The following is a 115,343-nucleotide window of genomic DNA, read 5'->3' on the forward strand; positions in this document are numbered from 1 at the left end:
GTAAAATCTTTAGCAATAAGCTTCCAATACTCTTTTTCCTGTATATTTTCTTTAGTTATAACTACATAATGAGCTGGATGAACTTCTTTTATATTTTTATAAAGTCCACTTCCTGGAGATACAGCCGGTCCTAAAGCAAATAATTCTGTTAACCCATCTTTATCAATTTCTGCATCTACTTGTGGGTGCTCTAATAAACTTTTAATTTCTGATCCAAATATGAAGTTGCCATTCTTAATTGTATAAAATAAAGGTTTAACGCCCATTGCATCTCTAGCTAAGAAAACTCTATTATCTTTTTTATCATATATTGCAAAAGCAAATATACCATTAAGTTTAGATACACAATCATAACCCCATTTAATATATGATGTTAACAAAACTTCTGTATCTGAATATGATTCAAACCTAAATCCATCTTCTAATAACTCCCGGCGCAAATCTTCTGTGTTATATAGCTCTCCATTATATACAATAATATATTCTTTATTATTTACAGTTTTTTTCATTGGTTGTTTTCCACCTTCAGGGTCAACAACTACAAGTCTCCTATGTCCAAGCATAACATTGTTAGACACAAAGTACCCTTCTGCATTTGGTCCTCTATAAGCTAATGTATTAGTCATATTTTTCAATATATTTTCTTCTTTTCCTATATTGTTATTAAAATTAACAAAACCAGTTATTCCACACATATGAATACCTTCTTTCTATATATATATATTAATATGTTATTTTTTATTTATTGGTTCGTTAAATTAATATAAAAATCAACTTATACGATTATATATAATTCTTTGTATATATTAAAAATTTTTATTATTGTAGATACACATATATTAATTAATAAAAAAGTGATAAAATTGCGGTTTTAATTCCACAGTTTCATCACTCTTAACATTACTAAGCCGTTGTAAAATAAATATTAAATCCCTCTATATTTGTCCATAAGTTCACCCATAATCTCACCTGCTGCTGGTGGAGTGTAGGTTATTGCATTTGCACCGGCTTCTATAGTTTCCATTACAGATTCTTCAGTTGGTCCACCTGTTGCAATAATAGGAAATTCAGGATACTCTTTTCTTATTTTCCTAACTATTTCTGGTGTGTTTTTTCCACCTGATACATTAAATATAGTTGCTCCAGCTCCTATTCTTTCATTTATATCTTCACATTGTGAAACTATTGTAACTATTAAAGGTATATCTATTGTTTCTCTAATTCTTCTTATTATTTCATTTGAGGTTGGTGCATTAACAACTACGCCCATAGCCCCTTTAAATTCTGCATCTAATGCGAGGTTAACTACTCTTTTCCCCTGAGTAATTCCTCCTCCTACGCCACAAAACACCGGTACATCAGCTGCCATAACTAAAGCTTGAGTTATTAATGGTTGCGGTGTAAATGGATATACAGCTATAATTGCATCCGCATTTGTATTTCTTATAATTGCAACATCCGTTGTAAATAATAAGGATTTTATTCTTTTACCAAATATTTTTATTCCACTACATTCCCTAATACACGTGGGCACTTCAACTACATGATTTCTTAATGCGCCTTTAATTTCCGGAACATGTTTTATCTTCTTAACTTGCATTATATGTCCATCCTCCACCTAAGGCACACTAAAATAGATACTACCCATATTATAGTATCTTTTAACCTGCCTATTTTTATTTATGTTAGTGATCTTGAAAAAAATAACTAACCCTATCTCTTAAGTCATTTTCTATTTAAATATAATTATACTCCATTATTTTTATATTTATATACCCCTAATAAATTTTATTTTGTAATTCTTTTCAAGAAAAACATTTTTTACTATTTAAATCCATGTTAAAATAGTAAATATTAGAAATATTTCGAACTTATTATTTTTTTGATAGCATCTTATTTAAATTTAGTTTATAAAGGAGATAAATTTTATGACAATAAAAAGGCAAATCTATCCACCTTATACTGTTCTTTTAATAATGTATATTATGTTCATAGTTTTTGCATTAATAGTTGATTCTCCAATGAATATACTTTTAGGATTAAAGAAAATAATTCTAACCCCCGATATTTTAATTACTGATTATATGGAAATAGGAGGAATTGGAGCAGCTTTTGTAAACGCCGCCTTAACAAGTATTATTTCCATTGCTATCTTAGTTTTCATAGGGATAAAGCCAAACGGTTCTACTATAATGGCACTTTGGCTGATGACTGGATTTTCTTTCTTTGGAAAAAACATTTTAAATATATGGCCAATTATGCTTGGTGTATATTTATTTTCAAGATATCAAAAAGAACCTTTTTTAAACTATACACTTGTTGCACTACTTTCCACCACTCTTGCACCAACTGTTAGTCAGCTTAGTTTTACTGGGCTATTTACTCCAGGCGGTGGATTTATAATTGGAAATATCATAGGAATATTTACAGGATTCATTTTAGCTCCTATAGCTGCCCATTGTATTAAAGCTCATAATGGTTATAATTTATATAATATAGGATTTGCTAGTGGGTTACTTGCAACTTTATTAATGTCTATTTTAAGAGGCGTTGGAATTGATTTCGATACTAGACTCATTTGGTACACAGGTTCTAATGGTATTTTTACAATATTTTTATTTATTATATGCATTTACTTAATTGCTATTGGATTAATTTACGGAGAAAATAATAAGCTTAACCTTAAAGGAATTAGTAAACAATCTGGTAGATTAGTTAGTGATTTTTATCTTTTATTTGGACCATCTACCTATATAAACATGGGGATTCTTGGTCTTGCATCCACTACCTTTGTACTATTTATCAAAGGTGATTTAAACGGACCTACTATATGTGCTATTTTTACTATTATGGGATTTGGATGTTTTGGAAAACATTTAAAGAATATAAGTCCTGTTATTATAGGAGCTTGCCTTGCAGCTTTTATACGTACTGATCCACTTAACTCTCCAAATATAATTTTATCAATCCTGTTTTCAACAGCACTTGCTCCTATTTCAGGTAAATTTGGATGGAAAATTGGACTACTCGCAGGATTCCTACATTTAAATATGGTGACTAATATTGGATACCTTCACGGTGGTCTTAATTTATATAACAATGGTTTAGCTGCTGGTTTTGTAGCTATGATTCTTATTCCGTTAATAACTACATTTAAGAAGGAGCTTTAAACATGAAATTTAAATTAGAAAAAAATATAAGAATAATAAGTGAACTTATAGCCTATTTTCACAAACTTGGTACTGATGATGTACATATAGATATGGGAACTGACGAAAATAATTCATATTTCTATATATCAGGTATAGTTGAAACTTTACCAAAAGGTGAACTTGAAAATTTAAATATGATATTAAATACTAAAAGACAACATGAAGTTGAACAATATTATTGGCACCTTAGTGGAGAAAGTGAATATGATTGCGAACTAACCCTAGTTGGAATGATGATTGATAAAGTTGACATTTCATATATAGGTGATATTTTAACACTAAAAATGTTTAGAAAAGAAAATTAGGCACTTGAAAATAAATAATAGACCAATATGCTAGCATATTGGTCTATTATTTATTTGATTGTGCCTTAAATCATTTCATAATAATTTGAAATCTACATATACTAAAATAAATGTAGAAAGGAATGTGATTTTAGATGAAGAATGGTTTTAAAATATTAATTGGCTTAATTTTAGTACTTGTTATTTTAGTTATGCCTGCAATTGGAGGCTACAACAAGTTAGTTTCACTAGAACAAACTGTAAATACTAGCGAAGCAAACATTGATACTCAACTTCAAAGAAGATCGGATTTAATTCCAAGCTTAGTTAATACTGTAAAAGGATATGCAACTCAAGAAAAAGATATATTCACAGACATAGCTAATGCAAGAAGTAAGCTAGCTGGTGCTTCTAATGTATCTGAGCGAGCTGCTGCTGATGGAGAGCTTTCTAATTCTCTTTCACGACTACTTGTAGTTGTTGAAAATTATCCAGATTTAAAATCAAATCAAAACTTTAGTGATTTATCAATTCAATTAGAAGGAACTGAAAATAGAATTGCTGTATCAAGACAAGATTACAATACTGCAGTAACTCAATATAATACAAAGAGAAGAAGATTTCCTACTAATATAACAGCCTCATTATTTGGTTTTCAAGAAAGACCACTTTACAAAGCAAGTGAGGGCGCAAATGAAGTTCCGATTGTTGATTTTAGTAGTTAAAAATGATTACTAAAAATAAATTTTCAAAAATATTTCTATCTTCTCTCTTTTTAGTGTTTTTAATTTTTTCTTTTCCTGTAACTGCTGCAAGTGAATTCCCTAGCCCGACAAACTATAAATATTCAAATGATTATGTTGGTGTAATAAATGATTCAGATGCCAAAAATATTATATCTATAGGAAAAGAACTAGAAGATAAAACTGGTGCACAAGCTACTATAGTTATAATAGATTCCACTAACGGAATTCCAATTGAAGACTATGCGCTTAACCTATTTAGGAACTGGGGGCTTGGTCAAAAGAACAAAGATAACGGTTTATTAATTCTTTTAGCCATAAATGACAAGGCCTGGAGAGTAGAAGTTGGTCGTGGTCTTGAAGGTGCTATTCCCGATGCATTAAGCAACAGAGTTATGGATTCTATTGCAAAACCAAGCTTTATAAACGGTAACTATGCTGAAGGATTACTTAAATCATATAGCGTATTTTCTGATTACATAGCTACAGAATACGGAGTTACTTTAGATAAATCCTTAAATATAACACTACCTAATGAGCCTATTGCTAATTCAACCTCCAACATAGGTCTTGGCATTGGAGCCGGAATACTGGCAATATTATTTTTACTAGATATGATATTAAATAGAGGAAGAGTTTCTTCTACATTAATTCAACTTATGTTTTTAAGTAGTTTAGGCAGAAGAAATGGTCCTGGTGGTGGTTCTTCTGGTGGTGGCGGAGGCTTCGGTGGTTTTGGCGGGGGTTCTTCTGGTGGTGGCGGTTCCTCTGGTGGCTGGTAATTTTTTTATAAAATAAAAAAGTGCAAGTAAATTTTTTTATAAAATCTACTTACACTTTTTTTATTATTCATAAGAAAATAGTTCGTCCTTATCTACAATTTGAATTTTTTCATTATTTCTTCTAGTTCATTAACTACTTCTTTTAATTCAGAAGCCATATCTTTTACATTAGTTACTGTTTCTGATTGCAAATGAATCGTAGCTGATACTTCTTCTATTGCAGCAGCTGATTCTTCACAGATAGCTGTTATTCCCTCGATTGATGCTAATGCATCATCTTTAGATCCATCCATTTCATCAATATTTACTTTTAACTCAGATATCTTATTTGTTACTTCTTCAAAGGAGACTTGTATATCATTAAAAATAACATTTGATTTTATTACTGAATTATTTGCATAACTTATTGTTTTGTTTGAATCTTTAATACTATTTTGAGTATTTGTTATTTCTCCACATATTTGTTGTATTATAGTTTCTATTTCCTTTGTAAATTGTGAGGTTTGTTCAGATAGCTTTCTTATTTCATCTGCCACAACTCCAAAACCTCTTCCTGCATCACCTGCTCTTGCCGCCTCTATAGCCGCATTAAGAGATAATAAATTAGTTTGTTCTGAAATAGTATTTATCTTTATTACTATCTCGCCTATAAATTTTGATTTAGCTTCTAGCTCATTAACGCTTTCATTGGTTTTATTCCCAACTACAGTGGTCTCTTCTAATCTATTAACAAGTTCCTTAATGGATTCCATACCATTTTTATTCTTTTCTTTTACTTCTATAAATTTAATATTAATATCTTCTGTTATAATAACTGTATTTTTAACATTATTTGATAATAATTCTAATTTTTCAAAACCTATCTGTGCTTCTGACGCTTGGATTTGAGCGCCATTCGCTAGTTCTAAAATAGTTTGATTTATTTCCTGCACTGAGGATTGTAAATCATCCATTATTGAATTTAAATCATTAGCTTTTGTAAAAGTTTTATTAGAAAATTCTATTATTCCTAAAATAACATCTCTTATTACTTTTCTTAAATTTAGTATTGCTCGTCCTATTAAACCAGTTTCATCTTTTAGATCATCTATTCTATTGTGTTGTTCATTTTCTGTTAAATCTAACTGTCCAATATTATCAACAATTTTGCTTACATATACTATTGGTTCACTTATCTTACTTCCTATATAAAATGCTGCTCCTGAAATTAATAAACATGTTATTATTGTTATAACAATAATAGTTATTATCATTTTATTTATATCACTAAAAATATCATTTTCTTCTGCACTTATGACCATTATATTTCCATTAACCAATTTTGAATATCCTAGCACTGTCTTTTTCCCGTCTTCCTTGCACAATTCTACTCCTGAATCTTTTTCTGATAAATTTATTCCTTCTCCTATTGTATCTTTAATATTCTCATTATTTATATACTTATTATGAACTATATAATTCATATCTTTATTAAGTAAAAAAGCATACCCATTATTATATACATTAACAGAATTTATCATGTTTTTGTATTCGTCGAAAAATAAATCCATTGCTATTACTCCGACTAATTTCTCATTAATATATAATGGTGTTGTATATGACATTCTCATACTTGAAGAAAACCCATCAGCATGAGGATCACTCCAAACCCCAACGCCAGCTTTAATTGGGTTGTAATACCACTGCATATCTTCTTTATCTTCCTTAAAATTAGCCTTAGTAAACTTAGTTACTCTTTCTAATTTTTCCCCTAAAGCTTTTCTTTCATATATTACTTGATATGCTTCATTTGTTAACTCTGGGTTTGCTATAAATGCTACCCCTAAAGCTTCTGGAAATTCATCTCCCATTTTCTTTAAAACAGGATTTATGAACTCTGTATACTCTTTAATATATTTATCGTCTGCTTTTATTTTAGATAAATCAAGTGTACCATTTAACAAATAATTTATACTATCCACATAAGCAATTGTTTTGTTTAATGTTGTATTAATTGAATTAGCATTATTTTTAGAAATTTCTATTAAATTATCCTCTGCTATATTTCTAACCGTTTTTTTAGTTTTTATACTAACTATACCCGTTATGATAACTGATGTAATTAAGCAACATGTAACTATTGCTAATACTATTTTATTCGCAATTTTTTTCATATGTTTTTTACCTCCTGTTATTCTTATATCTATTAATTATCGTTTATATTAGCTATTTCTTAAGTATATTCATAAAAAACAAGAACTTTTATTTATATTTTAGCAATAAAGTTCGTTACTCATTAAAATTTTTATTATAAATTACTCCTTTAATATAAAATTTGATAAATATTCAAAAAAGCATAGTGCTAATAATAGCTCTATGCTTCAACCTTAATTTATTTTCTTTGAAATATTTTATTTCTTTTCACTAATAACGCTCTGCTTATTGTAGTTTTTCCAACTCCCATAACCCCATTTATTATTATTAACTTTTTCCGCATAAACATCCCCCCTGTTCTTCCCATGTCATTTATACTACCCTATATTTTTTTTAAAAAATCTATTCCTAAATATAAGTACAATATATATTATAGCTTCTAATATTATTATCCCTAATACTAGTTTTTTTGAAATTAGAATATGTTTTGTTAAATTATATATTGAATCTTGAAATAGAATAACCACATAAAGTGGAGCCAAGATTAAAAATGTTTTAAATAAACGTCTATTCCAACCTTTAAGTTTATACACAATCTTATAATTACAATAAAAACATATTAATCCTGATATAAAACCAATTGTTCCAATAATAATAGTCGCAAAAGAAAGTGCTCCTGATTCTCCCACCACTAAAGAATTTACTATATAAAAAATTTCACATAATAAAGATAATAAAAATGCATTTTGAAATAAGTTATTTATATATTCTCCTCCACCTAAAGTTGAGTAATACGTATCCACAATATCAGCAATAAAATCATCTAAACTACAACCCATGGCATCTGAAAAAGACTTATTATCACTTTGGTTTCTATAAAAAACATCTATTAAATCAGAATAAACTTCTTTTCTAAAGCTATTAGGAACAACCCCACCAAGATTCATATTTACTATCTCAAGAGCTTCATAAAACTCTCCTTTAAGACAATACTTATCCTTTCTATTTTCACTACTCATATTTATCATCCTTCCATAAATCTACCATGTTTAACATTATAGTTTTATTGTATAGGAAGTTAATTTTATTGTCAATTTATCAAAACTTAGTATCTATTTTCCATTAAAACTTATATAGATATCACTTTATACATGTTCAAAAAATAGCAATCAAATATGTGAGTTTATTTGCTCCATATCTCTCCCATTAACTTATTTTTAAATTATTTATAAATTTTATGTTATTTTTTACACTTACCCCTAAAATTTCTTTATTTGGTAACGATATTTATATAAAACGTTTAAATTTAGGGGGACACATGAAAAAATCAAGTAAGACAATAAAAACAAAAATGCTAACACTTTTTTCTTCCATATTATTGTTATCGTTTGCAACATTGACAATTTCAACAATAATTTCAGTAAAAAATAAAGTTACTGAGGATTCATACAAAATGATGAATGAATTAACACACAGTAGTGCAAATGAACTAAATGAATACGTCAATAAATATATTATGTTATCCAAAACTCTAGCTTCATCAATAACAATATCACCAACTACAAAGCTGGAAGATACCATTGAGCCTCTTAATCAATACATATCTCAATATGATTTAGATAGAATAGTAATCACAGACGCTTCTGGTAACGGTGTAAATAGTAATAATGATAAGCTAAATATTTTTGATACAGACTATTTCAAAGCTGCTATGGCAGGTAAATCTACTGTTAGCAGTCCATTAGTTGATAAAGTTACTGGAAATACCATCATGGTATATGCAGCTCCTATAAAAGCCGATGGTCATATTGTAGGTGTATTAGCTTTTGCCCGCGATGGTAAGGAATTATCTGATAAAATAAAAAATATTACTTTTAGATCTAGTGGAAAAGCCTGCTTAATAGATAACTTAGGAAACACCATTGGTCACTATGACTATGAGAAAGTAAAACAAATGGAAAATATCATAGAATTGTCAAAAACTAATACTGATTTATCAGAATTATCTAAGAGTATAGAAAACATGAAATCTGGACAAAGTTCAATTGATAATTATTCATATAATGGCAATAAACAAGTAATTTCTTATGTTGCTATCCCTGAATTAAACTGGTCAATAGGTCTTATTGTTGATAGTAATGATCTTTTTGTTGTAATTAATACAATTATAAAAGTACTATTAGTTACTTGCTTATTAACTTTAATACTTTCAATAATTCTAATATACTTATTCTCTACGTCTATTGGTAAACGTTTATCACTAGTATCTAATATAATTTCTAAATTCTCAAAAGGAGACTTTTCACAAATCATTCCATCTAAAGAATTAAGCAAAGAAGATGAAATTGCAATAATACTAAAATCAATAGATACTTCACAAGCATCTCTAAAAGATATGCTATTATCTATTAAAGATTCCACAACTACATTAGAGAACGAATCTTCTACTTTAACTAATTTATCAGAAGAATATTTAAGTTCTTGTGAAAATATAATTACGGCTACAAAGGAAAGTGCTGAGGGAACTACAAACCAGGCAAGTCAAATTATATATGTATCAAACTCTATGAATGTATTTGAAGATAATTTAAATTCTATAATATCTTCAATTTCTAGTATTAATAATATGTTAAATGTTATTAGTACTAAATCATCTTCATCAACTAAAGATATATCAGAGTTAGTATCTACTATAAAAAATTTAGAAAATAATTTTAATACATTTAGTCAATCAATTTTAAATATGAAAAATAGTATAACTGATATTACAACTATAACTGACGTTATAAATTCAATATCAGAACAAACTAATCTTCTTGCATTAAATGCAGCTATTGAAGCTTCAAGAGCTGGTGATGCCGGTAGAGGTTTTGCTGTAGTTGCTGACGAAATTAGAAAGCTAGCTGAAGAAAGTAAAATATCTTCTACTAAAATTAGCTCAATAGTGAAAACTGTACTTGCCGATACTAATTTAATTGTTAATGGAAGTACTAACATTAGCTCCTCCCTACAAATTCAAATAACTGAAACTACAAATGCTATTACTAGTTTTGATAATATAATTTCATTAGTATCTAATGTTGCTACTGAAATAAACGCTTTAAATACAAATTCTAATCAAATATTATCTGAAAAGAAACTTATAATAGATAGCTTAAATAATTCTTCTATTATATCTCAAGAATTAAGTGCAGCTACTGAAGAAATTTATGCTTCATCTACTGAGTTATCAAACTCAAGTATGCAAATTGCTGTTGCTGCTGAAACTTCACATAAGTTAACAGAAGTAATATTAGATAAAGTTAATAACTTTAAAGTAGACTAGTATATAATAATCTTTGGTTTATTATTTATTTTACAATGCCTAAAGCGTTGTATTTTTAAAATTCAATATAAAAAAGCACAATATCTTAATAAGATTAATTGTGCTTTTTTACATATATTCATTAATTATCTATCTTACTAAAACTAACCCTTTACTTCTGATGCAAGTACATTCTCTTACCTCTTCAGTGTGTAGACATTGATATTTAACCTTTTTATCTACTTGAACTTCCTTTAAATTTTTATTTTCAATTTCTTGTGAATTCATTCTTTACACTTCCTTTTATCTGTATTATATATCTACAGATAATTATTATCAATAGTTTTCTAACTTTAAGCTCTCTTATCTTTTTAATGATACTACTATTTTACTTTCTTCATTATATTTACTTTCTTTTTCCATAGGAATCCCTATTGTATACTTTTTACTTTTATCTATTGCTCCGAGTGTCATACTAAATTCTTTAGTTTCTATATTTTCAATTACTGCACCTTCATGCCCTTCCCATCTACATGTATCATTCATATCTTCGTCAAATATAACTAAGCTAGATAAGTTCTTATAATTATATGAACCCTCTATTTTCATACTAATCTTTGTAGCTTTATCATCTGCCTCAACATTTGTAATAGTTACATCACTATTATCACTTGTTTTTATAACCTTACCTTTTAAATCATCAATTTGCATAAATGATTTACTTCTATTAATGTTTAATGCGTATTGTACACTAGGTAATCCGTACCCTCTATCTAATTCTTCCTTTGTTGGTTCTCTTGATATAACTTCTTCTTTTCTATTTATATTATCTGTTGAAGTTTCAGTACAAATAAGTAGTGGCCGATTAATACCATTCATTTCTCTCCTAATTGATTTTTCTTCTGCTCTTTCATATTGTAATATTTCTATATATTCTACATTTGATAGATCACTTAATATTTTTATTTTCCTTTGATAATTCCCTCCAACATCAGAATGTCCACCTAATCCAGCAGTAATTAATTCATTACCCTTGTTATCTCTAATTATATACTCTAAATTATCTAATTCCAGAGTTTCATTTGTTCCACTTTCATATTTTCCATTAATAGTTAACAGGTTAGATATCGGTGTTTTAACTAAACTATCTACCCAAAGTTCACCACCATCTACTTTTAACTTTCTATCTCCTGTATAAGTTTCTGAATTTATGCCTTTTGTAGTTTTTATGTTATATTCCCAATTACCCTTCGCAATTACTTTCCCAGCTCTTTCAATATTTTTTATATTAAAATCGACTTCTAAATCATCTTGAAGATTACTATTAGAAATATCCCCTTCAAACACAACAACACCTTTAGTATCATCAATGATTCTTACTGTATGTCTCCACTCCCAAGAACCTGGGATTTCTCCATTTATTCTCAAATCAATATCCGGCCTGAAAAAATCTCCTGGATTCTTCATATCCTCAAAGCCTCTTAATGCTTCTGATTCAACTGTAAAACTGGCTATAAAAGTATTATCATCAACAAGTATTTGATCCAATGTAACCTTAGTTCCATTTTTATCTATAGTTTTATTTATAACTTCACCTAGTTCTTCATATTTATTAGCTGTAAATCCAATACCGCTATTATCAAAATATCCAAAAACCCTATTTACTATTGGAATTGCCGACACTATTTTTGGATTAACCACACCCACTACAGTTATTGATGCTATAGCTACTGCTGCTGCTATTGTACTTCTCTTTATTATATTAATTCTTTTTTTCCCTTTATTTTTCTTTTTACCATCCTCAAATCCTTTCAATATTGCATTATCTAAACCTTCTGGTATTTTTATTAACTCCTTAATATTCTCATCCACACTAAACAACCTCCTTTTTCATATAAATCCTCAGCGCTATAAGCCCTTTATTTAAATAAGTTTTTACAGTTCCAAGAGGCATGTCCAAAACTCTTGCTATTTCCTGAATAGTTAAATCATCAAAATACTTTAATATAATAATATCCTTATGCTTATCTGGAAGAGTATCTATAGCTTGAAGCAAATATAACTTTTCATTATTATCTTCATCTACACCAACTTTATTTAACAATTCACCTTGCTCCATACATATAACTTTTTGATTTTTCTTATATGCACTTATAGATATATTTATTGCTATTTTAATTATCCAAGTGTTGAAATACTTCGGTTCCTTAAGCTTACTTATAGAGATAAATGCCTTACATACAGTTTCCTGAACAATATCCAAAGCCAAATTTTCATCCTTAACATACGCATAAGCAGTTCTATATATTTGCTCCTTGCACTGGTTAACAAGAACCATAAAACTATCTTCATCACCTTTAATAGCCTTCCTAACCATTAATTCATCTAACATATATGCTTTCTCCTTCATTTTAAAATCTTTTTCTAGTAAGTACCTACACTAATTAGACAAAGCATTACTCCAAAAGGTTTTACTTTTTAACAAATAAAAATCCTTCACAATATATTTTTGTATTGTGAAGGATCAATATTCTACTATACCTTAGGAATCTCTAAATAAATAAGGTATTCTTGTCTTTTTACAATGCCTTATTCACAGAGCTTCTTTATAAATTCATACTCATCAGAATTTTCTTCACCCCATCTGCACATAGCTTCTAAAATAGGATATAATGTTTTACCTTTAGCTGTTATAGAATACTCTACTTTAGGTGGAACAGTAGGATATATTACTCTTAAAATTAATTTATCACCTTCAAGTTGTCTTAACTGTGATGTAAGAGTTTTTTGAGATACGTGGCTAATAAACGATTTAAGTTCCCCGAATCGTTTAGTTCCTTCCTCTATTAATATATATAAAATTAAAGGTTTCCACTTTCCACCTATAACATCAAGTGTGACTTCCATTTCACATGTTACAATTCGCTTACTCATAAACCCTCCATTAATATATTTTAAAATTAATTGCGTCTTTAGTTACCTTTATGTAACTAAGTTACATAATTGTGCTTACTTATATTTATATATTTTATTAAGTATAATAATAGTACAAATTATTTAATAATACAATCAGGAGGATAAACTATGAAAAAATTAGTTATAATCACAGGTGCAAGTTCAGGAATAGGAAAATGTTTAGCTACTCAATTTTCTAAAAAAGGTCATCCAACTTTATTATTATCAAGAAGCTTAGATAAAATGGAAGATTTAAATCTACCTAATTCATTATGTAAATCAGTAGATGTAACTGATTTAGAAAAAATGAGAGAAGCAATAAAAGAGGCTGAAGAAAAGTACGGTAAGGTAGATTTATTAATAAATTGTGCTGGATTAATGCTTTTAGGTCATCCAGAAGTACAAGCTTTTGAAGAATGGAGTAATATGATAGACGTAAATATAAAAGGTATTCTTACAGGTATACATATAGTCCTTGCTGATATGAAATCAAGAAATGAAGGAACAATAATAAATATTAGTTCAATAGCTGGAAGAAAAACATTTGATAACCATTCAGTATATTGCGGCACAAAATTTGCAGTACATGCAATAACAGAAAATATAAGAAAAGAAGTGGCAGATTCAAATGTTAGAGTTATTGTCATAGCTCCAGGAGTAGTAGACACTCCATTATTAAGTCATACTACAAATGAAGAAATTAAAGATAATTATGATGAGTGGAAAAAAACTATAGAAAGTGGATTAGACCCACTACAAATTTCAAATTGTATAGAATTTGCTTATAGTCAGCCACAAGATGTTTGTATAAGAGAAATAGTTATAGCTAAAACAAAGCAATTAGATTAGTTCTAGAAATAACTCAAAAAATGTTAATTCATCATTTAGATAGGTCAATGAAAGTTTCATAGTGCTGTCTATTTTAAAATAGCTAGTAAAATATAATTAATTTTACTAGCTATCCTTTTTATATAGAAATTGTTTCATCATCTAAAACATGTAATCATACTGTCTATTCAATAATAGACACCTCTTTTTTTGTAGTATCTAATTTAATTTTACATCCTATTGGAAGAGTCATCATAGGGTGAGTATGACAGCAATCAAAATCAGCAAGAAATGGAATTTTTCTATCCCCCAACACTTCTACTAATATTTCATAAGGTTTTCTCCTAGTTTTTAAATCATTAAATAATTCATGCTTTCCAAGAATTATTCCTGACACTTTATCTAGAACTCCACTTAGTTTTAATAACGAAAAACTTCTTTCAATAGTTGCAGCATCCAACAATGAATCTTCAATAAATAAGATATCACCCTCTTTTATTTCTGGCATATACTCAGTTCCCCATATGCCCTCCATAGTATTTAAATTACCACCAATTAACCTACCGGTAGTAACCCCTTCATATACTGTGATCCACTGATTTTCTCTACATTCTTTACTCTTATATTGTGCTTCCCAATTAATATACTCATCTGTCCAATATTTAGGCATCTCTAATATTTTAGATTTTCCAATTGAATTCATAGTAATATCTTCAAAATATTCATATGTCTCTTCTACAAAAGGTTCCCATTCACCAAAAGATGCAACTAATGCTGGACCATAATAGGTGGTTATTCCTGTTTTTGCATATATAGCAAGTAAAATTGCTGTTACATCTGAATATCCTATAATAATTTTAGGATTTTTCTTAAATGCATCATAATCTATGTAAGGAACTATTGAATTAGAATTCATACCTCCTATAGTTGACATTATACACTTAACATCAGGATTTCTTATTAACTCATTTAATTCATCTGCTCTTTCTTTTATACTACCTGACCTATAGAAATCACTCTTTCCAGTTAAAGTACCCTCTAACAGATTAAATCCTTTATTTCTCAAAAATTCTTTTGCCCTACTAAATCTATTAGGGCAAATACACGTTATTGGTGCTGACGGTGAAAAAATACCAATAACATCTCCTTTTTTTAACTTATTCATTCTGATTTCATCTCCTAATGTTATTATTATCATATTCACTACTATTTTCAAAAAAATATTTTATCATACAAAAAAATAAGTCATACACTTATACCTACCGGTATAACTTGAATTGCCGGTGAATATATATCTGTTATTATATCTAATGGAATTAAATATCCTGAATCATTTAATAAAATAAGATATGGATTAATAGAAGTTAATAAAGTCTCATAGTATGAATCTAAACCTGTTTTCCTTAGTAAACTTATATGTTCAGTCTTTTTTGTGGCAACCTTACATACTTTTCCAAAAACCTTGCAGTTACACTGTGCTATATCATATAAAGCGCCTTTTTTATCTACATAATTAAAATTTAAATTTAAAACTGCATTTGAATTGCCCATATTTACTAAACAATCAAAGGTATTGTTTCTAGCTAACTCTTTATTTATATATGTTAATATATCAACTATCATAGTATAGGTTAAAGGGCCTATATCCTTAGTATATACTCTTTCATCTAAAGTTTTAATATTATATGACTTCAATATATTTATTGTATTTTCAATAGTATTTGATAGTATGTTAATACTCATATTTCCATGAAATTCAACAAATTCACCATCATATACATTATTATCTATTATATCTTTAGCTGTAATAGATCTTATTAAATTCAACCTTTTCATTGTTGGTATTAAAATATTATAAAAATAAAATAATGAATATACCTTTTTATAAGTAACCTCATTTCTTCCATAAGTTCTACCTTCTAAAGCTTTTGTATTATCCACATATTCCAAGCAGTTTTCATCTGTAACTTTATTAATGTCCTTATCATTTTTTGTCTTTTTTAAATCATTTGTAAGTTGATTTTTAGTCAATGATTGTATTTTTTTAGATATAGTTTCATCGTGAGCCTCTCTTATTGATTTACTATCTAAATATCCATCAATTAATAATGAAGATAAATCCTGAACTAAATCTATGTTCATATATACTAAACTAGATAATGTATTCATATTATCATCTCCACAAATCACTTATTATAATATATAATAAGTGTTAACAAACTATGCTTTAACTATATCTAAATTCAAACTAAATCTGTCTTAATTATATAATTAGTCGCTGTTTATTATACTAATTACTATATTATAACAAATAATCCTCTATATATTTATTATTTTTCTAGATATGGATAAAAATTTGATATACAATATAAAGAACTAATAAATAATTAAGGAAATTAATGGAGGATATAAAAATGAAAGAAAATCTCAAAAAAATAGTTAAAACTAACTGGTTATTTTTATTTATGGTATTAATAATTCAAATAAAATCAATGTTTCTATTATCTATGCTAAGAACACCAGGGTCTGCTAGCATAAATATAACCAAAATGTATTTTGGTGTTCCAGCTATTGGCATACATTTAGCTATAATAACATTAATACTAAGTGTAATTTATATATTTAAAGAAAAGGGGAAGCTAAGAGCCTCTATAATAATTGATCTTATTGTAACAATTATTTTCATTGCTGATATATGGTATTACAGAAGTAATGGAACATTTTTATCAATAAGACATTTGATACATCCGGATATATTCAATCCAATAAGCGGAGATTTATTCAACTTTAAAATAGTTGATTTATTATTTTTTATAGATTTTATAGTTTTATTTATTGTTTATAAATTTACTAATTTAAAAGAATATGAATATACTCCAAAACTATATTTAAGGGTAATAAAATCTATTTCAATATTTTTAATAAGTGCATTTATTATAGGTATAGCACATAACTTTATTGATATTAAAAGTAAAATACCTGGACAATCTTTATTTAGACTATCATGGGCACCATTTCAAACATTTAGTGATATGAGTCCACTAGGGTTTCACGGGTATGATTTAGCCTTTTTCGGTGATAAGACTAGAGAATTAAGTAGCGAAAATATTAAAGATATAGAAACTTGGATGAACAACAATAAAGAAAATATTCCCGATAATAAATATAAGGGAATGGTTAAGGGGAAAAATTTAATAGCCATTCAAGTAGAATCTCTAGAAAATTTTGTTATAAATCAAAAAGTATACGGACAAGAAATAACCCCTACTTTAAATAAACTATTATCACAAAGTTTATATTTTGATAATATATATGAACAAAATAATTCAGGAACTAGTTCAGATGCAGATTTGCTAGTTAATACATCAATATTTCCAGTAAGACAAGGGACCGCTTTCCTTTCTTATCCATGGGTTTCATATAACTCATTACAAAACATAGTAAATAATGAAGGTTATACTTCTATATCTACTCATGCAGAGTTACCTGGAAGTTGGAACTGGGCAGAACCACATAAATCATTCGGTGCTGATAAAATATGGGATTTAAATACCTTTAACCAGGATGAACTTATAGGACCTGGCTTATCAGATGAGTCATATTTAAGACAGATATCACAAAAACTAAAATCCGAAAGTGAACCTTTTTACACTGTCATCTCAACGCTAACAAGTCATGGACCTTTTGATATGCCAGAGGATAAAAAATATTTAGATTTACCAAAGGAATTAGATGAAAACATGCTTGGGGGCTACTTCCAAAGTGTTAGATATACAGATGAGGCTATAAGACTGTTTATAGCAGAATTAGATAAAAATGGACAGTTAGATAATACTGTACTTATGATTTATGGAGATCACTGTGGTGTTCATAAGTTCTATGAAGATAAAATACAAGATGCTCCACTTGAAGGTGATTGGTGGAAAGATAACAATAAAAAAATACCATTTATTGTATATGGAAAAGGACTTAAAGAAGAAGTAATATCTAAGGCTGGTGGACAATCAGATTTTCTACCAACAATATCATATTTATTAGGTGTAGATAGAAGCAAGTTTGAAAATACCTCTATGGGAAGAGTTCTAGTAAACACAGAACGAGATGCAACTCTTCTAAATAATGGTGATATTATGGGTACTCCAAAAAATGAAAAAGAAATACAACATTTAAATGATATATTTAAAGTTGCAGATTCTATAATAGAAGGAAATTATTTTGATTCATTAAAAGATAAATAAGAATATAAGTAATATATATACAAGAAGACCACACCTTATTAAAGGGTGTGGTCTATCCTTTTATACTGATTTTTTACAATCTAGTAATGGATATTAAAATAGTAATTTATTATTTTAATATATCTATTGTATTTGCATTAGCAGCTTTCTTTGCTGGTAATATGCTTGATAATAATCCAATAAGTACTGATAGTCCTATTGCAATTGATGCTGTAAATAGATCTGGCGATACTTTCATTTTTATAAATATAGAAATTATCATTGCAACAATAATACCAACTATATAACCAATTAATCCACCTGTTAAAGTGATTAAAATACCTTCTAATAGGAATTCTCTTCTTATATCCTTTTTCTTAGCTCCTATAGCCCTTTTTATTCCTATTTCTAAGGTTCTTTCTGAAATTGAAGTGTATACCATATTCATTACACCAACACCTGCAATAAACAAGGATATCCCTGCAACTGCTGATATAAATAATGTTAAAGTATTAAGTATACTCCCAAGCATCTTTATCCCTCCACTTGAATCCACAACAGAATACTTTCCATACTGTCTTTTACTTCCGACCTCATTTAATTTATCTTCAATAGCTTTTATAGATTCCTTTACATCCATTTCTTTTTTCAATGTTATATCTAGTCCTACTGGCATTTTTTCTTTAGCCAAATACTTCTTATGCGTATTCTCTGGAATACATATATCAGAAGGGAGGCTAAAACTTACCTTTTCCTCTATTGGTTTTGGTATAATACCAATAATTTCAAAATTAATACCATTAATTGTAGCTAGCGATCCTAAAATCTTATTATTATCAAACTTACTCGCTTCTAATATCCTTTCAGATATCACCACAACTTTTCTATTATTTGCATTGTCACTTTCTGTAATATCTCTTCCTATAATATCAGGTTTGCTACTACTATTTACTTTTTCAACAAATCCTTGAAAGTCAGTATCTCTTATATTTACTGTAGTTACTGATCCAAAAAAATCCTCTCCATATGCTAACTCTACCTTATCAACCTGATCTAATTTCTCTATTGATTTCTTCTCTAAATTAGAAAATATAGCCTGATTAGACATATCAATTTTCATATCTTTATTTGCAAAATTTGCTTGTAGCTTTATTTCTCCACTATTTTCTCCAGTCATATCTTTTATAAGCTTATCTTTGTATGCATTTCCTAAAGCAACTATTGTAATAACTGATGCAATTCCTATTATTATACCAAGCATAGTTAAAAATGATCTATTCTTATTTCTCTTTAAATTTCTTAAGGCGGACAAAATCAAAACCTTAAACTTCATTTTACATCTCACCTTCCTTAAGTTCCCCATCAAATATGCTCATAATCCGATTTGACTTTCTTGCAACATTAATATCATGAGTAATTAAAATTATAGTTATTCCCTCTTTGTTTAAGTCTTTAAATATTTCCATTATTTCTTTGGAAGTAGTACTATCTAGCGCCCCTGTAGGTTCATCTGCTATTATAATTTTAGGTTTATTAACTAATGACCTCGCAATAGAAACCCTTTGTTGTTGCCCTCCAGATAACTGTGTTGGATATTTGTTTATTTTATGTTCTAACTTAACCTTCTTTAGAGCTTCTATTACAACTGCCTTAGTTTCTCGCATTGAGCAGCCTCTATAAAGCATTGGTAACTCAATATTCTCCTTAACAGACAATCTTTTTATAAGATTAAAATCTTGAAATATAAATCCTATTTTTTCATTTCTAAAAGAACTTAAATCATCATCTGATAAGCTTCTAATATCTTTATTTAGCATCAAATATTCGCCCTCAAAATTATTGTCTAGTAGCCCTAATATCTTTATCATTGTAGATTTACCAGATCCAGAAGGTCCCATAATAGCTAGAAACTCACCTTCTTCAATTTTTAAGTTTATATTTTTTAGAGCATGTAAAGTTTCGTCACCTGTAGAATAAAATTTATTTACATTCTTTAACTCTATCATTATTTTACCTCAACTTTTAGAGATTCAATTGGTGTCTTTGATATCTTATCTCCAATTTTTATAGTATCATTTTCTAGAGTATAATTTTCACCATCTAATACCCCTTTAATTTCTACTTTTTCAAAGCTTGTCTCCTTACTCTTTGCAACATATAACTTAGAATCTTCTTCTATTACACATTCTTTTGGTATTGTTAATCCATCATAATTTAATTTTATTTCTACATTAAATCCTATTCTAATTGGTTTCTCTTGTTTGATATTAAATGTATAGCTTAGTGATTTGCCATCTATAGAAGAAGCTGGCAACTCATCTATAGAAGTAACTATACCCTTAATCATCTCATCTGTACTAACAACTTTAACCATAGCTTTATCTCCAATTTTAATGCTTTCTATCTCAAATTCTGAAGCTTCGCCCTTTATTAAAGGTTCTTTAGACACAATTCTTATATATGGAGATGTAATATCTGATAAACCTTTCTCATAAATATATGCAATCCCATCAATTTCAGCGGTTATATTTTTCTTTTCCTGTTTTGATAATAAATCTCTTTGAGCTGTTAGCTCATTTATAACATCATTATAAGCATTAATAGAAGTCTGCTCTCCCTCTATTTTCGCCTTTATTTCTTCATTCTTTTGAGTTAGCCCCATAACTGCTTGGCTTGGCTCCCCTGCAGGGCTATTACTTTTTTCGGTTTCTATTTTTTTTGTCAAACTGTTTAATTCATTATTTAACGCGTCTTTATTTTTTTTACTTCTTTGACTTTTTTCTGAATTAGAATTAATTTGACTATTTAATTTTTCCTTTTCATTAGTTGCTTGAGTTGAATGATATGTAAAAAGAACATCTCCTGCCTTAACATCCTGCTTATCTTCTACCTTTAAATCCTTTACCTCTCCTTGAGTTTTATCTACAACAATATTCTGTTCTTTGCTTATTATACTATTCCCTTTAAATTTTAATGGTTCTTCCCCAGTAACTTCATAAACAACTTCACTATTTAAATCTGCTGTTTTTGAACTACTATTATTAGCACTATTTTTCACTGCAAGCCCTGCTGCTACAACAATAGCAATTGATACTACCGCCCCCGCAACAATTAGACCAACTTTTGCCTTCTTTGAAAGTTTCTTCTTCATTTTTACTTCCCCGCTTTCTATTTTTTTAACTGTTTTTCCATCTCTTATAATTTTACCTATATTTTCTTAATTAAAAGCAATGAACTTTCTTAATATTTCCTTATCATTTACTATTATTCAAACATAAGTGTTATAAAAAATATACATAATAAGTTTATTATAACATAACAATTAGTTAAATTTAACATTATATCGTTATAAATTTAACATTTCGTCCACATAATACATATTAAAATAAATATTTCGTATTTAAAAATTCTATAATTACTTTTCTATTTAAATGCCTCAATAATAATCTTCCTTTTACCTAAAGATTACTATACACAACTTTTTGTTGATTATAATCAACATTTACATTATAATACATTTATAAAGAGGTGTGCTATGTCAAAAAGAGAAAAATTGTTTAATACAAAAATTAAGGTTCTTAGAGCAGAAAAAAATTTAACCCAAGAAGACTTAGCTATTGATTTAGGAATAAATAGAAGTACCATCCTAGAAATTGAACGAGGAACTTTTAATCCGTCTTTAAAGCTTGCTTTTTCTATAGCTAAATATTTTAACAGGAGTATTGATGAAATTTTTGAAAAGGTGGAGGAAGAATAATGAATACTATAGAAACTATATTAATATCTACCCATGCGCTTTTTGTTGCTATGATTACTTTAATATTCTTCATGGTATTATTAGGCAGCGAGGATGAATTAGAGCAATATCATTTGTATAAATCTCTGAAACTTTCTATTGTCATAACTATTTTATTTTTAATTGGGTATGGCTATTATATGCTATTAACGGGTAATGAAAATGTTAGTGTCCACATAATTTTCTTTTCTATAGAAGCTTTGGGCCTATTAACATTATTGTTAAATTATCTTGGCTTAAAAGGAATTGTTATTTCATTACAAATAAAGAGTAAAAAAATTGTAAATATGCTATTTACTATTTCAACATTTATAAGTGTGCTATCAACTTTAAGCCTAATTTTTAAACCTAAGTTTTTTGAAAATAATATAGGATTTATTAGATACGATGAATTGCTTTTATATATAAATCTAATTTTCTTAGGAGTTATTACTTCTCAACTTCCTATTATAAAAGAAAAATTTACTAGGCAAGAATATAAGAAACGAGAAAAAACGATAAATAAATTATCTAAAATTATATATTTAATATTAGGAATATTTAATTTTTCATTAATTATATATGTTATTTATAAATGTAGCTTACGCTAATATTATCAATTAAGGGTCCCTGAAATAAATAATAAGTCAGTATTATTGTCTTATTATCTATTTCAGGATATCTAACATCAATAAACTATACTTTTATTCCTTGATTATTCACATATCCTAATTATAACCATCAATAATCACTTCAAGTTTACCAGTTCTAGGATCTATTGTAAGCCCATGAATAGATATTCCTTTTGGCATTAATGGATGTTTTTTTATTAAATTAACACTATCTTTTATAGATTCTTCTACAGAATCAAATCCATGAAGCCATTTTTTAACATCAATTCCACCGTTTAAAAGTGTATCTATAGACTCCTGTGGTATTCCTCTATAAATTGCTTTTTTCAATAAATTATCAGTATCTAAATTGCACATTCCACAACCGTGATGGCCAACAACTAAAATCTCATCTGCATCAAACTCATAAATCGCAACAATAATACTTCTAATTATACTCCCAAAAGGATGCATAACCGTGGCCCCTGCATTTTTTACAATTTTAGCATCACCATTTTTAAGATTCAAGGCTTTTGGCAGAAGATCTGTAAGTCTAGTATCCATACAAGATAAAATAACTATCTTTTTCTTTGGATCCTTTGATGTAGCATACTGTTCATATTCTTTATTTTCTACAAACCTATTATTAAACTCTAATATTTCATTTAATTTACTCATAAAGACGCCTCCACTTTTATGACTTTATCCTTATTTTACAATAAATCAGTTTGCTTTCCTATACTTTTAATATAAATATAATATTTGCTTTGATGTATAATACTTTACTTACATATCTTCTGCCCTTTTTTATTCTAGAATCCGTTATTTTCGCTTACTTTAGCAATCCAATGACCACTCTTTTTAATTGATCTCTTTAACCCATTTTCTCTATCCACATATAAGAATCCATATTTATTTTTAAATGCATTTGACATTGACCAGTTATCCATTAATGACCACATATGATATCCACAAATATTTGAACCGGATTCTTGTGCCTCCCATAACCAATTTAAATGTCCTTTTACAAATTCAATTCTTGCATCATCATTTATATATCCATTTTCATCTGTATCTTCTTGATCTCCATTATGTCTTCCTATACCATTTTCTGATATATAAACTGGTATGTTACTGTACTCATCCTTTAATAGCATTAATAAATCATAAACTCCCTTAGGATATATTTCCCAGCCCCTATCTTTATTAAATAATCTTTCCGGTAATTCATAGTGATCAAAGAAATATTCTGGATTATTTACTTCTCCCTCACTTCGAATATCCTTTGATTTAACTCTTCTAGGGAAATAATAATTAAATCCTAAAAAGTCTATAGTATTTTCTTTTATTATTGTTAATTCTTCTTCTGTATAAAAATCCAATAATAAATTATGAGTTTTAAGTAACTTTAGTAATTCTTTATTAAATGCTCCCTTTACCATTGGATCTAAAAAACTATTTGTAAAGAATAGCTCACATATTTTAGCTGCCTTAACATCTTCTACATCATTTTCATCCCTAGGATAAACTGGTGACATGCTTAAAATAGCTCCTATAGTACTATCTTTGCTTAAAACACCTCTTTCTCTAAGTTCTCTGAACTTCTTAACCGCTTTAGCATTAGATAAAATTGTATAATATGTAGCTTTTATGCCTCTTCTAAAATCATTTATTTTTGGATAATGGAACCCATATAAATAGCAACCTTCTATCGGTACTATTGGTTCATTATGAGTAAACCATTTTTTAACTCTATCTCCAAATAATTTAAATGCTATTCCAGCATACTCAGCAAAATAATTAACTACTTCAAGCGATTCCCAACCACCCTTTTCTTGCATTATCCAAGGCATATCAAAATGGAATAAACATATAAAAGGTTCTATTCCATTTGCTAATAATTCATCTATTACGCCATTGTAAAACTCTACAGCTTTTTCATTTAATACTCCATCACCATTGGGTATTAACCTAGACCATGCAATAGAAAATCTAAATGAATTGTGATTTAATTCTTTCATTAATTTTATATCATCTTTATACATATGATAAAAATCTACCGCTATGCCATTACCTTCGCCTCCAAAAAATCTTTCTGGCTCATCTTTAAACCATACATCAAATGTGCTATCTGCTTTTCCATCATCACTATGAGTTCCTTCTGTTTGTAGTGCTGATATTGCTGTTCCCCAATAAAATCCTTCTTTAAACTTATGTTTCATATTCACTATCTCCTTTATATCTCTTCTGTATCATAGGCTACATATCCTACTCTATTATTTTATTTAAAGTGTTTAAAAATAGGTAACTTAAAATAAATTATATATTTTAAGTTACCTATTAAAATTATGACTTCTTTAAGTCCTTATACATTTCTATCATTTCTTCAGCTAGACTTTTAATAATTTCTGCACTCATCATTTGATCTTCTGCATGCATTAATATTAATGAAAACTCTGTTTTTTCGCCTGCCGCTTCTTTTTGTATTAATGAAGCATGTGCATGATGTCCCCTAGTAATATATTCTAATGACTCGGCTAGTTTCCCTTCTGCTTCCTCATACTTACCACTTCTAACATCTCTTAATGCTTCAATAGTTAATGATTTAGCCATTCCTACGTTGCTTATAATTTCAAATGCTATTAATTCCATTCCTTCCATTTTCACCACTCCTACTAGCTAATTTGTTCTTTCTCTCTTTTCAATTCCATTTCTTTTTGCGTAGCTTTACTTGACGCTATTACAAATGGTGCATATATACATACACTAACTACAAGACATACTATACCTACTAATAATGCCATAAAGTTTCCACCACTTCCTAAGAAAGGTATTAGCGGACCTGGTGTCGTCCAAGGCACACCATATGCTATTGGTGGAATTATCTCGAGAATTACAATTGCTGTATATCCAATTAAAATATTTACTATAGGTGTTATTATAAATGGAATTATATAAATTGGATTTAATACTATAGGTAATCCAAATATAATTGATTCATTAATATTAAATAAACCTGGAGCAAATGAAAGTTTTGCTATACTTCTCTGATCTTTAGCTTTACTAAATATAAATATTGCAATTATTAAACCTAGTGTACATCCTGACCCTCCATAATTGGCGAAAGCATCATTTAAACCACCCCAAGTTACTGGGAATGGAGCTCCCCATGCACTACCATTTGACGCAACGTATGCAAGATTTGCATTACCAGCTTCTGCAAACATAGTATCACGAACTGCTGCTATAGTATTTGGTCCATGTATTCCCATAATCCAAAGTAATTGAGATACAAGCGCGAATCCAATTACGGATCCTACATTTTTACCTAATGAAGTTAATGGTTTTTGAATTACGTTATAAACTAATTCATGCAACCCACCTGGCGCAACTTTTTGAACTATAAAATTAAGTATTGAAAATGAAACAGTTATTATAATTATTGGTAATAATACTTTAAATGTTCTTGCTACCGCTGGTGGTACTTGCTCTGGCATTTTAATTTCTAATTTATCAGATTTTGATAATATAGACATTAACTCACCGACAACTAATCCAACTATAATAGCTACAAATAACCCTTGAGCTCCCATATACTTTGTAACTAAATGGTTTGTACCTTCTACTGATACATAATTTGGGTAAATTATAAAGTAAACTGAAACTGCTGTTAACCCTGATAATAAATCATCAGCTTTTAATTGTTTTGCAAGGTTTCTAGCTATTAAGAATACTACTAAAATTGCTAATATATCTGTAGACCCTTTTAATACTGGACTGAAAATAGCTTGATAATCTGATAAATTAGGGAATATTTCACCTAATTTAAATATTTTTGCAACGAACCCATCCGGTGATAATAAAACGAAGTTTAGTAATATCATTAATGATCCTGCCATAGTTAATGGGAATGTTAATATAAACGCATCCCGTATTGCACAAATGTGTCTTTGTGCATTTAACTTTGATGCAATAGGTACTAGTATTTTTTCAATTCCAGCTTGGAACTTATCCATAATATTCATTGTAGAATCCCCTCCATCTAATAATTTATTAAATCTTACTTAGTGTACTTTCTAAAATAGCCTTACCATTCATAGTTCCATATAATCTCATATCCATTACCTCTACAGGTATTCTTCCATCAACTAATTTATCTACTTGTGGTTTTTGGAAACGAACTTGAGGTCCTAAAAGAACTATATCAACCTCATCAATTACAGATGAACATTCTGATACAGGTAACGCCTCAATATCTACTTCTATACCCATTTCTTTTGCTGCTTGTTTCATTTTATTAACTAATAAACTTGTTGACATCCCCGCTGCACATACTAATAATATTTTTTTCATAATACCAACCCCTTAAAATTATTTTCTAATATTTAATATCTAAATTTAGACTATTTAAAATTAATATTTATAACTTTTCTCCATTACTCTTTATAACCTCTTTATACCAGTAAAAACTTTTCTTCTTTATTCTCTTTAACTCTTTAATATCCTCTTCTTCTCTATCTACATATACAAATCCATAACGCTTTTGGTATCCATTTAACCAACTTAATAAATCTGTAAATGACCAGGTACAATATCCAAGAAGTTCTACTCCATCTGTTACCGCTTCTTTACAAGCTTGTATATGATCTCTTAAGTAGTCTATCCTATACTCATCATTTACCACTTCACCATCTTCTAAAGTATCAAATTCACCTAGCCCATTCTCTGTAATTAATATAGGTAATCCATATCTACTTGTTATCCTTCTTAACCCAGTTCTTAATCCTATAGGATCTATTTCCCAATCCCAATTAGTTGCTTCTAAGTTAGGATTCTTAACACTTTTATAAACGCCTGGAATACCACTATCTTTTGATGTACCCTTTTTTCCAATAGTGTTCATACTATCCGATACGCCTACACCATTTAATTCATTCATTTGTACAGTTGCTGTTCTGTAGTAATTTATCCCTATAAAATCAGGCTTTCCCTTTTCTAATAATTCAAGATCACCATCTTCAATTACTGGAGCTACCCCTAATCTCTCATAGTATTTTAATGCAAATGATGGGTATGTACCCTTACAGTAAACATCCAGCCACCAGTTGCAATTTATATCTTCTGCATTTTCTGCCGCTAAGATATCTTCTGGTTTGCAGCTATATGAATATGTTGGTCCATAAGCAAAACTAGGTCCTACCATTCCATTTGGCACATAAGTTCTAAATGATTGAATTGCCTTTGCATTTGCAAGGCTCGCTATATGATTTGCTTGTAACATTCTTTTATTATCCTTAACGCCTGGAGGATGTAATGCTGTCATATAACCTAATCCTATAAATACATTTTGCTCGTTTAATGTAACCCAATGTTTAACCTTATGTCCAAATCGCTTATAAAGTGTTACACAATAATCATTAAAATCTTCTATTATCTCCCTTGATTCCCAACCACCATATAAATCTTGTAGGTGTTGCGGTAAATCCCAATGATATATTGTTATTATTGGTTCTATATTATTTTCTATTAACTCATCTATTAAGTTATTATAAAATTTTAAACCTTCTTCATTTACTTCACCTCTACCTCTTGGATAAATACGACTCCATGAAATTGAAAATCTATAAGCCTTTAATCCCATCTCTGCCATTAATGCTACATCTTCTTTATATTTATTATAATTATCTACTGCTATATCTCCATTTGTCTCTTTATAAGTTGTTCCAGGTTTCTTAGTATATATATCCCATACACTTGGACCTTTTCCATCCTTATCCCATGCACCCTCAACTTGATAAGCTGCTGATGCTGATCCCCATAAGAAATCACATCTAAATTTATCTAAGCTTTCATATATCATTTCTTCATCTCCTCTTTGTGTCATGATATTATTATACATATAACATTCACTTTGTAATCAATTTCATGGCCTTAAAAAACAGGTTACTCACTTAATAATTTGATACATAAATGTACCATCGTGTTTTTTTATATAACAAATAAATGCCTATACCTTAAAGTCAACAATAGACTCAAAGCATAGGCATTTAACTATTCAATTCTATATTCGTTATATAATTTTTTTCCGATTCTCTCTATCATATACAATACAGGTAACTGAGTTGTTATATCGCTATACCCAATTTTAACCTGTTGTACATAATATGATAAATTTAAATCTGACATTTTAGATATACTACAGTTCTCACTATTAGTGATACTTACAATTGAGTTTCCTTCTCTTTTTAGCCTAACTATATTATCAATTGTAGTTGGTGTTTCTCCTGATACAGATAAAGCTATTATTAGACAATTATCATAGTGTTTAAAATTTGTTGGGTAAAACGGATCATCAATATGAACTGTAAACTTACCAATTGAAGAAAAATATCTAGCAGCATATTTACATAATATTCCCGAAGAACCTATTCCAATAAATATAATATTACTTGCCACTTTAACTAAATCACACAATTTATCTAACCTTTTATCTAAATCACTATTTTCTATTGTCTTCAAAAAATTAATTATTTCTGAAGTATCATCACTTACCTTTTCAATATTCTCTTCTTCTATATACATTTTAAATTTAACTTTAAATTCAGAAAACCCTTCACACTTTAATTTTTTACAAAACCTTAAAATAGTAGTAGTAGATACATGTGCCTCATCTGCAAGTTCTCTAATTCTCATATACATTACTTTTTTACTATTCTTCATTATATAGTCATATATAGATAACTCTAAATGATTTAAACTTTGTATAATCTCATAATTAAACATCTATTCACCTCAATATAATATTCATAATAAAACTCCTCTATGTTTTCAAGTACTATTTATAATCTATCTTCATTGTAATATAACTAAATATTTAGTTATTGTCTATAAGTATTTATTATAGCTCCTAATATATTTGAATCATTATTATACTTGCACCTATCTATTTTAGTAGTTATAATATCTACGTTAAAAAAATTTATACATGCCTTATTATATTTTTCTCTTACCATATCTATAAACCAATCCTCCTCTGATATTCCTCCACCTATACATATAATTTCCGGATTATAAAAAACAGTTATAGTTATTAACTGAATTATTATATTATTTATCCATTCCTCAACTGAAATTTCTGCTATTTCATTTCCCTCTAAATATCTTTTACATACATCATTCCCATATTTAGCCTCTTCTCCTTTATTTACTTTACCATTATATATTTCTATTAATGCTGTTATTGATGCATAATCCCCTAGCCTATCTATTTGTCCACTTTTAAAATTTATAAATGGTAGATTATGAAATTCACCAGCAAAGGCATCTTGTCCAAATATAACTCCAGTCTCATTACATACACACCCGCCAGTTCCAGTTCCTAAAATTAAGAACGCTGACGATTTACTACCTTTTGCATTTCCTATTTTCAATTCACATAACCCCGCTGATTTAGCATCATTTATAGCAGAAACCGTTTTCTTTGTTCTGCTTGTTATTTCTTCACTTATATTTGTACCATACATAATACAAACACTAGGTGCCGCATAAGATTTAACATTAGACTTTTCATCAATAAGTCCTGGTGCACTTATTCCTATTAGTTCTATCTCATCTATCATTTTTATATTTAAGCATATATAATCATATAGCTCATCCTTACAATCAAACTTTACTGTTTCTACTTTCCATTTATCCTTAATATTATATTCTTTATCTACTAATGCATATTTAATAAAAGTTCCACCGATATCAATTCCTAAATTATATTTTCCCATAATAATTCTCCTTAATACTACTTATAGTTTCTTAATAAATTCAAGCCGTTATTTTATACTATCTTAGTAAGATTCATTTATATATTTTCACAATATCACATTCAGTAAATATTTACAGGGTTTATATTCTTTTAGTAACAAATTATGATAATTCGTAATTTGTTTTTTTTAGATAGCAAGTTGTTTTTTATTCCTAACCTTATATATAATAATATTATTTTGATAACTATTTCAAATCATTATAAAAAGGAGCTGTTTAAAACAACTCCTTTTTTACTAATTTATTACTTTATTTAAAAATTCAATACATCTTTCATTTTTAGCATTTGTAAAAATCTCTTTTGGAGTTGAATCTTCTAATATATATCCACCATCCATAAATATTACTCTATCTGAAACTTCTCTTGCAAATCCCATTTCATGAGTTACAACTATCATAGTCATACCTTCTTTTGCTAAATCCTTCATTACATTAAGAACTTCTCCAACCATTTCTGGATCTAATGCAGATGTAGGTTCATCAAAAAGCATAACCTTAGGGTTCATAGCTAATGCTCTAGCTATAGCAACTCTTTGCTTTTGTCCACCAGATAAGTTATTCGGATATTCATTTTTTTTCTCTTCTAATCCTACTCTTTTTAATAGCTCTATTGCCTGTTTTTCTGCTTCATCTTTGCCTATTTTTTTTATTAATTTAGGCGCCATAGCAATATTTTCTATAACAGATAAATGAGGGAATAAATTAAAGCTTTGGAACACCATCCCAATATCTTCTCTAAGCTTATTAATATTAGCTTTTTTTTCAAGAATATTATGTTCTAAAACTACAACTTCTCCTGAAGTAACTTCTTCTAATGCGTTTAAACATCTTAGTAGTGTACTTTTCCCTGATCCTGATGGTCCTATAATACAAACTACTTCACCTTCTGCTACTTCTAAACTGATATCCTTAAGCACTTCCAGTTGCCCATAATGCTTTCTTAAATTATCTACCTTTATTATCATGATACCAATCTCCTTTCAACTCTCTTTGAAATTAGTGTCAATATTGTAATAATAATAAAATACATTATTGCTACAAGTCCATAAAACTCAAAAGCTTTATAGGTTGTCCCAACTATTATTTGTCCACTTTGCATTAATTCCTTTATACCAATAACTGATAATATAGATGTATCTTTAATTGCAATTATGAATTGGTTCATAATTGATGGAATCATAATTTTAACTGCTTGTGGAAGTACTACCTTTATCATAGCTCTTGAGTTACTTAACCCTAAACTTCTTGCAGCTTCCATCTGCCCCTTATCTACAGCATCAATACCTGATCTAAATATTTCCGAAAGATATGCTGCAGCATTAAATGCAAGTACTAATATACCTGCTAAAACAGGGTCAAATCTTGCTCCTAAAGCCTGCGCAACTCCAAAATATATGAAGACAGCTTGTATCATAAGTGGTGTACCTCTAACTATATATATATATACAGTAGATATTCCTCTTAATATTTTTGATTTTGATATACTCATTAATCCTAAAATAAGACCCACTATTGTTGCAATAATTAGTGCAACAATAGCGATTTTTATAGTTACTCCAAGTCCCGATATCAAGCTTGGTAAATTTCTTTTAAGTAGTTCCATAAACTCCATCATTATCCCCCTCATCAATACTAACTTTAAAATTTTAATTTTAGTATTTTCATTTGTGTCTTAATATGTTTTATCTATTTTATATACTTAGATAATATTTCGTCATACTTTCCATTTTCTTTTATAGTTTTTAATCCAGCTTGGAATTTGCTCATTAACTCAGTATTTTTTCCTTTATTAACTGCAAAACCATAATTTGAAGTAGTTACTTTATCTCCAACAATTTTTAATTCATTATTAGCATCAACCTTAACTTTATATGCTATTACTGGATAATCATCTAGTAAGAAATCTGAGTTTCTGCCTTGTACCTCTAAGAATATTGATGGTGAATCTTCAAAATGTTTTACTTTTAAATTATAATTTTTTTCATTATCTAAAGCCCACTTCTCTCCTGCAGTTCCCTTTTTAACAGCAACTGTTTTACCATTTAAATCTTCTACTCCATTTATTTCAGTGTTATCACCTTTAATAACCATTGATAAACCAGATTCAAAATATGGTTCTGAGAAATCTAATGATTCTTTTCTTTCATCAGTTATACCCATACCAGCTATTGCTGCATCTATTTGATTTGATTTGATTGCTGGAATTATTGCACCAAAATCCATAGGTTTTAATTCATATTCAAAACCAGCTGCTTTTGCTACCTCTGCTAAAATCTCTACATCAATCCCTTTATAATTCCCATTTTCTTCAAACGAAAATGGTGCATATTTAGAATCTGTCGCTATCAAATACTTAGTACCTTCACTTGAATCTTTTGCCCCACATCCAACTAGTAATGTTCCTAGAGTAACTATAGCCATAGCCATTTTTAATAATTTTGTTTTTTTCATAATAAAGTCCCCCTTTTTATCTACTTTCAAATGAAAGGCCTTCCCTTTAAGTCTGATTATTAGTCGCTTATAACTATCTAATCACTTATAGAATCTGCAATTTCACTAAAAAAAAAGCAAAGACGTCCTAAGTATTTTATACTTAAGAAACGCCTTTGCTTCTGTTATATATTACTTTCATTATACACTACTTATATATATATATCAAACTTTTTGTCGAAATTTATTTTATTCTTCTTCATTCATTATTCCTAGTTTATCAAAAATCATAAATGATATACCTAATACCATTGCTACTACTGTCGCAAGTCCCATTCCCTTTAACTCTACGAATCCTATATTTATCCTTATTCCACTTAAGCCTACTATAAATATTACAGATGTAAGAATTAAATTTCTTGATTTTGCAAAGTCAACTTTTTCTTCAATAAAAGTTCTTAACCCTGAAGTTGCTATAGTACCAAATAATAAGAAACTTACTCCACCTATTACCGGTGTTGGTATTGTAGTTATTATAGCTGATAATTTCCCTGAGAAACCTAATATTATTGATAGTAGTCCTGCTCCACAAATTACATATACACTATATACTTTTGTTAAAGCCATAACTCCTATGTTTTCACCATAAGTAGTTGTTGGTACTGAACCAAACATACCTGAAATCATAGTTGAAAGTCCATCTGCTAATAAAGATTTATGAAGACCTGGATCTTTAGACAAATCTCTTCCTATTATGCTACTTGTTACCTTTAAATGACCTACATGTTCTACTATAACTACAAATGTAGCTGGTAATATAGTTAATATTACTGTAGCATCAAATTTTGCCATTTTTATATTAGGAACTGTGAAGAAGCTAGCATTACTTATAGCTGAGAAATCCACTAACCCCATAAAATATGCTGTTATGTATCCAACAATAATACCTATAAGTATTGGTATTACTTTTAAAAATCCTTTAAGTAATATATTACTTAATATTACGCTAACTAGAGTTACCATAGAAACAATTACCCAAGTTGTATTTAATGTAGGTGAATTACTACCCCCTACCGGAAACCCTGCCATATCTGCGGCTGTTCCTGCAAGTTCTAAACCTATTATACATACTATTGTACCCATTGCTGCCGGCGGAAATAATTTATTTATCCAACCCATACCGGTGTATCCAACTATAATTGCAACTGTTGCAAACACAGCTCCCGATGCTACAAATCCACCTTGTATAGTTTGAAAGCTATACCCTTGACTTGTAAGCAAGAATACTGGTGCAAGAAATGCAAAGCTTGATCCTAAATATGCTGGTATTTTCCTTTTTGTAATAAAGGCATACAACAATGTACCTATTCCATTAAAAAACAGAACGGTAGTTGGATCTATTTTAAATAGAATTGGAACTAATACCGATGCTCCAAACATAGCAAATAAATGCTGAATACTTAAAGGAATCGCCCTACTAAGAGCCACCTTATCATTTACATCCACCATTTGAATTTCTTTTTTTGTATTTTTTATGTTTTTCATATTACGTCCCCCTTCTTAGTCTCTCGGACTAAATTAAAAGTATATTTTTTAAAATATACCATCAATTTATATATAGTTCAATCTTTTTCTTTATAATAACTTACTTTATTTTATCCAATTTCGTATTTTATATTTAACTTAATTCCTTAACAGCTTATTTAACACGATTTTTAAAAGCTTAAATTCCTCTTTAGTCGCTCCAATTTTACAATATATTTGTTTTAATTATAATTTTCCCCATTTCCTAATAGTTATTCCTGACAAAGCACTAACATCACTATACTTTCTTAAGGCTAAATAATAATTTTATATTGTTTAAGTTTTTTTATTTATTTACAAACGATAAACTTTCTTGTATTATTATTGTATTGATGAAAAATAAATGAATTGAGGTTGAGAAAATGAAAAATAATTTTAGTCAAAAATCTTTAAATGCCATTGTAAATTTAGGAATATGTATTACATTTATCCTACTTTTAGCAACTCCACTTATTACTACAGCATTTTTTAAAAGTCAGTTTTCGCTGTTAGAGAGTAACTTGGTAATAAATGTTGTAGTTTGTATTTATTTATTTTCTATTCCCTATGTTATAGCTTTATTTAAACTAAAAAAACTTTGTATCTTAATCAAGAAAAACCAGCCTTTTTCTATTGATAGTATTAAATCCTTAAAGGTTATTTCCATTTGTTCTTTTAGTGAAATTATTATTTTTACTGGATGTATAACATACTTAAAACATTCAGTAGATTTTTTCAAGTATGCTATTATTGGAGGTCCTATTATTATAGTTACTTTTATTTCACTAATTATAGGATTTTTATTTCTAGTACTATGTCAATTATTTGAAATAGTTATAAAAATTAAAGACGAAAATGATAAAACTATCTAGAAAGGAATACTAATATGAGAATTATAGTAAATATAGATGTAATGATGGCCAGAAGGAAGATTAACTCTACCCAACTATCAGAAAAAATGGGTATAACTATGGCTAATCTTTCTATTCTTAAAAATAACAAAGCAAAAGCAATTCGTTTTTCCACACTGGAATTATTATGTGAAATTTTAGATTGTCAGCCTGGTGATATTTTAGAATACGCAGCTGAAGATGATGAACGATTAAAATAATAAACATAATATTTTCTTTTTAATTCACATTAAATTTACAAAATCTAAAAAAACCGTATCACTTATTTGTGATGCGGTTTATCGTTATCTTTAAACTCCTAGATTTTAAAATAATTTTTCAATATCAGCTTTTATTTTTAATGGTGATATTGTTGGTGCATATCTCTTAATTACATTTCCCTCTGAATCTATTAGAAATTTAGTAAAATTCCATTTTATTTTCTTACTTAAAAATGCTTTTGCTTCACCTTTTAAATATTTATATAAATCATGTGTATTTTCTCCATTCACATCTATTTTTTCAAACATAGTAAAAGATACTCCATAATTTAACAGACAAAAATTTTGTATTTCTTCATTACTTCCTGAATCTTGATTTGCAAATTGATTACAAGGAAATCCTAAAATTTCAAACCCACTATCTTTATATTCTTTATAAACTTCTTCAAGCTCTTTAAACTGTGGTGTTAATCCACATTTGCTTGCTGTGTTTACTACTAGTATAACTTTACCCTTATATTCCTCCATCTTTGTTACTTTTCCATCCATTGTCTTTGCTGAAAAATCATAAAAATTCATATTATTTACTTCCTTTCTCATTTTTTAATTTTGCAAAATTTAATTTTGTTCAACTGTTTTATTTAAAAAAATATTAAATAAAATTTATATTTATAAAAACTTTATTTAATATACATCCTATTCTATTTTATTCTATTTAACAGTTCATCTACAGCTATTTTTATTTTTTTTATTTCGCCTTCAGTTGCACCAACTTTACAGTATATTTGATGTGGAACTTCCACTATTTCATCTTTTAACAATCTTGCTTTTTGTGTTAATTCAACAATTACAGATCTATCATCTTTCACATCTCTATATCTTTTTATTAATTCCATACCTTCTAACTTTTTTAATACTGGGGTAAGTGTTCCTGAATCCAAATGAAGCTTTTGCCCAATTTGTTTAAAAGTTATTTTTTCTTCTTCCCACAATACTAGCATTGCTACATATTGCGTATATGTAAGATTATATTTATCAAGTAGTGGTTTATACAATTTTATTATCTCTCTTGATGCAGCATATAATGAAAAACATAGCTGATTATCCAATTTAATATTTTCATATCTATCCATAATTACCTCGCTAAATTTAATTTTACAAAATTTAATTTTATACAACCATTATCGACTTGATTATATATTTTATTATTTTCATTGTCAACCTTAAATATTACTCACCTTCAAAGAATATATCTTACCTTAACTTTTTCAACTCATTTTGTTCTCCTTCTATATTATTCGTTTATAACCCTAATACCTTTAAAAGGTCCATGGGATCATTTAAATTATAGTCTGCTTCTATACCTGATAAATCTGATGCTCCCCATAATGCTAATGCAAAATCCATACCAGCGGCTTTTGACGACTTATAATCTACAACTGTATCTCCCACATACATTGAATCTTCTGGTTTTATACCTAGTAACTTAACCGCCTTTAGTAAGGGCTCTGGATGAGGCTTGTGATTTTCTGTATCCTCTGCTAAAACCACACTTTTCATATATTTTTGTAATCCTGTTGGGAAAAAATCTATTTCATATTGATTTTTCATTTTTGAGCTAGCTATTCCACATATAATTCCCTTTGCATCTATATCTTCCATAACCTTATTAAAACCTTCATATAGCGTTGCACCTTCTTCAAATTCACCTACATACTTCACCCATTTTGTATAAGATTTTTCTATATCCTTAAACCCTATCAATTCTAATGTTTTCTTACCTGCATATGCTCTATATTTTAAAAGACTTTCATATGTTACATCTTGTCCTAATTCCTCTTTAACTAATCTTTGTAAAGGTATCATATTCATTTTTTCTGTATCTAACATTGTTCCATCTAAATCAAATATTATACATTTATACTTCTTCATCGTACATTCCCCCTAAACCTTTATAACAAACTTTCAAAAGCATATTGTAGATGTTACCACTACATCCTAAATAATTCAATAATAAAAGAACTGCATCAATTATTTCTGATACGGTTCATTTTTCCATATGCCATTCACTTAACTATTTAAAACCCATTTCTCCTTAAGACTATTGAGTTATCTAAGTTAAACGTAAGTTTCCCACCTAAAATAAATGCAAAAAGATGACTCTGTAAATACAGAAACCATCTTTTAAATTCATTAATTTCAAATGCATTTATTAAGTAAAGTTAAAAAATTTTTACTCTACTTCTGAAAATAAATCCTTTCCGACTCCGCAAAGTGGACATAACCAATCTTCAGGCACATTATCCCAACTAGTTCCTGATGGAACCCCATTTTCTTCATCTCCTATTGATGGATCATATATATATCCACATACATCACATACATAACTTTTCATAATTTGTTCTCCTTTCATAATTTTATTATATAATTATACTATTCCATTAATAATTTAACTATCTTTTTAATAAATTACCTTCTAATTCAAGTAAATATTTTAATAAACTAATACTAAATCTATAATAATATTTGTATGATAAATAAAACCTTTATTATCAAAAGGCTTACACGACCTTATTAACCCTTGAATATTTACACATAAATCATTTATGAACTGACTTAAATATACCTTACTATTAGTGTAACCTACAATACTATTATCATCCTTAAAATTCTCCTTAATAGGCATAATTATATTATATATATCACTAAGACGCTTAATTGTAATCTCAATAATTTCCTCTTTTATAGGTAAATTCAAAATGATAAGTTCTCTTAACTCTTCTGTTATTTCTCTTAAATTATAGAGCTGATCTCCCAAATCTACAGAATCTTTTTTTCCTAAAAGCTTCAAAACCAAAGTTCTATCCATATTTACCCTCCATATCTATTAAATATCTCTGAAATTAATTAAATATTTTCAACTTATATATATCTTTATTTTTTATAACTTATAACTAAATCTAAGGCATGTCTAATGTTTTTATTATATTCCCCAAAAGTAACTTTTCCAATTTATTTCTTTAATTTTATATTTTGTTATTATATGTATTATTCCAATTATAAATAATATAATCACCCCTGAATATAATCCATTTACATTAACAACAGGGACAAATTGTATAATTATTATAAAGTTTATTATAGCTGTTGGTATAATTAATAATAGAGTGAAAATAACTATCGACACAATTTTTCTAATATTCCCCTTATATTTAAACACCAATTTTCTCAGCGGTACCTTTACAATATATGGTACAATAAAGAAATTAAATATAAATAGTACTATCGTGTTTAAACTCAGTTCTTCATTAAATATATAAAATAATATTGATAAAATAGCTCCCATAAATAATGACCAGTTTAAATTTTTTATAATATTAAATAGTCTTACCTTCTTGCTCTTATTTGAGTTTATTATATCCTTACAAAAAATCTCTATATTCTTTCCAACTATTTCTTTAATACCTCTACCTTCTTCTTGTGCTGTAATAAATAAATCCTTTAAATCTTCGCTTACTTCAGTAACAAATGAATCATTAAGATTGCTACCGCTTAAATAAATTACTATATCTAAATAAGTATCTTTATATTCTCCTTTTAACTCAAACTCACTTTTATTTAAATTTTTCTTCACTTTTTTCCCCTCCTAAAATATTATTTACATCAATATAAAGCTTATTCCAATAACTTATAAAACCATTAAGTTCGCTTTTCCCATCTTCTGATAAATGATAATATTTTCTAGTCATTCCTATAGGTGATTTTCTCTTTTCTGCAATTATAAATTTATTTTTTTCAAGTCTAAGCAATAATGGGTACAATGTTCCCTCAACAATATTCTCAAAGCCACTGCTTTTTAACTTTATTAACAGTTCATATCCATAGGTCTCCTGTTCTGAAATAATTTTTAAAATACAGCCCTCAAGTATCCCCTTAAGAACTTGCGAATTTTTTTCCATAATCCCACCTCCACTTACTTTGTATTGCAAGGTATATTAAAAGTATATCTTATGATACTATGCAATACAATATATTTCTAAATTTATTAAAAAAATAACTATGATCACTCTATAATAAAGCGATCATAGTTATTTTAAATTTAACAAAACCCATGTATTATTTTATACCACACGGTTTTCCTTCATTATGTTTATTTTTTTTAATTTTGATTATCTCATATTTTTTTCTGTATAATAGGCAACAGCAATTGTACCAGGCCCAACATGCGTTCCAATAACTGGTCCTATTGAACATATTCCAATCTTAATTTTCAATTTTTCTTCTAATGTCTTTATAAGTTCGAGAGCCTCATAATAGGCATTAATATGATGTACAGTAATTTCTCCTACTCCATATTGTTCAATATCATTAAACATTTTATCAGTCATGGTAGCTACTGCTTTTTTCTTTGTTCTAACCTTTGTTAAAATTGTTGTTACTCCATCTTCTACTGTTAAGATAGGAATAATCTTCAAAAGATTACCAATTAGAGCACTTGCACTACCGATTCTTCCACCTTTTTTAAGATATTTAAGCGTATCTGGAACAAATAGAAATCTACTTCTTTTTATATTATCTTCTGCTATTTCTTTAACTTGATCTAAATTTTTACCTTCTAATGCTGCCCTTGCCGCTACAATTACTGAAAAACCAAGTTGCATACAATTTGAAGTGGAATCTACTATTTCTATTTTAGCATTTTTATATGATTCTAAAATTAGTTCTTTTACCATATGAGCTGTAGAATATGTACCACTCATATGTGATGATATAAATATACAAAGAATAGAATCTCCATTTTGCACTACCTTCTCCATTTCATCGTATAGTTCCTGTACCGAAGGTTGAGAAGAAGTTGGAATACCCTTTTCCTCCATCATTTTATAAAAAACTTCATTATCTATATCTCTTTCTTTAAAACTCTCATTTCCAAATATTACATTTAAAGAAATTACTTTTATATCTAATTGACTCTCAATATTCTTTTCTATATAACTAGTACTATCTGTTAAAATTCTTACTGCCATTATATAATCTCCTCTCTTTTCATAAGCCGTATATCCCGTAATTCTGCTCTGTTTTCATTATAACACAAGCCAATGATACTTTTAATCATTGACTTATTTACGATACAGTCCTCTGTATGATTATACAATATGCCAGCACCATTATATTCTGCAATATATCTATAACATATTTATTTAATGGGTAATCTAACTTCAAATATAGTTTTATCATTATCACTATAAGCTGATATCATTCCTTGATGTAACTCTATAATATTTTTCGTTATAGCTAGCCCCAAGCCCGATCCACCTATATTGCTATTTCTTGATTTTTCTACTCTATATAATCTATCAAATATATACGGTAAATCTATTGATGATATTGATTGACCATAATTTATAATTTGAACTACTGCCATATTCTCTTCAATTTTTGTTACTACATCAACATAATAACCATCCTGTCCATACTTAATTGCATTAGATAGTAAATTTTCAAATGCTCTAACCAATTTCCCTGTATCTGCATTTACTATTAGCTTATCCTCAGAAAATTTAACTCTTGATTGCATCTTTGCACTATTAAATTGATATTCAAAATAGGCAACTACTTGACCTAATAATTCTACTAAATTAATATCGACTTTATCTAATTTAATAGTGTTATTTTGCATTTTAGTAAGCTCAAATAAATCATTTATAAGTAAATTTAAACTTTTGGATTTTTCATATGCTATATTAACATAATATCTAAGTGCCACTTCATCCTTATATTGATCCGTATCAATAATTTCTAAATATCCTATTATTGAAGTTAATGGAGTTCTTAAATCATGAGAAACATTAGTTATTAAATCACTTTTAGTTTGTTGTGCCCTTCTTTCTTCTACTGTTATGTCTTTAAGTTGCTTTGATATATTATTTATATTTTTAGCTAAATTTTTAATATCACCTTTTGACTTAACTTCTATTAATCTATCTAAGTCACCATTAGCCATTATTTCAGTTTCATCTATAATAGCTACCAAGCTCTTAGTTTTTCTATATGTTATAAGTAAATAAAACACTGAAAATAACAATGCTCCAATAATTATGTAAGTAAAGCCTCCAAATATTCTATACTTCATAAAATTGTAAATTCTCAAAATATAATTAATAAGTCTAATATTAGTATATTCCTGTAAATAAACTAATGTGGCATCACTTATAACTAATGTCATACATGTTAATATCACAGCCTTTGCTATATCTGCTAATGATGCTAACCAATATTTATATAATCTTTTATTTTTCAATTTTATAACCAACTCCCCACACAGTGTGAATTACCTTATTCCCTTCCATATGTTGTTCTATCTTCTCCCTAATTCTACTCATATGTACCATAACGGTATTATTAGATTGATAATATTTCTCTTTCCACACCTTTTTAAAAATTTCTTCTGCACTAAAAACTCTCCCTCTATTTGTAGCTAATGTATATAAAATTTCAAATTCTCTTGCTGTTAAAGCTACTTCATTACCATCTACTGTTACCTTGTGCTTTCTCTTATCTATAACCATTGACTCAATTCTTATTATGTCATCTGAAACTTGCATTTTAGTATTTAAAAAATATGTTCTTCTAAATAATGCTCTTATTCTAACTGTAAGTTCTAAATTGTTAAAAGGCTTACATACATAATCGTCCGCCCCAGTCATAATTCCTTGTATCTTATCCATATCCTCAGCTTTTGCACTTAGCATAAGAATTGGTATGTTATACTTTTCTCTTATTCTTGTGCAAGCTTCTAACCCATCCATACCTGGCATCATTATATCTAAAACTATTAAATTAATTTCTTCCCTATCTAATATTTCTAGTGCCTCTTCTCCACAACTTGCCTTAAAGACATTATACCCTTCATTTCTAAGATTTATTTCTAGCAAATCTCTTATTTCTTTTTCATCATCTACTACAAGAATATTATTGTTCATTTGCTCCTCCAATTATATAATTATTTTCCTAAATACTCCTCTAATGTAATTCCATTATCATAAATATACTTAGCAGCTTTTTCTCCAACATATCTAATATGCCATGGTTCATATTCTATATCTGTTATACTTTTCTTTCCCTCAGGATATCTTATAATAAACCCAAATCTATAAGCATTTTCTCCAAGCCAATCTGCTTCTTTTGTTCCTTTCATAAAATATCTATCTTCATTAGTCATATCAATACATAACCCAGTTTGATGTTCACTAAACCCAGGTTTAGCTACATATGCATTTGCAAGTTTCCGGCCATCTGATTTGACCCTATCACTATAAGTATCCTTTTGTGATTTATATGATCTATAAGCTGAGTTTCCAAGTAATATTACCCCTTCCTGTTTAGCTGTATTTACCAATTCTTCTATGGGTTTTATAATAATCCCTGCTACGTGATTTTCTTCATTCTCCGTTCCATCTGCAAATGGTATATTTGGTATAGTTAAAGCTTCTGGTTTATAATTTTTACTCAAACTATACTTTTTATTTACTAATACTAGTTCTGTACTTACATCCGTATTTTTTCCCTGTACTAACTTATCTTTATCATTTAAATCAGCTTTACTTTCTTTAATGTTTGTACCTCCAAATTTTACATCTATGTAGTCTATAATATACCAAAATAAACAAATTATCATAATAACTCCTAAAATCTTTTTAAATCCACTTTTCATATTCTCTAATCCCCTTCCAATATCATAATTTCATTATAGAAGATAGACTTTACAACACTTATAAAAATTTCTTAAGAAACCTTAAGTTTTGTAATAGTTAATATCCTAATATAAATTAATACTTTTGAAAGGTTTTTAAAATATGGATATTAAAGAACTTGAAAATGAATTGAACACACCTTAAGGCATCTCCAAATAAATAACAAGTCAATATTTTTGTTATTTATTTGGAGATGCCTTATTTATTATTTTTATTATTATATGTTCTACTAAATAATATTTTCAATATCACTCTTTTGCACTTTTTTCTTTTTCATTTTTTGCATTGGTAACTCCTCATAGGTTTTTTCAATAAACTTGCCTAATAAATCTTTATCTTCTAAAAAATCAACAACAAAATGAGGTTTTGCACTTTTATAAGGTGCAGCTTCTTCTACTTCATTTAATAAAGTTTCACCTGTTTTTGTTTTCTTTACAAAAAATTGATTATTACATATAAGACCTATAATTTTACCATTGCAATAAATACCATATTCACCAAACATCTTTTTATATGTAATTATCCCTGCGCCATTGCTCTGCTCACATACATATTCTACAAATTCTAATGTTGAAGCCATAATTTCCTCCTTATTTTGAACACCATTTTTTACATTGTTCAATACGTTTCCCATTATCACCTTGTTTTTCATCATATGAAAATTGATTTAACAACCCACAAGGAAAATCATTGCAAACTCCGCAATGTTCATGTTTTTTATTTTCACAACATTCTTTTACCGGACAACATTCTCCCCAAAAAGGTTTTTTAATATTTATACACCCCTTGCAATTAACTTGTTCTTTATGCTCACACTCACTACATAAAATACCACATCTAGATTCAACCATTTTACTTCCCCCTATACTCTTTTTTATAAGTATATCAAATCTAACATGACAACTATATGTCATGTTTCTTAAGGCAGATCCAAATAAATATCAAGTCCGTATTCTTGCCTTTTTTGCACTATATCTAATACTTATTAAGAATATTCTCCGCTTGTCTCTTCAACTCTAAACAAACTTCTTTTGGCTTAATAACTTCTATAGAATCACCAAAACTTAAAACCCAACTTAGTAAATTCTCACTACTTTCAAATCCAATCTCAAACATTAGTTTACCATTTTCCAAATTAGTAAAGCTATCTATGCCATATTCTTCAATTAATCTATACTTAACTTTAACATCAAATAATGCAGTTAACTTTATTTCATTTGAAAAATATCTATCAAATTCTATTTTTTCTTCTGGTACTCTTCTTTTATCAAAATACTCTTTATTACATATTAAACTCCATAAACGATTTAACTTAAATAATCTAAAATCTTCTCTTTCTAAACAATATCCAAGGACATACCACGATGACCATCTAAACACAAGTAAATATGGTTCAATAATTTTATCGACTTCACCTTTATTATAGAAATATTGAAATGAAATTAAGCTTTGTTCATTTATAGCTGTCTTTATACATTCTATTTTTTGCGTTAAGCTCTCCTTATAATGTGAGGATAAATCTATTAAAATATTCCCTGAGTTAGATATAACAGCATTTTTCTCCTTAGAAAATTTATCCCAAAGATTATCTCACTACTTAAATTTGATGATATACTATCAATAGCATTTAGACCTGCAAATATAGATTGCAATTCATCTGAAGTAAATATAGTTTTATCAATTTTATAACCTTCTGCAATTGCTATTCCACCATCATATCCTTGTGTAGAAATAATAGGTATCCCAGCTTTGCATATATCTTCAATATCACGATTTATGGTTCTCCTTGACACTTCAAATTTTTCTGCAAGAAATGGTGATGTAACCTTATCTTTTTTCAGTAACACTATGATAATTCCTATTAGTCTATCAATCTTTATTACAAACACCCCCCTTTATAGAAACATCAACACCATAGGGATGCCTTATAGGTAACACAGACATAAATTCTTTTACTTTTACGATTTTATTATTATCATCAAAATCTATTAATGATACTCCATTAAATTCATTTATCTCTTCCTTATGCTTATATTTAAAATACCATTCACAAATGATGCGCTTATCTAATACTATATATTCTTCAATTTTCCATATTAGCACTTTACTATTTATATTCCAATCTTCAAACCATAACTTCAATTCTTTTATACCTTTATATGCGGGTCCCCAAGATTCTATATATAATGCATTTTCACAAAAATATCTTTCTATTATAGACTTGTCATTATCTATCCACCCCTTAAAATAATCTCTTACTATTTTTTCTTTTTTATCCATAGTTCTTATCCCCTAACTACGTATTTATTATTTAAGCATCCTCTTGGCTTAGTTTTTCACTATTTCCAATATATAATTTATATATTAAGTATACTTATACTGGTAAAAAACTTGTTTTATATTTCATTTATAAAGCTAAAAATTTTGGAATGAAAGTTCTATATGTTGGTACTGGTAACTCAAGTCTAAATCAATTAGCCTTATACCATAAAATTCTTCTGTTTTTATTTTTTTCCTGCCCATCTTTTTGTTTGTACTGCTGTTAATTTAAATTCATCCATATTTTGATTAATAAGTTCTTCTGATTGTTCTGGTGTCATCTTTTCTGAATTAATAACATTTGATACAACACCCTTTGCTTTAATAAATCCATTTCCGTTATTTTCAATTAAAATGATTATTCTATTTTTCACGTATACTACAATAAACTTCACAACTAACAACAGCCTTAAATCCCACACTCATATAAAGTTTTATAGCTTTATTATTCCACTGAACTACTCCTAAGCTTATATTTTCAACATCATTATTTTGATAATAGTTAATAGCAAAATTAAGAAGTTTCTTTCCATACCCATTTCCTTGATACTTTTCATTAACTATTAAATCATCAATTTCATTATTAATAAGACTTACAGCTCCAATTAAATCTTTTCCATCTAATAATAAGAATATATTGTCCTTATTATTAATTAGTTCATCAGCACTATAACAAGCTCTAGTAGGTTTAAACCCTAATGCACTTCTAAGTTCAAAGAAACAGTCCTCATAAACATTTTTATAGCACTCATAATACTTATTATCATAATTTATTAACTGCAAATCGCTTTCTACCTTTTCACCACAATACATCATCTTGTGATAACCAAACCATTTTCTAAACCCCATGTTAATAAAAAAATCACCACTATAAATTTTCTCTGTTCTAATCTCTGTTTCAATATTATTAATATGTTTTCCCTCTAAATAATCTATAGCTTTTGAAAATAATTTCCCACCAATTCCACGTCTTCTATATGCTTCTGATACATATATTGTTACTTCTCCCTTTTCAACTTTATTATTAGCTATAGTAGCAGATACCCCTACTATTTTATTATCACATTCATAAACTAATATACTACTTGTATCACATTTCAATTTTTCTATTAATTCTTTTTCATTGAAGCCACCAATTTCTGCCTTTAAAAGTTCTATAACTTTATAAATATCATCACTATTAATATTTCTTATCACTACAATCCCCCTGTAATTATATTTAATATATTAATATATTTTCTTATTTATATTTTACTATATATTTCCACACAGCTCAATCTCTTAGATTTTTATTAAATAAAAACGAGCCACAAACTATATAAATAGTCTCTGGCTCATTAAATATTTATTTTTATCCCCATGGTCTCCATATTTTGCTATTCAAATGAAAATTGTTGATAATAGCAAACCTATTTATAACATTTCTTTTTTTATTTTCTTCAATGCTTTTTTAGAGCCCCTCTCAATATCTTTTTCTAGCTTTCTTTCCTTATAACTTATAAATAACTGATTTAAATCATAACCTTCTGGATAAAGTTCACTTGCCTTTAATTCTAGTTCTATTCTTTTATAATTAACTTCAACAAATTGCTTATTGTATAGTATAGTCACATTATTTAATCTATCTCTTTCTTTATATACAATAGCTGATTCATTATTTTCTAAAAGAATAATTTTATCTCCTACAGAGTATTCATAAAAATTTTCCTTTACTTGTAACTCTTTATTTTTTAAAACCTTACTATCTTTTATTAAATTATAATTATAATTTTTAGTATTAATATATTCTCTTGCTTTATCAATAATTGAATCATATAATCCCATCTTTTTAGAAATATATAAAGCATTACTATTACCTACTTTTCCTATACTAAGTTTATATAATGGTTCCAAAGTTTCTTTTTCAAACTCCATAGCTGCATTTTCAAAATCAGGATGTTCTTTTGAAAAGTTTTTTATTTCTCCATAATGAGTAGTTGATATAGTTATACAACCCTTATGGTATAATTCTTCTAATATTGCAATAGCTAAAGCAGATCCTTCATTTGGTTCTGTTCCACTGCCAATTTCATCAAACAATAGTAGTGTTGACTTTGTACTTTCTTTAATTATTTCAGCTATATTTTTTATATGAGCTGAAAATGTACTTAACGCATTTTCAACACTTTGATTATCACCAATATCAACAAATAACTTTTTAAATACAGAAAGTTCTGTCCCTTGTTCAGCTTCTATATGAAATCCAGATTGTACTCCCAATGTTAACAATCCAATTGTCTTTAATACTACAGTTTTGCCACCTGCATTTGGTCCCGTTATTATTAAACCTCTGTAATTTTCACCAATTTCAAAATCTAACGGTGTACTATTTTTAATAAGAGGATATTTTCCTTTAATCACTTTTATATATCCATGCTCATTGAGTTTAGGTTTAATTCCCTTTATTGATTTACTATATTTAGCTTTTGCCAAGATCATATCATATTCAGATATAACATCAACATTCACCTTCAAATCTTTTATTCTTTCAAAAAGCATATCTGTTAAAGTAGCTAATATTTTATATTCTTCCATACTTTCTTCTGATTTTAATACTGCTAAGTCACTTGTATACTTTGAAATAACATTTGGCTCTATAAAGACTGTTGTTCCCTTTGAAGATGTTTCAATAATGGTACCTTGAACTTTATTTTTATGCGCTACCTTAATTGGAATTGTATATTTTCCACCACGCTGACTAATGAAGAATTCTTGAATATACTCTTTATTCCCATCATTTTTAAGGAACTTATCTAACTTCTCCGTTATCTTACTTTCACATATATCAATATGTCTTCTTATTCTTTTAAGATCCTTACTAGCATTTGAATCAACAATACTACCTCTAATTGATAGGTTTATTTCATCTTCAATGTAGCTCAAATCACAAATATTTTCTCCATAAGAACTTAAAGTAGGTGCATATCCCTCTTTATCCTTTATGAATAACTTTACTTTTCTACATCCTCTTAAAAAATTTGACATCATAGTCAAATCGGATGCGTCTAAAGATTCCCCTTTTTCAATCTTCTCAATAAGAGGTAATATATTAAATATGCCATCTAGTGGTATATTATAAGATGCATCTAACAATCTTCTTCCTTCTGATGTTTCATTTAGTCTTTGATTTACAATTTTCATATTACTACTAGGTTCTAATTTATCAATTAATCTTTTTCCTAATCCGCTAACGCAATATCCTTTTACTATTTCTTTTAACTCATAGTAATGTAATTTTTCTAATGTTACTTTATTCATATTAATAATCCTTCCTTGCATTTTTTATTACACTACAAGTCTACGAAATCTCGATAGATTTCTATTTTTTATATAATAAAAAAGCCATGGATACCTCCACAGCTTGAAATTCAACAATTAATAAAGGTAATTATATTACCTCTTTAAAGTAAATTCGTGGACTTGTATCTTTAATAGTACAATTTAATTCCACAACAAATAAAAGGTATACACCCCTATTTTTTTGGAATTAATATTAACTTAACTATTTTAGATACTAAACACTCACAAAAATACCTCTCTTTTTTTTGAAATCTATCTTATACAGTATATGTTAAATTCAATCTAATTGTCAACGTTATTATACATTTCTATATTAATCTTCATCGAAGATTCCATGACCTCCATTACTAACCCTACAACAACTTCAATGCATCCTCTTCTTCTAATGGTTTAGAAAATAAATATCCTTGAATATAATCCACATTCATATGCTTTAATTTTTCTAATTGTTCTTCAGTTTCAACACCTTCAGCCACTATTGGTAAATTTAACGAATGTGCTGATTCAATAATTAGTCTTAAAATCTTTGTATATTCATCTTGTAAATCCATACCATTAATAAAACTTCTATCTATTTTGATTATAGATAAAGGAAGTCTTACAATATAATTAAATGATGAATAACCTGTTCCAAAATCATCTAAGCTAATTATTATTCCCATATCTTTCAGTTCTTTAATTTTCTCTATATTTTCCTCTATATTTTTAAGTAATACTGTTTCTGTTATTTCTACTCCAATACAATCTATACATACACCCGTTTCCTTAAATATTGATTTTATCGTTGACATAAAATCCTTGTCCATTATTTGAACTGGCGATATATTAACAGAAACTATAATTTTCTCTTTTGCATTTTCATTTATTTTTTCAGCAAACTTACATGCTTCACGCATTATATAATATCCCATATCTATTATTAAATTACTATTCTCCATTATCTCTATTATTTTAATAACTGGAACATTTTTATATTTATCATTTTGCCATCTAAATAAAGCTTCAAAGCCTTTTAGTTTCTTATCTACTGTATATTGTGGTTGGTAAAATAATTTTACTTCATTTTTTTCTATAGCATTTCCTAAGTCTTTTTCTATACTTAATTTTAAATTTCTTTCGTCTTCCAACTCTTTGGTATATATCATAAATTTGTTTTTACCTAATTCTTTAGCTTTATACATTGCTATATCTACTTTCATAAGTAACCTATCAACATCAACTATGCAATCTCCCATTGCAATTCCTATACTAAGAGAAAAGTCATAATTTTTATTATTTTTTTGTAAATATGCTTTTCCTAATATTTCTTTTGCTTTATCACATATGATATTTACGTTTTCTATGTTTTTGAAAACAACTAAAAATTCATCTCCACCTAAACGACATAAAAAAGTATCCTTGCAAATTTCTCTAAGCCTATTTGATACAGATATAATAACTTCATCTCCAAAATGATGTCCATAACAATCATTAATATCTTTAAAATTATCAATATCTACAAACATCATGCCTATCTTACTATAATTAGTTTCTTTCTCCATATAATTATATAAGGCTCTTCTATTTGATATTTGAGTAAGTGCATCTGTAAGAGCTTGCTTTTTTATTTCTTTTTCTGCTTCTCTAATCTCTGTAACATCTACAAGCGCACTTGTAATACCTATAACTTCATTGCCTATATCAAATACAGGCGTCTTATAAATTTCTACATTTCTTATACCCTTATGAGTTTTTACAGTGTCCTCAAACTTCATGGGTTCTCTTCTCTTAATTACTTCCTCATTTTTTTTATAAATTTCTTTTACATAACTTTCTAAAAAAATCCTTTTAGGGGTTTGGCCTATTAGTTCATCAATATTTATATCAAAATATTGTGTAAACTGTTTATTTCCATTAAGATATACTCCATTTGTATCGCTTAGCCATACTGGAAAAGGTAAATTATCCATAAGCATTTGTAATTTTGCATCTTTATTTTTTAATTCAGTAATATCTCTAGCAACCCCAATAGTCCCTATAACTTCATCAGCACCATCTATCACAGGTGCTTTATGTATATTAAATTGTCTGTATCCTTTTTTTCCTATAATAACTTCATCAAAAACTACTTGTTTTCTTTTACTCATAACTTCTAAATCATATTCTCTACATCTATCTCCTACATTTCCATCCCATACATAGTGGTCACCTCTGCCTTTTATCTGCTCCATTGTTTTTCCACTATGCTCCATAAAGTCATTATTCACTTTAATATAATTGCTATCCTTATCTTTAAACCAAGCCATATATGGAGTATTGTTTAATAATGCATTAAATTGTATGTCTTTCATCTTAGATTTTTTTTCAGCATTCATTAATCTGATTTGATTAATAACTCTTATATAGAGTTCTTCTGTTGTAAATGGATTTAATAAGTAATCATCTGCGCCTACTTCTATATATTCTTTTAGATTTTCAATGTTGGTTTTATCTATGCATAATATTATACCTACTTGTCCTTCTAAAAAATTATTTCTTATTTTCTTTATAGCATATATAGATTCCTCATATCCTATATTAGTATCTATCAACAGTAAATCTAAGTCTGTGTTAATAACATTGTTTATATTTTCACATATCATTAATTTATAATCTTTATTATTAAATTCATTAGCTATCTTAAAAAAACTTTTTGTGTCATTAGAAATTATAGATATTTGCTTTTTGTTCATATGTTATTTTTCTCCTCCTCATGTATACTTTGTCAATAGTATATCATATCTTTATATACTATTTAAAGAACCAATATATCCGTCTTAATACCCAAATATCCACCTCTTATCAACCAAATATATCTATTTAAAATTATAATAGTTCAAAAATGATTTAATAATTTTACAGTTGAATAAAAGCATTTATGATACTTATTTCTTTAATAGTAATAACGTCTGTAATATCAAAATTCATTATTAGCATGATTATTCTTTCAAAAAAATAATCGCAATACCTAAATTAGATATTGCGATTAATATATTATTACTCTATAATTTCTAAATCTCTATATTTACTAATTAAAAACACCTACAGCATATGGTATTCCATAAGAAATAATAGTCATTATTATTGTAGCAATTATTATCCCTGTCAATATTGAACCGGATGCTTTTTTTACTTTTATACCTAATATTGATGCTATTAAAGCTCCTGTCCATGCCCCTGTACCCGGTAGAGGAATACCTACAAATAATGCTAATCCCCAAAACTCATACTTTTGTATTTTCTCACTTTTAGACATAGATTTCTTCTCTAATTTTTCTACTATACCACTTAGTAACTTAGTTTTCTTCATCCACGTAAAGATAGGTGTTATAAACCAAAGTATAAAAGGTATTGGTATTATATTTCCTAACATACATAACCAAATTGCATTAAACATGCTTATACCTAATAATGAAGATGCAATTATTCCTCCTCTAAGCTCTAGAATAGGAACCATTGATATTATTAAAACAACTAGCTCCTTTGGCATAAAGCTTAAATTATTAGTGAACCAATTTATTAACGAATCTGACATTTAAAAAGCTCCTTATAATATATTTTTAATTCCAGTATATAAGTTTTGCACATAAACAGACTACATAATGTTACTTTAAACACATTATACCATATCATTTACATAATTATTATTTTTTTTACCATTACGTAATTTCAAACCTATATATGCTATTACTAAGAAAACCTCCAATGGTATCCACTTCTAAACTTAAATCAAATCTAAGTAGTAGACTTATTATTCTTAGTTCCCCCTATTTACTACTCTTCCTTGTAACCCTTCAATTACATCTAAAGTTTTCTCATGTAGTAAATCGTCAAAACTAGCACAAAGGCTTCCATCAACAATAATCTCTGCATTTCTATATTGTGATTGGAACATTACCATATTGCTAACTACGCATATATTAGTAACAACTCCTACTATTTCAATTTCTTCAATGTCATTACCTATTTCACTAGCAAGATTAATCATATCCTCTGGAGACAATCCAAAACCATATTTTTTATAGTGAACTGTATTTTTTCCACCTACGAACTCTTCCAATTTTCCATATAGATTATGTCCTTCTGACCCTTCTATACAATGAGGAACTGGTAAGTTTTTTCCCTCTCTTGTTTTTAAATAATCTTCCGAATGTGTATCATAGGTAAACAATACCTTATCTCCATTTTGCAAATATTTATTTACCTTATTATATATTCCATTTTCTAAAGTTGTAGCTTTTTCAAAACCTAATGTTCCATCAACAAAATCTTTTTGATAATCAATAACTACTAATAATCTTTTCATACTTGATTCCTCCTAAATTTCATATATTTAAATTTTATTCTTAGCTGGTAAAATTAAAACATCAAATTAATACTATTTATGTATCCTTAATTTGTCAACATTTGCTTTTAACTCTAAAAAACAACCCTTACAACATCCTCTCTCTTTAACAATACATTAAATTTATCATGAAAAACTTTATAACGCTTTGCGTGTAATAAAACTTATATAAAAATAAGGGCCTAACTCAAAATAAAATTATATTTTGAATTAGTCCCTAAAGTCATCTTTCATTTAAAGATATTAATCTATGATGATATTCCTTATAATCTTTACTTATAATTATATCCTTAAATTATAAAGCAGCTATTCACATCATATAGATACAAACCTATTTGTTTTCAGTTACTATTTCTTTGTATCCTTTTAGATCTGTATAAATCTCATCTTTAAGAGGATTAAGTTTATTTTTCTTAATTCTACTAAAGTGATAAATAAATACTGCTATATTTCCTGCAAGAGCTAAACAACTTACAACCCATAACGCTACTTCATTGTGAGATGCTTGCACCGCAAACTTTGAAGTATCAGCAAAGTATGGGAATGTCAAAGAGAACATTCCCCAAAGTGCTAAAGTCTGTGCACGATGTTGTAGCCAAGCTCCTCTTTTAAAGAAAAATGCTGGAATAGTGCAAGATAATAATAACACTGCACCTGAATAGAATGAGTGATCAGGAATACAGTTATAAACATAAGCAAAATTCCATAGATCATAAGCTATTATCCAGAACCACAACTGATCAGGCCATAGCATGTCTTTGTTTTTATCTTTTCCAATAAAAATCCCAACCCATCCAGCGATAGTTATGATATTCAATATCCCTGCAATACCATTTATAATATTCCAAGGTCCGCCATTAATTAATACTCCATCTACAATGCCGTTATAACCATAACACTGAAAATCACGGAATACAGCCTCTAAAATGTTTATTGAAAGAATAAGTGGTGGAAATAACAGTAGCATTTTTTTGCCATCAAGTCCCTTTATATACCTAAGAGCCATAAAACCAAGAACACCAGCAAGTGCAGAATATGTCTTTACCCACGGAAACCAGTAACCTACTGGAGTGCCAGGCCCTGCTGTTCTTACCCATACAGTAAAAGTCAGTACAATAGGTGCAACTAAATATACACCTATTGCAAGCCATTTACTCCGACGAGTAATCTCATTGACAAGCATTAATCCACATAGTACCACTAGCCCCATTAAAGCAGCGTACCATGGTATAGAGTTAAACAAAAACATATTATTATCCCCCTTGTAAAATTTTTTGATAAAATTTAATAATCCAAATTCAGATTTTCTTATATTAAAGATAATCTTGAATGGCTATTCACATTTCATATTATTAAGCACACCATTACAGTATGCCTTCCATGTTTTTGCAATGAATTCCTCAGCTTTGCTTGTTGACCCATAGCATAACAATTCACCTTCTAAAGCACCTTGAATCATCGCTAAAAATAGCAATGCATTACTCTCTATCTCATCCTCACTTGGATAATTTTTCAGCATGCTTTGTTCAAATGCTTCTTCCATTTTCTTCATATGAAACATTTCTAAATTAAATACTAATTCACTGCATTTTTTTCTTAAGTCATCATTATCAATAAGTAGAATATTTCTCCAAAATCTCAATTTATCATTATCTTTGAAATATTTAATAATATCAAAAAAGATATTTTTAAACTTTTCATCAATTGCTGTATGCTTGCTTTCATTATAAACATTATTTAAAAATTCATTGTACTTAACAACTTCCTTTTCAACTATTAAATATACAATTTCATCTTTGCTTATAAAATGGCTATATAAAGAAGGTGTTTTTATCCCAACTTCTTTTGCAATATCTGCCATAGATACATTATAGCCTCTCTTTGAAAAGTGTTTATATGCAGCTTCAAGAATCTCTTCTTTTTTTCCCATAATGAATCACCTACCCACTCGTTTTATAATATTATATTTACCTAACTATCATTAGTTAGTTTTTACTTATTCTACCATTTTATTCGTCATTTGTCAACGATACTATAGTTCTATACTACCATTAAATCATTACAACAATCTTTGTAATGCTTCCGTTTCACTTATAATTATTTGATACGATTAGTTAACTAACTAAAACTCATCTCCTACTGTTATATCAACACTTATCAGAAAAACCACACCTATTTATGGTACGCCTCTACGTATCACTATTAAGTGTGGTTTTTCCACTTTATACTACTATTAATACACATATCTTATTTTCTCTACTTTTTTTCTTAACTAATGCTAAATTCTATTAATTTGTTTTTTATATTTATTACTGGTTAGAAAATAAAATATAATTTGGATAACAGAATATACTCCAAAAACAAACAAACTATTTTTCCACATATATTCGCCATCATTAATAAGATTAAGAATATTATATAAATAATATCCTGTACAGGTTAAAGCTATAACAGGAGGTACAAGAAATACTGCACCTAATTCTTGCATAGATAATTTATTAATTTCATTCTTACTTAAACCTATTTTTATTAATTGTTTACTTCTTTCCCTATCCTCTTCAATAGATGATATTGTCTTAAAATATAAAACTGCTGCACTTCCTATTAAAAACATCATTCCCATAAAGCTAGATATAAATAGCATAAAACTATTTTCTTTTATAGCCGAATCAAACATATTTTCTTTAATGATTAATGTATCACTAACCTTTTTTCCTAAATTAGTCTCTAGCCTATTTTCTAAACCTTTATATCCTTCACTATTTTTAATATTGATCATTACATCGTAAGTAACTGCTTCATCCCCTAGCTTTTCCTTCATCATTTTATAATCTTCATTATTAACAACTAAAGCCGCATTTCTAATATAGTTATTATTGAAGAAGTAATTTACAGGAAGAGTAAATATTTCATTTCTTTTATTTTCTTTTCTTATATATACATACTCATCTATCATACGATTCTCTTTATATTCGTCTAAAGATAATTTATTGTTCTGCATTGATTTTTTAGATAAATCTAGCATAAAGCCTGAGTCTGAAAAACTCCCACTCTTTTCAACAGTAGAATAGAGAACTTCTCCTTTTTTTAGATTTAGATCATTATTTCCTAGACTTCTATAGCTATCTTCATTTATAACTAACATTTGAAAATTACGCCATAAACATTCACCTTCATAAACTCTTATATCCGGAATATTTAATCCTTCTAACTCATTATAACTTTCAACTCCACCTAAGTTTTTTGTAGCAATCTCTTTAATATCTTTATTTTCCACGTCACTTTTATCAACTATAAAACTCATATCATATGGATACTTTATATCCATTTGTCTCTCTGTTCCCTTATACATGCCATAGGCAATAGATATAAATACCATTGCTCCTGAAACCATTAATGTAACTACATATAAGACTGTTCTATAAGACATAAATCTATGTGAAAGAGAATTCATAAATAAAATATTATTATTATAAATTCTTTTAAATCTTCTTAAAACCTTTACTACTACAGTCATAGAGAACCCTATCAATAAATAAACCGAAACCATTATCCCTAATATAGATGCAGCAAATAAGTTTTTTGTATCCGCTATTTGCTCATTAACAGCTATTTTAAAAGCAATAATAGAAATTATAAAAATTATTATTCCTATTATCCCTAAAATATTGCTTGTACTTCCCAGATCTTTTTTTGATTTCGACTTTAATATATTAACTATTGAATATCTTTTCAAGAAAAACATTTGATATATTGTAGTGAATAAAAATATTATAGTTGAAATTAAAAATATCGTTCCATACGCTTTAAAACTCAAAGGAATAATTATATTATCAATTTTCAATATTTTCCCTATAGACATATGAAATAGTTTTGAAAATACACTTCCCCCAAGAGATGCAACTAGAAAGGATATCAACGCTATTATAATATTTTCATAACAAAGTATTTTTGTTATTTCTTTTGAAGTTAATCCTATTGTGAAATATACCCCAAATTCTCTCCCTCTATACTTTGTAAAGGAAACTGTTGTAAAAATTATAAACATTAATGAAAAAGCTACCATTAATATAACTACAGACATAAAATTTTCTTTTACAAACATAGTTTCATCAACCTTCATAAATTCTGGACTAAACACTAAAGTGAAAAACATAAATAGGATACATTGAATAAGACTATTCCCAAGAAGATAAGCTGTGTAATTCTTAATGTTATACTTGATATTTTTTATAATTATTGAAGAAAATTCCACTATTCTTGTCCTCCTATAACTAATTGTGCTTCTATAACCTTGTCAAAGAACTCTTTTCTATTTCCATTAGAGTTTATTTCAAGCTTAATAGTTCCATCTTTTATAAATATAATTCTCTTACAAAAGGATGCTGCAAGAGGATCATGAGTTACCATAACAATAGTAGATTTCTTTTCTTCATTTATCTTTTTAAAACTTTCCATTATATTCATTGATGATTTTGAATCTAAATTTCCTGTAGGCTCATCTCCTAATATTATTTTAGGTTCTTTAATTAATGCTCTAGCTTCTGCCGCTCTTTGTTTTTGACCACCTGAAATATTATAAGGATAACTATTTTCAACTTCTTTTAACCCAAAATACTCTATTAATTCATTAACCTTATCCTCAATAACCTTAGGTTTTACCCTGTCTAATGTTAATGGAAATCCTATGTTTTCTTTAACAGTTAAGCTATCTAAAAGATTAAACTCTTGAAATATAAAGCCAATATTGTTTCTTCTAAAAATAGCCATATCATCTTTCTTCATAGTAAGAATATTTTTTTCACCTATAAAAATTTCACCTGCTGTAGCTTTATCAATTCCAGCTAAAATATTTAATAAAGTTGTTTTACCACTTCCACTAGGCCCCATAACTCCCAAAAATTCTCCATCCTCCACCTTAAAAGATATGTCATTAAGCGCTTTTATAGCTTGCGCACCTTTAAATGCATCATAAACTTTAGTTACTTTTTTACATTCTAAAACTTCCATATAAATATACCTCATTTCTTTTCCGAATTTAGTCATATCCAAATAAATAACAAGTCAGTATTCTTGCTTGTTATTTATTTTGCTATGCCTTATCTAAAGTATATTCTCTATTTGAATATCCTTAAATTGATTTTGCTTACTTAACCTTACGCCAATGAAAGGTTACTTTTCTATTATTTATTTTATGATGCCTAAGTATGTAATACTAACCTTTGTACCTTTGTTAATCTCAGAAGTTATGTGTATTTTATCATTAAGATTATCACAAATACATTTACACATATAAAGACCTATGCCAGAAGATCTTTCTTCTTTTCTTCCATTACAGCCTGTAAAAAATGGATCAAAAACTCTAGGAATCTCCTCAGTTTTTATTCCAACTCCTGAATCCTGTATATAAAGTGTAATCTTATCCTCACTCTGTTCCGCATAAAAGCATACCTTCCCTGCTGATAATGAATACTTTATAGCATTACTTAATATTTGCACAATAACATATTCACTCCATTTTCTATCTGATAAAATATAATATTCTTCTGGAATATTAACCTCTGGAAATACATTAGCATAGATGAAATTTCTTTTTTGTGAATTAATACTCTTCTTGACTAGTTCCTTTAAATTTATACCTTCTGGAAGATAGTCTTTAGAAAACGCTCCAAGTCTAAATATATTTAATGCCCCTTCTAAATTCTTTTGTAATAAACTATTCTCATCCCTTATATCCTTAACCACCTCTTCATCAGGTAATTTTTCTATTGCCAAATTTATTACTGCAACAGAAGTTTTCATATTATGAATCCACTCTATAAGTAATTTTTCCTTCTCTTCATTATTGTTTTCTAAAGTATATATTTTTGAAATATAATCGTTATGAACTTCCCTAATTTCATCAAATACTTCTTCAAAAATACTATCTCCAACTTTATAATCAGGACTTGTTTTTACTTCTTCAAGGGATTTATAAAATAATTTGTATATAAAAAATTTATAAATTAAATATACCCCTAAACAAAATGAACACATTAAAATAGGATAAAACATAAAATCCTTATCATATAGAAAGTAATAAAAGAGTATTATAGAAAAAGAATTACATAAATAAAGGCAAATTGAAACTTTCTCCTTTTTTAAAGTAGATCTTAGTAATTTACCTAAGGACATAGCCAACCCCCCTCTTCGTTTCTATAGTTAATTTTATTCCCTTATCCTTAATCCTTTTCTTTAACCTTGTTATGTTGACTGTTAAAGTATTATCATCTACAAATTCATCCTCATCCCATAATGCTTCTAACATTTCTTCCCTTTTAACTACTTTTTCATAATTAGTAAAGAATATCTTAATGAGCTTGTATTCATTTTTAGATAAAGGAATACTTTCATTATCTACTCTTATTTCCATACTCTCACAAAAAAGCTTTATATTCTTAACCTCAATAATATTTTCATTAAAACTATTTGTTCTTCTTAACACTGCATTTATCTTTGCTAAAAGTATGCCCATGCTAAAAGGTTTTGTTATATAATCATCTGCACCTAAATCTATCCCTCTAATTTGTTCTCCCTCTTCACTTCTTGAAGAAACTATAATAATAGGAGTATTTAGCTTTTTTCTAATTACCTTTAAAAAATAGAATCCATCAAACTTGGGAAGATTTATATCCAAAAGTATTAAATCACTTTCTGATTTATATATTTCCTCCTCAACATGATTAAAATCTTTTATTTTTTGAACTGAATAATCATAAGCGCTTAAATATTCTTCCATATATTTTATTAACTTAATGTCATCTTCTATAAGTAAAATTTTTTTTCTCATCTCTAACCTCTTTTATAAAATTCTTTAACTTTCTTTTAATATCTTTTGTATATTTTACCACACCTAAAATATGTGCATTACGTCATACATGCACACAAATTTATGCCATTTACTATGAATATTGTAAGTTCACCATGTCAAAAAAATGATACCATAAAGTAATCTTCTAAGACTATTATGTACTTACATCCTAATTAGCTTTGTTCTTTACCAGATCTCCTAAATATCTTATTAATACATAGAAAACTATTATAACCGCTATTACGTCTTCTACTTTTATAAGTACCGGTAATATATCAATTTTAACACCCTGATTTATTAGAAATCCATTGCTTAGTTTTAAAGCTAAGGCTGAAATTACCAGTGGAAAGGTAAATCCTGAATAGCTTGGGTAGAATTTTAATTTTAGCAATCCCACAAGTTTGATTAATGCAAATATATAAAAACATTGTGATAAAACTAATAACAACCAGAATATAAATAAATTCTTTTGGTCAAAAGCATTTAGGTATCCAGCCAGGCATAAAGATCCTGGTGCTGAAAAAATTACAAGGGTTGGTAATGCAGGCTCAGGGATTTCCTTTACTACAAATACCCGTTTCCCGACTACAAATATCAGAATTAAATAGGAAACAACTGCAAACCAAAATGCATATTGCCCTACTGTCTGATTAAATGCTTTCCCGGTTACAGCTGCAACTGCTATACCTACATAAACAATAAACCAGCTTGGTAATACTTGTTTAATATTAAATTTCCTTATAAATTTCATTGAAAATCTAATCATTAAAGCTATATGAATAAGGATTCCTACTATCCATACTGCATATGCAACACTACCGTTATACGGCTTAACATATGTTGCCAGAAGCATTATGCCCATAGAATATGTTTGAAATACCGAGGCTCCAATAGGGTTGTCCAATTCATTCTTTAAGCCCTGAAAATCATATACAAATTTAACTGTTGCAACTATGAATAATATTGCAGAAATTGCTCCCATTATGTTTCTATAAACATCTCCATATGATTGAACTAAATTGCCTAAAGCAGCAAATGCAAGCATTAACCCTACCACAGGCATATGTATTTTCTTCAAAAAAACTTTCACTAATATCCCTCCAAAATTATTCTTCTATTTTTATTACGCCATCTTCAATCAGTTCTCTTGCAACCTACTCTGCAACCTTGTCAGTTATAACAATGCAGTGTTGCTTTCTTTCAGGTTACTGAAAATTATCTCCTGCCCATTCACGTGTGATAACACGACAGCATAAAGACTTGTATTCTTATTTATAAGAACTTGCTCCCCCCCTACCTTCTCTTTATTTAAATAAATCATAATTTTGCCTCCCTTATTTTTTTAAAAATTATGCTCCCAATTTTCATTAAACTTAAATACCTTAGCTGGTCTAAAAGGTTTCCCCTCTATTTTCTCATCTGTTTCTATAATCATTTCTCCCATTTTTCTTCTAAAATTTAATATTTCTCTACCCATTATTGCTTCATAAACATTTTGTAATTCCTTAACTGTAAATAACCTTGGCAGAAGATTAAAAGCAATTGGTGTATACTCAACTTTATTTCTTAATCTATCTATTCCATTATCTAAAATTTTGTAATGATCATATGCTAATTCTTCTGTTGAATTTTCTAATAGTTTATAAGTTATTTCCTTTCTCTGCAGAATATTTTTTTCTACCTTCTCGGATACCTCATAATTAATTTCTACTTTTTCATCTATAGATTTAAGTGATAGATTATATATTTTTCCCACATAATCTTCATAAGTTTTAGAACTCATAAGATTTTTATTTATCCAAAACCACATGCCTTCTCTTTCTTTATCTATTTCTGAACCCTTTATACATTTCTTTTCTATTAATGCAATATTTCCTACACTAATAACTCTAGTTCTTTTATCTCTATTAACATCTCCAAATGTATACAATTGTTCAGTGTACACATTGTCTATTCCTGTTTTTTCTTTAAGCTTTGCATATGCACCATCTTCTAAGCTTTCATCCATATTTACAAAACCACCTGGTAGTGCCCAATTATTTTTATAAGGGTATTGTTCTCTTTTAACTAAAATAACCTGCATTCCCTTCTTCGCTACTTTCCTATTATTATCCTCACTTTTATCCTCAGTTGTTAAAATTATAATATCATTTGTAACACTTGGCCTTTTATAATTGTTTTCATCATAGGTTTTCAAAAACTCTACTTCTTTGTTAACAAAATGTTTATCCAAAGTTTTTACACCTCAACTCATTCTCTTTTAGTTAATATCACATTGATACTATGTGTTCATCTTATTCTTATATCCTTAATTTGTCAACACTTGTTTTAAATTAAAAAAATAAAACTCCAACCTAATAAAGGTTGAAGTTTTTGTTATTCAGTTATTATCTCCACTCCAAAATGATCTGAAATAACATTATAATTTTTAGAATTAAATATAACTTTACTACTAACTACATTAATATCTTCAGTTGATAATATTAAATCTAATCTTTTTGAGTCACTGTTATTCTTCCATCCATCAATTTCCCCACCAACAGTTATCCCATTATCCTTATCTTTTGCAATGTTATAGGTATCTACTAAACCTTTGTCTAATAAATAATTATATCCTTCTCCTATAATAAATGCATTATTATTAAAATCTCCCATAATAAAGTTAGTATTAGATTTAGATATATTTTTAATTAGCTCATTTGCTTGGTATTCAAAAGGTTCTTTATCATCACCCCACCAACCTAGGTGGCAGCTATATATATCATAATTTTTATCTTTGACTTCAATAGTAGCTTTAATAATATTTCTACTTTTATAAAAGTTTTTATCTTTACTTTTTGATATATAAAATGAACTACTATTTTTTATATTTTTATTAGTTAAAATTGCTAATCCTTCTTCATATATATCATAGCCTATATGGGAAAAATCCCATATATAACTATAATTATATTCTCCTAAAAATTCTAACTCTTTAACTAAAAGATATACAAAATTATCTTCTTTTATATTGTCTTTAACTACTTTTGAATCTATTCTTTGACTTATTTCCTGAAGAGCCACAACATCATACTGCTTTTCTTTTATAACTTTAGCTAAATACTTGATCTTCTCTATTTGGTTTTCTTCTTGCCATGAATGGCAGTTTAATGTTAATAGCTTCATTCTCTACACTCCTAAAATATCTTGAATAGTAGATTTTAATATATCTGCCTTAGGTCCATATATTGCTTGAATCCCATTATCCTTTCTTATAAGCCCTATAGCACCATTTTTCTTCCATTCTGCTTGATTTGCAACTTTATTAGGATCTTTTACAGTAACACGTAAACGTGTCATACATGCATCTATCTCTTCTATATTATCTTTTTCTCCTAATAAAGAAATAATCTTAATTGCTTCTTCATCATTTGCTGTTGCTTTATTTTTTGTATTTCCTACAACTTCTTCATTTTCTGAATCAATATAATTTCCTTTACGTCCTGGAGTTCCAATATTGAACTTACGTATTAAGAAATTAAAAGTAAAGTAGTTTATTCCAAAGAATGCCCCGCAACTAATGAAGAAATTAATTAAATCTTTTACTAGCCCTGCGTTTACCATCATTGGTACACGTGTTATAAATTCTATAAATCCAAAAGAATGTACTCTTAATTGGAACACATCTGCTAATGCAAATCCTATACCTGTTATTATTGCATATACAACATATAATATTGGTGAAATAAACATAAACATAAATTCAATTGGTTCTGTAACACCTGTTAAAAATACTGCAAGTGCTGCTGATATGAATATTGTCTTATACTTCTTTTTCTTATCTTCATCAACATTTTTATACATTGCAAGTGTAACACCCATTAATGATGCTGTTGATAATATTACTTGTCCAAGTTTAAATCTTGCTGGTACTACTGACCCTAAAAGATTATTATATTCAGTAATATTTCCTGAATCCTTTAAGTTTATTAAATCTGTAATCCATGCTAACCATAATGGATCTTGACCTGATACTACAGTTCCTGCTGCTGATCCTGTTACTATTTGATAAACTCCGCCTAGCTCTGTATAATTTATTGGTACTGTTAACATATGATGTAATCCAAATGGTAATAATAAACGTTCTAATGCTCCATATAAAAATGGTGCTAATATTGGTGCTGTATCTTTTGACTCTGCAAGCCAAAATCCAAAACCATTTAATAATCCTTGTATCATTGGCCATATAAGTGCCAATATTATTGCAACTACTGTAGATGCTGCAATTACTACAAAAGGAACAAATCTTTTTCCATTAAAGAATGCTAAAGCATTTGGTAATTTATCGTAATTGTAATATTTATTATATAATACCGCTCCTAAGAACCCTGAAATTATACCTATAAATACTCCCATATTTAAAGCTGGTGCTCCTAATATACTTGTAAAATAATCTTTAACTACTAATGATTTTCCCAAAAATGAATTTACTGTTGCTGTTTTATCTGCTAACATTACTGAATTTACAGCAAATAATGCTCCGGTTACACGATTAATTAATATAAATGATAGTAACCCTGCAAATGCACCACCGGCTTTTTCTTTAGCCCATGAACCCCCTATTGCAACTGCAAATAATATGTGTAAATTCCCAATAACTGCCCAACCTATATCTTCCATAACTCTACCTATGGTATCCAAAATAGCTATATCAAATGACATACCTATTAATTTACCAACTGAGATCATTATTCCTGCTGCTGGCATAACTGCTACTACTACTAATAATGACTTCCCAAATCTTTGCCAAAAATCGAATGAAAACAAACTTGCTTTTTTCTTTGTATTACTCATATTATTATACCCCATTTCTATTATTTTTTTTATATTTTATATAATCTTGATTCATATGGCTTCATTGTAAATTCGGTTATTTCTTCATGAACATCTATATCATAATTATTAATTAATAACTTATCATAATTTAATTTTATATCCTTATTAAAGTACTTAGTCTCCTTAGTAGATAAATTAACTATTATCACATATTTTTCCCCATTTAAAGTTCTTGTATATGCATAAATATTTTCATCATCTTCTAATATTAAATCATATACTCCATAGACAAGTGCTAAATTATTTTTTCTTGTTTTAATCATTTTCTTATAAAAACTTAATATAGATTTTTCATCTTTACCTTGAGCTTCTACATTTATTTCCTTATAATTTTCATTTATCTTAATCCAAGGTTCATTTGTGGTAAACCCAGCATTTTTGCTACTATTCCATTGCATTGGAGTACGCGCATTATCTCTTGAAATAGCTCCTATACAATTCATTGCTTCCTTTATATCTAATCCTTGTCCCAACTTTTCTTCATATATATTTATTCCCTGTATATCATCATAATCATCAATAGAATCAAATTTTACATTTGTCATTCCAATTTCTTGACCTTGATATATAAATGGAGTTCCTTGTTGCATAAAGTACATTAATGCAAAAGCTGTTGCACTTTCTCTCCAAAACTCTTTATCATTTCCCCATCTAGATACTACTCTTGGTATATCATGATTTTCAATAAATAAAGCATTCCATCCATTTCCTTCTAATGCCTTTTGCCACTTAGTTAAAATCCCCTTATATTTCTTAACATTAAATTCTTCATTTTTTTCATCATCCCAAAGCTGTAAGTGCTCAAATTGAAATAACATATTAAATTTACCATTTTCATTTCCTACCCATAAATGAGCCTCATCAGCACTTACTCCATTAGCCTCTCCAACTGTCATTACTTCATATTTAGAAAATGTATTTTCATTTAATTCTTCTAAGTATTCATGTATTCCATTAACATTCATATGTTTTTCAAAAGAAGATACATACTCTAACCCCTGTGGATTTGGCATATCTACAAGACCATCTTCCTTTTTTATATGACTTATAGCATCTACTCTAAACCCATCTATTCCTTTATCTAGCCACCAATTAATCATTTTATATAATTCGGCTCTAACCTCTTCATTTTCCCAATTTAAATCAGGTTGTCTTTTAGTAAATAGATGTAAGAAATATTCTTCTGTTACCTCATCTAACTCCCATGCTGATCCCTTGAAAATGCTTTCCCAATTGTTAGGTTCTCTGCCGCATTTATCTTTATCCCAAATGTACCAATCTCTTTTCGGATTATTTTTAGATGACTTAGATTCTATAAACCATTCATGCTCATCACTAGTATGATTTATTACTAAATCAATTATTAACTTCATATCTCTTTTATGTACTTCTTTTAATAGTTCATCAAATTCATTCATAGTTCCAAAATCAGCCATTATGTCTTGATAATCACTTATATCATAACCATTATCATCATTTGGAGATTTATACATTGGACATATCCAAATAACATCTATACCTAAGTTTTTTAAATAATCAAGTTTTGATACAATTCCTTTTAAATCACCTATCCCATCATTATTTGAATCCTTAAAGCTTCGTGGATATATTTGATATGCCACAGCTTCCTTCCACCAGTTCCTTTCCATAAAACTCCCTCCTTTATGCAACCGTTTGCCTAAGTTGTAAAAAAATATATATACAGTTTTTTATGTACATATTGATACTTATTTTTTATTCCTATTGACCTTCGTTTATTAATGTCTTTATCTAATATATTCAATATATCACCTTTCGTAAACTTTTACAAAAAACCTTTACTTGATTTTCGGGCAAATTTTCAACTTTTTTTCAAATTACCTTTATATATCTTTATCATGCTCTCTTTTTTATGCAACCGTTTGCCTAAATTAAAAAACTTCTCAATCCTATATCTTACGGATGTAATTATTAATTTTTTGCACTATACTTTACCCCTAAAATTATCTAATACTAAATTATTAGCTTCCTTCGTATAGCACAAAAACCTCCAATACTCTTTGATTAGTTATTTATTGATTTTACTATGCCTAATAGATTCCCTCTCTATTAATTCAGTTTCAATAATATAATATTTCTTATCTAATTCTCTATTTTCTAATTTATCTATTAAAAGCTTTGTAGCATAATATCCTAATTTTTCTGCATTAATATCCACGGATGCTAATGGAGGAGTTTGATACTTTGCTAATGGGCTATTATTAAAACTAGCAACTGCTATGTTATTAAGACCCTTTTCCCCTAAAGCTCTTTGTATCCCAAATGCCATTAAATCATCAGTAGCCACTAAAGCTGTTGGTATCATTTTATCCAATATTTTTATAGTTGCCGTATATCCAAGTTCTTCAGTAAAATCACTTTGTTCAACAATAAGATCCTCTATTATTGGGATATTTGCAGTATTCAACCCTTGTTTATACCCACTCAATCTATCCTTTGAAAAATTCAAATCTTCTTTAGCACCTATAAATCCTATATTTTTATGACCTTTTTCTATTAGCCCTTCAACAAGATCTTCCATGGCTTTATAATTATCATTATCTACCCACAACATAGTATTAGGCTCTTTTGGCCTACCTATTACAACAAAATTTGCATTTATATCCTTTAAGTAACTTATACATTCATCATCATCTGTTACCTTCAGCAAACATAATCCATCTACAAGATTACTCTCCGTAAATTTCTTTATCCAATCATTATCATTTGAGCCTTCTTCTTTAAATGCATACATTATATAATAATTTTCTTTCTGAGCGCAAATACTTATTCCCTTCATAGCCTGAATAAAAAATGGATTCTCAAATAAATTTTCAGCTACATCTGCTAATACAACCGCTAAAATTCTTGTTTTATTATTAGCTAAACCTCTAGCTATAATATTTGGAGTGTAGTTTAGCCTTTTAATAACCTCATTTACCTGTTGCTTTTTCTCTTCACTTATCTTATTACTATTTGATAAAACCCTAGATACTGTAGATGTAGCAACATCTTTTATTGTAACTGCCATTTTTACATCTCCCTATTATATACCGTAATCTGCACGTTAATTCCTTATATTTTCTATATTATTAATTATAGACTATGTATTATTGTTCATAATTAATAACTACAATATTCACCAAACATCTTTTTATAACTTGATTTATTTTATGATGCCTTATAAACATTCTACAAAACTTTTCTTCACTAGTAAAGAAGTAATATTTTAAAGTATAACAAAAAATGAGGTGTCTAAAATAGAAATTTAATTTCTATTTTAGACACCTCTTATATTATGCAGCTAAAACTTCACATTCACATTTACCTTCCTTCTTTTTCGCAGCTCTTATCTTCATCTCTTCAGCATAAGCAACAAAGGAAAGAAGGATAACTCCCATAAACAGCGCAACATAGAATACTATAAATACGTCGTTCCATCCATGAAGATTTATACCAGCTATATTTACACCTGATGATTTAGGATCTGCTATTTTAGCTAATATAACCTTAGCTGTAGAATCTCCAAATAAGTATCCAAATGTACCACTTAATCCATTAGCAACTGCAATTGACCTCTTAGGGGCAAATCCTACAAGTGATATACCTATTAATAATTGAGGTCCAAATATTAATACTCCAAGAATAAATAATGAAACATTTACCATTGTAACACTTGTTGCATATCTATATCCTAATACAGCAAAAGAAGTTAATATTAAGCAGAATACTGCAACTATTGCTCTTCTTCCATTTAATAAGTCAGATATAAATCCCCATGTAAAGCTACCTACAAGTGCTCCCATTTCAAAGTAGAATATTGTATTTACTGCATCACCCATTGCAAAGTGTAATTGTTCTGTAACATATAAGGGCGCCCAGTTATCTATACCTATACGCACTATATAAACAAAAACGTTAGATACACATAAAACCCAAATCCAAGGATTTCTTAAAACATATTTTCTAAATATTTCAAATTTAGTCATTGTTTCTAATTCTGGATTAGTTTCAACTATAACCTCATCAAATATTTCTTCTGCTGAATTCCAGCCTAATTCTTCAGGCTCGTCTTTACCAATGAATAAAACAGCTATACCAACTATTGCTGCTACTATAGCTGGAACTATAAACATACCTGCTACTTTACCATGGAAGAATGTATTAGCTCCCCATAATGCTAGCATACCTGCTAATCCTCCACCAATATTATGTGACATATTCCAGATACCTAAGTATCTTCCTCTTTTTTTAGATGGTGTCCATCTAGTAATTGTAGAATAAGAACTTGGTCCACCTGGTGCTTGGAAAAATCCACTTAATCCCCATAATATTAGTATAGCTCCAGTAGGTTTCCTACCCGATAATAAAAGAATTCCAATTACAAATACCATTGTGGCTGACATAACTAATAATATTGACATTATACGTTTTGCATTTTTGCCATCAATAAAATAGCCTAAAAGAGTTTTTCCTATAGCATATGTTATAGAAAACCCAAAACCTATATATCCAAGTTCTGATGTAGTAAATCCAAGCTCTTGCTTTAATAAAGGTTGTCCCGCTTTAAGATTGTTTCTAATTAGGTACATGCTAGCATATACCGCAATTAGAACAAAGAAGGCTTTTAAAAACTCCTTAAACCACAGCTTCCTTTGCTCTTCAATTGATACAGATACACCCTTTTTATTAATACTAAAAAAATTAACTATTTTGTTCATTTTTATTCCTCCTGTTGTTAAAAATTTTAATAAATTTGATTGTATACTTAAACTAATTTAAGTTATTCCACATCTTCATTAACTTATCTCTGTCGTTACTTGCTTTTGAAAAGTCGTAATCCCTATATATGTCTAAATCAGAAAAGTTTATACCTTCCGTCTCTTTAATATCCTCTCTAGTAGACATTCCCTTAGATATATTTGTTAAAGTATCCCCTATTTCTTTAGAAGTACAAAAGTCTATAAAAAACTTTCCTACATTACCATTAGGTCCATCTTTAATCTTTGAAATTGCATCTATATTCCAGCCACCATTTTTTGGTACACTAGTTTCTATATTAAAACCCGAGTTTTTAACTAACAGTTGATCCCCAAGAAAATTTATGGCTATTAGATATTCTCCTGTGGCAACCTTTTGCGCCGGAGTATATCCATTTATTGTTATCCTGCCCACATTAGCTTTTATTCCCCTTAATAGTTTTTCAGCTTTTTCTTCACCCATACTCTGCACAAGAGAGGCTATCATTGTATAAGCTGTTCCAGATGTGTTTGGATCTGGAATTACTATTTCACCTTTATACAAAGGATTTAATAAATCCTCATAGGTTTCAGGAATTGCTAATCCTTTACACTTAAACTCTTGGTTCCACCTATCCTTATTAACTGCAATAGATAAGGGTTCTACTTCAAAACCAGTCCAGTATCCTTGTTTATCTTTATATTCACTTTGGATACTATCATAATTTTTGGAAGTGTATTTTTCTGAAAGCTTTTCCTCTTTTATTAAATCATGAGCGTCACAGGTTCCCCCCATAAATATATCTGCCTTAGGATATTCTTTTTCCGCTTTAACTCTAGCTACAGCTTCCTGTGTAGGCATTCTCATATATTCATAAGTACACCCAGTCTTCTCTTTAAAAAGTTCTAAAATTACTCTTCCGACTTCGTCTCGCGATGCAACATACACTACTAGGTGCTTTCCTCTTAGGTTAGGATAACCATCTTTGTAAGTTACTTTCTCAGAATTATTACTACAGGCTGTCATATTTAAAGATATAACTATCATAAAAATAGCACAAATAATTTTTATAAATTTCATATATAGTCCTCCTCAGCTAAAAGTTATCTAGAATCATCATTACCTAAATTTTCGCATATATCCTTTAGGTTTCCTCTCATATATATATGTCTTCCATTTTCATCACCCATATATTGAACAACGAAAAAGTCATTATCATACACATCAATATTTACCATATTATAACTCTTAACCTTTAGAAGATTATCATCCTCTTCATCAATATAAATTTTTATATGTGCTAAAGCTTCTTTCTTATCTGTTGTCAAAGCTATAATCTCTTCATCATTCTCAAGCTTTACCGACTTATCTATTATGTTTTTTATACTTTCCTTATCATCGTTTACTATTTTTTTGATTTGATTATTCGAGTTTACAATAGTCACTCTGTTACGATAATTCATAAATTTTCCTATATTATAAGGGGAGTACAGATAACCTAACAAATTATTTCTTAAGCTATTTATCATAGGTAATTTGTAACTATCATAGTATGTATAATTATTTAAAATTAATATATTGCTTATTTCGAAGTTATCCTTCATGCCGTTTAAATAGTATACCGTTCCCTTAATCTGAACCTCATTATTTTTATTGATATGGTTCTCTTCACCAATAGAATCATTTGTAATCTCATTTATTGAATCCCATATATTTTTTATAGAATTCTCATCCTCAAAAACATAATCACCCCATCTTTCATTAGACATTTCAATTTTTACAGGTATAGACATATTTATTTTCTTCAATACTTCTTCTTTGTCCTGTATTATTGTAACTTTATTATATAAATCACTATAATTCAGATTTGTTATTATAATACAAAGAAGTAATATAACCATATATATGCCTGCAATTTTAAATTTCGAATTAATCCTTTTCATTACTTGTTCCTCCTATTATAATAAAGGTTCAATTTATTATAAATATTTCATAAATGTTTCACAATTGTAACATTTATCGTTTTCATAGATTTAGGCACTTGAAAAAAATAACAGACTATCAAATTGGTCTATTATTTTTTTAAAAGTGCCTTATACTAATTCTTTAAAAATTATTTTCACTGATGTCCATTTTTTTTCTTCACTATAAATCTCTATACTTCCTTCTTGTTTCTTCATTATTTCCTTACATATAGGAAGGCCTAACCCATTTCCATTCTTATTTCTACAATTTATTTTATTAACCCTATAAATAGGTTGAAAAAGATTATCTAAATGTTGCTTTTCTATACCTATCCCATCATCTATAATATTTAATATTATATTGTCATCCTTAATGTCTATTTTTATAATAATACTGGTACATTCGCTATACTTTATAGCATTATCTAAGACATTTAAAATAACCTGTTTAGTTTTGTCTCTATCTATAAATAAATTTACATCAACTAACTCTTTTATTACCTCTATATCATACTTATCTAATCTTGGCTGTATTATGCTTAAGGTTTCCTCTACAACTTCCTTTAAATTATTATTGGCCATCTCTACATTAAATTCAGTTTTACCTAGCTTTGATAAATCAAGAAGCTCCTCTACTAACTTTAAAAGCCTTTCTCCCTCTTTTTTTATATAATCCAAGCTCTCCTCTATATCATCCCTGTCTTCTAGCCTTGGTATTAATTCTGAATATCCTATTATAGCTGTTAATGGTGTCTTAAATTCATGAGTTACATTGTCCAAAAAGTCCTTTTGCTTTTGCTTCTCTTCCTTTAGAGTTTCTGTATATGTCTTTATACTTTCAGACATTATATTAAAAGTCTCCGCTAAATCCTCTATTTCATCTCCACTTTTAATCTCTATTTTATTCTCATATTCTCCTGCTGCAACCTTCTCAGAAAGAGCCTTCAACTTTTTTATAGGTTCTGCTATATTTCCTGAAAAAAGCTTACTCAAAATCCAAGATATTATAATTGATATAAATCCTATAATTCCCATAATCATAAACATATTATTTATAAGTTCTTGCCCACCATCAACTGGATAAACATATCGTACACATCCTAATGTAGTATCTTCTAAAAGTACAGGGCTTGAAAACAGCACATATATATGCCCGTCTACCTTCTTTACTACGTAAGCTTTATTTCCCTTTATAGCATTAGTTATATCCTCATCATAGAGGCTAACGCTATTCATAACTGAATCAGCTAAACTTTCTCCAGTTTTATCATACATTTGTATTCTAAATCTCAATTTATTAGATAAATATGTATTAATAAGTGGAGCCTTCTTAGCAAAGTTAGCTTCAGCCTCTATTTTCTTATCTTTTTCTATATAGTTTGATATATATAGTTGAGTACTATAACTTTCCTTAGTTAAAAAATCTATAGCACTTTTTATAACATTACTGTATAGATTATTTATTGTTATTATATATATAAAAATTATAACAGGAATTAATATCCCCATATTCATCAGCATAATCTTAGTTCTTATCTTTAAATTTATCCTGTTCACTAAAGCACATCCTTAACCCATTTAAAATTCTAGTCTATAACCTACCCCATACAATGTCTTCAAGCTATCTGAATAGGGCCCTAACTTTTTTCTAAGCCTTTGAATTAAAATATCAACTGCTCTAGTATTTCCTTCATACTCATATCCCCAAATTCGCGCTAAAAGTTCTTCTCTTGTAAATACCTTATTATGATTTTCCATCATTAATAGTAAGGTATTAAACTCTTTATATGTAGTGTTTACTTCTTTTCCATCTATAAATACCTTTCTTTCATCCTTTACTACTCTTATAGCTTTTATATTTATTTCATTATTTTTAGCTTTTATTTCAGTATCTTTTTTCTTTATTCTTTTTGTTATAGCCTTTATTCTTAAAATAAGCTCTGTGCTATTAAAAGGCTTTGTTATGTAATCATCTGCACCTAATTTAAGCCCTAAAAGTCTATCATTTATTTGACTATTTGCAGTAAGCATTATAACAGGGACCTCACTATCTATTTCCTGAAATCTTTGTATGACTTCATGTCCACTTATATCAGGTAGCATAACATCTAGTATAACTAGTTCTGGCTTTTCCTTCTTAAACTTTTCCACTGCATCCATGCCTGTCATACTTATAATTACTTCATATCCTTCAAGCTTTAGATTCATTCTTATTAAGTTAACAATACTTTTTTCATCATCAATTACTAATATCTTCATAAAAATAACCACCTTTGATTAATTTAAAAATAATTTCAATTTTATATTTTAACATAAAATATATTATACTCTCTTTTTCACTTATGGATATCCATACATTTTAAAAATATTAATTTTGCCATAAGAAAAAAAGGGCTACAATAAATGATTTTATTAATCATTTATTGTAGCCCTTTTATTTGAATTACATAAGTCACTTTCAAAAAAATAATAGATCAGTATTCTTGATTTTACGATGCTTTATTCCAATTTAGGTAAAAGTGTTTTAGCAAACTCTATATTATCAAGTTTATTTTCTTTCATATAATTTAGTAAATCAACTAAATAAGTTTTATGATGTCCTATGATTTTTGAGAAAGCCTGGATAAATCTAACTATATTTTCTTTAGACTCTTGTTCATTATTTAAATATTTCCCAACCAAATAAAATCTAATAAATGAATATCTTATTAAAAGCATAATATATCCATCAAATATTGATTCCGTTTCAGAAAATGGAAACATATTATTATACATGAAATTCACCAAATAATTTTCAAAAATATAGCTATTATTATTTATATAATTCTTAGTATAATCTTCAAATGCTTTTATGTATAATTCAGGATCTGTAACTTTACTCTCGCCTTGCGCAAACTTGAATCCAGCTATAATTTCCTTAGTATCTTCTTTAAAAGCAATACTATCAACTGATTTAAATACATTTAATAAATCCAACATCTTTTTGAAAAAATCCATCTGAACAATATAACTTGATTGATTTTTTTTATAAGTATTCTTAATTGAATTTATCTCATATTCTTTAATAAATCTAGGTACATTTTTATAATTTTGTTTAAGTTCTTGTTCTAATGTATTTAAAAATTCACCTAATATATAAAGTCTTTGACTTAAATCAAATTTTCTATTTTTTATTATTTTAATACTTAAATCTCTAATTTCTTTAAAATATTTTACAGGTGAATTATTAAACTTTTTAGATTTAGTATCAATATCACTAGATACTATATGTTTATCTAATGTTTCTTCACTTTCTTGAAATTCAATTCCTTCTTCTTTCAATAAAAGAATTCTTGCAGCTTCAGGACAAGATACATCAAGAGACATTTCATAATATCCATCTACCTTATTAACTATTCTAGGGAAAGATGTACAAACATTTGAAAGATACTCTTCCCCAAGCTTAGAATAAATAACGCAATAATTTTCTTCATCTAAAAAAGGACACCTTTTTCCACTTTTTAATTTTACTTTTCCATAATCTACATCAACATTTGAATAATTTTCATTATTGTGAACATTTTTTTGAAACATTCTTTTCATTTCTTTATCTTCAACTTTATAATATTTTTTAAATGTTGTCTTATCAATATCTATATCCCATCCAACACAACAGCTATCTTCGCACTTTCCACCTATACACTCAAATTCTTTAAGATATTTCGGATATCTTTTTTTTATATTTTTTCCCATTGTATACTTCCTTTGCAAATAGATTACTTCCAATTTTCTGTTTTACATTTATTTTACTATATTCTTTAAAATTTGTCAGATGTATATGAATATCAATTACATTATATTTCTATTAACATAATTTTTTTGGATATGCATAAGTTCTTTCTTCACTTAACTTCCATCCAATATCCTAAGATAAATTATTCCTTTATCCAATAACTACTACAATCATTAGTGCGTTCAATAAATCCATACTCTATTAGAGCTCTTCTAATAATAGCGTAGTCTTCATATATTCTTTTTAACATGCTATTTATTTCTTTTTCTGAGTATTTCCTTCCCTTTGAGAAATTCTTAACTATTTCAGCTAACACTATTATCTTCTTTTTCTCCTTAGCTGGATATGTCTTCACTGCCCCACTTTCATCCATATAATTTTTAATGATACTTTCTTTTTCCTTATCAGTAATATTATATCTATCATCTAGTATAGTTGCGGTTTTATGCGCATCACATAAAGCATCCTTTTCTAATATCTTTATCTTTTTCTTTGTTCCGCTAGATATAATCTCCATCATCGCTAAGAACAATCTTGCTTGTTTCTCTTTTTCTCTTAATTTAAAACGATGATTTCTTATTGTTGAATGTGCAACGCCTATTTTCAAGGCAATTTCTTTATCAGTTAACCCCGATGCTATCAGTACTAGTAGCTCCCTTTGCACCTCAGATATTCCAGTAAAAGTACTATTCATACCTAGTAAATACTCTAATGATGAACCATGACTTTTCTCTATATGCAATTCTGTTGCCTTTTTTGCATCATAAAGCATAGAATCTATTTCATATATTCTTCCCTTTGTAAATTCCTCCTCACAAATAATACATTTATAACTTTCCCCCTCTTCAATAAATCCTCGCTTTACCTCTTCAATTGTTGCATCCCAAAATAGTTCTTTATTATTTTCATTCATATTACTCAACACCTCTTTTATATTTATCTCTATATTTATTTTATGCCCATTTTACTATTCTATCTACATATAAACAAACTTTTTAATATTAAGTTTACTAATTATTAATTTTATTGCTAACAAAAATAGTAGCCATATATAACAGCTACTATTTTATCTAATTGTTTATATTCAAATTTATTGACCACTTATAAAACTACCAATCTTTATTTCTAATTATTTCTTTACTTATGGTACGGTTCACCGTAACTATTATAAGTGAGGTTTTTACATTTAATATCTCTATATTTATTTAACTGGTAATCTTACTTCAAAGATAGTTCTCTTCTCATCACTATAGACCGCTATCGTTCCTTGATGTAATTCTATAATGTTTTTTGTTATAGCTAGCCCCAATCCAGATCCACCTATATTACTGTTTCTTGATTTTTCCACTCTATATAATCTGTCAAATATATATGGTAAGTCTATTATTGATATTGATTGACCATAATTTATAACTTGAACTACTGCCATATTTTCTTCAATTTTTGTTGTTACATCAACATAATAGCCATCTTTTCCATATTTAATTGCATTAGATATTAAATTTTCAAATGCTCTAACTAATTTTCCTGCATCTGCATTTACTATTAGCTTATCTTTTGAAAACCTAATTCTCGATTGCATATTTGCACTCTTAAATTGATATTCAAAACAAACAACTACTTGTCCTAATAATTCCACTAAATTAATATCAGTTTTATCTAGATTAATAGTGCTATTTTGCATTTTAGTCACTTCAAACAAATCATTTATAAGCAAGTTTAATCCCTTAGATTTTTCATAGGCTATATTAACATAATATCTAAGTGCTACCTCGTCTTTATATTGATCCTTATCAATAAGTTCTAAATAACCTATTATTGAAGTTAATGGAGTTCTCAAATCATGAGAAACATTAGTTATCAAATCATTTTTAGTTTTCTGTGCATTTATTTCCGCTATTGTTATTTCTTTAAGTTGTTTTGATATATTATTTATATTTTCTGCTAAATTTTTAATATCACCTTTTGCTTTAACATGTATCACTCTATCTAAGTCACTATTAGTCATTATTTCAGTTTCATCTATAATAGACACTAAGCTCTTGTTTTTTCTATATGTTATAATCAAATAAAATATCAAAAATAATACTACCCCAATGATTATATTTATAGGTTCCCCAAATATTCCGTACTTAATTTCTCTCCAAACTTCCCACAGATAATAAACAAATTCATTTTTAGTGTGAATATATAAATAGTTCAATATTTTTTTACTTATAACTAATGTTATATACGTTAATACTATAGCAATTAATATATCAATTAATGATACTAAGCAATGTTTATATAATCTTTTATTTTTCAATTTTGTAACCAACTCCCCACACAGTATGAATTACCTTACTACCTTCCATATATTGTTGTATTTTATCTCTAAGTCTACTCATATGCACCATAACCGTGTTATTGGATTGATAATATCTTTCTTTCCACACCTTTTCAAAAATTTCTTCTGCACTAAAAACCCGTCCCCTATTGTTAGCTAATAAATATAAAATTTCAAACTCTCTTGCTGTTAAATCTATTTCATTATCATCTATTATTACCTTGTGTTGCTTCTTATCTATAACCATTGACTCAATTCTTATTATATTATCTGAAATTTGCATTTTACTATTAAAAAATATGATCTTCTAAGTAATGCTCTTACCCTAACTGTAAGTTCTAAATGATTAAACGGCTTACATACATAATCATCTGCACCAGTCATAATACCTTTTATCCTATCCATATCCTCTACTTTTGCACTTAACATAAGAATTGGTATGCTATATTTTTCTCTTGCTCTTTTACAAACTTCTAAGCCATCCATATCTGGCATCATTATATCTAAAACCATTAAATTAACTTCTTCTCTTGCTAATATTTCTAAAGCTTCTTCTCCACAACTTGCCTTAAATACGTTATATCCTTCATTTGCAAGATTTATTTCCAATAAATCTCTTATTTCTTTTTCATCATCTACTACAAGAATATTATTGTTCATTTCTTCCTCCAATTATATAATTATTTACCTAAGTATTCCTCTAAGGTGATTCCATTATCATAAATATACTTAGCAGCGTCTTCCCCAACATATCTAATATGCCAAGGTTCATATTCTATACTTGTTATACTTTTCTTTTCCTTTGGATATCTTATAATAAAACCAAATCTATAACAATTTTTTGCAAGCCAATCTGCTTCTTTTGTTCCTTCTGCAAAATATCCCTCTTTATTAGTGATATCAATACATAGTCCTGTTTGATGTTCACTAAATCCTGATTTGGCTACATATACATCTGCAAGCTTTTTTCCTTGAGATTTCACTCGATTCTTATAAATATTTTTTTGTGACTTATAAGATCTATAGCCAGAGTTACCAAGTAATATTATCCCGTCTTCTTTAGCTGCACTTACCAATTCTTCTATTGATTCTACAATAATTCCTGCTACATGTTTTTCTTCATCCTCTGCTATATCTGAAAACGATATATTTGGTATACTTAAACCTTCTGGTATATAATTTTTATCTAAACCATACTTTCTATTTACTAACATTAGTTCTTCTCTTCCATTAACACCAGTTGCTTGTACTAACTTATCTTTATCATTTAAACTAATATTAATTCCTTTAATTCTTGTATCCCCTAATTCTAGGACTGTATTCCCTAGCATATACCAAAACCCGCAAATTATTATTACACTAAATACTAAAATTTTTTTAAATCCTTTTTTCATATCCTCTACTCCCCTCATAATATCATAACTTCATTGTAGGAGGTAAAGTTTACAAGAATTATAAAAAAACCTTACGAAATCTTAAGTTTATAAAAAACTAAAAAAAACCTTACAGCTTTAATTGAGCTTCCTATCACTTACAAATGAGGTTTTTACATTAGCAGCAGCTTCGTGTATTATTGTATCTTTATCAGCTAAATTAATATTAATTCCTTAGAGATTTAGAATGTTAGTTTTTCATCTAGATATATACTACACTTATCGAATGGTATTACCTTAAACTCATCATTTCTTTAATGTTAATTCCTTCAATAAAATAAGTATATTCCTCTAGTTGGAGGTTAGAAAGTTCTTTTGTTGTTATTACTACAATTGAAAAGTTATCCTAAAGTAAAAAAGGAAGAAGTGTAATTTACTTCTTCCTTGAATTCTATTAAAGAGGTTGCTAATTAGCAGTTAAGATTTTAAAATTTAATTCCTTTTTTTATAGCTTTCGCAGGACATGCTTTTATACATTCACCACATCTTATGCATTCAGGGCTATTAGAATTCTTATAAACTTCTATATTCATTTTACATTTTCTTGTGCAGGCACTACAGTTTGTACACTTATTTTTATCTACTTCATATTTATAAAAGCTAATTTTATTAAATAATGAATAGAAGGCTCCTAATGGACAGATATATCTACAAAATGGTCTGTATATAAATATTGATGCTATAATAATGGTAATTAGTAAAAATGTCTTCCAGGCAAATAAATATCCTATAGTTCCCCTTAAAGATTTGTTCAGTAAAACTAATGGTATTCCACCCTCTAGTGTTCCTGCTGGACATATATATTCACAAAAATATGGCGGACTTGTGCCAAATTCATTTACTAAAAACATAGGTAATATTATAACAAATAATGCTAATATAATATATTTTAAATATTTAAGTGAATTATTAATCTTTTTACTTACATTTATCTTTTTACAAGGTATTTTATGCAATAGCTCCTCAATAAGACCAAAAGGACATAACCACCCACATATAAATCTACCAAATACAACACCAAACAAAGACATAAGTCCAACTACATATAATGAAAAATTATATCTTACGGTTCCTATAACAGACTGTAAAGAACCTATAGGGCAAGAACCCATAGCTCCTGGACAAGAATAACAATTTAGTCCTGGAACACAGATTTTTTTTGTATTTCCTTTATATATATTACCTTTTAAAAATCCATTTATATTTGCATTTGTGATTATAGCTACAACAATTTGAGTTATTCTCCTTTTATCCAATTCCTATACACTCCAGACATACGTTTATTGCTTTTCTAAATACAATTCCTACCTCCTCTCTATATATACCAGTAGAAATAAATAAAACACTCACAATTAAGATAGTGTATTTTACTAATACTTCGCTTTTGATAAATTTATTTACATTCATAAATTCCACATCCTTAATAGTTGTAATACATGCCACACCTGTTATAAGATTGAGTATATAGGTTACTATTCTATATTTTTTAATCTATCCTGAATTTCCTTCTTATACTCTTCTTTATCTCTTGTACCTTGTATAAAATCTCCAATAATATTTCCTTGACTATCAACAAAAAATGTCATAGGAACTGCTGAAACATCTTTTAATACAGTGTTTTTAAGACCTTCATTTGGAATAATGTTAGTAAACTCTACACCTTGTTTTGATAAAATCTTCTTAGCTAGCTCTTCATTTTCTTTGTCTGGTGTATCTATAACAATACCTATAACATCAACTTTTTCTCCCTTAAATTCCTCATAAAGATTTTGAATGTCTGGCATTTCTCCTATACACGGTGAACAATATGTGCCCCATATATTTACCATTGTAAGCTTATTATCTTTAAGAATACTACTATCTATTTCTTCACCTTCTAGGGTTTTAGTCTTAAATTCAAGCTTCTTAATTTTTTCAAATTTTTCTTTATCTGATATTGGTTTAAATGTCTTAATTGTGCTTTTAAATTTTGCAATTTCTCCAAAACACTCTTCATAGTCTTTTTTAGATTTTTCTGATAAACCATTAGTATCAGGCTTATCATTATACAATAAGTACCATTCTAAATTTTCCTCTTTACCTAGTAAATCCTTATTTTCAAATTTTGAGAATAAGGATTTTTGGATTTCACCTTCTGATTTACTCTTATCTATAAGTACTATATTGCATATTTCTTTAAATTCCTTAGTTAAATCCATAATTTCCTTTGAAGCTTCTTCAAGTTTTGCTTTGTCTGTTTCTGGAATCTTGTCTGCTTCCTTATCTAATTGTTTTGCCTTATCCATAGTCTCATAAGGTATGAAACTAATGACCATATTTGATGTTATATTTTCTTTTGGTACTTCTATATATCCGTCTAAATTCTTTTGTTTACTTTTCCATTTATCAGGATGCTTAAATTCAACTCCTACCTCGTCATTTTTTTTAGTTTGGTTTGAGGATTTAGTACATGCTACCATTGATATACAAAGTACACCCGACATTAAGATTGTCAATATTCTCCCTCTCATAATTGATTCTCCTTTTATTTTTATTAATTTTATTTTAAAATTTTTAACCAAGTAATATGCATATTCCTTACCCTTTTATATTATAAAAAAGAATTTAAGAAAACCTTAATTAAATATTACAATTCCTTAAGTTTATAATTTTACCAATAATATTCTCACAAACCATATATATCAATAGAACTATTTATAACTAATAGGCATCAAAGTCTTCTTAACGTAAGAGCTTTTTTCATTATTTAACTTTATAAATTTGAAAACAAAAATAGTGAAGAAATAAAATTAACTCCTTCACTACATTTAATAATAATTGTATATTAAATTGTATTCTTTAGTGTATAATATGAACCATTTACTTAACTGGCAATCCCACTTCAAATATAGTCTTTTCGTTATTACTATAATCTAATATGTTTCCCTGATGTAGTTCTATAATATTTTTGATTATAGCTAGACCTAATCCAGATGCACCTTAACAGTATTATTGGAATAACATTTTTTTCCACACCTTCCAAAAAAATTCTTCTGTCCTAAAAACTATTCCTCTATTTTTGTACTTAGCATAAGAATCGGTATGTTATACTTTTTCTTACTTTACTACAAACTTCTAAACCACCCATATGTGGCAATATTTATCTAAAACTATTAAATCAATTTCTTCTTTATCTAATACTTCTTTTTCATTATCTACTACAAGAATATTACTGCTCATTAAATCTGATAATAACTTTTGATACATATATCTAAGTAATAAGAATAGATTATATAAACACTTAATTTTTCATAAATTATGAACCTTTAGATTCGCTTTCTGGTAATATTTAGTACTTGTATTAAATGTTACTTCCTCCCAAATACACTTTTAGAAAAACCTCATTTATTTATGGTACGGTTCACCCCCCTCTAATTCTAAATCTCTTCACCAAGTTTTTTAATATTCCCAATCTCTTTCTACCTATTTTCCAACATAGTATTTAACTTAATATCATCATTAATTAAATTCTCTTCATATTTGTTTCGTAATTTTAAAAGATATATATCATTATGAATATGTTCAGAAACAACTGAAGCTAAAAGGATATTATCTGTAAAAGCGCCTAAAAATTCTTCTCTATTCGGTCCTTTATCTGCAACTAATGTTTTTTTACAATCTATAACTAACATTATTCTTGTTTGTTTTCCAAAACAACTTGCATCACCATGGGTATATATTTCTACTGGTAGGTTCTCACTATTAACTTTTGAAAATGAAAATATAATTATTCTAACTTCTCTTTTTTTAAGTTCATTAAATTCTCTTGAAAATATTTGCAAATCAAAATCAGTATTTATATACACTTCTTTTTCTGCTGTTAATAGCAATTCCTTTGCTTTTGAAATAACATTATTATACCCTGCTATATTTAAATACCTTTCCTCTGAATCAGAATTTTTTAATTCTTTTAGCTTTATTTCCAATAAATCTGCGGTTTCAACAAATTCATTTTTCATTTTATTTGTTAGTGTCGAAGGGTCTTCTGCCTTATATATTTGAGAATTTCCTGGTAGTGAAAACACAATTCCTTTTTTATATAAATTATCTAAAGCTGAATAAACCGAAGAACGAGACATATTTAGATTTTTAGCAATTTGATATCCATTTGAACTTGAATTTTTCAATAAATTAATATAAACTGCTGCCTCTGTTTTTGAGAAATTCAGCTTTTCTAGTAAACTTACTATTTCATCCATACTTGTATCTCCTCTGTATTTAGTAATAATCTAACATAGGTAAAGGCTTAGCATTATTAAATAGATATAACTTTTCATTTTTTAGTAGTATATCTAAGTTCCCAATCAATGAATCTATTTCTAATAATATGGCTACATCATTTGATACTGCATACTTTAAAATATTATTAACGTTTATCTCCATATCTGTTGGCGCTTTGAAATTATTATCTTTTATAATTTTAAGATTTTTTTTCTCACCGGGGTGTGCCACTTCATTTATAGCAAATATAATATCAAAATAACTTGCAAAAAGGGCTGCTACTCTATGATTTACACTTATAAAATCATCTCTTTTTAAAGCTTTCTCTATTTGATAATAGTATGAAGGCATTTGGAGCTTTAGTAAAGGATAATTCTTTTTCACTATATTTTTCTTTAATTCATGAGGATATCTAATCTTATATTTATCTTGTAGTTTATTTAGATCACCATTTTTATCATAAAGTATAATTGAATTTACGAAGTTAGCCCAAAAGCAAGTAGTATATCCTGCATCAGCTTCACATTTCACTAAGGTTCTATTTAATAAACCATCAATCCAAGCTAATTCTCTATATATAATTTCCACTGGAATATTATCTTCTTTTAAAAACCCATCATCTTCAGTCTCCCAAAAGGTATTATTTAGTTCCATGTAGCTACAATATTTATCCGTAATTATTTTTCTCTTCTCTACGGGTATTTCCTTAGATGTATAAATGTATATATCATAATCTGAATTTTTATCATTAGTTTTTGTTGCGTGTGATCCAGCTAATAAGATGCCCTCCACTTCTTCTAATTTTGAAAAATCATTAACCATTTCTATTACTTTTGCATTAATACTCATAAACAATCACTCCTAATATATTATTTAATTTTCCCTTATAAGTTTTTAAAGTACTTTTTCTATAACTAGTACCGGTTTAACTTCTGTTAAATTATCCATCCATTTTCTTGAATGCATGATTTTAAGACCAATAATAAATCTTACAAATTCTTCTCCTGAAATTATTAAATAAACCCAATGAATTGGTAGTTTTAAAACAAAGGCCGAAACGAATCCCAGCGGAACCCCAATCCCCCATGTTCCAATAATATCTAAATAAAGCGTATATTTAGTTTTACCTCCACTTCTTAAGATTCCACCTCCTATAATCATATTTGATACTTTAATCCATAAAACTATACTAAACATAACCAATAACCTAAATGTGCATTCCTTTAAATCACTAGATATATTAAATATTGAAATATATAAATTTGAACAAGCTACTAATAAAATTCCGAAAATAGTTGAACCTACAATTCCCATTTTGATGAATTTCTTTGAATATTTAAAAGCAAGTTCATTTTCTCCTAGTCCTAATTTATTTCCTATCATAATCCCTGCTGCACTACTCATCCCTGCAAATAAACCTATACTTAGGCTTTGAATGGGATAAGTTAATGTCATTGAGGCAACTTCTGAGGTCCCCATTCTTCCATATACAATTGAATACATAGTCTCACCTAACGCCCACATAAATTCATTTATTAACAAAGGAGTAGATATGACAAGAATTTTTTTTATAAATACAGATGAAATATCACAAATCTCCCTTATTTTATATGCACCAGGATACTTATTAGCATAAGTAAATGCTATAAGTAATCCAGCTTCTAAAAATCTAGTAATAGTTGTAGCATACGCTGCTCCTAAAACGCCCATTTTAGGGAATCCAAAATTACCGAATATAAGCAGATAATTTAATAATGTATTTAAGACTACTGCAAATGCTCCTGCATACATTGGGGATTTAACATGTTCCGTACTTCTTAGAACTGATGCATAAATTGTAATTAAAAGCATTGGTATATATCCAATAGCATTAATTACAAGATACTTACTTCCTAGTTCAACTATTTTCATATCATTTGTATAGATACCTAATACTTGGTTAGAAAACATTAGCGAAATCAAAGAAAATATTACGGTTATAATCATTCCAAATATTAAATTTCCGCCAAATACGTTTACTATATTTTTAGTATCTTTTTTACCCCAATATTGAGATACCATAATAGATGTTGTAGTACCCACAGCTGATAAAGTTACTAGAAATATAAAGGAAAATCTTGATCCAAGCCCAACCGTTGCAATTGCTTCTTGCCCCAATTGACCTACCATAAATTGATCAATAACACTTAAAGAAGCTTGAAATAAACTTTGAACAGAAACGGGTATTGCTATTGCTAACATAGTCTTGTAATAAGATTTTTCATTAGAACATTGTTTGTTCATACTACACCTCTCATTCCAAATCAATTATCTAAATATGTTTTTAAATAATTTGTACTTAATATATAGTTACTTTATTTAAATTCATATTAGTAGTACATTTAGTACTACTAATATATTAAGTCAATATTTACCTATTGTCAATATTATTATTTTTCAAAAAAGCCATAAATCTATAAAATAGACTCATGGCTTTTTGTATTATTATATTAAAAATACTAATTATAATACGCTTATAAATAACATAATATTTAAAGCAGTCACTATTGTTGCAATTACCCACAGCATAACTTTTTCTACTTTTGTATTTTTATATTCTCCCATAACTTTATCAGATGATGTCAAATAAATTTGAGTAAATATAGTTATAGGCAATTGTATACTAAGTAACATCTGCGAATAGATTAGACCTTTAAAGGGATCAGTAATAAAAAATATTATAACTAATGCGCTTACTATAGTAATTATAACTCCTCTTTTTGTATTTTTATTTTTTATATTATATGATTCTCCAAATGCTCCGGCAAAAATTGACCCACCTGCCATACCGGCTGTAATACTTGATGCAATACCTGCAAATAGTAACGCTATTCCAAATACCACTGCTGCTCCATTTCCTAGTAGAGGTCTTAACATTTCTTGTGCTTGCTGAAGCTCTGTTACTACAATATTGTTTTCATAGAAAGCTATTGCTACTAAAACCATTGCACTATTTATAACAAACCCTATTACCATAGAGAATATTGTATCTAAATATTCATATTTCAACTGTTTTTTTATTATAGATTTATCTTCTAAATTCCACTCTCTGCTTTGAATTACTTCTGAATGTAAAAAAAGATTATGTGGCATAACCACTGCTCCTAAAACGCTCATTATTATAACTAATGAACCTTGAGGAATAGATGGAATTACAAAGCCTCTTGCCGCCTGACCCCAATCAATATTTACGAGTGCCACCTCAAATATAAATGCTATCCCTACTATAGATACAAGCCCTATAATTACCTTTTCTATCTTTTTATAGGAATTTGAAAATAACATAACTACTATAACTGCGGCTGAAATTAATGCTCCAATTTTCAAAGGAATATGAAATAGCATTTGCAGTGCTATAGCTGCACCTAGAATTTCTGCCATTGCAGTACTTATAGATGCTAATATTGCTGTAGATGTTATTATTTTTCCAAGTGTAGGTTTTATATGTTTACTTATAGCTTCTGAAATACATAACCCTGTAGCTATTCCTAAATGTGCTGCATTATGCTGTAATATGATAAGCATTATTGTTGATAATGTAACAATCCAAAGTAATTTATACCCAAATGTAGAACCAGCTGCGATGTTTGATGCCCAATTACCTGGATCTATAAACCCTACAGTAACTAAAATTCCTGGTCCAATATACTTTAGAAACTCTTTTCCTTTAAATTGTGATTCTCGTTTTTTCTCTTTTAATAATCTATTTGTGTTCACTATTATCACTCCTTTAAATATCTCATGTACACGGCACTATATTCCTTAATTAATAATACCACTACTTGATAACCTTTATCAAGTAGTGGTATTGTTATCAATTATTAATTTATGCGTTTTATTCATATTTAACCATTTTATTTATGTAATAATACACCAAATTTCCATAAATAAACTATATTCTTATAATTTCTACTTTGTACCCATCTGGATCAGTTACAAAATAGTAATTTGGTTTATTTCCTGGTAGACCTTTTAATTCTGTAACTTCATATCCTAATTCAATATGATTTTCTCTCATTTTTTCTAAATTTTCTACACCTATGGCTGTGTGACTAAATCCATTTCCTAATTCATAAGACTTTTCTACATCATAATTATGTGTAAGCTCTATTTCATATCCACCTATTTCATTTGATAGATAAACAAGATCAAATTTAAATTCCGGAAATTCTTTTCTTCTAGTCTCTACTAATCCTAGAGCTTCCTTATAGAATTTTAACGATGCTTCTAAGTTTTTTACTCTTATACATGTATGTAGCATTTTTACTGACATATTAATCTCCTCCTATATCTATTTATTTACTAGTGTCAATCACTAGTTCTTCATACCCATTATACCCTATAATAATATCATCCCAATTATTTAAAACACACTTAGCTATTTTAGGGTCATACATTACCCTAATGTTTTTCCTTATTTCTTCTTTACATATACCATCACTTAAACCCTTTCTATAAGGTCTATTAGACTTCATTGCATCTATAGAATCGCAGAGCGCTATAATCCTTGCACCATAAGGAATCTCCTCATTTTTTAATTTATTAGGGTACCCATTGCCATCCCATCTCTCATGATGGCAAAGAACAATATTAGCTATATCTTTTAAAAACTCTGACTTTATTAATATATTATATCCTATCTCACTATGCTTTTTTAATAGTTCCCATTCTATGTCATTTAATGGCCCCTCCTTATTCAAAACTGAGTCCTTTACTCCTATTTTTCCGATATCATGCAAATGAGAGGCTATATGTATAATTTGTTTATTCTCATTATCTAAATTTAATAACTCACACAACTTATTTGTCATATCACTAACTCTTAACGAATGACCTGCCGTATAAGTATCTCTTGCTTCTAATGCGGTAACCATGCTTTCAATTATATCATGGTAAAATACGTCTTTATTATATTCCATAATTCCCCTCTTTATTTTCTAATAAGTTTATTTTTTCTTCCTCACTCTTTGTACCCATAGTTCAAATGCTTATATCTTTTTGTAAATATCTATGTTTATATATACTTTATAATAAATCCCTCTAATATATCTTTGATTCCTATTATATTTTTATTGATTGCTTATTTGTACTTTCCCAAAAAATCTCGTTCCTCCTAATACTAATATTTCCATAATATACATCTCCTTACTTGCATATTATAACATAAGAGCTCCGCCATATTCTCGAAACCTTTTATTTTTATACTATATTCTACTAAAAAATATTATAAAACTTCAACAAATACATATAGTAACCTTTTAATGAGTATGCACTCCTGTAAATCCATCTTCATGTATATGCTCAGTTCCTAGGCCCTTAATATGTTCATGGGTGTGCATAAATGATACTTGTATTTTTTTATTTATAGGGTTAACTCCCACATGTGCGTTTACACCAAATACATCTTTCAACATTTCAGAATTTATTACTTCTTCTACCGTTCCAAATTTTATTATCTTCCCATCTTTCATTACAATTAAATAATCGCAATACATAGCTGCTAGATTCATATCATGTATAGCTGATAAAGTAGTTATATTAAGACCTTTAACTAAATCCATAAGTTGTATCTGGTAGCCTATATCTAAATGATTTGTTGGTTCATCTAATATTAAAAACTCAGTATTTTGAACTAAAGCCCTTGCTATTAAAGTTCTTTGTTTTTCTCCCCCTGATAGTTCGGAAAAACTTCTCTCACCAAAATTTTCTAAACCTACTTCCTGGAGCATTTCCTTAACCATTTCCAAATCTTCTTTAGAGTAATCTTCAAAAACTGATTTATATGGATATCTTCCCATCTTTACTATTTGCTCTACAGTAAAATCAAAGTGAGTATTACTTTCTTGAGCTAAAACCGCAATCTCTTTTGCACAATCTTTATCTTTCATTTTAGCTAATTCTTTATTATCTAATAATATACTTCCACTTGATGGTTTATAAAGTCTGTATATATTTTTAAGCAATGTAGATTTTCCACAACCATTAGGCCCTATAACTCCTACGAATGAACCTTTTGGAATCTCAAAAGATATATCTTTTAATATTTCTTTTTTATCTATGCTAAATCTTAAATTTTTAACTTGAACTTTAAACATTACTCTTTTCCTCCAAATGAATAGTTTTTCTTAGAAATTAAGTATAAGAAGAATGGTCCTCCAACTAATGCTGTTATTATTCCTATTGGTATTTCTATTGGTGGGAAAAGCCCTCTAGCTATAATATCGCATCCTATTAAGAAGATGGCACCTATTAATGATGAAAGTGCTATAAGTTTTTTATGATCACTTCCAACTATTGTTCTACTTATATGTGGCACTACAAGTCCTATAAATCCTATAGCCCCAGTTATAGCAACTAATGATGCTGTAAGTAATGTAGCTAATATTAAAATTATAGATTTTATAAGCTTTGTATTTATTCCAAGTATTATTGCACTATCATCACCAAGAAGTAATATATCTAGTGATTTAGACATTATTAATGCTATTATCATAACTACAACTAACATAATAAACGGGAATAATAAAACATCCCACTTTGCGCCCCCTAAACTACCAACAGTCCAAAACAGAGCAGTCTTTGCTTGATTTGAATTATCTGCTGAATATATAAGTAAGTTAGTTAGCGCCGAGAATATTGTTGATATTGCCATACCTGATAATACAAGTCTTGTTGTAGATGTTGTTCTTCCCATTTGAGTACCTATAGCAAAAACTAATATTCCTGATATAAGAGAACCTCCAAAAGCTCCTGCTCCAACACTATTTATCCCAACTGATGACATTCCCCCTAAAACTATAACTGCAACAGCACCACAAGATGCTCCTGATGATATACCTAATATGTACGGTTCAGCTATTGGGTTTTTAGTTACACATTGCATAAGCACTCCACAAAGAGCAAGTCCTGCTCCACATATAGCTCCAAGTAATACTCTTGGAAATCTTATTTCCCATATTATATTTTGTGTCATTATACTTCCTACATCACTATACACTGCTCCATTTGTTAATTTACTAAGTAATACTTTATATACTTCTCCAGGTTCAATATATGTGCTACCTATAGCTATTGCTGCAACTATTGTACCTGCTAATATTATAGTTAAAGCTATAACCCAAAATAAAAAACCTTTCTTTTTAGAAAGGCTTCTTTTATCTTTTAAAGTTCCTTGCATTAATTACTTTCTCCAAATAAATATCCATGTACTTCCTTGATAAACTTAGGATTTCTAACACCTGGAGAAAGGTCAGCTAATCCTACAACATATATTTTATTATTTTTTATAGCAGGTACATCTTTAAGAGCAGGATGAGCTTTTAAGAAATCTATTTTCTCTTGTACTGGGCTGCCTGCCATAAAATCGGTTACTAATATAACTTCTGGATTCTCTGCTACTATGCTTTCAAAGCTAACATTTATATAAGGCTTAGTTGCATCTTTAGCAAATATATTATTTCCACCTGCAAGATCTATTAAATTATTCGCAAGACCTGCTCCAACTACCATTGCATCATTTTCACCAGAATCATATACCATCATTTTCACTCTATCTTCTTCTTTTATGTCGCCTACTTTATCAGTTACAACTTTTATATCCTTTTTCATTTTATCTATTACTTCTTGAGCTTTATCTTGAACTCCAAATATTTTTCCAAGTAATTCAAAATCTTCATAAACAGTTTCTACTGTAGAATCTGATCTGTAAGACTTAGCCATAAATGGAGTTATATCTTTTGATATAAGTTCACTAGGTGATCCTGTAGTTTGTTCACTTATAGATGAATCCCATCCACTTACAAAATCTGCACCTGTAGCCATAAAGCCTTCTTTAGACACAGAATGTCCTTCTCCAATTTTAAGTACGGGTATTTTATTGTACGCCTCTTCAAATTCCGGTAATATAGGATTATCTAAAAGAGCTGTTCCTATCATTCTATCCTCTAATTTTAATGCCAGTAACATTTCTGTCATAAATTGAGATAATGTAACTGCCTTTTGTCTTGGGGATTCTACTATTACATCATAATCTTTAGCAGCTTCTGAATATACAAATTTTACAGTTTCAAAATTACTTGATGCAGCCTCAGTATTTGGTTTTTCCACCTTATCTTTTGCATTATTAGAGCATCCTACTGCTGATACAGCTAATCCAGTTATAGTTAATGTGATTATAAATTTTCTTAACTTATTATTCATCATGTATTTTTCTCCTCTATATTATGTTATTTATTTTATGATTCCTTAATTTAATATTTTTGATTTTAATTATAAATAACCCTATTCTAAATATGTATCTGCTAAAAGATATTCTTTCACTTTTTTGATTTTTGTCATTTCTTTATTTTACGAATAATTTTATAAATGTTAAAAGGGCAATGCAATGTGAATGGTTCTTTTCACTATGCTTTACCCCTTCTTTAGTTGTATATCATAATATATCTCTTAATTTATCTCAGAGAAAATTTGGTTTTTAAGAGAATATAAAATGCAAAGTCACATTTAATATGAAGCTTCTAAGTCTCATTTAACAAGCTATTATTTGCTTAATCATAAACTCTTTTCCGCATAATAATTTCCAAGAATTTTCTCCACATTTTGGACATCCATCCTTATTTTCAATAAGATTAAAAATTTCATTACACTTTTCGCACATAACGTTTCCTGGTAATATCTCAATTTCTAATTTTGTATCTTGTAATAATGTACCATCCACAGCTGCTGGGTAACAGTCTTCAATATATTTTGGAATCATTGATGATAACTCACCAATTTGAAGAACTATTGTATCTACTTTTGTTAATCCATTTTTTTCTACGAAATTTTCAACAGTCTTAACAACTTCAAACACCACGCCTAATTCATGCAACTAAACTCACCTCTACTTCCCTAGTTTAAAAACATGTGGGAATTTCAGGTTCCCACATGTTTTTTTCATACAATAATATTAATTACTGTATCTTATCTTTTTCTTTCAACTAATTTTTTATAAAGAATTTTTTAACCTTTCTAGCTGCTATTACACCTTTACGTTTAAGTGTAGCTCTAACAATTATCGGTTTAAGTTTTTCAATCGGTACGCTTTGAGCATCATATTTTCTGTGAAGTGTAATTGCATCAAACTTACATCTAGTTGTACATGCTCCACAACCTATACATTTATATTCGTCTACAGTTGTAGCTCCACAGCCAAGGCAACGTTCCGCTTCCTTCTTCACTTGCTCTTCTGTAAATGTAGCACGTAAATCTCTAAATGTTTCTTTTGATTTACATCCTTCTACATGAGCTATTTTTTCTCTCTTAATATGATCATACCCGTCTAAAGTTAAGTTTTCTTTATCAAATTCATGATACAATCTTCTATCACGACCAAAAACTAAACTTTGACCTTTATGCACATAACGATGAATTGAAATTGAAGCTTCTTTACCTAATGCAATAGCATCTATAGCAAATCTTGGACCTGTAAGGGCATCTCCACCTGCAAATATATCTGGTTCTGCTGTTTGCAACGTAAATGAATCTGCTTTAATTGTCTTATTTGGGTTTAATTCTACTCTGCTGTTTTCTAAAAGATTTCCCCAATCCATTCCTTGACCTACTGAAATTAAAACATGTTTTGTCTTAACAATTTTTATTTCATTCTCATCAAATACAGGACTGAATTTTCCATCCTTATCGAAAACTGATAGACATTTTTTGAATTCTATACCTACAAGTTGTCCGTTTTCTTGAAGAATTCTTTTTGGCCCCCAAGAATTATTAATTACAATATCTTCTGATAATGCTTCTTCAACTTCGTCATCAAGTGCTGGCATTTCAGTTCTACTTTCAAGACAGAACATATCAACCTTTGAATTTCCAACTCTTGTAGCTGTTCTTGCAACGTCAATAGCAACATTACCACCACCGATTACAACTACGTTTCCTTCAAGTTTCATCTCATTACCTAAGTTTACTTCTCTTAAGAAATCAACTCCTGTAATAACACCTTCTGAATCTTCACCTTCTATCCCAAGTTTTCTACCTGATTGAGCACCGATTGCAACATAGAAAGCTTCATATCCTTGAGTTCTTAATTCTTTAAGGCTTACATGGTTCCCAACTTCAACACCTGTTTTAAACTCAACACCTAATTCTTTTAAAATATCTATTTCTGCGTTTATAACGTCTTTTTCCAATCTATATGATGGGATTCCAAGTGTTAACATACCACCAAGTACTTTTTGTTTTTCAAATACAGTTACCTTATAACCATCAATAGCTAAATAGAAAGCACAAGATAAACCTGAAGGGCCTGCGCCTACAACTGCAATTTTATTTCCATATTCATGTCTTAATTTTGGCACATAACGGTTTTCAATATTTAAATCTTGTTCCGCAATGAATTTTTTGATTTCATCTACCGCAACTGCCTCATCAACATTACCTCTTGTACAAGCATCTTCACATTTTCTTGGGCAAACGCGTCCACATATTGCTGGGAAAGGATTTTCGTGTTTGATAAGTTCAAGTGCTTCTTTATATCTACCTTGAGAAGCCATCTTAATATAACCCTGAACAGATACATGCGCTGGGCACGCTGTTTTACAAGGACTTGTACCAGTTTTAACAACATTTTCTCTATTTATACGATGATCAACATTCCACTTGTCTTCGCCCCACTCTGAATTATGAGCAAAGTCCACTCTCTTCTTCTCAACTATTGGTGTTTTTGTACATACTTTTTGTCCTAATTTTAATGCATTAACTGGACAAACACTTACACATTCTCCACAAGCAACACATTTATCTTTATCAATTTTGGAAGCATAATTTGAACGTATCATATCATTGTTATTGAACATTCCCGCAATTCTAGTAGCGTAACATGAACAACCACAACAATTACAAATGGCATGTGTTTTTCCTGGTCCATCTGTATTAGGCATTTGATGCATAAGCCCATTCTCTTCGGCTCTTTTAATAATTTCAAAAGCTTCTTCCCTAGTAATTTTTCTTCCTCTACCTGTACGTATATAGTATTCAGCAGCATGACCTAACTGGATACACATATCTTCCTTCAAGTGACCACAGCCTTCGCCCATAGCTTCTCTTGATGTACGGCAAGAACAATTCGAAACTGAAAAAATTGTATTTTCATTTAGATATTTAGAAACTTCCTCATATGATACTCTTTTTGTTTCCCCTTCAATAGCTGTTTCTATAGGTATAACACGCATAGCGCCTGTTCCTACAGGGAAAACACCCGCTGTTATATGAGCTTTCTTTCTTCCATATCCCTCAAAAGCCTCTCCAATTTGCACAAAATTTTCAACCTCTTCCCTATGTGGGTGGTTAACTATTAGTTCCATATGCCCCGGAACCCAAATCTCCAACCAATATTTATCAACGCCATCTTTTTCACCAACGAAGCAACCACCGGCAACAGCTAATTCCCATAGGAGTCTTTTTGTTTCCTCTACAGATTTACCACACAAAGCAGCAACTTCTTCTCCGCTCTTTGGTTCACGGAATTCAAGAAAAAGTCCTACCTCTGCCATTTCTTCTGTAACAACAGGTTCCAGAATCTTATATTCTGGGTGTTCTGGTTTGACTTCATTTTTTGCACCACGTTTTGTCCTACTAATCTTATTTGCTAGATCTAATACTTTTTCCTTTACCATTATATATTCCCCCTATTTTCAAATCTAATATTCCCTATTTAAAAATCCCATATTTCCTATTTTTGGCTCCAATTTTTCACTTCAGTACGTATCCAGTCAGCCCACTCATCAATTCCTTCACCTGCTTTAGCAGAGATTGGGATAACCTTGATATTTGGGTTTAATTTTTTTACACGCTCTTTAACTGCATCTAAATCAAAATCAAAATAATCCATTGCATCTATTTTATTAATTAATAAAACATCAACAATAGAAAACATTAAAGGATATTTTAGAGGTTTGTCATCTCCCTCAGGTACACTTAAAATCATAGCATTTTTTGATGCACCAGTATCAAATTCTGCTGGACATACCAAATTCCCTACATTTTCTAATATTACAAAATCAATTTCTTCTGTTCCTAGTCCCGATAACCCTTGTTTGGTCATACCAGCATCTAGATGACACATCCCACCAGTATGTAATTGGATTACTTTTGTACCAGTCTTCGCAACAGTATTAGCATCCACATCTGAGTCAATATCAGCCTCTAAAACTCCAATGCTCATTTCATCTTTCAAAGCATTAATTGTTCTTAAAACAGTTGTTGTTTTACCTGAACCTGGTGATGACATTAAATTCAATAAAAATGTGTTGTCTTTTTTTAATTCTTCCCTAAGCAAATCTGCTTGTCTATCATTGTCTTCGAAAACACTTTTCTTAATTTCAAGAATCTTATACTTTTCCATATCCTCTTTCCCTCCATTTTAACTTAACTTTTTTTCTGAATTATAAATAATAAAAAACATTCCCTACAGGAAAATCACATAATAAATCTCATAATATGAATGAGTCCTTTTACACAATCTAATTTCACTGAGTTAATTTCACCGAATTTGATTATGTTAATAATATAACATATTTTTCTCACCTTTGTAAACATCTTCATAAATTGTCTTGATATTTTTTTTATGATATACTTGAACAAAATGCAGAATCACTATGTTTTTAAATTAAGACATCGTAAAATGAATATAAGAGGATTTATAATATGAAAAATTTAACTGAAAGACAAAAGCAGGCTATTGCTACAAAACTTAGAATTACACAGATATCAACGGACCTTTTTAAAAGAAAAGGTTTTGAAAATGTAAAAATTCAAGAAATTTGTGATGCAGCCAAAATTTCAACAGGTGCTTTCTACCATCATTTTAAATCTAAAAATGAAATAATTAATACAGGTTATGAGCAAATAGATTTATTATTAAGAGAACGATTTGAATCAAAAACCTTTAATTCAAATATAGATAAAATTATATATTTAGTAAGTGAAGGTAGTGTTTTATTACAAGACCTAGGATGGATATTTGTAGGTGACGTTTATAAAAACCTTCTTTCTACAGATGGAAAGTATACTTTTAAATCAGATCGTTTTGTTACACTTGAAATTAAATCTGCCATAGAATTAGCTATAGAAAATGATGAGCTACAATCTAGCATCTCTTCTAATACTTTAACTGAAACTATTTTAAGAATATCAAGAGGGTTTATTTTTGATTGGTGTCTCCATCAAGGAAATTACGACCTAAAAACGGATATACTTTCCGACTTAAACCTAATACTTGCTAATTATAAAAAGTAGTACAAAAAATCCAACATATTATTAAAAGGTACCCTATATAATATTGACACTAAAAAAGTCTATATATAAGGTACCCTTTCTTTTTCAAATTTACTTATTTTATCTTCTGCTTCAAATCTCATTAAATATAAATATTGATCTACTTTTATTTCTATAATTCCGAGTAACTTAATACCCTATTTGCTTACCCAATGTATTCTACCTTCATATGTAAATATATAATTACTTAATCATTATTATTCCCTAAATTGAGAATATCAACTTGAATAAACTTGAAATATTTTTTTATTTTTATCCATTTGACCATATTTCAGGAAATTTAATGGATCATCTTCTTTAACTAATAATAATCTATTCCTTTATTTCACCTTATTTAATCTAATAGCATTAAAGGTCCAATAAGCTATTAAACTCATTGAACCCAATCATAAATACTTATAATTTAATTATTCTTCTCTTATAGCTTCAATTACGATTATTTTTTTAGCCCTTTTCAGTAAGTCCTATAGATTTCAATGCGGCTAATTCCTTTTTTCTCAAAATTATATTGGTTGTTAGTGTATTTATAGTAACGTCTCCCGAGGTCATAACATAAACTGGAAGTTTATGTTTACTTCTTTTTAGCCTGCTTAAAGTGTAGTTCTCTCATTTCCTCCACCTCGTCGCACACCTGTTTCAAGTTGCATGTTGAGCAATCCATCTTCAGATTCTTGAAGATATGGTCCAGAGTCATTGTAATCTTTTCTGCCTTGTGGGCTTTCTTTTCCAGCTCATCGTACGGAAAATCTGGAAGTGTGATAAAGATCAGCTTTGCGGCAAGTACCTTAGAGTGCTGATGATAACCCCTAAGGAATAGACCTCCTACCTTTGCGAAATCAAGACCTTCTTGCAGAGCCTTGCGGCTGACACGCACAGGCTCACGCTCACTGGCAGCAGAAATGCGCGTCATATAACCTTTAGGAATGATGTGGTAGCGAGTGTGTTCAATTTTACGGATGGCGGCATAGGCCGCATCATGTTCGCCTAAGCTGTCTTTAGCAACCCTCAGTAATGTAAGCCGCGCGTAAGGTGCATCTTTCTGCAGGTCGGGCAAATCCGGGCCATACAACCACAGCTCGTCACCACCAACCAAGCTATCTGAGGAAGTAAATCCAAGTCCACTGACCGCCGGAAGATTGCCACCACCCAGTTCATAAGCCATCTCGCTCCGCAGGATAAGGTTATATTCCCCTGCATCCGGCCAGGTCTCATCAGCTTCGGGTACCGTCAAACGATGTCCTGGTTGTCCCTCAAGGAGCGCAAGACTACTTTCAATAAATTCATCGTAAGGTTTCATAATATGTGTCTCCTAATATATATTTTGTATAAAATTTTATTACAAACGTCTATCACGCTTGATTTTGTCATAGTGCTTATTTAAGATCGGTCCAATCTTGGCCATCAGCTTCATATCAAGATTGAAGAAATAGATTACGAGGCTAATAGGAAACAGTGCAACCAGCACGCAGGCAATGATGAGCAAAACTTTTAACATATTAAAATTTCTCCTTCCTTATACGTCTGCGGATGCAAGGCCCTTCTGGCGAGCAAATTCCGCAGCACCAAGTGCGCCCATAAGCTGTGGGTCTGTCTTAAGATTAACAACCTTCATTTTAAGTACACGCTCGATAGCCTTCCTAAGTCCCTGATTCTTTGCGCAACCACCAGTAAGAGTGATACTGTCAGTTGCTCCGGCTTTCTTAGCCATAACAAAACATCTCTTAGCAACTGCAAGCTGAATACCAGCTGCAATTTCATCCATAGGCTTTCCTTCACCAATAAGTGAAATAACTTCACTCTCAGCAAATACTGTACACTGAGCAGTGATAGGAATTGTATTCTTTGCAGTAAGTGAAAGTTTGCAGAAATCCGGAAGGCTTATTTCAAATGCATTTGCCATAGCCTCATAAAAACGGCCTGTACCTGCTGAACACTTATCGTTCATAGCAAAGTTCTTTACTGTTCCGTCTTTATCGATGGCGATACCCTTAACATCTTGACCACCAATGTCAATGATGGCCTTTACATCAGGGTTAGTTACATGAACACCCATTGCATGACAGCTGATTTCAGAAATGTTCTCATCTGCAAAGGTCACCTTGTTACGTCCGTAACCTGTACCGATAAGATAACTAATATCCTCTATACTCTTAATACCGTCAACTTTTGAAATTGCTTCATAAATAACAATCTCTGAACTCTTTACAGGGTTCATCTTGCTTTTTATTGTTGCGTCTGCAAAAATTTTTCCCTCTTCATTGAGAATAACACATTTTGCGTAAGTTGAACCTACGTCACATCCACAGAAATATTTCATAGTAATTCTCTCCTTATATTTATATTAATCAGTAATGTGAAACATTAGAAAGCGTATTTGTCGTCAAAATCCTCCAGACTCGGATCCAGAGGCTCCTCACGAAGAACAGAACGCATATAGCGATTAACCTCTGTTCGCATATCCCTACGAGATGCATTACGTGGATCCATAAGTCCATGGGTAACCCAAACCAGATGGATTCCACGTTCACGCGCCTGTTCCTCGAATAGACCATGATAACCGGCCATAGCTTTGCAGCCAATATGTTCATACATAATGACCATATCCGCATTGAAATAATCACAGAAGCGCCACAAATCATTTAATCCGACTTCATAGCCACCGTTGGAACGGTTACGCATCGTCATGTTCATGTAGAGATGTGCCAAATCCAATAAAGCCTGATCCTGATCCTTATCCCCAATATCAAATATACGTGTAGATGTAAGACTCAGCATATCAATCAGAGACAGTATACCCCAGCAGTTCTGCAGCCAAAGCGGGAAAGCAGTGTAGTACTGCGCCTGTACGCCCCACAAAACTGCACGGTGACGAACCTCTGGCACACAGAGGCACTTTTTCTCGTAGCCTTCCATTGCCAGCTTGGTGATCTTCTCTTCAGCTTCCAGAAAGCGGGCATCACGTCCACCAGCTACCTGGTAGGCAGCACAGCGGTAGAGAGCCACGTTGTTGCCGATAACCTGCGGATAAGGAGAACGTGATAATTCAAGCCATTCTAAGAACTGCTTGGTCTCATTGTTAAAGGTATCCATGCACTTGAAGAAGTTGTCCCAGTCGAATTTTTCGCCGGTCTGCTCCTCAATGAAACTAATGGCGTTCTTGATTTCTTCCGCGGCGTACTCCTGAACACCTTCCTGTGTATGACGAATCGGCGCTGCCAGCTGGAATGTCGGAATCTTGAACCGGCGTGCCTCGAGGCCATTCCCCATCAAGCTACCATCACAGGTGGTATTACACTGAATGGCACATATGCCAATGATAGGATAGTCGTCGTCAATAGCAACTCCCAGTTCAGCTGCAGGCATCGGGCAGACGTCACCCGGAATACCATATTCCTGTGCCACGTCTATATAATGGATAACGCCGTCCTGAGCCATAGTGGAGCCGGTGTAGATTGGTGCAAGCTGCGTGCAAATCATATGCAGGTTTGGGAAGCCATTCATGATTTGGCTCATCATATTTTCGTCGAACACAACTATCTTTTTACTCAGCTCCTTGTCGCCACCAAGACGAGCATCGGCCTTGAACGTAGTACTAAGGGTATCACACATGTGCTCAACAATGAGGTCGAACTCCGTGTGGGCGATGTGTAGCTGCGTGCCGCGCAAGCCTTCCGTATGTCGGTCCAGGAAGTCAGGTACCGCAAGATAGTTCACCATCCAACGGTAGCGGAGACTGCCCTTGATGTTGATTGGCTTCAGCGTAAAACCAATCAGCTGTCTCCATATAAATAGCCAGCGTGTATAATCGTACCAAGTATCATTTAATCCACGCCATTCACGTCGCTTACGTATCTTCCCCCCAGTATAAAATTCACCAAGCTTTTCACTTCCCATTTCTTTGCTCATTGCTTTTTCGCCCCCTGAATTTTCTTAATTTCCATACTCTCGACGAAGGCCTGCACGCGAGTTCGCAGCTGGCCGGAAGCACCCACAACATATGGACGGTCTACCGACAGAACAGGATAGTTGAATTCATCACGCATAACATGGCTGGCAAGCGAACGTTCATAACCCCAGTAATCGCAGAACTTCATCTGCTCATAGATGATACCGTCAGCGTGAAAATGCTTGGCAAGTTCGTCAACATAGGTGTGGCGTTCGTTGATTTTGTCAGTATTCATAAAGCGAGGACACTGACCCCAGATGAGATACTGTCCACATATCTGAGTTAGTACATCCTCGGTATCATTCAATATAATCTCCTGACGTCCCGGGAAAGAGCCAAAGCAGAAACGGTCGGCAACCACAAGTGCGCCTGCATCTTCTATAAGTTTTATTATATCTGGGTCGTCAATTTCAGAACCCACCAAGACCACGCGTGCTCTATACTTCTTTCTATTCTCCGGCTCTCGGGTTTTGATTTGCTCAAGAGTCTCGCGCAGTTTTTCCACCATGAGATCCTTAGGACAACAGTATGTAGCTGTGGTAAGTACACTGAATTCGTAACCAGTAATACGAGGATTCTCTTCTTTGCGATATTCACCAATATCAGTAATAAGCCTAGCAATCTCATTGTGAAGCTCCACTGCCTTGCGCAGGGCGACCTCAGAAATATCAACGCCATAGACTTCATGCAAAGGCTCCAAAGCCTTTAAACGCATCTGCTTGACATAATGCTTTAACGCAGTTTCGTCCGATTTCATGGGCACATCTGAATAAGTAACAAAGAACTTTTCCTTACCGCAGGTTTTTAGTAACTCAATATTCTCGACACAGCGGTTCATCTGAACACAGGCATCCGGTGCAATAATACAGTCGAGGAACTGATAACCGCCTTCAATGGCACGTTCCAGTATCGCACGGCAACATTCGCACAGCAGACTAGTCATATAGTAGGTGCCCATCTCAATAGATCCAGTGCGAGGTGCACGCAAGCGCACCGAAAAGCAACCTGGCAGATTGAGTAGAACCTCAGGAATCATACTGCAGACGCTGCCAACGGCAATGCGTCCATCAGCCGTAGCCTCACGAACAAGATCGTTATTTACTTCTTGCAATAGATTTTCAAAGTAATACAGGTGTTTTAAATCTTTCATTTTTTGCACCCCTTATGCTTTTAGAATTTTCATTTTTTTCAGAGCCTCGCGTGCGCCCTTCACAATTTCTGCGTTGTCAGGCAGATAGAAAACATTTTTGCCCGTCAAATCAAAGGTAGCGAGATTGCGGTCGTCACGTATATAAGCCAGCACCGGAATGTCACCGGTGTCCATATAATCCTTAACCGAAAGGTCAGGCAGTCGGTTTGCCACAGCACCCAATTTTTCGTACATAACAAGTTCGTCAGCCACTTTGCGTATTGTCTGAATGACCTGGATACCCTTTTTGCTGGAATCAGTTACCAACAACAAGTGGCTTACCTTTTCCATGACGCGGCGGTTAATTTGCTCAATGCCGGCCTCTCCGTCAATGACCACATAATCAAAGTTCTTAGAAAGGACACGAATAACATCTTTCAGATAGGAATTGATTTTGCAATAGCAACCCTCAGCCTCCGGCCTGCCGACAGCGATAAACGCAAAACCGTCAGCCTCCACTATAGCGTCGTAAATGCGGTACTTCGCTTCTCCCAGCAGTTCAATTGCCGCTTTGGTATTGCCGTCCTCTACTGTAGAAATAACCGCTTTACGGATGTCATCAATGGTAGTATTGACCTGGATTCCCAGTGCAGTTGATAGTCCCACTGCAGGATCGGCATCGATTGCAAGAACCTTCTTGTCGGGATAGGCCTGTACCAGTAATTTGACAATGACCGCTGCCAGCGAAGTTTTACCTACACCGCCCTTGCCTGCAACAGCAATTATCTTAGCGTTGTCTACAGTGGCTTCTATTTCCTTTTCCATGTTTTCCCCCTTTCGCCAGATTCGTTATCTTTTACAAACCTGCGCTATACTCCGCAATCACAGCGGAAAAAATCAGATGTCACGCCGGAGTAAACCGACAAGCAAAATAATTTGTATATTTAAAATATATTTTAAAATTTAGATAATTATTACATATTGTTTAAAACAATGTAGATAAGTTGACATAAAAATGAAATTATTATTATACAATTAAATAAAACATCTATAAACCAGAACATCTGAAAATGAATACAATTGATATGAATAAGGTCATAAATAATATGGATAAGGAGTGCAATTATGTCTAAAAGACCTCTAATTATGAAACTGGCAAATAAGGTCAGTATCGAATCCAAAACCTATACCGGCATTAAGGAAACTGACTCTGAATACAAGATTCTTGACCCAGTTGTTACTGACGAAATGGCAGAAGTCGGTCTCGGTTTGAAAGTCCGTAAATTCCTGACAACTGCTGAAGTTGCTAAGAAAGTGGGCAAGCCTGAGGACTACTGTTATGAACAGCTGTGGAAACTTTCTGACGCAGGCGTCTGCAAGGTTACCAAGCGTGAAGATGGTGTTGATACCTGGTTCCTTCCTATCTGGGTTCCAGGCATTATGGAAATGATGGTTGCCAACAAGGAGAATGTTGAAAAGTATCCTGTCATTGCAGAATGCTTTGAGGAATACACCCTCAAAAGAACTGCTATGTTGGCTCCGAATATGCCTATCGGCAACGGTCTAATGCGTGTCATCCCTGTTGAAAAAGCTATCTCAGGCGAAACTACTGCCCGCAGCTTTGAAGAAATTTCTGAATACATCGAAAATTCATACATGCTTTCTGTAGCTGACTGCTCCTGCCGTCGTTCTCGCCGGCTCATGGGTGAAGGCTGTGGCCATCTTGAAAAAGATATGTGTATCCAGCTAAATGACGGTGCAGAATACTTTGTTCGTACCGGCAAGGCTCGTCAGATTACCAAAGAAGAAGCTTACGAGATTGTGAAACGTGCCGAAGAAAACGGTCTTGTCCATCAAATGCCTAACCTTGATGGCCCTGGAAAGGGACTTGCAATCTGCAACTGTTGTGGCTGTTCCTGCTTCTCACTTCGTGTTGGCGAATATTACAACACATTTGACTTTGTCCGTTCTAACTATGTTGCTCAGATTGATCCTAACAAGTGCGTTGCCTGCGGCCAGTGTGTAGAAAACTGTCAGGTAAACGCTCTGAAGCTGGGTCAGAAACTCTGCTCAAAGACTCCTGTTGTTACCGAATTTAAACACGACCATCCACAGAACACCAAGTGGGGCCCAGACAAGTGGAATCCAGAATACCGTACCACCCGTAAAGATGTTGTTGACACAGGTACTGCACCATGCAAGACCAACTGCCCGGCACATATTGCCATTCAGGGTTATATTAAGTTGGCAGCACAGGGCAAATACCGTGAAGCTCTTGAACTCATCAAGAAAGAAAACCCACTCCCTGCAGTCTGTGGCCGTATCTGTAACAGACGTTGCGAATCAGCATGTACACGTGGTGATATAGACGAACCTATCGCAATCGACGAAATCAAAAAATTTATCGCGCAGCAGGATCTGAATGCAGAAACCAGATATGTTCCTGCTATGATTAACACGATCGGCGAACCTTTCACCAATAAGATTGCTGTCATCGGCGCTGGCCCTGCAGGACTGAGCTGTGCATTTTTCCTTGCACAGAATGGATATCCTGTTACCGTATTTGAAAAAGAAAATAAGTTGGGCGGTATGCTGACTCTCGGCATTCCATCATTCCGTCTGGAAAAGGACGTTGTTGAAGCTGAAATTGATATTCTAAGGGAAATGGGCGTTACCTTCAAGACCGGTATCGAGGTTGGCAAGGACGTTACACTTGATCAGCTTAGAGCAGAAGGCTATGAAGCATTCTATGTAGCCATCGGTGCACAGGGTGGCCGTAATATCGGCATTCCTGGAGAAGATGCAAAAGGTGTTATCACAGGTGTTAAATTCCTTCGCAATATTAATCTGAATGGCGATACAAATCTTTCTGGCCGTACTGTAGTTGTTGGTGGCGGTAACGTTGCCATAGACGTCGCACGAACAGCAGCGCGTGCAGGCTCATCAGATGTTTCTATGTTCTGTCTTGAATCCCGTGATATCATGCCTGCAGCTGTCGACGAAATCGAAGAGGCAGAGGCTGAAGACATTGTCATCAATAATTCATGGGGTCCTAAGGAAATACTTATAGAAGACGGCAAGGTCAAAGGTATTGTATTCAAAAAGTGTACTGCAGTCTTTGACTCAGACCACCGCTTCAATCCACAGTATGCTGAAGACGACACTATGACCATCGAATGTGAAAACCTGCTCCTATCTATTGGTCAGTCTATCCTATGGGGTGACCTACTGGAAGGCAGCAAGGTTGAATTTAACCGCAATCAGACCTGCAAGGCTGATTCATTCACATATCAAACTGCACAACCTGACATCTTTGTGGGAGGTGATGTCTACACCGGTCCTAAATTTGCCATTGATGCTATCGCAGCAGGTAAGGAAGGTGCTGTCTCAATTCACCGTTTTGTTCATCCTGGACAGAGCCTTGTTATTGGTCGTGACCGCAGACAGTATAAGGAACTTGATAAGAAGAACGCCATTATTCCTCTTGACAGCTACGACAACACATCAAGACAGAAGGCTGCAAAAATAGATGATTCCAAAGAAAAGGAAACCTTCCGTGATCTCAGACGGGCCTTTACCGAAAAACAAGTAAAGAAGGAAACTGAGCGTTGCCTCGGCTGCGGGGTTACCATTGTTGACGAGTATATCTGTGTAGGCTGCGGCATCTGCACCACCAAGTGCAAGTTCGATGCCATCCGTCTGGTAAAGAAAACCGACACTCACGGTGTACCATTTGAAAAGGCAATCATCGGCGTAATGGCTCCCACCATGATTAAGCGTGTTGGCAAGATTGCTATTAATAAGGTTACCCACCTATTCTCTAAGGAAGACAAGTAAGGAGCGCTTATGCATAAACTATTAATCGTAGTCAATATTGTCGACAGCCTCAAAAAATTCATGAGATAAATTGAAAAAACAGACCTATTAATCTCGATGAATTGAGATATAACATTGTTTATATAATAATATTTTTATAACAACCAATAAAAGTACACACCATGAATGTAATTATTTCAGATATTGGTAGTGAAACGGACAATATCTATTGCTTTATTTTATAATTTATCTTGGTTATGATACGATTTAAAGCACTATTATTTTTCTTAAAATCATCCATATCAAAGGCTTTAAAGAAAGTCTATGTTACTTGTGGTACGGTTCACCGTATCACCTCTAAGTGCGAACCCTCTAAACTAATCTAACAGTCCTAATTTTATCTGCTTAAACTACTTTTTGCTATTATTAAACCATTCTACTGTTGCATCTTCCATTTCTTTTGGAAGTTTCTTATTATATACCTCATCGTATAACCATAATAATGTTTTATTATTTAGATATTTTTTCATTTCATCTTCTGCTTCTAACATAACTACCTTGATTAAACATGGACATTTAGTATGAGTATCCGGTAAATTCTCCTTATCTAATAATATATTGTTTTGTCTAATTTCTGCACATTGGAAGAATGGCTCTTTTCCTTCTACAGCTTCAACAATATCCCAAAATGTTATTTCTTCAGCGCTGCGAGCTAACGCATATCCACCTTTTACACCAGGTACAGATTTTATAATTCCGCACTTACTTAACTTTGCATATACTTTAGATAAATAAGTCTCCGAAACCCCTTGAAATGTCGCTAAATCTCTAATTCCTACCGATATACCGTCTTCTATCTTTACCATATATAATAAACAATGTAATGCATATTCTACTCCAACTGAAAACTTCATTATTTATATTCTCCTTTAAGCTACTTTTAATATCTCTTATAATATCCTATTAATTCTCATGATTCAAGATAATTGAATTGCAATTTTAAACCTATCTTTAGCGTTATAAATTTTCATTGACTAATATACAAATCTATTATATATTAATTGCAGACACAAGTTGTCGACGATATATATTATCTTTAATCCAAGGAGGAATATATTATGTTAACAGAAAAGTTTTTTGAAGTAATAAAACACGAAGGTGTAGTTTCTATAGTAACTTGCGGAAATAATGAGGTTCATGCTTCTAATACATGGAACAGTTATTTAGTAGTTGTAGAAGGAAATAAAATTTTAATACCTGCAGCTGCTATGATTAAGACTGAGGAAAATATCACTATTAATCCTAAAGTAAAATTAACTCTAGGTAGTAAAGAAGTAATGGGACATATGTATATGGGAACAGGATTCTTACTTGAGGGAACTGCTAAATTCCTAAAAACAGGAGAGCACTTTAATATGATGAGCAAGAAATATCCATTCTTAACAAGAGTATTAGAAATCACTGTTGACTCTTGTAAACAAACTTTATAATAATTTTCTAAAAAAGGAGAAAGCTATGCCTAGAAGAATTAATAAATCTGAGTGTGTAGGTTGTGGAACTTGCCAAAGAGTATGTATTGTAGGATGCATAACCCAAGGTGAAGATAGAAAAAGGTTAATTAATGAGTCTGGATGCGTGGACTGTGGTGCTTGCCAGCTTGCTTGCCCTAAAAAGTGCATTTCAAAAATTTAACTGAAAGGATATGATATTAAATGGAATTAACAGATAAAATTATAGAATTATTATCTAAATCAGACTCAATGAGGCCAGGCGAAATTGCAGAAGCTCTTGCCATTGATAAAAAAGAAGTAGATAAGGCTATAAAGCAACTTAAAAATGAAGAAAGATTAATATCTCCTAAGAGATGTTACTATTCTTTAAATAAATAATCATATTTATTATTTCTAATATAATAATAAAATCTTTTTAATTAGGTTTTACAATGTCTAGAGTTCCATCCAGACATTCTCTTTATAAATTAAATATGCTAAAAATATCTATTATTTATGATACGGTATTTTTATTTGTGAAAAACAGCCCTAGGCATTGTATATCAATACCTAAGGCTATTTTTAGCATTTACTTATGGTATTGTTCACCGTAACATTTATAACGTAGACTTTTTTCAATTATTGTTTGAAAATAAGAAATAAACATAGGCCTACACTCCTTGAGGTAAGCCATCCTACATACTTTATTGCAAATTAATCATTTAAGAAGAAATCAGATTAACACAATTTCATATTCTGCTCATAATTTATTTCATTTCAAATATGGTGTATTTTAACACAGGCTATTAGAACCACTTCCTATTTTAGCATCATTATTTCGTATAATGATTTATCTTTCACATTTTCTTTTATATCTTTATAATTTATATTAATTTCTGTTTTTCCATTAAACCTAAAATAATAAGGATTAACTACTACCCCAGCAATTTTTCTTTTTAAAAATGGCATCCCACTTAATAAGCTCCTATCGTCTATTAATTCAGGGTTGGATATATTAATCTCTATACTATCATTTTTGTCTTTCCAATGAAAAGTCAATTGCTCAGGATATTTTTTACCACCTCGATGAGTTATATAATCACTTTTTTCTAAAGTGAGTTTACTTCCATCACCTATTAATATTTTATCTCCCTTTGCAAACATAAATAAATTAACTCTTTCATAGCAATATTTTTTTGCAGATATCATTTCAAAAAATATTGCTTTGTATTCTCCTATATCCACTCTTCCCCAATACCAATGATCAATTACCTTTGTTAATGGTACATTACCCCAATTGTGATCATGATATCCTGTTCCCATTACTTCGTGTTCTTTTCCTTCAAATTTTAATTTGCCGCTCACTGTTCCATATGGTATTGGTACAAACCAAGCAAAGAATTCCTTTTTTGCTTCTCCAAAAAAGCATTTACCTACTCCTGGTCTCCAAGACGGAACCACTCTATTAAATTGTAAATCTGCAGATATTTCTTCAAAATCTATATGCAAATTATAAGTCTTTAAGTCTCCTTTAACCCAATTATTTGCTACCTTAATATCACATTGTTTATCTGATGCCATAAAATCTCCTTTTGGAAACTCTATCAACTTCAAGTAAGTTTTTCCCTCTGGCGTTGTTATACTTAGCTTCACAAGTGGAGTTAATGGTACTTTTATATTTGCATATGATTTTGTAAAAAATATAGCAACTACAGTTGTGCCATCATCTAAGTGTGCATCAAAATACCACCACTCAAACTTGCCTGAACCAGTATCAATTCTAATTCCATCCTCCCAAATTGCAGGTTCTTGCTCTAATCCTTCTTTTTCAAACCATTCTTCAGACATTGCTACCTCAAGTAACTTGTTCATTAAAATCCCCTCCCCAATATTAAAGATATAATAGCTCCCTTTTAATTATAACATTTTCAAAATACTTTTATGGAATAATATAACATTTATTTATGGTACGGCTCACCCCATCTAATCCTAAATCTATTCACCAAGTTTTTTTAAGATATTTCCATCCGTTTTTTCAATGGTTATATCTAATTCTTCTTAAAAATTCATTATAGAGACTATATTTTTGAAAATGTTATTCAATTCATTGATATGATTCAATTAAATAAAAATATATAAACTAAAAGTGCATATAAAGATTCACTTTTATATGCACCAAAAGATAATTCATTCAATTATAAATAATCAATACTACTGCTGTTCCTCTATTTATTAAGTATTCCTTTACTAATAAGGATAATAATAAGTATACGGAGGAGCAATGTAAGGGTAATTTAATAATGATAATGCAACTAAAGCATTAAGTGGAAAAGCTCTACGTCTAAAACGTCTGAATCTTCTTCTAGGATTGTGATATTGTCGTTGTTGATCAGATTCATTTTCATCATCTTCCTCCATTACATACTCACCAACCAATACTACAACGCGATCCGCATCTACACTTTCAATAATTCCGTCAAACATACTTCCATCTGTCATTGTTAAAGTAGCATGATAGTTTAAGCACCTTTTGCATTCATCCTGTAAAGACAAAGACTGTAATTCTCTGTAATAATTATTTTTCCCATAATCCATTTTTTAACCATCTCCTTTATCATAATATGCTATTCATTTATAAGGAAAATCGTTACATTTTAATGTATATTTAGTATCCTTTTCAATATCAATATTAATATTAATTTATATAAATTATTAAAATTAAAATATTTTCAAAATAACTAGTTTTATATATTGCTTAATAGGTTTATTTACATTATAATATCTAGTATAATACATTTTGATTTAGGGGGATTTATTTATGGAAAAGAAACAATACGTTTGTCCCAAGTGTGAAAATATGAAGTATATTTCAGATCAATTTCAAGCTACAGGTGGCAACTTTGCCAAATTATTTGATGTGCAAAATAAGAAATTCATAACAGTTAGTTGTACCAAGTGTGGTTATACAGAATTATATAAAGCACAAACTTCAGATGGTTGGAATGTACTTGATTTCTTAATGGGCTAATATTTATTTTTAAGTAATTAATATGCCTAGGAGAATAAACTCCATAATAAATAAGAAACTAATTAAATTTTTGATTAGTTTCTTATTTTTACCACTTTTGTTTCTTAATAATTCATTTTTTTAAGCGCATATATTAAAAATTCCTCTGCTAAACTTTCACTTTTAATATGTTTTAGTGCATCCTTAAAAGTAAACCATTGCGCTTTATCAATCTCATCATTAGTTTGGTTTAAATCTTCACTATCTACTGTGCAAATGAAATTACACAGTAGTGTATTAGTTTTTTCAAAATATTTACTCTTCATATATTGATAATCTTTAATATTAAGACCTATCTCTTCTTTTACCTCTCTTACTAAAGTTTGTTCTGCATTTTCACCTTTATTAATATATCCTGCTACAATTATATTATCTACTTGTCCATACTGCTGTATAAGCAATAATTTATTTTTATCAGGGTTTAAAATAATTGCACTTATGGCTGAACTAAAGGTAGGAAAATGAAATATTTCACATTTATTACAATAAGGAATCTCCCCCTCATTATTACATTGCTTATTTATTACCTTAGTTCCACATTGAAAACAATAACTCATATTATTACTCCTCGTATAATAAGTTTTGTAGTTAGCTATTAATGAATTTCCAGTATCAAATCTAACTACAAAATGCTACTGATAACTGGAAATTATAAGAACAGTATAGAATTGCTTCTAACCGTCAATATTTATAATGAAGAATTGGCGTAGGGCTATTCAAATTCTCCTTGTTGACCACTTCGGTGGTACTTCTATTGAAGAGTGTTTCCCTATTTGTATTGTTTAACTTCTAACCCAGTCGTTGTTCAAATTATTAACCGATTAGCGTAGCAACTAATATTGAAAAGGTAATAATTTAGTTCTTATTTGTGCGAGGGTGTTGATACTTTACAAACTAGGGGTAATCCTATGCCAGTTCTTGTTTCTATTTTAAATGAAAGGTGGTGATACAATGAATAATGCTTTAACAACTACTTTATTCATTGGTATAGATGTTAGTTCACGAACTAATTATGTCTTTGCTTTAGATTTCTTTGGCAAAAAACTATTATCATTTCAAGTTAATAATAACCTTCCAGGTTCCGAACAAATAGTATCTAATATTTGTTCTTGTCTTAAAGAAAATAACTTAACACATCTAACAATAGCTATGGAATCAACCTCATTCTATAGTTGGCATTTAGATAACACATTAGCTACTCACGAGGCCTTAGTATGGTTTAAGCCTAAAGTTCACTGCATGAACCCACGAGTTATTGCAGGATATAAAAAATCTTTTATTGATATGGATAAAACTGATCCAAAGGATGCTTTTGTTATCGCAGACTTCGCAAGAGTTGGCAAAATAACTACTGCGCCATGGAGTGGCGCACAATACATAGCGATACAAAGACTTACTAGATGCAGACTTCATCTTATGGAAAATATAAGTCGTGAAAAGTCTTATATTTTATCAAATATTTTTTTGAAGTTTAGTGAATTAGCAGTACTTGATAAAAAGGAAAGTCCTTTTTCGAATACCTTTGGGGCTACTTCACTTGCTGTTTTAACAGAATTTATGTCTATCGAAGAGCTTGCTAATGCAAAACTCGAAGATTTAGTTACTTTTTTAGTTGAAAAAAGTAAAAATAGATTCTCAAATCCTGAAGCTACTGCTAAGTTACTTCAAAAAGCTGCTAGAGATTCATATCGATTAGACAAAGCATTATACGATCCTTTAAACGTAGCTATAGCTGCTTCTCTAAACTGTATTAAAGCTTTAGAAAAAGAAGTTAAAGGATTAGATAATGCTATAAAAAAAGCCATTAAAGGTATAGATAATCACCAATTTCAATGCTTACTTTCAATTCCGGGCATCGGACCTGTATTTGCAGCTGGCATAATATCTGAACTAGGTGATATAACAAAATTTAATAATCAAGGTTGCGTAGCTAAATACGCTGGATTAACTTGGAGAAAGCGACAATCCGGTAACTTTACCGCTGACCACACTTTCTTAACAAAGACAGGCAATAAGTATTTGAGATATTACTTATTAGAAGCTGCCTTTAGCGTCACTAGATATAGTGACGAATATCATGATTACTATCAAAAAAAATCTGATGAAGCCCTAATACATAAACATAAAAGAGCACTTGCACTAACTGGTCGTAAACTTGTAAGATTGATTTTTGCTTTGCTACGCAATAATCAACTTTATACCTCTAATGAGGTTGTTGAAAAAGCTACAATTTAATATGTGTTGTACAACCTTATAATTCCCAGTAAAAAATTGGAAATTATTTAAGGTTTATTAATTGAACTCTTTTTTTCATAAGACAAACTAAGAAATTTCCAATTTAATAAAAATATTATCTTGACATATTACCAGTCGCCTTTTATGTCTATTTAATTTATAAAACAATAAATTTTCTTGCAAATACAAGTTTATTTATGTCATATACATATATGCTTTTAACTTCTATGTAGCCTACTTAAAAGATAATATTGAATAACTATTATATCATTTCTATACTATATGTCTAATGTTAATTATACCGTGTATCTTTATACATTATCAATTTAATTCCTAAAAACATTGTATCATTACTACATTTGGGTGTATTATTAATGACATTGGCTATTTTTTTATAAATGAGAGGAGTTTTATTTTTAATGAACAATAAAAAACGTAATATCGTTATAGCAATCATGGTTTCTATGTTCCTTGCTGCATTTGAAGGAACTGTTGTAACAACAGCCCTGCCTACTATAGCTAAAAGCCTAAATGGTTACAATCTTATAAGTTGGGTCTTTGCTTCTTATCTTTTAACTTCAGCAGTATCAACCCCTATATATGGGAAACTGTCTGATCTGTATGGAAGAAAAAAAATGCTTACTATAGGTATAGTAATATTTTTAATAGGTAGCTCCCTATGTGGATTTTCTCAAAGTATGTTTCAATTAATAATGTTTAGAGCAATACAAGGTATAGGTGCTGGTTCTATTCTTACCATAACCTTTACTATCGTTGGAGATTTATTTGATTTAGAAGAACGATCTAAAATTCAAGGACTTTTAAGTACCGTTTGGGGCGTTGCTAGCTTACTTGGACCATTCATTGGTGGATACTTTATAGATTATTTATCTTGGCACTGGATATTCTTTATTAATATACCTTTTGGAATTATATCTCTATTCCTTCTTAATAAGAATCTTGATGAACAAGTATCAACTACTAAGCCTAAAATAGATTATCTTGGTTCATTACTTCTAACTATATCTATAGTTTCAATATTATTATGTGTATTTACATCATCTACCTGTGCAAGAGTTATATATATTATATGTTTTATAGTCTCTCTTACTATTTTCTACTTTGTTGAAAATAAATGTGAAGAACCTGTAGTTCCATTTGATATATTCTCTAAAGATACAATATTAATGAATGTTATAGCATTTTTTATAGCTGCTATATTAATGGCTGTAGAAGCTTATACACCTTTATACACACAAAATGTTCTTGGTTATAGTGCTAAAGTTTCGGGGCTTTCTATGGCTCCAATGTCTTTAACCTGGCTCCTTAGTTCATTTTTCTTAGTTAAACTATTTAAAAAATTTGGAGAAAAGAAGGTAATACTAGGTTCTATATTAATTTTAGCATTAACCTCTTATCTTCTTAGATTTCTTACCCCAAACACTCCTTTAATTTATTTTATTATTATAGTGTTTATTATGGGAGCTGGTTTTGGTGGTGCACTTAATTCATTAACTATACTTATTCAAAATGCTGCTTCATATGAAAAAAGGGGTGCTGCAACTTCAACTAATGCATTAATACGTACACTTGGCCAAACTATCGGTGTTAGTATTTTAGGTGGATTAGTAAATTCAAGCCTATCTTCTTATTTTAGTAATTCAAATATATCTGGAGTAACAGCAGATAATATTTACTCTTCAGGAGCCTCTTCTATTCAAATAAAAGAAGCATTCTTTAGTGGCGTACATAATATATTCTATTCACTTATATTCCTTGCCATAATTAGCTTTGTGGTTGGTATGTTTATAAGTAAAGAATCTAAACTATAAAAAATGCGTAAGAGTTTTAGCTCTTACGCATTTTACTTTAGACATATGAAATAAATAATAGGCCTAAGAATCTTTGGTCTATTATTTATTTTACAATGCCTTATTAGATATATATTATTTCTACTCCTGAAAATTTAATATCACCAACTAATGTTAAAGTATTTGTTGTTATTTGATTATTTCTATTTTTTTCACTAATATCACCTAAAAACACATTAATTTTATTATCAATGTTCCAAGTTTTTGGTATATATAATTCTATTCCTGAAAAAGAAGCATCAATTCTAACTATAGCATTACTATTACTCATGATTGCATTATCAAAATACACCTTCATAGCTCCAAAAGAACAATTAAAATCCGCTTGTTCAAAATTATTTGTATTTATATATTTTACACTATCACAAAATGAATTTTTAAATCTAACATTACTTTCATCTTCTACATCAATTTTCTCAAATTTGTAATCTTTCCAATTATATTTAGTATTAACCCCTTTCATACCTTTATGAAAAATTATAGAAAGACCAATACTGCTAAGTATTGCTGCTATCAATACAGTCCAAGGTGTAATATTTGTAATCCCTAATTCTTTATCATATATTATACATATAAATGCAATAGGCAATAAAATACCTGCAAAATTAAAATGGGGTAAACTTTTCACAATAACCGCTAGTAAAAAAA

General features: G+C 29.6%; 113 protein-coding genes and 2 pseudogenes (2 of these 115 running past the window's edge). 19 read left to right on the plus strand and 96 right to left on the minus strand.

The annotated features are described in order from the left end of the window. Nucleotides 1-695, minus strand: partial view of an asparagine synthase (glutamine-hydrolyzing) gene (gene asnB, locus BLS77_RS05780; RefSeq protein ID WP_089966864.1) — the start only. 1,144 nt of this gene lie to the left of the window's left edge; only the first 695 of its 1,839 coding nucleotides appear in the window; it begins with the start codon at nt 693-695; its stop codon lies beyond the left edge, outside the window. 230 nt (nt 696-925) lie between these two features. Further along, the gene (locus BLS77_RS05785; RefSeq protein ID WP_089966867.1) at nt 926-1,600 is read right to left on the minus strand and encodes a beta/alpha barrel domain-containing protein; all 675 of its coding nucleotides are present in this window, start codon (nt 1,598-1,600) and stop codon (nt 926-928) included. Nucleotides 1,601-1,928: 328 nt separating this feature from the next. Here BLS77_RS05785 and BLS77_RS05790 point away from each other — a divergent pair, with 328 nt between their 5' ends. The 4 genes from BLS77_RS05790 to BLS77_RS05805 all read left to right on the plus strand — a co-directional run bounded on the left by BLS77_RS05790 (nt 1,929) and on the right by BLS77_RS05805 (nt 5,021). Further along, on the plus strand, nt 1,929-3,170 hold the full coding sequence (locus BLS77_RS05790; protein ID WP_089966869.1) for a DUF1576 domain-containing protein: 1,242 nt from the start codon (nt 1,929-1,931) through the stop codon (nt 3,168-3,170). Between the two features lie 2 nt (nt 3,171-3,172). Beyond that, a complete protein-coding gene (locus tag BLS77_RS05795; RefSeq protein WP_089966870.1) occupies nt 3,173-3,517 on the plus strand; it encodes a hypothetical protein in 345 nt (114 codons plus the stop codon). 134 nt (nt 3,518-3,651) lie between these two features. Continuing rightward, complete coding sequence (locus BLS77_RS05800) at nt 3,652-4,221, plus strand: LemA family protein (protein ID WP_089966872.1); 570 nt, start codon at nt 3,652-3,654, stop codon at nt 4,219-4,221. A 2-nt stretch (nt 4,222-4,223) separates the two neighbouring features. After that, the gene (locus BLS77_RS05805; RefSeq protein ID WP_089966874.1) at nt 4,224-5,021 is read left to right on the plus strand and encodes a TPM domain-containing protein; all 798 of its coding nucleotides are present in this window, start codon (nt 4,224-4,226) and stop codon (nt 5,019-5,021) included. 92 nt (nt 5,022-5,113) lie between these two features. On the opposite strand, the gene BLS77_RS05810 is transcribed toward BLS77_RS05805, so the two are convergent. Together BLS77_RS05810 and BLS77_RS05815 are read right to left on the minus strand one after the other, a co-directional pair. Beyond that, nucleotides 5,114-7,174, minus strand: a complete 2,061-nt coding sequence (locus BLS77_RS05810; protein WP_089966876.1) for a methyl-accepting chemotaxis protein — start codon at nt 7,172-7,174, stop codon at nt 5,114-5,116. A gap of 357 nt (nt 7,175-7,531) precedes the next feature. Beyond that, nucleotides 7,532-8,173, minus strand: a complete 642-nt coding sequence (locus BLS77_RS05815; RefSeq protein ID WP_089966878.1) for a hypothetical protein — start codon at nt 8,171-8,173, stop codon at nt 7,532-7,534. A 299-nt stretch (nt 8,174-8,472) separates the two neighbouring features. Between BLS77_RS05815 and BLS77_RS05820 the strand changes: the two genes are divergently transcribed. Continuing rightward, a complete protein-coding gene (locus tag BLS77_RS05820) occupies nt 8,473-10,479 on the plus strand; it encodes a methyl-accepting chemotaxis protein (protein ID WP_175490787.1) in 2,007 nt (668 codons plus the stop codon). 129 nt (nt 10,480-10,608) lie between these two features. Here BLS77_RS05820 and BLS77_RS19810 read toward each other — a convergent pair whose 3' ends face one another. The 4 genes from BLS77_RS19810 to BLS77_RS05835 all read right to left on the minus strand — a co-directional run bounded on the left by BLS77_RS19810 (nt 10,609) and on the right by BLS77_RS05835 (nt 13,392). Next, on the minus strand, nt 10,609-10,746 hold the full coding sequence (locus BLS77_RS19810) for a hypothetical protein (RefSeq protein ID WP_175490788.1): 138 nt from the start codon (nt 10,744-10,746) through the stop codon (nt 10,609-10,611). Nucleotides 10,747-10,821: 75 nt separating this feature from the next. After that, on the minus strand, nt 10,822-12,330 hold the full coding sequence (locus tag BLS77_RS05825) for a DUF4179 domain-containing protein (RefSeq protein ID WP_175490789.1): 1,509 nt from the start codon (nt 12,328-12,330) through the stop codon (nt 10,822-10,824). Between the two features lies 1 nt (nt 12,331). Beyond that, a complete protein-coding gene (locus BLS77_RS05830; protein ID WP_089966884.1) occupies nt 12,332-12,850 on the minus strand; it encodes a sigma-70 family RNA polymerase sigma factor in 519 nt (172 codons plus the stop codon). A 197-nt stretch (nt 12,851-13,047) separates the two neighbouring features. Next, nucleotides 13,048-13,392, minus strand: a complete 345-nt coding sequence (locus tag BLS77_RS05835) for a winged helix-turn-helix transcriptional regulator (RefSeq protein ID WP_089966885.1) — start codon at nt 13,390-13,392, stop codon at nt 13,048-13,050. A gap of 150 nt (nt 13,393-13,542) precedes the next feature. On the opposite strand from BLS77_RS05835, the gene BLS77_RS05840 reads away from it, so the two are divergent. Further along, nucleotides 13,543-14,262 (plus strand): SDR family oxidoreductase, encoded by a 720-nt coding sequence (locus BLS77_RS05840; RefSeq protein WP_089966887.1) that lies wholly within the window; start codon nt 13,543-13,545, stop codon nt 14,260-14,262. Between the two features lie 163 nt (nt 14,263-14,425). On the opposite strand, the gene BLS77_RS05845 is transcribed toward BLS77_RS05840, so the two are convergent. Continuing rightward, nucleotides 14,426-15,406, minus strand: coding sequence for a S66 family peptidase (locus BLS77_RS05845; RefSeq protein ID WP_089966889.1), 981 nt, complete (start codon nt 15,404-15,406; stop codon nt 14,426-14,428). A gap of 80 nt (nt 15,407-15,486) precedes the next feature. Beyond that, a complete protein-coding gene (locus BLS77_RS05850) occupies nt 15,487-16,410 on the minus strand; it encodes a hypothetical protein (RefSeq protein WP_089966890.1) in 924 nt (307 codons plus the stop codon). A 245-nt stretch (nt 16,411-16,655) separates the two neighbouring features. On the opposite strand from BLS77_RS05850, the gene BLS77_RS05855 reads away from it, so the two are divergent. After that, on the plus strand, nt 16,656-18,479 hold the full coding sequence (locus tag BLS77_RS05855) for an LTA synthase family protein (protein WP_089966892.1): 1,824 nt from the start codon (nt 16,656-16,658) through the stop codon (nt 18,477-18,479). Between the two features lie 109 nt (nt 18,480-18,588). Here BLS77_RS05855 and BLS77_RS05860 read toward each other — a convergent pair whose 3' ends face one another. The 3 genes from BLS77_RS05860 to BLS77_RS05870 are packed head-to-tail and all read right to left on the minus strand — an operon-like array spanning nt 18,589 to nt 21,609. Continuing rightward, a complete protein-coding gene (locus BLS77_RS05860) occupies nt 18,589-19,791 on the minus strand; it encodes an ABC transporter permease (protein ID WP_175490790.1) in 1,203 nt (400 codons plus the stop codon). 1 nt (nt 19,792) lies between these two features. Next, the gene (locus BLS77_RS05865) at nt 19,793-20,464 is read right to left on the minus strand and encodes an ABC transporter ATP-binding protein (RefSeq protein WP_089966896.1); all 672 of its coding nucleotides are present in this window, start codon (nt 20,462-20,464) and stop codon (nt 19,793-19,795) included. After that, nucleotides 20,464-21,609, minus strand: a complete 1,146-nt coding sequence (locus BLS77_RS05870; RefSeq protein WP_089966897.1) for an HlyD family secretion protein — start codon at nt 21,607-21,609, stop codon at nt 20,464-20,466. The genes BLS77_RS05865 and BLS77_RS05870 overlap by 1 nt, the downstream gene beginning before the upstream one ends. Nucleotides 21,610-21,993: 384 nt before the next feature. Between BLS77_RS05870 and BLS77_RS05875 the strand changes: the two genes are divergently transcribed. Together BLS77_RS05875 and BLS77_RS05880 are read left to right on the plus strand one after the other, a co-directional pair. Next, complete coding sequence (locus BLS77_RS05875; RefSeq protein ID WP_089966900.1) at nt 21,994-22,215, plus strand: helix-turn-helix transcriptional regulator; 222 nt, start codon at nt 21,994-21,996, stop codon at nt 22,213-22,215. Next, nucleotides 22,215-22,844 carry a hypothetical protein gene (locus BLS77_RS05880; protein ID WP_089966902.1) on the plus strand — a complete coding sequence of 210 codons (630 nt, stop codon included), beginning with the start codon at nt 22,215-22,217 and terminating at the stop codon, nt 22,842-22,844. The genes BLS77_RS05875 and BLS77_RS05880 overlap by 1 nt, the downstream gene beginning before the upstream one ends. A gap of 117 nt (nt 22,845-22,961) precedes the next feature. Here the strand turns inward: BLS77_RS05880 and BLS77_RS05885 are convergent, their stop codons facing one another. The 12 genes from BLS77_RS05885 to uraA all read right to left on the minus strand — a co-directional run bounded on the left by BLS77_RS05885 (nt 22,962) and on the right by uraA (nt 34,634). After that, nucleotides 22,962-23,522 carry a beta-class carbonic anhydrase gene (locus BLS77_RS05885; RefSeq protein ID WP_089966903.1) on the minus strand — a complete coding sequence of 187 codons (561 nt, stop codon included), beginning with the start codon at nt 23,520-23,522 and terminating at the stop codon, nt 22,962-22,964. A gap of 134 nt (nt 23,523-23,656) precedes the next feature. Next, on the minus strand, nt 23,657-25,066 hold the full coding sequence (locus BLS77_RS05890) for a glycoside hydrolase family 1 protein (protein ID WP_089966906.1): 1,410 nt from the start codon (nt 25,064-25,066) through the stop codon (nt 23,657-23,659). Nucleotides 25,067-25,190: 124 nt separating this feature from the next. Beyond that, entirely contained in the window at nt 25,191-25,505 is a 315-nt protein-coding gene (locus BLS77_RS05895; RefSeq protein WP_089966908.1) for a PTS sugar transporter subunit IIA, read from the minus strand. Nucleotides 25,506-25,519: 14 nt separating this feature from the next. After that, entirely contained in the window at nt 25,520-26,869 is a 1,350-nt protein-coding gene (locus BLS77_RS05900) for a PTS sugar transporter subunit IIC (RefSeq protein ID WP_089966910.1), read from the minus strand. Between the two features lie 28 nt (nt 26,870-26,897). Next, complete coding sequence (locus tag BLS77_RS05905; protein ID WP_089966912.1) at nt 26,898-27,197, minus strand: PTS sugar transporter subunit IIB; 300 nt, start codon at nt 27,195-27,197, stop codon at nt 26,898-26,900. A gap of 67 nt (nt 27,198-27,264) precedes the next feature. After that, nucleotides 27,265-28,704 (minus strand): glycoside hydrolase family 1 protein, encoded by a 1,440-nt coding sequence (locus BLS77_RS05910; protein WP_089966914.1) that lies wholly within the window; start codon nt 28,702-28,704, stop codon nt 27,265-27,267. 191 nt (nt 28,705-28,895) lie between these two features. Further along, complete coding sequence (locus tag BLS77_RS05915; protein ID WP_089966916.1) at nt 28,896-29,627, minus strand: MurR/RpiR family transcriptional regulator; 732 nt, start codon at nt 29,625-29,627, stop codon at nt 28,896-28,898. Between the two features lie 95 nt (nt 29,628-29,722). Beyond that, a complete protein-coding gene (locus BLS77_RS05920; protein ID WP_089966918.1) occupies nt 29,723-30,619 on the minus strand; it encodes an ROK family protein in 897 nt (298 codons plus the stop codon). Nucleotides 30,620-30,895: 276 nt separating this feature from the next. Beyond that, entirely contained in the window at nt 30,896-31,624 is a 729-nt protein-coding gene (locus tag BLS77_RS05925; protein ID WP_089966920.1) for an amino acid ABC transporter ATP-binding protein, read from the minus strand. Further along, entirely contained in the window at nt 31,621-32,271 is a 651-nt protein-coding gene (locus BLS77_RS05930; protein WP_089966922.1) for an amino acid ABC transporter permease, read from the minus strand. The genes BLS77_RS05925 and BLS77_RS05930 overlap by 4 nt, the downstream gene beginning before the upstream one ends. A gap of 74 nt (nt 32,272-32,345) precedes the next feature. Beyond that, a complete protein-coding gene (locus BLS77_RS05935; RefSeq protein WP_089966924.1) occupies nt 32,346-33,110 on the minus strand; it encodes a transporter substrate-binding domain-containing protein in 765 nt (254 codons plus the stop codon). 228 nt (nt 33,111-33,338) lie between these two features. Continuing rightward, nucleotides 33,339-34,634 (minus strand): uracil permease, encoded by a 1,296-nt coding sequence (gene uraA / locus BLS77_RS05940; RefSeq protein WP_089966926.1) that lies wholly within the window; start codon nt 34,632-34,634, stop codon nt 33,339-33,341. A 401-nt stretch (nt 34,635-35,035) separates the two neighbouring features. Between uraA and BLS77_RS05945 the strand changes: the two genes are divergently transcribed. Together BLS77_RS05945 and BLS77_RS05950 are read left to right on the plus strand one after the other, a co-directional pair. Next, nucleotides 35,036-35,524, plus strand: coding sequence for a DUF2975 domain-containing protein (locus BLS77_RS05945; RefSeq protein ID WP_089966929.1), 489 nt, complete (start codon nt 35,036-35,038; stop codon nt 35,522-35,524). Between the two features lie 14 nt (nt 35,525-35,538). After that, nucleotides 35,539-35,763, plus strand: coding sequence for a helix-turn-helix domain-containing protein (locus BLS77_RS05950; protein ID WP_089966931.1), 225 nt, complete (start codon nt 35,539-35,541; stop codon nt 35,761-35,763). Nucleotides 35,764-35,868: 105 nt separating this feature from the next. On the opposite strand, the gene BLS77_RS05955 is transcribed toward BLS77_RS05950, so the two are convergent. From BLS77_RS05955 to hypB, 61 genes and pseudogenes are all read right to left on the minus strand, one after another. Beyond that, nucleotides 35,869-36,342, minus strand: coding sequence for a glutathione peroxidase (locus tag BLS77_RS05955; protein ID WP_089966933.1), 474 nt, complete (start codon nt 36,340-36,342; stop codon nt 35,869-35,871). Between the two features lie 122 nt (nt 36,343-36,464). Next, nucleotides 36,465-36,896: a MarR family winged helix-turn-helix transcriptional regulator gene (locus BLS77_RS05960; RefSeq protein ID WP_089966935.1), complete on the minus strand. Its 432-nt coding sequence runs from the start codon at nt 36,894-36,896 to the stop codon at nt 36,465-36,467. A 169-nt stretch (nt 36,897-37,065) separates the two neighbouring features. Next, the gene (locus BLS77_RS05965) at nt 37,066-37,695 is read right to left on the minus strand and encodes an HAD family hydrolase (protein WP_089966938.1); all 630 of its coding nucleotides are present in this window, start codon (nt 37,693-37,695) and stop codon (nt 37,066-37,068) included. A 301-nt stretch (nt 37,696-37,996) separates the two neighbouring features. Then, the gene (locus BLS77_RS05970) at nt 37,997-38,158 is read right to left on the minus strand and encodes a rubredoxin (protein ID WP_089966940.1); all 162 of its coding nucleotides are present in this window, start codon (nt 38,156-38,158) and stop codon (nt 37,997-37,999) included. Between the two features lie 99 nt (nt 38,159-38,257). Further along, a complete protein-coding gene (locus BLS77_RS05975) occupies nt 38,258-38,632 on the minus strand; it encodes a hypothetical protein (RefSeq protein ID WP_089966943.1) in 375 nt (124 codons plus the stop codon). Between the two features lie 114 nt (nt 38,633-38,746). After that, a complete protein-coding gene (locus BLS77_RS05980; RefSeq protein WP_089966944.1) occupies nt 38,747-39,397 on the minus strand; it encodes a hypothetical protein in 651 nt (216 codons plus the stop codon). Next, nucleotides 39,378-39,722 (minus strand): PadR family transcriptional regulator, encoded by a 345-nt coding sequence (locus BLS77_RS05985; protein WP_089966946.1) that lies wholly within the window; start codon nt 39,720-39,722, stop codon nt 39,378-39,380. Before BLS77_RS05985 ends, BLS77_RS05980 begins: the two co-directional genes overlap by 20 nt. A gap of 210 nt (nt 39,723-39,932) precedes the next feature. Beyond that, the gene (locus BLS77_RS05990) at nt 39,933-40,790 is read right to left on the minus strand and encodes a DegV family protein (RefSeq protein WP_089966948.1); all 858 of its coding nucleotides are present in this window, start codon (nt 40,788-40,790) and stop codon (nt 39,933-39,935) included. A gap of 170 nt (nt 40,791-40,960) precedes the next feature. Further along, complete coding sequence (locus BLS77_RS05995; protein ID WP_089966949.1) at nt 40,961-42,064, minus strand: sensor histidine kinase; 1,104 nt, start codon at nt 42,062-42,064, stop codon at nt 40,961-40,963. After that, a complete protein-coding gene (locus BLS77_RS06000; RefSeq protein ID WP_089966951.1) occupies nt 42,054-42,746 on the minus strand; it encodes a response regulator transcription factor in 693 nt (230 codons plus the stop codon). Before BLS77_RS06000 ends, BLS77_RS05995 begins: the two co-directional genes overlap by 11 nt. A gap of 20 nt (nt 42,747-42,766) precedes the next feature. Then, on the minus strand, nt 42,767-43,477 hold the full coding sequence (locus tag BLS77_RS06005) for a M15 family metallopeptidase (protein WP_089966953.1): 711 nt from the start codon (nt 43,475-43,477) through the stop codon (nt 42,767-42,769). 269 nt (nt 43,478-43,746) lie between these two features. Then, nucleotides 43,747-44,097, minus strand: coding sequence for a TfoX/Sxy family protein (locus BLS77_RS06010; protein ID WP_089966954.1), 351 nt, complete (start codon nt 44,095-44,097; stop codon nt 43,747-43,749). A 10-nt stretch (nt 44,098-44,107) separates the two neighbouring features. Next, nucleotides 44,108-44,368, minus strand: coding sequence for a DUF3795 domain-containing protein (locus BLS77_RS06015; RefSeq protein WP_089966956.1), 261 nt, complete (start codon nt 44,366-44,368; stop codon nt 44,108-44,110). 124 nt (nt 44,369-44,492) lie between these two features. After that, a complete protein-coding gene (locus BLS77_RS20640; RefSeq protein ID WP_341423429.1) occupies nt 44,493-45,065 on the minus strand; it encodes a helix-turn-helix transcriptional regulator in 573 nt (190 codons plus the stop codon). Beyond that, the gene (locus BLS77_RS20645; RefSeq protein ID WP_341423418.1) at nt 45,041-45,364 is read right to left on the minus strand and encodes a helix-turn-helix transcriptional regulator; all 324 of its coding nucleotides are present in this window, start codon (nt 45,362-45,364) and stop codon (nt 45,041-45,043) included. The genes BLS77_RS20640 and BLS77_RS20645 overlap by 25 nt, the downstream gene beginning before the upstream one ends. Before the next feature lie 22 nt (nt 45,365-45,386). Continuing rightward, nucleotides 45,387-45,797, minus strand: a complete 411-nt coding sequence (locus tag BLS77_RS06025) for a nuclear transport factor 2 family protein (protein WP_089966958.1) — start codon at nt 45,795-45,797, stop codon at nt 45,387-45,389. 224 nt (nt 45,798-46,021) lie between these two features. Further along, nucleotides 46,022-46,210, minus strand: a complete 189-nt coding sequence (locus BLS77_RS06030) for a hypothetical protein (RefSeq protein WP_139164821.1) — start codon at nt 46,208-46,210, stop codon at nt 46,022-46,024. Then, nucleotides 46,200-47,033, minus strand: a complete 834-nt coding sequence (locus tag BLS77_RS06035) for a GNAT family N-acetyltransferase (RefSeq protein ID WP_089966962.1) — start codon at nt 47,031-47,033, stop codon at nt 46,200-46,202. The genes BLS77_RS06030 and BLS77_RS06035 overlap by 11 nt, the downstream gene beginning before the upstream one ends. Nucleotides 47,034-47,249: 216 nt before the next feature. Beyond that, a complete protein-coding gene (locus BLS77_RS06040) occupies nt 47,250-49,133 on the minus strand; it encodes an endonuclease MutS2 (RefSeq protein WP_089966963.1) in 1,884 nt (627 codons plus the stop codon). 395 nt (nt 49,134-49,528) lie between these two features. Then, entirely contained in the window at nt 49,529-51,886 is a 2,358-nt protein-coding gene (locus BLS77_RS06045) for an EAL domain-containing protein (RefSeq protein ID WP_089966965.1), read from the minus strand. Nucleotides 51,887-52,221: 335 nt separating this feature from the next. After that, nucleotides 52,222-52,728, minus strand: coding sequence for a COG2426 family protein (locus BLS77_RS06050; RefSeq protein ID WP_089966967.1), 507 nt, complete (start codon nt 52,726-52,728; stop codon nt 52,222-52,224). 222 nt (nt 52,729-52,950) lie between these two features. Beyond that, entirely contained in the window at nt 52,951-53,499 is a 549-nt protein-coding gene (locus BLS77_RS06055; RefSeq protein WP_089966969.1) for a cysteine hydrolase family protein, read from the minus strand. A 370-nt stretch (nt 53,500-53,869) separates the two neighbouring features. Further along, nucleotides 53,870-54,787, minus strand: a complete 918-nt coding sequence (locus BLS77_RS06060) for a DUF5692 family protein (protein WP_089966971.1) — start codon at nt 54,785-54,787, stop codon at nt 53,870-53,872. 84 nt (nt 54,788-54,871) lie between these two features. Further along, a complete protein-coding gene (locus BLS77_RS06065; RefSeq protein WP_089966973.1) occupies nt 54,872-55,468 on the minus strand; it encodes a TetR/AcrR family transcriptional regulator in 597 nt (198 codons plus the stop codon). Nucleotides 55,469-55,816: 348 nt separating this feature from the next. Continuing rightward, complete coding sequence (locus BLS77_RS06070; RefSeq protein WP_089966975.1) at nt 55,817-57,793, minus strand: ABC transporter permease; 1,977 nt, start codon at nt 57,791-57,793, stop codon at nt 55,817-55,819. Continuing rightward, nucleotides 57,793-58,548 (minus strand): ABC transporter ATP-binding protein, encoded by a 756-nt coding sequence (locus BLS77_RS06075; protein WP_089966978.1) that lies wholly within the window; start codon nt 58,546-58,548, stop codon nt 57,793-57,795. The genes BLS77_RS06070 and BLS77_RS06075 overlap by 1 nt, the downstream gene beginning before the upstream one ends. 177 nt (nt 58,549-58,725) lie before the next feature. After that, nucleotides 58,726-59,712 (minus strand): sensor histidine kinase, encoded by a 987-nt coding sequence (locus BLS77_RS06080; RefSeq protein ID WP_089966980.1) that lies wholly within the window; start codon nt 59,710-59,712, stop codon nt 58,726-58,728. Further along, nucleotides 59,699-60,367: a response regulator transcription factor gene (locus BLS77_RS06085; RefSeq protein WP_089966982.1), complete on the minus strand. Its 669-nt coding sequence runs from the start codon at nt 60,365-60,367 to the stop codon at nt 59,699-59,701. The genes BLS77_RS06080 and BLS77_RS06085 overlap by 14 nt, the downstream gene beginning before the upstream one ends. A 190-nt stretch (nt 60,368-60,557) precedes the next feature. Beyond that, nucleotides 60,558-61,451, minus strand: coding sequence for a TDT family transporter (locus BLS77_RS06090; RefSeq protein WP_207720424.1), 894 nt, complete (start codon nt 61,449-61,451; stop codon nt 60,558-60,560). A 279-nt stretch (nt 61,452-61,730) separates the two neighbouring features. Beyond that, entirely contained in the window at nt 61,731-62,621 is an 891-nt protein-coding gene (locus BLS77_RS06100) for an NUDIX hydrolase (RefSeq protein ID WP_089966986.1), read from the minus strand. 143 nt (nt 62,622-62,764) lie between these two features. Further along, nucleotides 62,765-63,553, minus strand: coding sequence for an endonuclease/exonuclease/phosphatase family protein (locus BLS77_RS06105; RefSeq protein ID WP_089966988.1), 789 nt, complete (start codon nt 63,551-63,553; stop codon nt 62,765-62,767). 3 nt (nt 63,554-63,556) lie between these two features. Then, the gene (locus tag BLS77_RS06110; RefSeq protein WP_089966990.1) at nt 63,557-65,221 is read right to left on the minus strand and encodes a PTS transporter subunit IIBC; all 1,665 of its coding nucleotides are present in this window, start codon (nt 65,219-65,221) and stop codon (nt 63,557-63,559) included. A 29-nt stretch (nt 65,222-65,250) separates the two neighbouring features. Beyond that, complete coding sequence (locus BLS77_RS06115; protein WP_089966992.1) at nt 65,251-66,912, minus strand: glycoside hydrolase family 13 protein; 1,662 nt, start codon at nt 66,910-66,912, stop codon at nt 65,251-65,253. 398 nt (nt 66,913-67,310) lie between these two features. Continuing rightward, nucleotides 67,311-68,312, minus strand: coding sequence for a LacI family DNA-binding transcriptional regulator (locus BLS77_RS06120; protein WP_089966994.1), 1,002 nt, complete (start codon nt 68,310-68,312; stop codon nt 67,311-67,313). Between the two features lie 265 nt (nt 68,313-68,577). Continuing rightward, nucleotides 68,578-70,002, minus strand: a complete 1,425-nt coding sequence (uhpT, locus tag BLS77_RS06125; RefSeq protein ID WP_089966996.1) for a hexose-6-phosphate:phosphate antiporter — start codon at nt 70,000-70,002, stop codon at nt 68,578-68,580. 52 nt (nt 70,003-70,054) lie between these two features. Next, on the minus strand, nt 70,055-71,101 hold the full coding sequence (locus tag BLS77_RS06130; protein WP_089966998.1) for an ABC transporter substrate-binding protein: 1,047 nt from the start codon (nt 71,099-71,101) through the stop codon (nt 70,055-70,057). A 23-nt stretch (nt 71,102-71,124) separates the two neighbouring features. Further along, nucleotides 71,125-71,964, minus strand: a complete 840-nt coding sequence (locus BLS77_RS06135; RefSeq protein WP_089967000.1) for a DUF3919 family protein — start codon at nt 71,962-71,964, stop codon at nt 71,125-71,127. Between the two features lie 150 nt (nt 71,965-72,114). Then, nucleotides 72,115-73,542 (minus strand): sensor histidine kinase, encoded by a 1,428-nt coding sequence (locus BLS77_RS06140; RefSeq protein ID WP_479723115.1) that lies wholly within the window; start codon nt 73,540-73,542, stop codon nt 72,115-72,117. A gap of 21 nt (nt 73,543-73,563) precedes the next feature. Then, entirely contained in the window at nt 73,564-74,244 is a 681-nt protein-coding gene (locus BLS77_RS06145; protein ID WP_089967002.1) for a response regulator transcription factor, read from the minus strand. A gap of 240 nt (nt 74,245-74,484) precedes the next feature. Then, nucleotides 74,485-75,717, minus strand: coding sequence for a flagellin lysine-N-methylase (gene fliB / locus BLS77_RS06150; RefSeq protein WP_089967004.1), 1,233 nt, complete (start codon nt 75,715-75,717; stop codon nt 74,485-74,487). A 182-nt stretch (nt 75,718-75,899) separates the two neighbouring features. Further along, a complete protein-coding gene (locus BLS77_RS06155; RefSeq protein ID WP_089967005.1) occupies nt 75,900-76,670 on the minus strand; it encodes a DUF2087 domain-containing protein in 771 nt (256 codons plus the stop codon). 288 nt (nt 76,671-76,958) lie between these two features. Next, nucleotides 76,959-78,062, minus strand: coding sequence for a sensor histidine kinase (locus tag BLS77_RS06160; RefSeq protein ID WP_089967008.1), 1,104 nt, complete (start codon nt 78,060-78,062; stop codon nt 76,959-76,961). Next, nucleotides 78,052-78,743: pseudogene (locus BLS77_RS06165) on the minus strand (response regulator transcription factor). Before BLS77_RS06165 ends, BLS77_RS06160 begins: the two are co-directional and overlap by 11 nt. Before the next feature lie 20 nt (nt 78,744-78,763). Then, nucleotides 78,764-79,477 (minus strand): M15 family metallopeptidase, encoded by a 714-nt coding sequence (locus BLS77_RS06170; protein WP_089967010.1) that lies wholly within the window; start codon nt 79,475-79,477, stop codon nt 78,764-78,766. A 464-nt stretch (nt 79,478-79,941) separates the two neighbouring features. Then, nucleotides 79,942-80,772 (minus strand): 4Fe-4S binding protein, encoded by an 831-nt coding sequence (locus BLS77_RS06175; protein WP_089967012.1) that lies wholly within the window; start codon nt 80,770-80,772, stop codon nt 79,942-79,944. Beyond that, on the minus strand, nt 80,765-80,923 hold the full coding sequence (locus BLS77_RS20725) for a CD1871A family CXXC motif-containing protein (RefSeq protein ID WP_253197762.1): 159 nt from the start codon (nt 80,921-80,923) through the stop codon (nt 80,765-80,767). The genes BLS77_RS06175 and BLS77_RS20725 overlap by 8 nt, the downstream gene beginning before the upstream one ends. 65 nt (nt 80,924-80,988) lie before the next feature. Then, the gene (locus BLS77_RS06180; RefSeq protein ID WP_089967014.1) at nt 80,989-82,026 is read right to left on the minus strand and encodes a TlpA disulfide reductase family protein; all 1,038 of its coding nucleotides are present in this window, start codon (nt 82,024-82,026) and stop codon (nt 80,989-80,991) included. A gap of 349 nt (nt 82,027-82,375) precedes the next feature. Next, a pseudogene (locus BLS77_RS20275) lies at nt 82,376-82,495 on the minus strand (ATP-binding protein); the annotation flags it as partial. 135 nt (nt 82,496-82,630) lie between these two features. Beyond that, on the minus strand, nt 82,631-82,762 hold the full coding sequence (locus BLS77_RS20535) for a hypothetical protein (RefSeq protein WP_278336649.1): 132 nt from the start codon (nt 82,760-82,762) through the stop codon (nt 82,631-82,633). 212 nt (nt 82,763-82,974) lie between these two features. Then, nucleotides 82,975-83,754 carry a TrmB family transcriptional regulator gene (locus tag BLS77_RS06185; protein ID WP_089967016.1) on the minus strand — a complete coding sequence of 260 codons (780 nt, stop codon included), beginning with the start codon at nt 83,752-83,754 and terminating at the stop codon, nt 82,975-82,977. Between the two features lie 19 nt (nt 83,755-83,773). Further along, entirely contained in the window at nt 83,774-84,625 is an 852-nt protein-coding gene (locus BLS77_RS06190) for a DUF4037 domain-containing protein (RefSeq protein WP_089967018.1), read from the minus strand. A gap of 45 nt (nt 84,626-84,670) precedes the next feature. After that, complete coding sequence (locus BLS77_RS06195) at nt 84,671-86,059, minus strand: MATE family efflux transporter (RefSeq protein ID WP_089967020.1); 1,389 nt, start codon at nt 86,057-86,059, stop codon at nt 84,671-84,673. Nucleotides 86,060-86,278: 219 nt separating this feature from the next. Further along, nucleotides 86,279-87,532 carry an Nramp family divalent metal transporter gene (locus BLS77_RS06200; RefSeq protein ID WP_207648676.1) on the minus strand — a complete coding sequence of 418 codons (1,254 nt, stop codon included), beginning with the start codon at nt 87,530-87,532 and terminating at the stop codon, nt 86,279-86,281. Nucleotides 87,533-87,707: 175 nt separating this feature from the next. Next, the gene (gloA, locus tag BLS77_RS06205) at nt 87,708-88,088 is read right to left on the minus strand and encodes a lactoylglutathione lyase (RefSeq protein WP_089967022.1); all 381 of its coding nucleotides are present in this window, start codon (nt 88,086-88,088) and stop codon (nt 87,708-87,710) included. 22 nt (nt 88,089-88,110) lie between these two features. Then, on the minus strand, nt 88,111-88,734 hold the full coding sequence (locus BLS77_RS06210; RefSeq protein ID WP_175490791.1) for an HD-GYP domain-containing protein: 624 nt from the start codon (nt 88,732-88,734) through the stop codon (nt 88,111-88,113). A 339-nt stretch (nt 88,735-89,073) separates the two neighbouring features. Beyond that, the gene (locus BLS77_RS06215; protein WP_089967026.1) at nt 89,074-89,910 is read right to left on the minus strand and encodes an ABC transporter ATP-binding protein; all 837 of its coding nucleotides are present in this window, start codon (nt 89,908-89,910) and stop codon (nt 89,074-89,076) included. Continuing rightward, a complete protein-coding gene (locus BLS77_RS06220; protein WP_089967029.1) occupies nt 89,910-90,992 on the minus strand; it encodes a FecCD family ABC transporter permease in 1,083 nt (360 codons plus the stop codon). The genes BLS77_RS06215 and BLS77_RS06220 overlap by 1 nt, the downstream gene beginning before the upstream one ends. Then, nucleotides 90,992-92,017 carry an ABC transporter substrate-binding protein gene (locus BLS77_RS06225; protein WP_242873943.1) on the minus strand — a complete coding sequence of 342 codons (1,026 nt, stop codon included), beginning with the start codon at nt 92,015-92,017 and terminating at the stop codon, nt 90,992-90,994. The genes BLS77_RS06220 and BLS77_RS06225 overlap by 1 nt, the downstream gene beginning before the upstream one ends. 325 nt (nt 92,018-92,342) lie before the next feature. Further along, nucleotides 92,343-92,684, minus strand: coding sequence for a hydrogenase maturation nickel metallochaperone HypA/HybF (locus tag BLS77_RS06230; protein ID WP_089967030.1), 342 nt, complete (start codon nt 92,682-92,684; stop codon nt 92,343-92,345). A gap of 109 nt (nt 92,685-92,793) precedes the next feature. Beyond that, the gene (locus BLS77_RS06235; protein WP_089967031.1) at nt 92,794-95,481 is read right to left on the minus strand and encodes an FAD-dependent oxidoreductase; all 2,688 of its coding nucleotides are present in this window, start codon (nt 95,479-95,481) and stop codon (nt 92,794-92,796) included. A gap of 56 nt (nt 95,482-95,537) precedes the next feature. Beyond that, nucleotides 95,538-96,209, minus strand: coding sequence for a hydrogenase nickel incorporation protein HypB (hypB, locus tag BLS77_RS06240; RefSeq protein ID WP_089967033.1), 672 nt, complete (start codon nt 96,207-96,209; stop codon nt 95,538-95,540). A gap of 302 nt (nt 96,210-96,511) precedes the next feature. On the opposite strand from hypB, the gene BLS77_RS06245 reads away from it, so the two are divergent. Further along, a complete protein-coding gene (locus BLS77_RS06245) occupies nt 96,512-97,102 on the plus strand; it encodes a TetR/AcrR family transcriptional regulator (RefSeq protein ID WP_089967035.1) in 591 nt (196 codons plus the stop codon). A 610-nt stretch (nt 97,103-97,712) separates the two neighbouring features. Here BLS77_RS06245 and BLS77_RS06250 read toward each other — a convergent pair. The 5 genes from BLS77_RS06250 to BLS77_RS06270 all read right to left on the minus strand — a co-directional run bounded on the left by BLS77_RS06250 (nt 97,713) and on the right by BLS77_RS06270 (nt 103,041). After that, a complete protein-coding gene (locus tag BLS77_RS06250) occupies nt 97,713-98,438 on the minus strand; it encodes a carbon monoxide dehydrogenase (protein WP_089967037.1) in 726 nt (241 codons plus the stop codon). Between the two features lie 216 nt (nt 98,439-98,654). Beyond that, the gene (locus tag BLS77_RS06255) at nt 98,655-99,458 is read right to left on the minus strand and encodes an acyl-CoA dehydratase activase (protein ID WP_089967039.1); all 804 of its coding nucleotides are present in this window, start codon (nt 99,456-99,458) and stop codon (nt 98,655-98,657) included. A gap of 44 nt (nt 99,459-99,502) precedes the next feature. Beyond that, complete coding sequence (locus BLS77_RS06260) at nt 99,503-101,047, minus strand: 2-hydroxyacyl-CoA dehydratase family protein (protein ID WP_089967041.1); 1,545 nt, start codon at nt 101,045-101,047, stop codon at nt 99,503-99,505. Continuing rightward, nucleotides 101,044-102,237 (minus strand): 2-hydroxyacyl-CoA dehydratase family protein, encoded by a 1,194-nt coding sequence (locus BLS77_RS06265; protein WP_089967043.1) that lies wholly within the window; start codon nt 102,235-102,237, stop codon nt 101,044-101,046. Before BLS77_RS06265 ends, BLS77_RS06260 begins: the two co-directional genes overlap by 4 nt. A gap of 12 nt (nt 102,238-102,249) precedes the next feature. Beyond that, nucleotides 102,250-103,041, minus strand: a complete 792-nt coding sequence (locus BLS77_RS06270) for an ATP-binding protein (protein WP_089967045.1) — start codon at nt 103,039-103,041, stop codon at nt 102,250-102,252. Nucleotides 103,042-103,362: 321 nt separating this feature from the next. Here BLS77_RS06270 and BLS77_RS06275 point away from each other — a divergent pair, with 321 nt between their 5' ends. Then, nucleotides 103,363-106,053: an FAD-dependent oxidoreductase gene (locus tag BLS77_RS06275; RefSeq protein ID WP_423231026.1), complete on the plus strand. Its 2,691-nt coding sequence runs from the start codon at nt 103,363-103,365 to the stop codon at nt 106,051-106,053. Nucleotides 106,054-106,442: 389 nt separating this feature from the next. On the opposite strand, the gene BLS77_RS06280 is transcribed toward BLS77_RS06275, so the two are convergent. Continuing rightward, nucleotides 106,443-106,946, minus strand: a complete 504-nt coding sequence (locus tag BLS77_RS06280) for an Rrf2 family transcriptional regulator (RefSeq protein ID WP_089967049.1) — start codon at nt 106,944-106,946, stop codon at nt 106,443-106,445. A 204-nt stretch (nt 106,947-107,150) separates the two neighbouring features. On the opposite strand from BLS77_RS06280, the gene BLS77_RS06285 reads away from it, so the two are divergent. From BLS77_RS06285 to BLS77_RS06295, 3 genes are read left to right on the plus strand one after another with little or no spacing between them, the layout of a single operon-like run. Continuing rightward, the gene (locus BLS77_RS06285; protein WP_089967051.1) at nt 107,151-107,522 is read left to right on the plus strand and encodes a pyridoxamine 5'-phosphate oxidase family protein; all 372 of its coding nucleotides are present in this window, start codon (nt 107,151-107,153) and stop codon (nt 107,520-107,522) included. A gap of 25 nt (nt 107,523-107,547) precedes the next feature. Further along, a complete protein-coding gene (locus tag BLS77_RS06290; RefSeq protein WP_089967053.1) occupies nt 107,548-107,724 on the plus strand; it encodes a 4Fe-4S binding protein in 177 nt (58 codons plus the stop codon). A gap of 20 nt (nt 107,725-107,744) precedes the next feature. Continuing rightward, complete coding sequence (locus BLS77_RS06295; RefSeq protein WP_089967055.1) at nt 107,745-107,921, plus strand: helix-turn-helix domain-containing protein; 177 nt, start codon at nt 107,745-107,747, stop codon at nt 107,919-107,921. A gap of 420 nt (nt 107,922-108,341) precedes the next feature. Here the strand turns inward: BLS77_RS06295 and BLS77_RS06300 are convergent, their stop codons facing one another. Together BLS77_RS06300 and BLS77_RS06305 are read right to left on the minus strand one after the other, a co-directional pair. After that, complete coding sequence (locus BLS77_RS06300) at nt 108,342-109,394, minus strand: lipocalin-like domain-containing protein (protein ID WP_089967057.1); 1,053 nt, start codon at nt 109,392-109,394, stop codon at nt 108,342-108,344. Nucleotides 109,395-109,769: 375 nt separating this feature from the next. Beyond that, on the minus strand, nt 109,770-110,117 hold the full coding sequence (locus BLS77_RS06305; RefSeq protein ID WP_089967059.1) for a hypothetical protein: 348 nt from the start codon (nt 110,115-110,117) through the stop codon (nt 109,770-109,772). 223 nt (nt 110,118-110,340) lie between these two features. On the opposite strand from BLS77_RS06305, the gene BLS77_RS06310 reads away from it, so the two are divergent. Further along, the gene (locus BLS77_RS06310; RefSeq protein WP_089967061.1) at nt 110,341-110,550 is read left to right on the plus strand and encodes a zinc ribbon domain-containing protein; all 210 of its coding nucleotides are present in this window, start codon (nt 110,341-110,343) and stop codon (nt 110,548-110,550) included. A 104-nt stretch (nt 110,551-110,654) separates the two neighbouring features. Here the strand turns inward: BLS77_RS06310 and BLS77_RS06315 are convergent, their stop codons facing one another. Beyond that, entirely contained in the window at nt 110,655-111,146 is a 492-nt protein-coding gene (locus BLS77_RS06315) for an NAD(+) diphosphatase (RefSeq protein WP_089967062.1), read from the minus strand. 394 nt (nt 111,147-111,540) lie between these two features. On the opposite strand from BLS77_RS06315, the gene BLS77_RS06320 reads away from it, so the two are divergent. Both BLS77_RS06320 and BLS77_RS06325 read left to right on the plus strand, forming a co-directional pair. After that, entirely contained in the window at nt 111,541-112,824 is a 1,284-nt protein-coding gene (locus BLS77_RS06320) for an IS110 family RNA-guided transposase (RefSeq protein WP_089967064.1), read from the plus strand. Between the two features lie 419 nt (nt 112,825-113,243). Continuing rightward, nucleotides 113,244-114,656 (plus strand): MDR family MFS transporter, encoded by a 1,413-nt coding sequence (locus BLS77_RS06325; RefSeq protein ID WP_089967066.1) that lies wholly within the window; start codon nt 113,244-113,246, stop codon nt 114,654-114,656. 103 nt (nt 114,657-114,759) lie between these two features. On the opposite strand, the gene BLS77_RS06330 is transcribed toward BLS77_RS06325, so the two are convergent. Next, a protein-coding gene (locus BLS77_RS06330; RefSeq protein WP_089967068.1) for a LiaF transmembrane domain-containing protein crosses the window boundary here: on the minus strand, nt 114,760-115,343 show its 3' portion. 115 nt of this gene lie beyond the right edge of the window; 584 of the gene's 699 nt are visible here — the last part of the coding sequence; its start codon lies beyond the right edge, outside the window — the gene reads right to left on this strand; its stop codon occupies nt 114,760-114,762.

It is taken from the genome of Clostridium gasigenes (assembly GCF_900104115.1).
Taxonomy (GTDB): Bacteria; Bacillota; Clostridia; order Clostridiales; family Clostridiaceae; genus Clostridium; species Clostridium gasigenes.

Excerpts from the sequence above, each read along its gene's own strand:
- BLS77_RS05785 (WP_089966867.1), bottom strand. The coding sequence starts at position 1,600 with ATGCAAGTTAAGAAGATAAAACATGTTCCGGAAATTAAAGGCGCATTA.
- BLS77_RS05790 (WP_089966869.1), top strand. The coding sequence starts at position 1,929 with ATGACAATAAAAAGGCAAATCTATCCACCTTATACTGTTCTTTTAATA.
- BLS77_RS05795 (WP_089966870.1), top strand. The coding sequence starts at position 3,173 with ATGAAATTTAAATTAGAAAAAAATATAAGAATAATAAGTGAACTTATA.
- BLS77_RS05800 (WP_089966872.1), top strand. The coding sequence starts at position 3,652 with ATGAAGAATGGTTTTAAAATATTAATTGGCTTAATTTTAGTACTTGTT.
- BLS77_RS05805 (WP_089966874.1), top strand. The coding sequence starts at position 4,224 with ATGATTACTAAAAATAAATTTTCAAAAATATTTCTATCTTCTCTCTTT.
- BLS77_RS05810 (WP_089966876.1), bottom strand. The coding sequence starts at position 7,174 with ATGAAAAAAATTGCGAATAAAATAGTATTAGCAATAGTTACATGTTGC.
- BLS77_RS05815 (WP_089966878.1), bottom strand. The coding sequence starts at position 8,173 with ATGAGTAGTGAAAATAGAAAGGATAAGTATTGTCTTAAAGGAGAGTTT.
- BLS77_RS05820 (WP_175490787.1), top strand. The coding sequence starts at position 8,473 with ATGAAAAAATCAAGTAAGACAATAAAAACAAAAATGCTAACACTTTTT.
- BLS77_RS19810 (WP_175490788.1), bottom strand. The coding sequence starts at position 10,746 with ATGAATTCACAAGAAATTGAAAATAAAAATTTAAAGGAAGTTCAAGTA.
- BLS77_RS05830 (WP_089966884.1), bottom strand. The coding sequence starts at position 12,850 with ATGTTAGATGAATTAATGGTTAGGAAGGCTATTAAAGGTGATGAAGAT.
- BLS77_RS05835 (WP_089966885.1), bottom strand. The coding sequence starts at position 13,392 with ATGAGTAAGCGAATTGTAACATGTGAAATGGAAGTCACACTTGATGTT.
- BLS77_RS05840 (WP_089966887.1), top strand. The coding sequence starts at position 13,543 with ATGAAAAAATTAGTTATAATCACAGGTGCAAGTTCAGGAATAGGAAAA.
- BLS77_RS05845 (WP_089966889.1), bottom strand. The coding sequence starts at position 15,406 with ATGAATAAGTTAAAAAAAGGAGATGTTATTGGTATTTTTTCACCGTCA.
- BLS77_RS05850 (WP_089966890.1), bottom strand. The coding sequence starts at position 16,410 with ATGAATACATTATCTAGTTTAGTATATATGAACATAGATTTAGTTCAG.
- BLS77_RS05855 (WP_089966892.1), top strand. The coding sequence starts at position 16,656 with ATGAAAGAAAATCTCAAAAAAATAGTTAAAACTAACTGGTTATTTTTA.
- BLS77_RS05860 (WP_175490790.1), bottom strand. The coding sequence starts at position 19,791 with ATGAAGTTTAAGGTTTTGATTTTGTCCGCCTTAAGAAATTTAAAGAGA.
- BLS77_RS05865 (WP_089966896.1), bottom strand. The coding sequence starts at position 20,464 with ATGATAGAGTTAAAGAATGTAAATAAATTTTATTCTACAGGTGACGAA.
- BLS77_RS05870 (WP_089966897.1), bottom strand. The coding sequence starts at position 21,609 with ATGAAGAAGAAACTTTCAAAGAAGGCAAAAGTTGGTCTAATTGTTGCG.
- BLS77_RS05875 (WP_089966900.1), top strand. The coding sequence starts at position 21,994 with ATGTCAAAAAGAGAAAAATTGTTTAATACAAAAATTAAGGTTCTTAGA.
- BLS77_RS05880 (WP_089966902.1), top strand. The coding sequence starts at position 22,215 with ATGAATACTATAGAAACTATATTAATATCTACCCATGCGCTTTTTGTT.
- BLS77_RS05885 (WP_089966903.1), bottom strand. The coding sequence starts at position 23,522 with ATGAGTAAATTAAATGAAATATTAGAGTTTAATAATAGGTTTGTAGAA.
- BLS77_RS05890 (WP_089966906.1), bottom strand. The coding sequence starts at position 25,066 with ATGAAACATAAGTTTAAAGAAGGATTTTATTGGGGAACAGCAATATCA.
- BLS77_RS05895 (WP_089966908.1), bottom strand. The coding sequence starts at position 25,505 with ATGGAAGGAATGGAATTAATAGCATTTGAAATTATAAGCAACGTAGGA.
- BLS77_RS05900 (WP_089966910.1), bottom strand. The coding sequence starts at position 26,869 with ATGAATATTATGGATAAGTTCCAAGCTGGAATTGAAAAAATACTAGTA.
- BLS77_RS05905 (WP_089966912.1), bottom strand. The coding sequence starts at position 27,197 with ATGAAAAAAATATTATTAGTATGTGCAGCGGGGATGTCAACAAGTTTA.
- BLS77_RS05910 (WP_089966914.1), bottom strand. The coding sequence starts at position 28,704 with ATGATATATGAAAGCTTAGATAAATTTAGATGTGATTTCTTATGGGGA.
- BLS77_RS05915 (WP_089966916.1), bottom strand. The coding sequence starts at position 29,627 with ATGTTTAATTATGAGATTATACAAAGTTTAAATCATTTAGAGTTATCT.
- BLS77_RS05920 (WP_089966918.1), bottom strand. The coding sequence starts at position 30,619 with ATGGGAAAATATAATTTAGGAATTGATATCGGTGGAACTTTTATTAAA.
- BLS77_RS05925 (WP_089966920.1), bottom strand. The coding sequence starts at position 31,624 with ATGATAATAAAGGTAGATAATTTAAGAAAGCATTATGGGCAACTGGAA.
- BLS77_RS05930 (WP_089966922.1), bottom strand. The coding sequence starts at position 32,271 with ATGGAGTTTATGGAACTACTTAAAAGAAATTTACCAAGCTTGATATCG.
- BLS77_RS05935 (WP_089966924.1), bottom strand. The coding sequence starts at position 33,110 with ATGAAAAAAACAAAATTATTAAAAATGGCTATGGCTATAGTTACTCTA.
- uraA (WP_089966926.1), bottom strand. The coding sequence starts at position 34,634 with ATGAAAAACATAAAAAATACAAAAAAAGAAATTCAAATGGTGGATGTA.
- BLS77_RS05945 (WP_089966929.1), top strand. The coding sequence starts at position 35,036 with ATGAAAAATAATTTTAGTCAAAAATCTTTAAATGCCATTGTAAATTTA.
- BLS77_RS05950 (WP_089966931.1), top strand. The coding sequence starts at position 35,539 with ATGAGAATTATAGTAAATATAGATGTAATGATGGCCAGAAGGAAGATT.
- BLS77_RS05955 (WP_089966933.1), bottom strand. The coding sequence starts at position 36,342 with ATGAATTTTTATGATTTTTCAGCAAAGACAATGGATGGAAAAGTAACA.
- BLS77_RS05960 (WP_089966935.1), bottom strand. The coding sequence starts at position 36,896 with ATGGATAGATATGAAAATATTAAATTGGATAATCAGCTATGTTTTTCA.
- BLS77_RS05965 (WP_089966938.1), bottom strand. The coding sequence starts at position 37,695 with ATGAAGAAGTATAAATGTATAATATTTGATTTAGATGGAACAATGTTA.
- BLS77_RS05970 (WP_089966940.1), bottom strand. The coding sequence starts at position 38,158 with ATGAAAAGTTATGTATGTGATGTATGTGGATATATATATGATCCATCA.
- BLS77_RS05975 (WP_089966943.1), bottom strand. The coding sequence starts at position 38,632 with ATGGATAGAACTTTGGTTTTGAAGCTTTTAGGAAAAAAAGATTCTGTA.
- BLS77_RS05985 (WP_089966946.1), bottom strand. The coding sequence starts at position 39,722 with ATGGAAAAAAATTCGCAAGTTCTTAAGGGGATACTTGAGGGCTGTATT.
- BLS77_RS05990 (WP_089966948.1), bottom strand. The coding sequence starts at position 40,790 with ATGGCAGTAAGAATTTTAACAGATAGTACTAGTTATATAGAAAAGAAT.
- BLS77_RS06000 (WP_089966951.1), bottom strand. The coding sequence starts at position 42,746 with ATGAACAATAATATTCTTGTAGTAGATGATGAAAAAGAAATAAGAGAT.
- BLS77_RS06005 (WP_089966953.1), bottom strand. The coding sequence starts at position 43,477 with ATGAAAAGTGGATTTAAAAAGATTTTAGGAGTTATTATGATAATTTGT.
- BLS77_RS06010 (WP_089966954.1), bottom strand. The coding sequence starts at position 44,097 with ATGGCTTCAACATTAGAATTTGTAGAATATGTATGTGAGCAGAGCAAT.
- BLS77_RS06015 (WP_089966956.1), bottom strand. The coding sequence starts at position 44,368 with ATGGTTGAATCTAGATGTGGTATTTTATGTAGTGAGTGTGAGCATAAA.
- BLS77_RS06025 (WP_089966958.1), bottom strand. The coding sequence starts at position 45,797 with ATGGATAAAAAAGAAAAAATAGTAAGAGATTATTTTAAGGGGTGGATA.
- BLS77_RS06040 (WP_089966963.1), bottom strand. The coding sequence starts at position 49,133 with ATGAATAAAGTAACATTAGAAAAATTACATTACTATGAGTTAAAAGAA.
- BLS77_RS06045 (WP_089966965.1), bottom strand. The coding sequence starts at position 51,886 with ATGAACAAAAAGCAAATATCTATAATTTCTAATGACACAAAAAGTTTT.
- BLS77_RS06050 (WP_089966967.1), bottom strand. The coding sequence starts at position 52,728 with ATGTCAGATTCGTTAATAAATTGGTTCACTAATAATTTAAGCTTTATG.
- BLS77_RS06055 (WP_089966969.1), bottom strand. The coding sequence starts at position 53,499 with ATGAAAAGATTATTAGTAGTTATTGATTATCAAAAAGATTTTGTTGAT.
- BLS77_RS06060 (WP_089966971.1), bottom strand. The coding sequence starts at position 54,787 with ATGTTTTTGTTTAACTCTATACCATGGTACGCTGCTTTAATGGGGCTA.
- BLS77_RS06065 (WP_089966973.1), bottom strand. The coding sequence starts at position 55,468 with ATGGGAAAAAAAGAAGAGATTCTTGAAGCTGCATATAAACACTTTTCA.
- BLS77_RS06075 (WP_089966978.1), bottom strand. The coding sequence starts at position 58,548 with ATGGAAGTTTTAGAATGTAAAAAAGTAACTAAAGTTTATGATGCATTT.
- BLS77_RS06080 (WP_089966980.1), bottom strand. The coding sequence starts at position 59,712 with ATGTCCTTAGGTAAATTACTAAGATCTACTTTAAAAAAGGAGAAAGTT.
- BLS77_RS06085 (WP_089966982.1), bottom strand. The coding sequence starts at position 60,367 with ATGAGAAAAAAAATTTTACTTATAGAAGATGACATTAAGTTAATAAAA.
- BLS77_RS06090 (WP_207720424.1), bottom strand. The coding sequence starts at position 61,451 with ATGCCTGTGGTAGGGTTAATGCTTGCATTTGCTGCTTTAGGCAATTTA.
- BLS77_RS06105 (WP_089966988.1), bottom strand. The coding sequence starts at position 63,553 with ATGAAGCTATTAACATTAAACTGCCATTCATGGCAAGAAGAAAACCAA.
- BLS77_RS06110 (WP_089966990.1), bottom strand. The coding sequence starts at position 65,221 with ATGAGTAATACAAAGAAAAAAGCAAGTTTGTTTTCATTCGATTTTTGG.
- BLS77_RS06115 (WP_089966992.1), bottom strand. The coding sequence starts at position 66,912 with ATGGAAAGGAACTGGTGGAAGGAAGCTGTGGCATATCAAATATATCCA.
- BLS77_RS06120 (WP_089966994.1), bottom strand. The coding sequence starts at position 68,312 with ATGGCAGTTACAATAAAAGATGTTGCTACATCTACAGTATCTAGGGTT.
- uhpT (WP_089966996.1), bottom strand. The coding sequence starts at position 70,002 with ATGAACAAAATAGTTAATTTTTTTAGTATTAATAAAAAGGGTGTATCT.
- BLS77_RS06130 (WP_089966998.1), bottom strand. The coding sequence starts at position 71,101 with ATGAAATTTATAAAAATTATTTGTGCTATTTTTATGATAGTTATATCT.
- BLS77_RS06135 (WP_089967000.1), bottom strand. The coding sequence starts at position 71,964 with ATGAAAAGGATTAATTCGAAATTTAAAATTGCAGGCATATATATGGTT.
- BLS77_RS06145 (WP_089967002.1), bottom strand. The coding sequence starts at position 74,244 with ATGAAGATATTAGTAATTGATGATGAAAAAAGTATTGTTAACTTAATA.
- fliB (WP_089967004.1), bottom strand. The coding sequence starts at position 75,717 with ATGGGAAAAAATATAAAAAAAAGATATCCGAAATATCTTAAAGAATTT.
- BLS77_RS06155 (WP_089967005.1), bottom strand. The coding sequence starts at position 76,670 with ATGAATGAAAATAATAAAGAACTATTTTGGGATGCAACAATTGAAGAG.
- BLS77_RS06170 (WP_089967010.1), bottom strand. The coding sequence starts at position 79,477 with ATGAAAAAAGGATTTAAAAAAATTTTAGTATTTAGTGTAATAATAATT.
- BLS77_RS20725 (WP_253197762.1), bottom strand. The coding sequence starts at position 80,923 with ATGAATGTAAATAAATTTATCAAAAGCGAAGTATTAGTAAAATACACT.
- BLS77_RS06180 (WP_089967014.1), bottom strand. The coding sequence starts at position 82,026 with ATGAGAGGGAGAATATTGACAATCTTAATGTCGGGTGTACTTTGTATA.
- BLS77_RS20535 (WP_278336649.1), bottom strand. The coding sequence starts at position 82,762 with ATGTATCAAAAGTTATTATCAGATTTAATGAGCAGTAATATTCTTGTA.
- BLS77_RS06185 (WP_089967016.1), bottom strand. The coding sequence starts at position 83,754 with ATGGATGAAATAGTAAGTTTACTAGAAAAGCTGAATTTCTCAAAAACA.
- BLS77_RS06190 (WP_089967018.1), bottom strand. The coding sequence starts at position 84,625 with ATGAGTATTAATGCAAAAGTAATAGAAATGGTTAATGATTTTTCAAAA.
- BLS77_RS06195 (WP_089967020.1), bottom strand. The coding sequence starts at position 86,059 with ATGAACAAACAATGTTCTAATGAAAAATCTTATTACAAGACTATGTTA.
- gloA (WP_089967022.1), bottom strand. The coding sequence starts at position 88,088 with ATGTCAGTAAAAATGCTACATACATGTATAAGAGTAAAAAACTTAGAA.
- BLS77_RS06210 (WP_175490791.1), bottom strand. The coding sequence starts at position 88,734 with ATGGAATATAATAAAGACGTATTTTACCATGATATAATTGAAAGCATG.
- BLS77_RS06215 (WP_089967026.1), bottom strand. The coding sequence starts at position 89,910 with ATGTTTAAAGTTCAAGTTAAAAATTTAAGATTTAGCATAGATAAAAAA.
- BLS77_RS06220 (WP_089967029.1), bottom strand. The coding sequence starts at position 90,992 with ATGCAAGGAACTTTAAAAGATAAAAGAAGCCTTTCTAAAAAGAAAGGT.
- BLS77_RS06225 (WP_242873943.1), bottom strand. The coding sequence starts at position 92,017 with ATGATGAATAATAAGTTAAGAAAATTTATAATCACATTAACTATAACT.
- BLS77_RS06235 (WP_089967031.1), bottom strand. The coding sequence starts at position 95,481 with ATGGTAAAGGAAAAAGTATTAGATCTAGCAAATAAGATTAGTAGGACA.
- hypB (WP_089967033.1), bottom strand. The coding sequence starts at position 96,209 with ATGGAAAAGTATAAGATTCTTGAAATTAAGAAAAGTGTTTTCGAAGAC.
- BLS77_RS06245 (WP_089967035.1), top strand. The coding sequence starts at position 96,512 with ATGAAAAATTTAACTGAAAGACAAAAGCAGGCTATTGCTACAAAACTT.
- BLS77_RS06250 (WP_089967037.1), bottom strand. The coding sequence starts at position 98,438 with ATGAAACCTTACGATGAATTTATTGAAAGTAGTCTTGCGCTCCTTGAG.
- BLS77_RS06255 (WP_089967039.1), bottom strand. The coding sequence starts at position 99,458 with ATGAAATATTTCTGTGGATGTGACGTAGGTTCAACTTACGCAAAATGT.
- BLS77_RS06260 (WP_089967041.1), bottom strand. The coding sequence starts at position 101,047 with ATGAGCAAAGAAATGGGAAGTGAAAAGCTTGGTGAATTTTATACTGGG.
- BLS77_RS06265 (WP_089967043.1), bottom strand. The coding sequence starts at position 102,237 with ATGAAAGATTTAAAACACCTGTATTACTTTGAAAATCTATTGCAAGAA.
- BLS77_RS06270 (WP_089967045.1), bottom strand. The coding sequence starts at position 103,041 with ATGGAAAAGGAAATAGAAGCCACTGTAGACAACGCTAAGATAATTGCT.
- BLS77_RS06275 (WP_423231026.1), top strand. The coding sequence starts at position 103,363 with ATGAAACTGGCAAATAAGGTCAGTATCGAATCCAAAACCTATACCGGC.
- BLS77_RS06280 (WP_089967049.1), bottom strand. The coding sequence starts at position 106,946 with ATGAAGTTTTCAGTTGGAGTAGAATATGCATTACATTGTTTATTATAT.
- BLS77_RS06285 (WP_089967051.1), top strand. The coding sequence starts at position 107,151 with ATGTTAACAGAAAAGTTTTTTGAAGTAATAAAACACGAAGGTGTAGTT.
- BLS77_RS06290 (WP_089967053.1), top strand. The coding sequence starts at position 107,548 with ATGCCTAGAAGAATTAATAAATCTGAGTGTGTAGGTTGTGGAACTTGC.
- BLS77_RS06295 (WP_089967055.1), top strand. The coding sequence starts at position 107,745 with ATGGAATTAACAGATAAAATTATAGAATTATTATCTAAATCAGACTCA.
- BLS77_RS06300 (WP_089967057.1), bottom strand. The coding sequence starts at position 109,394 with ATGAACAAGTTACTTGAGGTAGCAATGTCTGAAGAATGGTTTGAAAAA.
- BLS77_RS06305 (WP_089967059.1), bottom strand. The coding sequence starts at position 110,117 with ATGGATTATGGGAAAAATAATTATTACAGAGAATTACAGTCTTTGTCT.
- BLS77_RS06310 (WP_089967061.1), top strand. The coding sequence starts at position 110,341 with ATGGAAAAGAAACAATACGTTTGTCCCAAGTGTGAAAATATGAAGTAT.
- BLS77_RS06315 (WP_089967062.1), bottom strand. The coding sequence starts at position 111,146 with ATGAGTTATTGTTTTCAATGTGGAACTAAGGTAATAAATAAGCAATGT.
- BLS77_RS06320 (WP_089967064.1), top strand. The coding sequence starts at position 111,541 with ATGAATAATGCTTTAACAACTACTTTATTCATTGGTATAGATGTTAGT.
- BLS77_RS06325 (WP_089967066.1), top strand. The coding sequence starts at position 113,244 with ATGAACAATAAAAAACGTAATATCGTTATAGCAATCATGGTTTCTATG.